Source organism: Streptoalloteichus hindustanus (assembly GCF_900129375.1).
Taxonomy (GTDB): Bacteria; Actinomycetota; Actinomycetes; order Mycobacteriales; family Pseudonocardiaceae; genus Streptoalloteichus; species Streptoalloteichus hindustanus.
Genome location: NZ_FQVN01000003.1, coordinates 230,687 through 346,029 on the forward strand (window position 1 = coordinate 230,687; position 115,343 = coordinate 346,029).

Annotated in this window: 106 protein-coding genes, 1 tRNA gene and 1 riboswitch (2 of these 108 running past the window's edge); of the genes, 27 read left to right on the forward strand and 80 right to left on the reverse strand. The window is 73.9% G+C overall.

The window, feature by feature from the left end:
* The 4 genes from hisF to BUE43_RS34140 all read right to left on the reverse strand — a co-directional run.
* Positions 1–338 carry the 5' portion of an imidazole glycerol phosphate synthase subunit HisF gene (gene hisF / locus BUE43_RS10260; protein ID WP_073481426.1) on the reverse strand. The gene continues 436 nt to the left of window position 1, outside the view, so only the first 338 of its 774 coding nucleotides appear in the window; it begins with the start codon at positions 336–338; its stop codon lies off the left edge, out of view.
* A 462-nt stretch (positions 339–800) separates the two neighbouring features.
* Positions 801–1,535: a bifunctional 1-(5-phosphoribosyl)-5-((5-phosphoribosylamino)methylideneamino)imidazole-4-carboxamide isomerase/phosphoribosylanthranilate isomerase PriA gene (priA, locus tag BUE43_RS10265; RefSeq protein ID WP_073481428.1), complete on the reverse strand. Its 735-nt coding sequence runs from the start codon at positions 1,533–1,535 to the stop codon at positions 801–803.
* Between the two features lie 95 nt (positions 1,536–1,630).
* Positions 1,631–2,263, reverse strand: coding sequence for an imidazole glycerol phosphate synthase subunit HisH (gene hisH, locus BUE43_RS10270; RefSeq protein WP_073481430.1), 633 nt, complete (start codon positions 2,261–2,263; stop codon positions 1,631–1,633).
* 241 nt (positions 2,264–2,504) lie between these two features.
* Positions 2,505–2,651: a hypothetical protein gene (locus BUE43_RS34140; protein WP_159447722.1), complete on the reverse strand. Its 147-nt coding sequence runs from the start codon at positions 2,649–2,651 to the stop codon at positions 2,505–2,507.
* Positions 2,652–2,705: 54 nt separating this feature from the next.
* Here BUE43_RS34140 and soxR point away from each other — a divergent pair, with 54 nt between their 5' ends.
* Positions 2,706–3,167 carry a redox-sensitive transcriptional activator SoxR gene (soxR, locus tag BUE43_RS10275; protein ID WP_073481433.1) on the forward strand — a complete coding sequence of 154 codons (462 nt, stop codon included), beginning with the start codon at positions 2,706–2,708 and terminating at the stop codon, positions 3,165–3,167.
* Between the two features lie 116 nt (positions 3,168–3,283).
* A complete protein-coding gene (locus BUE43_RS10280) occupies positions 3,284–3,844 on the forward strand; it encodes an RNA 2'-phosphotransferase (protein ID WP_073481436.1) in 561 nt (186 codons plus the stop codon).
* Positions 3,845–3,862: 18 nt separating this feature from the next.
* On the opposite strand, the gene BUE43_RS34655 is transcribed toward BUE43_RS10280, so the two are convergent.
* The 4 genes from BUE43_RS34655 to hisD form a co-directional block, all read right to left on the reverse strand.
* Positions 3,863–4,018: a hypothetical protein gene (locus BUE43_RS34655; protein ID WP_200797452.1), complete on the reverse strand. Its 156-nt coding sequence runs from the start codon at positions 4,016–4,018 to the stop codon at positions 3,863–3,865.
* Positions 4,019–4,079: 61 nt separating this feature from the next.
* Entirely contained in the window at positions 4,080–4,691 is a 612-nt protein-coding gene (hisB, locus tag BUE43_RS10285) for an imidazoleglycerol-phosphate dehydratase HisB (RefSeq protein WP_073481439.1), read from the reverse strand.
* Entirely contained in the window at positions 4,688–5,851 is a 1,164-nt protein-coding gene (locus BUE43_RS10290; protein ID WP_073481442.1) for a histidinol-phosphate transaminase, read from the reverse strand. Before BUE43_RS10290 ends, hisB begins: the two co-directional genes overlap by 4 nt.
* Positions 5,848–7,191, reverse strand: a complete 1,344-nt coding sequence (gene hisD / locus BUE43_RS10295; protein WP_073481444.1) for a histidinol dehydrogenase — start codon at positions 7,189–7,191, stop codon at positions 5,848–5,850. The genes BUE43_RS10290 and hisD overlap by 4 nt, the downstream gene beginning before the upstream one ends.
* Before the next feature lie 330 nt (positions 7,192–7,521).
* On the opposite strand from hisD, the gene BUE43_RS10300 reads away from it, so the two are divergent.
* Positions 7,522–8,829: a M14 family metallopeptidase gene (locus BUE43_RS10300; RefSeq protein ID WP_073482553.1), complete on the forward strand. Its 1,308-nt coding sequence runs from the start codon at positions 7,522–7,524 to the stop codon at positions 8,827–8,829.
* A gap of 139 nt (positions 8,830–8,968) precedes the next feature.
* Here the strand turns inward: BUE43_RS10300 and BUE43_RS10305 are convergent, their stop codons facing one another.
* From BUE43_RS10305 to BUE43_RS10335, 7 genes are all read right to left on the reverse strand, one after another.
* On the reverse strand, positions 8,969–10,141 hold the full coding sequence (locus BUE43_RS10305; protein ID WP_073481447.1) for an aminotransferase class V-fold PLP-dependent enzyme: 1,173 nt from the start codon (positions 10,139–10,141) through the stop codon (positions 8,969–8,971).
* A gap of 64 nt (positions 10,142–10,205) precedes the next feature.
* Positions 10,206–10,856: an ABC transporter ATP-binding protein gene (locus tag BUE43_RS10310; protein ID WP_073481449.1), complete on the reverse strand. Its 651-nt coding sequence runs from the start codon at positions 10,854–10,856 to the stop codon at positions 10,206–10,208.
* Positions 10,850–11,872: an ABC transporter ATP-binding protein gene (locus BUE43_RS10315; RefSeq protein WP_234995645.1), complete on the reverse strand. Its 1,023-nt coding sequence runs from the start codon at positions 11,870–11,872 to the stop codon at positions 10,850–10,852. The genes BUE43_RS10310 and BUE43_RS10315 overlap by 7 nt, the downstream gene beginning before the upstream one ends.
* On the reverse strand, positions 11,869–12,894 hold the full coding sequence (locus tag BUE43_RS10320) for an ABC transporter permease (protein ID WP_073481452.1): 1,026 nt from the start codon (positions 12,892–12,894) through the stop codon (positions 11,869–11,871). The genes BUE43_RS10315 and BUE43_RS10320 overlap by 4 nt, the downstream gene beginning before the upstream one ends.
* Positions 12,887–13,840 (reverse strand): ABC transporter permease, encoded by a 954-nt coding sequence (locus tag BUE43_RS10325; RefSeq protein ID WP_073482559.1) that lies wholly within the window; start codon positions 13,838–13,840, stop codon positions 12,887–12,889. Before BUE43_RS10325 ends, BUE43_RS10320 begins: the two co-directional genes overlap by 8 nt.
* Positions 13,841–13,977: 137 nt before the next feature.
* Positions 13,978–15,570 (reverse strand): ABC transporter substrate-binding protein, encoded by a 1,593-nt coding sequence (locus BUE43_RS10330; protein WP_073481455.1) that lies wholly within the window; start codon positions 15,568–15,570, stop codon positions 13,978–13,980.
* Between the two features lie 71 nt (positions 15,571–15,641).
* A complete protein-coding gene (locus tag BUE43_RS10335; protein ID WP_073481457.1) occupies positions 15,642–16,268 on the reverse strand; it encodes a GntR family transcriptional regulator in 627 nt (208 codons plus the stop codon).
* Positions 16,269–16,353: 85 nt separating this feature from the next.
* Here BUE43_RS10335 and BUE43_RS10340 point away from each other — a divergent pair, with 85 nt between their 5' ends.
* Positions 16,354–17,145, forward strand: coding sequence for a carbon-nitrogen hydrolase family protein (locus BUE43_RS10340; protein ID WP_073481460.1), 792 nt, complete (start codon positions 16,354–16,356; stop codon positions 17,143–17,145).
* 391 nt (positions 17,146–17,536) lie between these two features.
* On the opposite strand, the gene nadC is transcribed toward BUE43_RS10340, so the two are convergent.
* The 3 genes from nadC to nadA are packed head-to-tail and all read right to left on the reverse strand — an operon-like array spanning position 17,537 to position 21,119.
* Positions 17,537–18,424 (reverse strand): carboxylating nicotinate-nucleotide diphosphorylase, encoded by an 888-nt coding sequence (gene nadC / locus BUE43_RS10345; protein WP_073482561.1) that lies wholly within the window; start codon positions 18,422–18,424, stop codon positions 17,537–17,539.
* Between the two features lie 59 nt (positions 18,425–18,483).
* Positions 18,484–20,097 (reverse strand): L-aspartate oxidase, encoded by a 1,614-nt coding sequence (locus BUE43_RS10350; protein ID WP_073481463.1) that lies wholly within the window; start codon positions 20,095–20,097, stop codon positions 18,484–18,486.
* Positions 20,097–21,119, reverse strand: coding sequence for a quinolinate synthase NadA (gene nadA, locus BUE43_RS10355; protein ID WP_073481465.1), 1,023 nt, complete (start codon positions 21,117–21,119; stop codon positions 20,097–20,099). Before nadA ends, BUE43_RS10350 begins: the two co-directional genes overlap by 1 nt.
* Positions 21,120–21,249: 130 nt before the next feature.
* On the opposite strand from nadA, the gene BUE43_RS10360 reads away from it, so the two are divergent.
* Both BUE43_RS10360 and BUE43_RS10365 read left to right on the forward strand, forming a co-directional pair.
* Positions 21,250–21,951 carry an NUDIX hydrolase gene (locus tag BUE43_RS10360; protein ID WP_073481468.1) on the forward strand — a complete coding sequence of 234 codons (702 nt, stop codon included), beginning with the start codon at positions 21,250–21,252 and terminating at the stop codon, positions 21,949–21,951.
* 56 nt (positions 21,952–22,007) lie between these two features.
* Entirely contained in the window at positions 22,008–22,688 is a 681-nt protein-coding gene (locus tag BUE43_RS10365) for an LON peptidase substrate-binding domain-containing protein (RefSeq protein WP_073481470.1), read from the forward strand.
* A gap of 70 nt (positions 22,689–22,758) precedes the next feature.
* On the opposite strand, the gene BUE43_RS10370 is transcribed toward BUE43_RS10365, so the two are convergent.
* The 5 genes from BUE43_RS10370 to bioD form a co-directional block, all read right to left on the reverse strand.
* Entirely contained in the window at positions 22,759–23,268 is a 510-nt protein-coding gene (locus BUE43_RS10370; protein WP_073481472.1) for a DinB family protein, read from the reverse strand.
* A 370-nt stretch (positions 23,269–23,638) separates the two neighbouring features.
* Positions 23,639–24,259 (reverse strand): DUF2567 domain-containing protein, encoded by a 621-nt coding sequence (locus BUE43_RS10375; protein ID WP_073481475.1) that lies wholly within the window; start codon positions 24,257–24,259, stop codon positions 23,639–23,641.
* A 101-nt stretch (positions 24,260–24,360) separates the two neighbouring features.
* Positions 24,361–24,579, reverse strand: coding sequence for a biotin synthase auxiliary protein BsaP (bsaP, locus tag BUE43_RS10380; protein ID WP_073481478.1), 219 nt, complete (start codon positions 24,577–24,579; stop codon positions 24,361–24,363).
* Between the two features lie 28 nt (positions 24,580–24,607).
* Positions 24,608–25,645: a biotin synthase BioB gene (bioB, locus tag BUE43_RS10385; RefSeq protein ID WP_073481481.1), complete on the reverse strand. Its 1,038-nt coding sequence runs from the start codon at positions 25,643–25,645 to the stop codon at positions 24,608–24,610.
* 123 nt (positions 25,646–25,768) lie between these two features.
* Positions 25,769–26,485 (reverse strand): dethiobiotin synthase, encoded by a 717-nt coding sequence (gene bioD, locus BUE43_RS10390; RefSeq protein ID WP_073481485.1) that lies wholly within the window; start codon positions 26,483–26,485, stop codon positions 25,769–25,771.
* Positions 26,486–26,538: 53 nt separating this feature from the next.
* Between bioD and BUE43_RS10395 the strand changes: the two genes are divergently transcribed.
* Entirely contained in the window at positions 26,539–26,790 is a 252-nt protein-coding gene (locus BUE43_RS10395; RefSeq protein ID WP_073481487.1) for a glutaredoxin family protein, read from the forward strand.
* A 360-nt stretch (positions 26,791–27,150) separates the two neighbouring features.
* Here BUE43_RS10395 and BUE43_RS10400 read toward each other — a convergent pair whose 3' ends face one another.
* From BUE43_RS10400 to dnaE, 3 genes are all read right to left on the reverse strand, one after another.
* A complete protein-coding gene (locus BUE43_RS10400) occupies positions 27,151–28,440 on the reverse strand; it encodes an adenosylmethionine--8-amino-7-oxononanoate transaminase (RefSeq protein ID WP_073481490.1) in 1,290 nt (429 codons plus the stop codon).
* Positions 28,441–28,661: 221 nt separating this feature from the next.
* A complete protein-coding gene (locus BUE43_RS10405; RefSeq protein WP_073481493.1) occupies positions 28,662–29,864 on the reverse strand; it encodes a cytochrome P450 family protein in 1,203 nt (400 codons plus the stop codon).
* Positions 29,865–30,124: 260 nt separating this feature from the next.
* Complete coding sequence (gene dnaE / locus BUE43_RS10410; protein WP_200797453.1) at positions 30,125–33,655, reverse strand: DNA polymerase III subunit alpha; 3,531 nt, start codon at positions 33,653–33,655, stop codon at positions 30,125–30,127.
* 532 nt (positions 33,656–34,187) lie between these two features.
* Here dnaE and BUE43_RS10415 point away from each other — a divergent pair.
* Positions 34,188–35,216, forward strand: coding sequence for an AsnC family protein (locus BUE43_RS10415; RefSeq protein WP_073482565.1), 1,029 nt, complete (start codon positions 34,188–34,190; stop codon positions 35,214–35,216).
* Positions 35,217–35,369: 153 nt separating this feature from the next.
* Here the strand turns inward: BUE43_RS10415 and BUE43_RS10420 are convergent, their stop codons facing one another.
* From BUE43_RS10420 to BUE43_RS10480, 13 genes are all read right to left on the reverse strand, one after another.
* Complete coding sequence (locus tag BUE43_RS10420) at positions 35,370–36,299, reverse strand: RluA family pseudouridine synthase (protein ID WP_073481496.1); 930 nt, start codon at positions 36,297–36,299, stop codon at positions 35,370–35,372.
* Positions 36,296–36,916: a signal peptidase II gene (lspA, locus tag BUE43_RS10425; protein WP_073481499.1), complete on the reverse strand. Its 621-nt coding sequence runs from the start codon at positions 36,914–36,916 to the stop codon at positions 36,296–36,298. The genes BUE43_RS10420 and lspA overlap by 4 nt, the downstream gene beginning before the upstream one ends.
* The gene (locus BUE43_RS10430) at positions 36,913–38,328 is read right to left on the reverse strand and encodes an aminotransferase class V-fold PLP-dependent enzyme (RefSeq protein WP_073481502.1); all 1,416 of its coding nucleotides are present in this window, start codon (positions 38,326–38,328) and stop codon (positions 36,913–36,915) included. The genes lspA and BUE43_RS10430 overlap by 4 nt, the downstream gene beginning before the upstream one ends.
* 36 nt (positions 38,329–38,364) lie before the next feature.
* Positions 38,365–38,479, reverse strand: a riboswitch (SAM riboswitch).
* Positions 38,480–38,598: 119 nt separating this feature from the next.
* The gene (locus BUE43_RS10435) at positions 38,599–40,083 is read right to left on the reverse strand and encodes a potassium/proton antiporter (protein WP_073481505.1); all 1,485 of its coding nucleotides are present in this window, start codon (positions 40,081–40,083) and stop codon (positions 38,599–38,601) included.
* Positions 40,084–40,820: 737 nt separating this feature from the next.
* Complete coding sequence (gene ileS / locus BUE43_RS10440) at positions 40,821–43,976, reverse strand: isoleucine--tRNA ligase (RefSeq protein ID WP_073481508.1); 3,156 nt, start codon at positions 43,974–43,976, stop codon at positions 40,821–40,823.
* Positions 43,977–44,324: 348 nt separating this feature from the next.
* Positions 44,325–45,179 carry a hypothetical protein gene (locus BUE43_RS33385; RefSeq protein WP_073481511.1) on the reverse strand — a complete coding sequence of 285 codons (855 nt, stop codon included), beginning with the start codon at positions 45,177–45,179 and terminating at the stop codon, positions 44,325–44,327.
* A 49-nt stretch (positions 45,180–45,228) separates the two neighbouring features.
* Positions 45,229–46,056 carry a DivIVA-like cell division protein Wag31 gene (gene wag31, locus BUE43_RS10450; protein ID WP_073481513.1) on the reverse strand — a complete coding sequence of 276 codons (828 nt, stop codon included), beginning with the start codon at positions 46,054–46,056 and terminating at the stop codon, positions 45,229–45,231.
* A 49-nt stretch (positions 46,057–46,105) separates the two neighbouring features.
* Positions 46,106–46,390: a YggT family protein gene (locus BUE43_RS10455; RefSeq protein ID WP_073481516.1), complete on the reverse strand. Its 285-nt coding sequence runs from the start codon at positions 46,388–46,390 to the stop codon at positions 46,106–46,108.
* A gap of 19 nt (positions 46,391–46,409) precedes the next feature.
* Positions 46,410–47,048: a cell division protein SepF gene (locus BUE43_RS10460; protein WP_073481519.1), complete on the reverse strand. Its 639-nt coding sequence runs from the start codon at positions 47,046–47,048 to the stop codon at positions 46,410–46,412.
* An 84-nt stretch (positions 47,049–47,132) separates the two neighbouring features.
* Complete coding sequence (locus BUE43_RS10465; protein ID WP_073481521.1) at positions 47,133–47,885, reverse strand: YggS family pyridoxal phosphate-dependent enzyme; 753 nt, start codon at positions 47,883–47,885, stop codon at positions 47,133–47,135.
* Positions 47,882–48,643 carry a peptidoglycan editing factor PgeF gene (pgeF, locus tag BUE43_RS10470; RefSeq protein WP_083959555.1) on the reverse strand — a complete coding sequence of 254 codons (762 nt, stop codon included), beginning with the start codon at positions 48,641–48,643 and terminating at the stop codon, positions 47,882–47,884. The genes BUE43_RS10465 and pgeF overlap by 4 nt, the downstream gene beginning before the upstream one ends.
* 167 nt (positions 48,644–48,810) lie before the next feature.
* Entirely contained in the window at positions 48,811–50,136 is a 1,326-nt protein-coding gene (ftsZ, locus tag BUE43_RS10475; RefSeq protein ID WP_073481526.1) for a cell division protein FtsZ, read from the reverse strand.
* A 222-nt stretch (positions 50,137–50,358) separates the two neighbouring features.
* Complete coding sequence (locus tag BUE43_RS10480) at positions 50,359–50,859, reverse strand: DinB family protein (RefSeq protein ID WP_073481529.1); 501 nt, start codon at positions 50,857–50,859, stop codon at positions 50,359–50,361.
* A 127-nt stretch (positions 50,860–50,986) separates the two neighbouring features.
* Between BUE43_RS10480 and BUE43_RS34145 the strand changes: the two genes are divergently transcribed.
* A complete protein-coding gene (locus BUE43_RS34145; RefSeq protein WP_073481532.1) occupies positions 50,987–51,451 on the forward strand; it encodes a hypothetical protein in 465 nt (154 codons plus the stop codon).
* Positions 51,452–51,873: 422 nt separating this feature from the next.
* Positions 51,874–52,227 carry a transcriptional regulator gene (locus BUE43_RS10490; protein ID WP_073482567.1) on the forward strand — a complete coding sequence of 118 codons (354 nt, stop codon included), beginning with the start codon at positions 51,874–51,876 and terminating at the stop codon, positions 52,225–52,227.
* 28 nt (positions 52,228–52,255) lie between these two features.
* On the opposite strand, the gene BUE43_RS10495 is transcribed toward BUE43_RS10490, so the two are convergent.
* From BUE43_RS10495 to mraZ, 12 genes are all read right to left on the reverse strand, one after another.
* Entirely contained in the window at positions 52,256–53,059 is an 804-nt protein-coding gene (locus BUE43_RS10495) for a cell division protein FtsQ/DivIB (RefSeq protein WP_083959556.1), read from the reverse strand.
* The gene (murC, locus tag BUE43_RS10500; protein ID WP_073481535.1) at positions 53,056–54,591 is read right to left on the reverse strand and encodes a UDP-N-acetylmuramate--L-alanine ligase; all 1,536 of its coding nucleotides are present in this window, start codon (positions 54,589–54,591) and stop codon (positions 53,056–53,058) included. The genes BUE43_RS10495 and murC overlap by 4 nt, the downstream gene beginning before the upstream one ends.
* Positions 54,588–55,724, reverse strand: coding sequence for an undecaprenyldiphospho-muramoylpentapeptide beta-N-acetylglucosaminyltransferase (gene murG / locus BUE43_RS10505; protein ID WP_407697107.1), 1,137 nt, complete (start codon positions 55,722–55,724; stop codon positions 54,588–54,590). Before murG ends, murC begins: the two co-directional genes overlap by 4 nt.
* Positions 55,724–57,166: a putative lipid II flippase FtsW gene (gene ftsW / locus BUE43_RS34660; RefSeq protein ID WP_073481538.1), complete on the reverse strand. Its 1,443-nt coding sequence runs from the start codon at positions 57,164–57,166 to the stop codon at positions 55,724–55,726. Before ftsW ends, murG begins: the two co-directional genes overlap by 1 nt.
* Before the next feature lie 6 nt (positions 57,167–57,172).
* On the reverse strand, positions 57,173–58,621 hold the full coding sequence (gene murD / locus BUE43_RS34665) for a UDP-N-acetylmuramoyl-L-alanine--D-glutamate ligase (RefSeq protein WP_073481541.1): 1,449 nt from the start codon (positions 58,619–58,621) through the stop codon (positions 57,173–57,175).
* Complete coding sequence (mraY, locus tag BUE43_RS10520; RefSeq protein WP_073481544.1) at positions 58,611–59,699, reverse strand: phospho-N-acetylmuramoyl-pentapeptide-transferase; 1,089 nt, start codon at positions 59,697–59,699, stop codon at positions 58,611–58,613. The genes murD and mraY overlap by 11 nt, the downstream gene beginning before the upstream one ends.
* Positions 59,696–61,165: a UDP-N-acetylmuramoyl-tripeptide--D-alanyl-D-alanine ligase gene (locus tag BUE43_RS10525; RefSeq protein ID WP_073481546.1), complete on the reverse strand. Its 1,470-nt coding sequence runs from the start codon at positions 61,163–61,165 to the stop codon at positions 59,696–59,698. Before BUE43_RS10525 ends, mraY begins: the two co-directional genes overlap by 4 nt.
* Positions 61,162–62,790 carry a UDP-N-acetylmuramoyl-L-alanyl-D-glutamate--2,6-diaminopimelate ligase gene (locus tag BUE43_RS10530; RefSeq protein ID WP_234995646.1) on the reverse strand — a complete coding sequence of 543 codons (1,629 nt, stop codon included), beginning with the start codon at positions 62,788–62,790 and terminating at the stop codon, positions 61,162–61,164. The genes BUE43_RS10525 and BUE43_RS10530 overlap by 4 nt, the downstream gene beginning before the upstream one ends.
* 182 nt (positions 62,791–62,972) lie before the next feature.
* Positions 62,973–64,877, reverse strand: a complete 1,905-nt coding sequence (locus tag BUE43_RS10535; protein WP_073481549.1) for a peptidoglycan D,D-transpeptidase FtsI family protein — start codon at positions 64,875–64,877, stop codon at positions 62,973–62,975.
* Positions 64,877–65,527: a cell division protein FtsL gene (locus BUE43_RS10540; RefSeq protein ID WP_073481552.1), complete on the reverse strand. Its 651-nt coding sequence runs from the start codon at positions 65,525–65,527 to the stop codon at positions 64,877–64,879. The genes BUE43_RS10535 and BUE43_RS10540 overlap by 1 nt, the downstream gene beginning before the upstream one ends.
* A complete protein-coding gene (rsmH, locus tag BUE43_RS10545; RefSeq protein WP_083959557.1) occupies positions 65,524–66,531 on the reverse strand; it encodes a 16S rRNA (cytosine(1402)-N(4))-methyltransferase RsmH in 1,008 nt (335 codons plus the stop codon). Before rsmH ends, BUE43_RS10540 begins: the two co-directional genes overlap by 4 nt.
* A gap of 1,194 nt (positions 66,532–67,725) precedes the next feature.
* Positions 67,726–68,157, reverse strand: coding sequence for a division/cell wall cluster transcriptional repressor MraZ (gene mraZ / locus BUE43_RS10550; RefSeq protein WP_073481554.1), 432 nt, complete (start codon positions 68,155–68,157; stop codon positions 67,726–67,728).
* A 546-nt stretch (positions 68,158–68,703) separates the two neighbouring features.
* Here mraZ and BUE43_RS10555 point away from each other — a divergent pair.
* From BUE43_RS10555 to BUE43_RS10565, 3 genes are read left to right on the forward strand one after another with little or no spacing between them, the layout of a single operon-like run.
* A complete protein-coding gene (locus tag BUE43_RS10555; protein ID WP_407697116.1) occupies positions 68,704–69,789 on the forward strand; it encodes an AAA family ATPase in 1,086 nt (361 codons plus the stop codon).
* Positions 69,790–71,064 (forward strand): DUF58 domain-containing protein, encoded by a 1,275-nt coding sequence (locus tag BUE43_RS10560; protein ID WP_073481559.1) that lies wholly within the window; start codon positions 69,790–69,792, stop codon positions 71,062–71,064. It begins immediately after the preceding gene.
* A complete protein-coding gene (locus BUE43_RS10565) occupies positions 71,061–73,580 on the forward strand; it encodes a transglutaminase TgpA family protein (protein WP_073481562.1) in 2,520 nt (839 codons plus the stop codon). Before BUE43_RS10560 ends, BUE43_RS10565 begins: the two co-directional genes overlap by 4 nt.
* 412 nt (positions 73,581–73,992) lie before the next feature.
* On the opposite strand, the gene BUE43_RS10570 is transcribed toward BUE43_RS10565, so the two are convergent.
* Together BUE43_RS10570 and BUE43_RS10575 are read right to left on the reverse strand one after the other, a co-directional pair.
* Positions 73,993–74,391, reverse strand: a complete 399-nt coding sequence (locus BUE43_RS10570) for a DUF3040 domain-containing protein (RefSeq protein WP_073481565.1) — start codon at positions 74,389–74,391, stop codon at positions 73,993–73,995.
* 118 nt (positions 74,392–74,509) lie between these two features.
* On the reverse strand, positions 74,510–75,793 hold the full coding sequence (locus BUE43_RS10575; RefSeq protein WP_073482576.1) for a DNA polymerase IV: 1,284 nt from the start codon (positions 75,791–75,793) through the stop codon (positions 74,510–74,512).
* Between the two features lie 240 nt (positions 75,794–76,033).
* Here BUE43_RS10575 and BUE43_RS10580 point away from each other — a divergent pair, with 240 nt between their 5' ends.
* A complete protein-coding gene (locus BUE43_RS10580) occupies positions 76,034–77,350 on the forward strand; it encodes an MFS transporter (RefSeq protein ID WP_200797455.1) in 1,317 nt (438 codons plus the stop codon).
* Here BUE43_RS10580 and BUE43_RS10585 read toward each other — a convergent pair.
* Positions 77,342–78,070 (reverse strand): class I SAM-dependent methyltransferase, encoded by a 729-nt coding sequence (locus BUE43_RS10585; protein ID WP_073481567.1) that lies wholly within the window; start codon positions 78,068–78,070, stop codon positions 77,342–77,344. The genes BUE43_RS10580 and BUE43_RS10585 overlap by 9 nt on opposite strands.
* Before the next feature lie 122 nt (positions 78,071–78,192).
* Between BUE43_RS10585 and BUE43_RS10590 the strand changes: the two genes are divergently transcribed.
* From BUE43_RS10590 to BUE43_RS10600, 3 genes are read left to right on the forward strand one after another with little or no spacing between them, the layout of a single operon-like run.
* A complete protein-coding gene (locus BUE43_RS10590; RefSeq protein WP_073481570.1) occupies positions 78,193–79,062 on the forward strand; it encodes a ParA family protein in 870 nt (289 codons plus the stop codon).
* A complete protein-coding gene (locus BUE43_RS10595) occupies positions 79,059–79,715 on the forward strand; it encodes a LysE family translocator (protein WP_073481572.1) in 657 nt (218 codons plus the stop codon). Before BUE43_RS10590 ends, BUE43_RS10595 begins: the two co-directional genes overlap by 4 nt.
* Before the next feature lie 52 nt (positions 79,716–79,767).
* The gene (locus BUE43_RS10600; RefSeq protein WP_073481575.1) at positions 79,768–80,628 is read left to right on the forward strand and encodes a DNA-formamidopyrimidine glycosylase family protein; all 861 of its coding nucleotides are present in this window, start codon (positions 79,768–79,770) and stop codon (positions 80,626–80,628) included.
* Here BUE43_RS10600 and BUE43_RS10605 read toward each other — a convergent pair.
* From BUE43_RS10605 to rimO, 7 genes are all read right to left on the reverse strand, one after another.
* A complete protein-coding gene (locus tag BUE43_RS10605) occupies positions 80,586–81,848 on the reverse strand; it encodes a solute carrier family 23 protein (RefSeq protein WP_083959558.1) in 1,263 nt (420 codons plus the stop codon). The two genes, BUE43_RS10600 and BUE43_RS10605, sit on opposite strands and share 43 nt — an antisense overlap.
* Positions 81,849–82,462: 614 nt before the next feature.
* Positions 82,463–83,455, reverse strand: coding sequence for a phage shock envelope stress response protein PspM (pspM, locus tag BUE43_RS10610; RefSeq protein ID WP_083959559.1), 993 nt, complete (start codon positions 83,453–83,455; stop codon positions 82,463–82,465).
* Positions 83,456–83,469: 14 nt separating this feature from the next.
* Complete coding sequence (locus BUE43_RS10615) at positions 83,470–84,309, reverse strand: PspA/IM30 family protein (RefSeq protein ID WP_073481581.1); 840 nt, start codon at positions 84,307–84,309, stop codon at positions 83,470–83,472.
* Between the two features lie 441 nt (positions 84,310–84,750).
* On the reverse strand, positions 84,751–85,221 hold the full coding sequence (locus BUE43_RS10620; RefSeq protein ID WP_073481584.1) for a helix-turn-helix domain-containing protein: 471 nt from the start codon (positions 85,219–85,221) through the stop codon (positions 84,751–84,753).
* A 258-nt stretch (positions 85,222–85,479) separates the two neighbouring features.
* Positions 85,480–85,950 carry a CinA family protein gene (locus BUE43_RS10625; protein ID WP_143174122.1) on the reverse strand — a complete coding sequence of 157 codons (471 nt, stop codon included), beginning with the start codon at positions 85,948–85,950 and terminating at the stop codon, positions 85,480–85,482.
* A 53-nt stretch (positions 85,951–86,003) separates the two neighbouring features.
* The gene (pgsA, locus tag BUE43_RS10630; RefSeq protein WP_083959561.1) at positions 86,004–86,651 is read right to left on the reverse strand and encodes a CDP-diacylglycerol--glycerol-3-phosphate 3-phosphatidyltransferase; all 648 of its coding nucleotides are present in this window, start codon (positions 86,649–86,651) and stop codon (positions 86,004–86,006) included.
* Positions 86,648–88,042 (reverse strand): 30S ribosomal protein S12 methylthiotransferase RimO, encoded by a 1,395-nt coding sequence (gene rimO, locus BUE43_RS10635; protein WP_407697117.1) that lies wholly within the window; start codon positions 88,040–88,042, stop codon positions 86,648–86,650. The genes pgsA and rimO overlap by 4 nt, the downstream gene beginning before the upstream one ends.
* A gap of 670 nt (positions 88,043–88,712) precedes the next feature.
* Here rimO and BUE43_RS10640 point away from each other — a divergent pair.
* On the forward strand, positions 88,713–89,225 hold the full coding sequence (locus tag BUE43_RS10640) for an amino-acid N-acetyltransferase (RefSeq protein WP_073481588.1): 513 nt from the start codon (positions 88,713–88,715) through the stop codon (positions 89,223–89,225).
* A gap of 156 nt (positions 89,226–89,381) precedes the next feature.
* Positions 89,382–89,930: a phospholipase gene (locus BUE43_RS10645; protein WP_327083436.1), complete on the forward strand. Its 549-nt coding sequence runs from the start codon at positions 89,382–89,384 to the stop codon at positions 89,928–89,930.
* A 54-nt stretch (positions 89,931–89,984) separates the two neighbouring features.
* On the opposite strand, the gene BUE43_RS10650 is transcribed toward BUE43_RS10645, so the two are convergent.
* The 6 genes from BUE43_RS10650 to BUE43_RS10675 all read right to left on the reverse strand — a co-directional run bounded on the left by BUE43_RS10650 (position 89,985) and on the right by BUE43_RS10675 (position 96,424).
* A complete protein-coding gene (locus BUE43_RS10650; RefSeq protein ID WP_073481594.1) occupies positions 89,985–91,274 on the reverse strand; it encodes a glycosyltransferase 87 family protein in 1,290 nt (429 codons plus the stop codon).
* Between the two features lie 85 nt (positions 91,275–91,359).
* Positions 91,360–92,334 (reverse strand): hypothetical protein, encoded by a 975-nt coding sequence (locus BUE43_RS10655; RefSeq protein WP_073481597.1) that lies wholly within the window; start codon positions 92,332–92,334, stop codon positions 91,360–91,362.
* On the reverse strand, positions 92,331–93,143 hold the full coding sequence (locus BUE43_RS10660; protein WP_234995648.1) for an ATP-binding cassette domain-containing protein: 813 nt from the start codon (positions 93,141–93,143) through the stop codon (positions 92,331–92,333). The genes BUE43_RS10655 and BUE43_RS10660 overlap by 4 nt, the downstream gene beginning before the upstream one ends.
* A gap of 39 nt (positions 93,144–93,182) precedes the next feature.
* Positions 93,183–93,560 carry a GntR family transcriptional regulator gene (locus BUE43_RS10665; protein WP_073481602.1) on the reverse strand — a complete coding sequence of 126 codons (378 nt, stop codon included), beginning with the start codon at positions 93,558–93,560 and terminating at the stop codon, positions 93,183–93,185.
* A 330-nt stretch (positions 93,561–93,890) separates the two neighbouring features.
* Positions 93,891–93,974 (reverse strand) — tRNA-Leu (locus tag BUE43_RS10670).
* A 158-nt stretch (positions 93,975–94,132) separates the two neighbouring features.
* Positions 94,133–96,424 (reverse strand): FtsK/SpoIIIE family DNA translocase, encoded by a 2,292-nt coding sequence (locus BUE43_RS10675; RefSeq protein WP_407697108.1) that lies wholly within the window; start codon positions 96,422–96,424, stop codon positions 94,133–94,135.
* Between BUE43_RS10675 and BUE43_RS35955 the strand changes: the two genes are divergently transcribed.
* Complete coding sequence (locus tag BUE43_RS35955; protein WP_407697109.1) at positions 96,405–96,638, forward strand: hypothetical protein; 234 nt, start codon at positions 96,405–96,407, stop codon at positions 96,636–96,638. The two genes, BUE43_RS10675 and BUE43_RS35955, sit on opposite strands and share 20 nt — an antisense overlap.
* 239 nt (positions 96,639–96,877) lie before the next feature.
* Positions 96,878–97,702 carry a lysophospholipid acyltransferase family protein gene (locus BUE43_RS10680; RefSeq protein ID WP_073481605.1) on the forward strand — a complete coding sequence of 275 codons (825 nt, stop codon included), beginning with the start codon at positions 96,878–96,880 and terminating at the stop codon, positions 97,700–97,702.
* 260 nt (positions 97,703–97,962) lie between these two features.
* Here the strand turns inward: BUE43_RS10680 and BUE43_RS10685 are convergent, their stop codons facing one another.
* The 5 genes from BUE43_RS10685 to thyX form a co-directional block, all read right to left on the reverse strand.
* The gene (locus tag BUE43_RS10685) at positions 97,963–99,669 is read right to left on the reverse strand and encodes a ribonuclease J (RefSeq protein WP_073481607.1); all 1,707 of its coding nucleotides are present in this window, start codon (positions 99,667–99,669) and stop codon (positions 97,963–97,965) included.
* The gene (gene dapA / locus BUE43_RS10690; RefSeq protein WP_073481609.1) at positions 99,666–100,610 is read right to left on the reverse strand and encodes a 4-hydroxy-tetrahydrodipicolinate synthase; all 945 of its coding nucleotides are present in this window, start codon (positions 100,608–100,610) and stop codon (positions 99,666–99,668) included. Before dapA ends, BUE43_RS10685 begins: the two co-directional genes overlap by 4 nt.
* 113 nt (positions 100,611–100,723) lie before the next feature.
* Entirely contained in the window at positions 100,724–101,350 is a 627-nt protein-coding gene (locus BUE43_RS10695; RefSeq protein WP_073481612.1) for a TIGR03085 family metal-binding protein, read from the reverse strand.
* A gap of 77 nt (positions 101,351–101,427) precedes the next feature.
* Positions 101,428–101,850: an ACT domain-containing protein gene (locus BUE43_RS10700; protein ID WP_234995649.1), complete on the reverse strand. Its 423-nt coding sequence runs from the start codon at positions 101,848–101,850 to the stop codon at positions 101,428–101,430.
* Positions 101,851–101,860: 10 nt separating this feature from the next.
* A complete protein-coding gene (gene thyX / locus BUE43_RS10705) occupies positions 101,861–102,613 on the reverse strand; it encodes an FAD-dependent thymidylate synthase (protein ID WP_073481615.1) in 753 nt (250 codons plus the stop codon).
* Positions 102,614–102,814: 201 nt separating this feature from the next.
* Between thyX and BUE43_RS10710 the strand changes: the two genes are divergently transcribed.
* Both BUE43_RS10710 and BUE43_RS10715 read left to right on the forward strand, forming a co-directional pair.
* Positions 102,815–103,345, forward strand: a complete 531-nt coding sequence (locus BUE43_RS10710; RefSeq protein ID WP_073481617.1) for a toxin-antitoxin system HicB family antitoxin — start codon at positions 102,815–102,817, stop codon at positions 103,343–103,345.
* Positions 103,346–103,362: 17 nt separating this feature from the next.
* A complete protein-coding gene (locus BUE43_RS10715) occupies positions 103,363–104,274 on the forward strand; it encodes a DUF4097 family beta strand repeat-containing protein (RefSeq protein ID WP_073481620.1) in 912 nt (303 codons plus the stop codon).
* A gap of 159 nt (positions 104,275–104,433) precedes the next feature.
* Here BUE43_RS10715 and BUE43_RS10720 read toward each other — a convergent pair whose 3' ends face one another.
* Genes BUE43_RS10720 through BUE43_RS10730 form a run of 3 tightly spaced genes read right to left on the reverse strand, consistent with a single transcriptional unit; the run spans position 104,434 to position 107,632 of the window.
* Positions 104,434–105,645, reverse strand: a complete 1,212-nt coding sequence (locus BUE43_RS10720) for a winged helix-turn-helix domain-containing protein (protein WP_456114866.1) — start codon at positions 105,643–105,645, stop codon at positions 104,434–104,436.
* On the reverse strand, positions 105,642–106,643 hold the full coding sequence (locus BUE43_RS10725; RefSeq protein ID WP_073481625.1) for an EamA family transporter: 1,002 nt from the start codon (positions 106,641–106,643) through the stop codon (positions 105,642–105,644). The genes BUE43_RS10720 and BUE43_RS10725 overlap by 4 nt, the downstream gene beginning before the upstream one ends.
* Complete coding sequence (locus tag BUE43_RS10730) at positions 106,640–107,632, reverse strand: EamA family transporter (protein ID WP_234995650.1); 993 nt, start codon at positions 107,630–107,632, stop codon at positions 106,640–106,642. Before BUE43_RS10730 ends, BUE43_RS10725 begins: the two co-directional genes overlap by 4 nt.
* A gap of 357 nt (positions 107,633–107,989) precedes the next feature.
* Here BUE43_RS10730 and BUE43_RS10735 point away from each other — a divergent pair, with 357 nt between their 5' ends.
* From BUE43_RS10735 to BUE43_RS10745, 3 genes are all read left to right on the forward strand, one after another.
* Positions 107,990–108,814: a S1 family peptidase gene (locus tag BUE43_RS10735; RefSeq protein ID WP_073481630.1), complete on the forward strand. Its 825-nt coding sequence runs from the start codon at positions 107,990–107,992 to the stop codon at positions 108,812–108,814.
* Between the two features lie 364 nt (positions 108,815–109,178).
* Positions 109,179–109,739, forward strand: a complete 561-nt coding sequence (locus BUE43_RS10740) for a GNAT family N-acetyltransferase (RefSeq protein WP_073481633.1) — start codon at positions 109,179–109,181, stop codon at positions 109,737–109,739.
* Positions 109,740–109,789: 50 nt separating this feature from the next.
* Entirely contained in the window at positions 109,790–110,287 is a 498-nt protein-coding gene (locus BUE43_RS10745) for a VTT domain-containing protein (RefSeq protein WP_073481636.1), read from the forward strand.
* Positions 110,288–110,375: 88 nt separating this feature from the next.
* Here BUE43_RS10745 and BUE43_RS10750 read toward each other — a convergent pair whose 3' ends face one another.
* Positions 110,376–110,783: a BP74-related protein gene (locus BUE43_RS10750; RefSeq protein WP_083959562.1), complete on the reverse strand. Its 408-nt coding sequence runs from the start codon at positions 110,781–110,783 to the stop codon at positions 110,376–110,378.
* Positions 110,784–110,999: 216 nt separating this feature from the next.
* On the opposite strand from BUE43_RS10750, the gene BUE43_RS10755 reads away from it, so the two are divergent.
* On the forward strand, positions 111,000–111,302 hold the full coding sequence (locus BUE43_RS10755) for a helix-turn-helix domain-containing protein (protein WP_073481638.1): 303 nt from the start codon (positions 111,000–111,002) through the stop codon (positions 111,300–111,302).
* Positions 111,303–111,312: 10 nt separating this feature from the next.
* Here the strand turns inward: BUE43_RS10755 and BUE43_RS10760 are convergent, their stop codons facing one another.
* The 4 genes from BUE43_RS10760 to BUE43_RS10775 form a co-directional block, all read right to left on the reverse strand.
* Positions 111,313–111,750, reverse strand: a complete 438-nt coding sequence (locus BUE43_RS10760) for a hypothetical protein (protein ID WP_073482596.1) — start codon at positions 111,748–111,750, stop codon at positions 111,313–111,315.
* A 27-nt stretch (positions 111,751–111,777) separates the two neighbouring features.
* Positions 111,778–112,554, reverse strand: coding sequence for a 4-hydroxy-tetrahydrodipicolinate reductase (gene dapB / locus BUE43_RS10765; protein ID WP_073481641.1), 777 nt, complete (start codon positions 112,552–112,554; stop codon positions 111,778–111,780).
* On the reverse strand, positions 112,551–113,894 hold the full coding sequence (locus BUE43_RS10770; RefSeq protein ID WP_073482598.1) for a M16 family metallopeptidase: 1,344 nt from the start codon (positions 113,892–113,894) through the stop codon (positions 112,551–112,553). The genes dapB and BUE43_RS10770 overlap by 4 nt, the downstream gene beginning before the upstream one ends.
* Before the next feature lie 259 nt (positions 113,895–114,153).
* Positions 114,154–115,343, reverse strand: the 3' portion of a protein-coding gene (locus BUE43_RS10775) for a polyribonucleotide nucleotidyltransferase (RefSeq protein WP_073481644.1). The gene runs 1,033 nt beyond the window's last position; only the last 1,190 of its 2,223 coding nucleotides appear in the window; its start codon lies beyond the right edge, outside the window; the stop codon is at positions 114,154–114,156.

Genomic DNA, 115,343 nt, shown 5'->3' on the forward strand with positions numbered 1-115,343 from the left:
AGCTCCGGCCGGGCGATGGCGGCCGTGTTGAGGCTCACCTTGTCGGCGCCGGCGCGCAGCAGCCGGTCGACGTCGTCGGTGCTGCGCACGCCGCCGCCCACGGTCAGCGGGATGAACACCTGCTCGGCGGTGCGCCGCACCACGTCGAAGGTCGTCTCCCGGTCCGAGGAGGACGCGGTCACGTCGAGGAAGGTCAGCTCGTCGGCGCCCTCCGCGTCGTAGGCGCGCGCCAGCTCCACGGGATCTCCCGCGTCGACCAGGTTCGTGAAGTTGACGCCCTTGACCACCCGCCCCTGGTCGACGTCGAGGCAGGGGATGACACGTACGGCGACCGCCATACCCCCAGCCTACGGCCTGCGCTCCCGACCACTGCGCGCGTCACCGCCCCGCGGGTCCGCGTCACCGGGACGGCCGTCGGCGGGCCGAACCCCTGCCAAGATCCACAGTGGTCGGTGCGGGCCGTTGCGGGCGAAGATCACCCACCCGTGGGTTTTTCGTGCTGTCCACCCGGAAGGGCGACCCCGCGCCCCACCGAACTGTCAGACCTCCGTGAGACGTTCAGTAAGGGGGGTCCCCCTTACTCAGGGCTGGAGTCGCGCGCGAGGCGCGGTCTGCCATCGCCGCGCGATCTTCGTCCACTGGCATGGCGGAGGGTGCTGATAGCCGACCAGAATCTGCCGGCCCCGGCCGTCTCCTGATCTCCTGCCGGGACAGACACGACAAGCCCGCCGTGCGCGGAGGTCGCGCACGGCGGGCTGACGACTGTCGGGACCGGACGCCGGAGCGTCCACAGTGGAGGCTCAGGCGGAGCGGACCGCGGCCAACGCCTCGGGAAGCGTGAACGCGCCCGCGTACAGGGCCTTGCCCACGATCGCGCCCTCCACGCCCGGCGCCAGCTCGGCCAGCGCCCGCAGGTCGTCCACACTGGACACACCGCCGGAGGCGATCACCGGGGCGTCCGTGCGGGCGCACACCTCGCGCAGGAGCTCGACGTTCGGGCCGCGCAGCGTGCCGTCCTTACTCACGTCGGTGACGACATAGCGGGAGCACCCGTCGCGGTCCAGCCGCGCCAGCACCTCCCACAGGTCGCCGCCGTCGGAGGTCCAGCCCCGGCCGGCGAGCCGGTGCCCCTCGGCGGTGATCCGCACGTCCAGGCCGACCGCGACGCGCTCACCGTGCTCGGCGATCGCCCGCGCGCACCACGCGGGGTCCTCCAGCGCCGCGGTGCCCAGGTTGACCCGGGCGCAGCCGGTGGCCAGCGCGGCGGTCAGCGACTCGTCGTCCCGGATGCCCCCGGAGAGCTCGACCTTCACGTCCAGTCGACCCACCACGCCGGCCAGCAGCTCGCGGTTGGACCCGCGGCCGAACGCCGCGTCCAGGTCGACCAGATGGATCCACTCGGCGCCGCCCTCCTGCCAGGCGAGGGCGGCCGCCAGCGGGTCGCCGTAGGAGGTCTCGGTCCCGGCCTCGCCCTGCACCAGGCGAACGGCCTTGCCGTCGGCCACGTCGACCGCGGGGAGCAGCGTGAACGTCACGCCCCCACCCTAGGCCGTCCGGCGGAGCGGAAGCGCCCAGGGTCCCCGCGCGAGCCGGGCGCCGGGCGCCAACCCGACGCCCCCAGCCCGTGAACTCAGCCCAGGGACTTCAGCCAGTTGCCGAGGAGGTGCGCGCCGGCGTCGCCGGACTTCTCCGGGTGGAACTGGGTGGCCCACAGCGGGCCGTTCTCGACGGCGGCGACGAAGTCCTCGCCGTGGTGCGCCCAGGTCACCAGCGGCGCGGTGAACGGCGGGTTGGTCTCCAGCTCCCAGCTCCGTGCGGCGTAGGAGTGGACGAAGTAGAACCGGGTGTCCGCGTCCAGGCCGGCGAACAGCTCCGACTCGGCGGGGGCGCGGACGGTGTTCCACCCCATGTGCGGCAGCACGTCGGCGTGCAGGCGCTCCACCGCGCCGGGCCACTCGCCGCAGCCGTCGGCCTCGATGCCGTGCTCCACGCCCCGCTCGAACAGGATCTGCATCCCGACGCAGATGCCGAGCACCGGGCGACCGCCGGCCAGCCGCTCGCCGATGATCCGCTCGCCGCGCACCGCCCGCAGGCCGGACATGCAGGCGGCGAACGCGCCCACGCCGGGCACGACCAGGCCGTCGGCGGCGAGGGCCGCGCGATGGTCGGCGGTCACCTCGACGTCCGCGCCGACGCGGCGCAGCGCTCGCTCGGCGGAGCGGAGGTTGCCTGATCCATAGTCCAGTACGACGACGCGGGGCACCTGACCAGGCTAGCGCGCGTCCTCACGGACCGAGGACCACCTCGCCGGGCGACCGGGGAGCGGGGGTGGAGGCGGGGGCTGGTGTTCACTGGCGACAAGGGCACGCCGCCGGCAACCGGGGTCGGGGTGTGTCGGAGCGGGACTGGTTATTCCCCTTGGCGGTTGCCGACGGCGTGCGGTCTGTGGTGGTGGCGGGTTCGGGTCGGGAGGTCGGTCGGAACGGCTGCGGCGCCTCAGGCGCTCAGAGCCGTCGCGTGGTGGTCGGGGACGCCGTGGTTTCCTGGGCGTCCGGGCTCGCGGCGCTGCCGCCGGTCCTGCCGGTGATCCCGGTCGACGAGGTCGCGCGGTCGTGCTCCGCGGCCCCCGGGTCCCTCGTCCTCGCGATCACCAACACAGCTTGCAACCTCGACCTAGCTAGAGGTCAAGTCGTAGGCTGCTGACCATGGGGAAGCTGCCTGACCTGCTCACCATCGGCGACGTCGCGGCGCGCAGTGGCGTGCCGCACACCGCCCTGCGGTTCTACGAGGAGAAGGGGCTGATCCACTCCGAGCGGACGGGCGGCAACCAGCGGCGGTACCCGAGGGCGGTGTTGCGCAGGCTGGCGTTCATCCGGGCGGCGCAACGGGTCGGCCTGTCCCTGGAGGACATCCGCGCGGCGCTGGGCACGCTTCCCGACGGCCGCACGCCGACCAAGGCCGACTGGGCGCGGCTGTCCCGGCAGTGGCAGGACGAGCTGGACGCCCGGATCGACGCGCTGCAACGGCTGCGCGGCCGGCTGTCCTCCTGCATCGGGTGCGGCTGCCTGTCGTTGAAGTCCTGCCTGCTGCAGAACCCGGACGACGAACTGTCGACGCACGGCCCGGGCGCGCCGAAACTGCGGCCGGCCTCCGAAGGCGGGATCTGAGCCTTCGGATTTCCCTTGCCGGGCAACGACTTTCCGCCCCCCAGAGCGCGGAGCCGAGCTCCGGCTGCTGGCCAAATCCCTGGCGCGAACGGGAGGACCGTGCTGGGCTTCGCCCGATGAACGACAGGAACGACAGGAACGACCTGGTCCGCGTCTCCAAACGGCTGTCCCTGGTGCTGCGGCACCGGCCGGAGACGATCGGCCTGACCCTGGACCCGGCCGGCTGGGTCGCGGTCGACGACCTGCTGGCGGCGCTGGCCAGCCACGGCCGACCGCTCAGCCGGGAACGGCTCGACGAAGTGGTGGCCAACAACGACAAACGCCGGTTCGCCTACGACGGGACGGGCCGGCGCATCCGGGCCAACCAGGGCCACACCGTGCCGGTCGATCTCGGCCTCGCCGCCGTCACCCCACCGCCGACGCTGTTCCACGGCACCGTCGAACGGTTCCTGCCGGCGATCCTGCGCGAGGGCCTGCGCCCCATGCGGCGGCAGGAGGTGCACCTGTCGACCGACCGCGCCACGGCGGTCCAGGTGGGCCGGCGGCGCGGCGAGCCGGTGGTGCTGCGGGTCGACGCCGCCGCGATGGCGGCCGCCGGCCACGAGTTCCGGGTGAGCGCCAACGGCGTGTGGCTCACCCGGTCCGTGCCGGCGGCCTACCTGACCCGGACGCGCTGACGCGGACGCGCTGGGCCGTCACATCATCCACAGCACCGCGCCCGCCCCGGCGAGCACCGCGGCGACCGCCAGCAGGGCGGCGAAGAACTTCATCGACTTCCACGTCACGTACGCGCCGCCGATGAGGAAGCCGGCCAGCGCCAGCAGGCCGATCCAGATCCAGTCCTTGGTCACGGGGTCCCTTTCCGCGTCGTCGGTGCGCCGTCAGTGCGCCGTCGGTGCGCCGTGACCGGCGTCAGCTGCCGTCCAGCAGGCCCTTGGTGGACGGCACGACCCCGCCGAACCGCGGGTCCGGCTCGACGGCGGCGCGCAGCGCCCTGGCGATCGCCTTGAACTGGGCCTCGGTGATGTGGTGCGGGTCGCGGCCGTGCAGCACCCGCACGTGCAGGGCCAGCTTGGCGTGGAAGGCCAGCGACTCGAACACGTGCCGGTTGAGCACCGCCGGGTAGTTGTTGCCGATGACGAAACCGGCCACGGTGTCCGGCTCGCCCACGTGCACGCAGTAGGGCCGGCCGGACACGTCCACGGCCGCGTGCGCCAGCGTCTCGTCCATCGGGATCCAGGCGTCGCCGAACCGGCGGATGCCGGCCGCGTCGCCCAGCGCCTGCCGCAGCGCCTGCCCCAGCACGATCGCCACGTCCTCGACGGTGTGGTGGGCGTCCACCGGGATGTCGCCGGTGGCCCGGACGGTCAGGTCGAACGCCCCGTGCACGCCGAACGCCGTGAGCATGTGGTCGTAGAAGGGGACCCCGGTGCTGACGTCCACCTTGCCGACGCCGTCCAGGTCCAGCTCGACCAGGACCGCGGACTCCTTCGTGGACCGCTCCACCCGCCCCTTGCGGCTCACCGGCTGACCTCCGTACCCGTGCTGCTCTCCCGCGCGCGGAGCGGGTGCTCCGCCGCGATTTCCTTGCTGGCGGCCAGGAAGGCCTCGTTCTCCTCGGGCGTGCCGACGGTGACCCGCAGGTGCCCGGCGACGCCGACGTTCCTGATCAGCACACCCCGGTCCAGGTACGCCCGCCACACGGCGTCGGCGTCGGCGAACTGTCCGAAGAGGACGAAGTTCGCGTCGCTGGGCACGACGGAGAACCCCGTGGCGGACAACGTCTCCGCGACCCGGTCCCGCTCGTCGCTGAGCCGGTGCACCGAGGCCAGGGTCTGGTCGGCGTGCCGCAGCGCGGCCCGCGCCGCGGCCTGGGTCAGCACCGACAGGTGGTAGGGCAGGCGCACGAGCTGCAGCGCGTCGACCACCGCGGGCGCCGCCGCGAGGTAGCCCAGCCGGCCGCCGGCGAAGGCGAACGCCTTGCTCATGGTGCGGCTGACGACCAGCTTGTGCCCGAGCTCGTCGAGCAGCGTGACGGCGCTGGGCCGGCTGGAGAACTCGGCGTACGCCTCGTCCACGACCACCAGGCCGGGCGCGGCGTCGACCAGTCGCCGCACGTCCGCCACCGGCACCGACTGCCCGGTGGGGTTGTTGGGGCTGGTCACGAACACCACGTCCGGCCGGTGCTCGGCGATCACCGCGGCCGCGCGCTCGACGTCCAGCGAGAAGTCGGCCCTGCGCGGCGCCGGCACCCACTCGGTGCGCGTGCCGGCGGCGATGATCGAGTGCATCGAGTAGGACGGCTCGAAGCCCAGCGCCGTGCGACCGGGTCCGCCGAACGCCTGCAGGATCTGCTGCAGGACCTCGTTGGAGCCGTTGGCCGCCCACACGTTCGCCGCCGTCAGGGGCACGCCGGTGGCGCCGGACAGGTAGCGGGCCAGGTCCTCGCGCAGGGCCACCGCGTCCCGGTCCGGGTAGCGGTGCAGCTCCCGCGCCGCCTCCTCCACCGCGCGCGCGACGTCGGCGACCAGCTCGGGCGGCGGCGGGTAGGGGTTCTCGTTGGTGTTCAGCCGGACCGGCACGTCGAGCTGCGGCGCGCCGTAGGGGCTGCGGCCCCGCAGGTCGGCGTTCAGCGGCAGGTCGGCCAGCCGGACCCGGCCGGCGATCGGGTTGTCCGCGGTCACGCCCCGCCCTCCGTCCCCGCGCGCGAGGCGCCGAACCGGGCGGTCACGGCCTGGCCGTGCGCGGGCAGGTCCTCGGCCTCGGCCAGCGCGACGACCTTCGGCGCGACCTCGGCCAGCGCCTCGGCGGTGTACTCCACGACGTGGATGCCGCGCAGGAAGGTCTGCACCGACAGGCCGGAGGAGTGCCGCGCGCAGCCCCCCGTGGGCAGCACGTGGTTGGAGCCGGCGCAGTAGTCGCCGAGCGAGACCGGGGCGTACGGGCCGACGAAGATCGCGCCGGCGGCCCTGACCCGGCCGGCGACCGCGCGGGCGTCCCTGGTCTGGATCTCCAGGTGCTCGGCGGCGTAGGCGTCGACCACCCGCACACCGTCGTCCACAGTGGACACCAGGACGCAGCCGGACTGGCGGCCGGTCAGCGCCGTGCGCACCCGCTCCGCGTGCTTGGTGGCGGCCACCTGGCGCTCCAGCTCGGCGTCCACCGCGTCGGCCAGCGCCTCCGAGGTGGTGACCAGCACACTGGCCGCCAGGGGGTCGTGCTCGGCCTGGCTGACCAGGTCGGCGGCGACGTGCACCGGGTCGGCGGTCTCGTCGGCCAGCACGGCGATCTCGGTCGGCCCGGCCTCGGAGTCGATGCCGATCAGCCCGCGCAGCAGGCGCTTGGCGCCGGTGACGTAGATGTTGCCCGGGCCGGTGACCATGTCCACCGGGGCCAGCTCGGCGCCGTCGGTGTCGACGCCGCCGTGGGCGAGCAGCGCCACGGCCTGCGCGCCGCCGACGGCCCAGACCTCGGTCACGCCGAGCAACGCGCACGCGGCGAGGATGGTCGGGTGCGGGCGGCCGCCGTGCTCGGCCTGCGGCGGCGAGCACACCACGAGCGACTCGACGCCGGCCTCCTGGGCCGGGACGACGTTCATCACCACGCTGGACGGGTAGACGGCGAGGCCGCCGGGGGCGTAGAGGCCGACCCTGGCCACCGGCGTCCAGCGCTCGGTGACCGTGCCGCCGGGCACCACCTGGGTGGTGACGTCGACGCGCCGCTGGTCGGCGTGCACGCGGCGGGCGCGGGCGATGGTCTCCTCCAGCGCCTCGCGCACGGCGGGCGCGAGCTCGTCCAGCGCGCGGGCCAGCTCCTCGGCCGGCACCCGGACCGAGGCCGGTCGCACCCGGTCGAACCGCTCGGCGAACTCCAGCACCGCCTCGACACCGCGTTCCCGGACCGCGTCCACCACCGGCCGGACCTGATGCAGCACCGCGTCCACGTCCACCTCGGCGCGCGGCAGGGTCGCGCGCAGCTCGACGGGGGAGGGGACACGACCGCGCAGGTCGGTTCGGGTCAGCATGGGCGTCCTCAGGGGTCGGGGGCCGGCCACGGGCGGCGGCGCCGGACCCGGGCCACTGGACCGGACCGCTGGACGCTGCCCCTGGCGGCCCCTGGACGACGGGTGGCCGCGCGTCGGTCCGCGGGGATCGACGCTCCCACCAGGGTAAACGGTGCGTCCGTCCGGCCGACGCGGCCTGTCAGTAGCGGGCCGTCACCGTCGCCACCCACGTGGGGGAGCTTCATAACACCTGGTCATTGCACGTCCGACGGCCCTTGCCACGCATCGTGACCGGGCCGCATTCTCCGTGCACAACCCTGCCGTGACTCTCCGTCAACGATCGGAGGCATGATGTTACGCACGCGTCGCAGGCTCGTCGCCGCGGCGGTTGGCGCCTGTCTGTCCCTGCTCGTCCCGCTCTCGGTCGCCGGAGCGGACGCGCGGTGGGCGGGTGGCCAGCCGTCGGCCGGGGCCGACTCGACCCGGCCGGACGACCTGGCCGTGTACCAGGTGCATGGGGCCACCAGCCCGCAGCTGCGCACCACCATCGCCCGGACGGGTGTCGACATCCTGGGGGTGGACGGGGACCGCGTGTCGGTCACCGCCACGCGGGACCAGCTCGCGGCCGTCCAGGCGGCCGGCTTCCGGACCGAGCTGGTGGAGAAGGTGAACCGCGGGGACGGTCCGACCACGTTGGACTTCCCGCCGAGGGACTCGGCCTACCACAACTACTCGGAGCTGACCGCCGAGCTGCGGCAGACCGCGTCGAAGTACCCGTCGATCACGAAGCTGTCCAGCGTCGGCAAGTCGCACCAGGGCCGCGACCTGTGGCTGCTGAAGATCAGCGACAACGCGGCGACCGACGAGGACGAGCCCGAGGTCCTGTTCACCTGCAACCAGCACGCGCGGGAACACCTCACGGTGGAGATGTGCCTGCGGATCGTGGAGCGGTTCACCAAGGGGTACGACAGCGACCCCGAGATCAAGCAGTTCGTGGACACGCGGGAGATCTACGTGATCACCAGCGTGAACCCGGACGGCGCCGAGTACGACATCGCCACCGGCAGCTACCGGGGCTGGCGCAAGAACCGGCAGGGCTCCGGCACCGACCCGAACCGGAACTGGGGCTACAAGTGGGGGTGCTGCAACGGGTCCAGCGGCAGCCCGAGCAGCGAGACCTACCGCGGCCCGTCGGCCTTCTCGGCGCCGGAGACCGCACGGGTGCGCGACTTCGTCAACTCCCGGGTGGTGGGCGGCAAGCAGCAGATCACCGCGCACATCGACTTCCACACCTACTCGGAGCTGATCCTGTGGCCCTACGGCTACACCCACTCCGAGACCGCGCCCGGCCTGACGGCGGAGGACGCCAGGGTGTTCAGCACGCTGGGCAGGGAGATGGCCGAGACCAACGGCTACACCCCGCAGCAGTCCAGTGACCTCTACGTCACCGACGGCTCGGTGAACGACTGGATGTGGGCCCAGCACAAGATCTGGTCCTACACCTTCGAGATGTACCCGCGCACCGGAAGCGGCCTGTCCGGCTTCTACCCGCCGGCCAGCGTCATCCCGAGGGAGACGGCGCGCAACGACCAGGCGGTCGACCTGCTGCTGTCCTACGCCGACTGCGTCCCGCGCGTGATCGGCAAGTCCTGCGACTGACAGCCCGCGACTGACGGCCCTGACACCAGCGCCCGTGCGGCACGCGTTCCGACGCGTGCCGCACGGGCGGTCCCGGTGTCAGTCTCGGGTCTCGGGTCTTGGCTCTCCGGCCGGGTTCGGGTCCCCCGGGTCAGCGCGGTCAGCGCAGGTCGGCGACGGCCGCGACGAAGTCGTCCACCTGCTGGGGCGAGACGAAGTAGTGCGGCGAGGCCCGGACGACGGCGTCCAGCCCGCGGTGCGTCATGTCCAGCAGGGTGGAGGTGGTGCGGCTGACCGTGACGGTCACGCCCCGCTCCCGCAGGGTGTCCCGCACCTTCGCCGCCGGGACGCCGTCGACGGTGAAGCTCACGATCCCGCACCGCTGCCGGCCCAGGTCGCGGACGGTCACCCCGGGCAGCGCGGCGAGCCCGGCGCGGGCCCGCTCCGCCCGGTCCAGCACGGCCTCGGCGATCGCGTCGACGCCGAGGTCCAGCGCGTAGCGCAGCGCGGCGAGCAGGCCGAGCCGGTCGGCGACGCTGTACTCCCACAGCTCGAACACCCGGGCGTCGGTGCGCAGGCGCGCCCGCTGGGGCGCCACCCACTCCGCCCCGTGCAGGTCGACCAGGTGCGGGCGCAGCAGGCCGGACGCCGACTCGCGCACCGCGAGCAGGCCGGTGCCGCGCGGGCCGCGCAGCCACTTCCGGCCGGTCACCGACAGCACGTCCACGCCCAGCTCGTCCATCCGGACCCGGAGCTGGCCGACCGACTGGCAGGCGTCGAGCAGGACCAGCGCGCCGACCTCGTGCGCGGCGTCGGCGACCTCGCGCACCGGGTTGACCAGCCCGCCGTTGGTCGGCACGTGCACCAGCGAGACCAGTCGGACCCGCTCGTCGAGCAGGTCGCGCAGCGCCGCCACGGACACCGCGCCGTGCTCGTCGGACGGGATGGGCTCCACGGTCGCGCCGACGGCGGCCGCCCGGTGCAGCAGGCCCACCGCGTTGCCGGCGTACTCCACCTCGGTCACCAGCACCCGGTCGCCCTCGGCCAGCGGGACCGCGGCGAAGGCGAGGTCCCACGACCGGGTGGCGCTGTCGGTGAAGGCGATCTCCTCGGGCCGGCAGCCCAGCAGCTCGGCGGCCAGGCCGTAGCCCGCCTCGATCTCCTCCGCGTGCTCCGCGGCCGCCCGGTACCCGCCGACCTCGGCCTCCCGCCGCAGGTGCCCGACCACCTCGTCGAGCACCTGCCGCGGCGGCAGCGAGGAGCCCGCGCTGTCCAGGAAGACCTGGTCCCGGCACGCGGGCGTGTCCGCGCGCACGACGTCAAGATCGATCATCCGCCACCCTTCCTCTCGTCGCGCCGCCCGGCGCACCCGCCCTGCCCGTCCCGGGCGGCGGCCGTCAGGGCGCGAAGCGCATCACCCTGTCCGCCCACACGTCGAGCAGGGAGTCGTCGTGGCTGATCGCCAGCACCCCCGCGCCGGTGGCCGCGACGTGCGCCTCGACCACGCGCACGAGCGCGGCGGTGGTGGAGGCGTCGAGCATGGCGGTCATCTCGTCGCAGACCAGGTAGCGCGGGCGCAGCGACAGCGCCCTGGCCAGGCAGGCGCGTTGGAGCTGGCCGTCGCTCACCTCGTGCGGCCGGCGGCGCAGCAGCTCGTCGGTCAGCCCGACCTGGTCGGCCAGCTCGGCGACCCGGTCGGCCACGTCGTCGGCGGCGTGACCGGACGCCAGCATCGGCTCGGCCACCACCTCGCGGAGGGTGAACCGGGGGTCGACCGACAGCCGAGGCTGCTGGAAGACCACGCCGACCGCCGTGCGCTGCTCGCGCGGCGCGGCGTGCCGGAAGCGGCGGACTGGCACGTCGTCCAGCCGCACCTCGCCCGCCCACGGCTCCAGCAGCAGGGTGAGCACCCTGGCCAGCGTCGACTTGCCGCAGCCGCTGGGTCCGGCCAGGCCGAGCACCTCGCCGGGGCGGACCTCGACGTCCACCCCGGTGAGCACGGGCCGTCCCCTGACGTAGCCGGCGACCAGGCCGGCCCCGGTCAGCACGGGCGGCGGCAGGCGACCGCGCGGTCGCCGTGCCGGACCAGCTCGGGCGCGCCGGTGCAGCGGGCGTCCCGTTCGGGGCCGCCGCCGGCGAGCAGGGCGCACCGGGGCGCGAAGGCGCAGCCGTCGGGCAGGGCCGTCAGCTCCGGCGGGTGGCCCGGGATCGGCGTGAACCCGCCCTCGGGCAACGCGCCGAGCAGGCCGGCGGTGTAGGGGTGCCACGGATCGGCGAAGACCCGGTCGGCCGGCCCCAGCTCCACCAGACGGCTGGCGTACATCACGGCCACGTCGGTGGCGACCCGGCGGGCCGCCGCCAGGTCGTGGGTGATCATCAGCACCGCCCTGCCCTCCTCGGCGAGGCCGGCGAGCAGGTCGACGGTGCGGTCGACCAGCGGCCGGTCCAGGCCGGTCGTGGGTTCGTCGGCGAGCACCACCGGCGGGTCGCCGGCCAGCGCCAGCGCGACCGCCACCCGCTGGGCGGTCCCGCCGGAGAGCTCGTGCGGGTACCGGTCGAGCACCGCCGGCTCCAGCCCGACCCGCTCCGCGAGGTGCTCCACCAGGCCGGCCGGGTCGTCCACCCCGGGGCGCAACGCCCGCACGGTCTCCAGGAGCTGGGAGCGCGCGGTGCGCACCGGTGTGAGGTGGGTGGCGGAGGACTGCGGCACGAGGCCGACCAGCCGGCCGCGGACCCGGCCGGCCAGCACGCTCTCCGCCGCCGACACCAGCTCGACCGGGTCACTGTCCGAAGTGGACAACGTCGCGGCGCCGCGGAGCCGGGCGTTGCCCGGCAACAGCCCCAGCAACGCCGAGGCGAGCACGGACTTGCCGCAGCCGCTCTCCCCCACCAACGTCAACAACTGCCCGGGGCGCAGGTCGAAGGACACGTCGGTGACCGCGCGCACCTCGCCGCGCTTTCCCTTGCGTCCCAACAGGAAGCGCACCGACAGGCGGTCAACGCTCAACAGCGGCGCCGCCAGCTCGGCCGAGGCGGGCGCGGCGTCCCCCACCGCGGCGGTCACAGCGCCAACTCCGATCGACGTCGGGGCACCAGCCGGTCGCGCCAGGTCGCGGCGACGCCGGAGACCGCGAGGGTGGCCACGACCAGCAGGACCGAGGGCAGCGTGACGATCCACCACGCGCCCAGCAACACCGCGTCCCTGCCGTCGCCGAGGATGTTGCCGATGCTGGCCATGTGCGGCGGCAGGCCCAGGCCGAGGAAGCTCAGCGCGGTCTCGTGCCAGACCGCGTGCGGCAGCAGCAGGACCGCCGAGATCGCGGCCTGCGGCACCACCGCCGGCAGCAGGTGCCGGCGCACCACCCGCCACCGCGACGAGCCGCCCGAGATCGCCGCGTCGATGTACGGCCGCTGCCGCAGGGACAGCACCTCGGAGCGCACGATGCGGGCGACCGTGGTCCAGTGCGTCAACGCGATCGAGGCGACCACGGCGGTGAGGCTACCCCGGTACAGGGCGACGATCACGATGCCGAGCAGCAGGTGCGGCACCGCGTTGATGGTGTCCACCACGCGCATCAGCAGTCGGTCGGTCCAGCCGCCGACCGCGCCCGACACCGCGCCCACGACGGCGCCGAACACGGTGGAGATCACCGCGCACAACACCGCCACCAGCAACGACACCCGCAGCCCCGCGAAGGCGAGCAGCACCAGGTCCCGCCCCGTCTCGTCGGTGCCGAACAGGTGCTCGGCGCTCGGCGGGCGCCGCACCGCGCCGTAGTCGAGAACCCGCTCGTCCAGCCCGCCCAGCCACGGCAGCAGGACCGCGCCCGCGGCGAGCACGGCCAACGTCGCCCCGCCGACGATCCACCTCAGCCGGGCGCGGCCGGAACCGGCAGCGGCGTGCGGGGTTCCGGCGCGGCGGCGGGCGGCGGAGCGCCACTCCCCCGGCCTCGCGCCCGGGCCGCCACCGGCGTTCGCGGCCCCCTTGGCGCCCTCGATGCCCTCGATGTCCTTGATACCTTTGGTGTCCTTGGCTTTCGCCTTGCCTGTGGTGTCCACAGTGGACGCCGTCAGCGGATCAGCCATCGGTCGCCACCCTGGGGTCGAGCAGCGCGGAGGCCACGTCGGCCAGCAGCGATCCGAGCAGCACGGCCACCGTCGCCAACAGGGTCAGCGCCGCGAGCAACGGGAAGTCCACGGACAACGCGGCCTTGACCACCGCCGAGGCCACCCCCGGCCAGGAGAAGACCTCCTCGACCAGCACGGCGCCGGTGACCAGCTCCGGCACCCGCGCGCCGACCAGGGTCACGAACGGCAGCAACGCCGTGGGCAGGGCGTGGCGCAGCACCACGACCCGCTCGGCCAGGCCCCGCGCCCGCGCGCCGGTCACGTGGTCCTCGGCCAACGCCGACAACAGCGACTGCCGCACGTGCAGCACCAGCCACGGCGACTGCGAGACGCCCAGCACCAGCGCGGGCAGCACCAGGTGCCGGGCCACCTGGCCGGCGCTCGCCTCGGCCCCGGCGTCGGTGAGCCCGGCGACCGGCAGCCAGCCCAGGCCCAACGCGAAGACCGCGATCGCGCCCAGCGCCAGCACGAACGGCGGCACGCCCTCCAGCGCGTGCCCGACCGCGGTGACGACCCGGTCCAGCCAGCCGCCCTGCCGCCACGCCGCCGCCACCCCGAGCAGCAGGGCGACGAGCACCGCGACCGCCAGCGCCACCCCGACCAGCAGCAGCGTCCACGGCAGCCGCTCGCCGACGACGTCGGCCACCGGCTGGCGGAAGGACCGGCTGTGCCCGGGGTCGCCGGTCAGCAGTCCGCCGGCCCACCGTCCGAACTGGACGATCACCGGGTCGTCCACGCCGAGTTCGGCGCGCACCCGGTCGACGTCCTCCCGCGACGCGTTGAAGATCTGCACGCCGTAGTACTGCTTGACCGGGTCGAAGGGGGACAGCGCGCCGAGCGCGAAGACCGCGGCGCTGACCAGCGCCAGCACCGGCACCGCGAAGAGCAGCCGCCGACCGGCCATGGCCGCGACCGCCCTCGCCCGGGTGCGCCGGCCCGAACCGGGCCCGAGATCCCGCCGGCGGCCCGGCTTCTCCGAACGGCCCGGTTCTTCCGAACGTCGCTGGGCCGCCGCCGGGGCCGGTCCGGACGCGCCGTCGGTCATCGCCGGGGCGCCCAGTCCTGGAGGTTCCACCACGGACCCCAGGTGAAGCCGTGCGTGTGCGGCTCCACGACCTCCTGGTAGCCGGTCCAGCCCTCGCGCACGACGTAGGTGTGGTCCAGGAAGGTCAGGAACACCATGCCGGGGTCGGCCACGTAGGCCCGCTGGAACTGCTTGTAGGCGACGACCCGCTGGGCCGGGTCGGTGGTGCGCCGGCCGGCCTCCAGCGCGGCGTCCACCTCGGCGTTGCGGTAGGAGCCGGGGTTGTTGAAGCCGTTGGCCGCGTAGGAGGAGTGCAGCAGCGGGTAGGACTTCAGGTCCGGGTCGAGCGGGTTGCCACCGCCCAGCACCAGGGCGTCGTTGCCCATGCGCGGCTCGATGGCCTCCCAGCCCAGCCCCTCCAGCACGACCTCGACGCCGACCGCCTTCGCGTCCGAGGCGAACGCCTGCGCGAGGTCCTTGCGGACGTTGTCGCCCGCCGGGTACAGCAGGCTGAACTTCGCGCGCTGACCGTCACGGGCCCGCACGCCGTCGGCGCCCTTGACCCAGCCGGCCGCCTCCAGCGTCCGCTCCGCCTCGGCCCTGTCGTACCGGAACTGGGCGGAGGGCTCGACGAACTCCGGCAGCGCCTGCGGGATCAGGGTCGAGGCGGGCGCGCCCTTGCCGCCGAGCAGCGCGTCGATCATGCCCTGGCGGTTCATGGCCAGGTTCAACGCCAGCCGCATCGCCTTGTCCCCGGTCACCGGGTTGGCCGTCGGCATGACGACGGTGCGGTAGTCGGCGCTCTTGTGCGTCACGACGCGGTAGCCGTCCAGGCCCTCGAAGGTCTTGGCCAGGTTGGGCGGCAGCGGGCCGCCGTCGAACTCACCGCCGCGCATGCGCTGCGCGCGGGTGTTGTCGTCGACGGCGAAGACGACGTTCACCTTGCGGATCTTCGGCGTGCCGTGCCAGTAGGAGTCGTTGGCCTCCAGCACCATCCGCTCGCCCTTGCGCCACTCGGCGAGCCGGAACGGGCCGGTGCCCACGGGCTTCGTGCCCATCGGCGACCGGTCCTGCGGCTCCGGCTTCGCCAGCGCCTCGCTCGGCAGCACGCCGAGCACCAGCTTGTGCCCGAACGGCGCGTAGGGGTGGGCGAGGTCGAACCGCACGGTGAGCGGGTCGACCTGCTCCACCTTGCTGATCATCGACAGCCCGGAGCGGACGGTCGACGCGTAGGCCGGGTCGAGCGCCGCCCGGTAGGTGGCCACGACGTCCTCGGCGCCGAAGGTCGAGCCGTCGTGGAACCTGACGTCCTTGCGGAGCTTCACCGTCCAGGACCGGCCGTCGGCGGAGGGCTGCGGCGGCTCGGCGGCCAGCGCCGGCTCCAGCGTGCGGTCCGCCCGGTAGGTCAACAGCCCGTCGAAGATCTTCGACACGCCCTCCTCGCCGTAACCGAGCAGGGGGTTGAGGCTCTCCGGCTCGTAGGCGTCGGCGAGCGTGAGCTGGCTCTTGTCGCGGCCGGAGTCCGGCGTCGACGGCGTCGAGCAGCCGGCGACGGCCACGGCAGCCGCGAGCACGGCGGCGGTCGGCAGGAGTCCGCGGGGGAAAGGCACGCGCCGACCCTAGATTCCGCTGCGAACCACTTGCAACAACCGGGTTGTACCGGAAATCACGTCTTGCCGACTCAGCCCACGAGCAGCACCTTCAGCGCCGCGCGCAGGTGCGCGGTGATCGCCTCACCCGCCGAGGCGGCGTCGCCGGCGACCAACGCTGCCAGGATGGCCTCGTGCCCGGCCAGCACTTCCTCCCTGCGCTCCGTGGTGTCGTAGAGCGCCGCCATGGCGCACCGCACCTGCCGGGCGCGCAGGCCCTCGTAGATCTGGGTCAGCAGGCGGTTGCCGGTCGCCGCCACCAGGGCGGTGTGGAACCGCTGGTCCCACTCGGCGAACGCGCGCAGGTCGGCGGCCGCGCGCAGGGTGCGCTGCATCTCGACGGCGTGCCGCATCTCGGGGAGCGGGGGGTTGCCGGCGGCCAGCACCCGCTCCGCGGCGTACCGCTCGACCACGCCGCGCAGCTCCATCAGCTCGCTGACCTCGCGCCCGGTGACCGGCGCGACGTAGGCGCCCCGCTTCGGCACCAGGCGCACGAGGTCCTCGGCCGCGAGCAGCAGCAGGGCCTCCCGCACCGGCGTGCGGGAGACGCCGACCCGGTCGGCGATCTCCTGCTCGCTGACGAACTGGCCCTGCAGCTGGGGGTCGGTGAGCACCGTGTCCCTGAGGAACTCGTACGCCCGCTCCCGGCCGGATGTCACCTCACGCCCCCTACGTTTCCCGCCTACCCATGGGAGAGGCTAACAGCGGGTCATCGTATGACCACCGCGAGTGGAGGAGGAGCCAGTGCAGATCGGGCTGTGCCAGATCGTGTCGACGCCGGACCCCGAGGCGAACCTGTCGCTGGTGCGCGACGGTGTGGCCGAGGCGGCCGGGCGGGGCGCGGAGGTGGTGGTGTTCCCCGAGGCCACGATGGCCTGCTCCGGGGTGAACTGGGCGGAGGTGGCCGAGCCGCTGGACGGGCCGTGGGCCGGACGGGTGCGGCGGATCGCGGCCGAGGCCGGGGTGGTCGTGGTCGTCGGGATGTTCACCCCTGACCCCGACGGCCGGGTGCGCAACACGTTGCTGGTCACCGGGCCGGGTGTGGAGACGCACTACGACAAGATCCACCTGTTCGACGCGTTCGGCTACCAGGAGTCGAAGTACGTCGCCCCTGGCGACCAGCCGGTGACCTTCGCCGTGGGCGGGATCACGGTTGGCGTGGCGACCTGCTACGACGTCCGGTTCCCCGGGCTGTTCACGGCGTTGGCGGAGCGCGGCGCGTCGGTGGTGCTGCTGCCGGCGAGCTGGGGCGCGGGGCCGGGCAAGCGGGAGCAGTGGGAGCTGCTCGTGCGGGCCAGGGCGCTGGACAGCACGTCCTGGGTGGTGGCCTGCGACCAGGCCGACCCGGTGACGGTCGGGCGGGAGCCGATCGGCACGGCGCCCTGCGGCATCGGCGTGAGCACGGTGGTGGACCCGTGGGGCAGGGTGCACGCCCGGCTGGGCGCGGAGCCGGACTGCCTGGTGGTCGAGATCGACCCGGCGACCGCCGCGGAGGCCCGCCGCACCAACCCGGTGCTGGCCAACCGCCGCTTCTGACCGCCCAGGTCGGCGGCGCACCCCGTACGGCACGGCACAGCGGCGGCGTCCGTTCGTGCCGTGCGGGCTGTGCCGCCGCCCGTCCGGGATACGGCTCTCCGGGATACGGCTCTCCGGGACACCGGTCGGGGACGCCGGTCCGGGGCTCCCGGCCCCGCCGGCGCCCACCACCCCTGCCCGGTACAGCCCCCTCCCGCCCGGGGGGCGACCCCGCGTCCAGCCTATCGGCCGCCGACCGGGCGCCCCAACCCCACTTCGCTCCACTGTGGACAACTCGGGCCCCTGTGGACAACCACCCCGCCACCACACGGGAAGAGGGACTGACGCGGACCGTCCAACCGACCCGCGCCAACCCCTCACCAGGCAGAACCCCGCCCGCCTCCGACAGAAATCACATGTCAAGACCGAGATCGAGTGACGGGCTGGAATGCGTCAGCGCGCCGACCGAGAGGTAGTCCACCCCGGTCTCCGCGTACGCCCTGGCCACGTCGAGCGTCAGCCCGCCGGAGGCCTCCAGCCGCGTCCGCGCCCCCGCCGCGTCTCGGCGGCGCACCGCCTCGGCGCACTGCGGGACGGTGAAGTTGTCCAGCAGCACCTCCTCGGCGTCCACGGCCAGCACCGCGTCCAGCTCCGCCAGCGTCGTCACCTCGACCTCGCACGGCAGGCCGGGCGCGTGCCGGCGCGCGGCGGCCAGGGCGGCGGTCACCGAGCCGGCGGCGACGACGTGGTTGTCCTTGATCAGCACGGCGTCGCCGAGGCCCATCCGGTGGTTCACCCCGCCCCCGCACCGCACCGCGTACTTCTGCAGCGACCGCAGGCCGGGCAGCGTCTTGCGGCTGTCCCGGACGGCGCACCCGGTCCCGGCGACCGCGTCGACCCACGCGGCGGTCGCGGTCGCCACCCCGGAGAGGTGGCAGACCAGGTTGAGCGCGGTGCGCTCGGCGGTCAGCAGCGCCCGCACCGGCGCCCGCAGCCGCAGGGCCACGTCGCCCGGGGCCAGCCGCTGACCGTCCGCGCCCCGGTCCAGCACCTCGTAGTCGCCGACCACGACGTCCAGGACCGCCAACGCCACCGGCAACCCGGCCAGAACGCCCGGCCGGCGCGAGCTCATCACCGCCTCGGCCACGGCCTCGGCCGGCACGGTGGCCTCGGTGGTGACGTCGGGCCCGTACCGCAGGTCCTCGTCCAGCGCCTGGCCGACGACCCGCCGCACCTCGGCGACGTCCAGTCCCGCCCCGGCCAGCGCGGCGGCGACCTCGTCGGAGATCCCCGGGGACACCGACGACACCCGGGACACCGAAGACGCCGGAGGCTCCGGGTTCGCGGAAGACACGTGGTTCATGCGGCCCCTCCCAAAGCGACGGTCTCGAAGAACGCGAGCCTGCCGGCCGCGTCGAGCCGGAGCGGCAGGCTGCGCCGCCACGACTCCTCGGTGCGGGGGAAGTCGGTGCGCACGTGACAGCCCCGCGTTTCCTTCCGCTCGCCGGCGGCGAGCAGCACCGCCCTGGCCACCATGGCCAGCGCGGCGTCCTCCACCTCGCGGTGTGTCCGAAGTGGACGGTGGACGGAGTGCGCCTCCAGCACCGACTCCGCCTCCACCAGACCGGACGCGTCCCGCCCGATGGCGGCGTAGCGGCTCATCACCCGCTGGAGCGCGGCCCGCTCGACGACCGGCGCCGCCGGCAGCTCGGCCGGCTCGGCCGCCCTCGGGTCGGCGAGCCGGCCGGCGGCCAGGTCCGCCGCCGCGGCGCGGGCCGCGCGGGCCCCGACCACCAGACCCTCCAACAAGCTGTTGGACGCCAACCGGTTCGCGCCGTGCAGACCGGTCCGCGCGACCTCCCCGGCGGCGTAGAGGCCGGTGACGCTGGCCCGACCGTCCACAGTGGTCACGACTCCGCCGCAGGCGAAGTGCGCGGCCGGCGCGACCGGGATCGGCTCCGCCGCCGGGTCGATCCCGGCCGCCCGGCAGGCGGCGTGCACGGTCGGGAACCGCCGCCGGAACGCCTCGCCGCCCAGGTGCGTGGCGTCCAGCAGGACGTGGTCGGCGCCGGTGGCGACCATCCGACGGGTGATCGCGGCGGCCACGACGTCGCGCGGCGCGAGGTCGGCCAGCGGGTGCACCCCGGCCATCACCCGGGCGCCGGCGCGGTCGACGAGCACCGCGCCCTCGCCCCGCACCGCCTCGGTCACCAGCGGCCGGCGGCCGTGCTCCCCGGCGCCGGTGAACAACACGGTGGGGTGGAACTGCACGAACTCGACGTCGGCGAGCACGGCGCCGGCCCGCACCGCGAGCGCGAGGCCGTCGCCGGTGGCCACCTCCGGGTTGGAGGTCGCCTGGTAGAGCTGGCCGACGCCGCCGGTGGCCAGCAGGACGGCGGGCGCGCGCACCGCGCCCGGCACCCCGTTGCCGTCGAGCACCACCAGGCCGGCCACCTCGCCGGCCGGGGTGCGCAGCGCCTCCACCGCGATGTGCTGCTCCAGCACCGGGATGCGCCCGTCCCGCAACGTCGCCAGCAACGCGCGCTCCACCTCGGCGCCCGTGGCGTCCCCGCCGGCGTGCACCACGCGGAACGTGCTGTGGCCGCCCTCCCGGGCGCGGGCGAGCCGGCCGTCCTCGGTCGTGTCGAAGCGGGCGCCGCCGCGCAGCAGCCGCTCCACGGCCGGCGGACCGTCGGCGAGGATGGCGGCCACGGCGGCCTCCTCGCACAGCCCGGCGCCGGCGACGAGGGTGTCGGCGACGTGCCGCTGCACCGAGTCGCCCGGCTCGTGCTGGCCGGGCAGGACGACGGCCACGCCGCCCTGCGCCCACGGCGTGTTGCCCTCGGCCAGGCCGGCCTTGGTCACCACCAGCACCCGCAGCCCCAGCTCGCGCGCGGTGAGGGCGGCGGTCAACCCCGCCACGCCGGTGCCGACGACCACGAGGTCGGCACCGGCCTCCCAGAAGGGAGTCATCACTCCCCGCCCCCGGGCTGGCCGATGGCGATCATGCGCCGCACCGCGCCCCTGGCGCGCTCGGCGACGTCCGGGGCGACGTGGACCTCGTCGCGCCCCTCCCGCAGCGCGCGCAGCAGCGCGGCCGGCGTGATCATCTTCATGTAGCGACAGGCGGCGCGGTCGTTGACCGCCCGGAAGTCGATCTCCGGCGCGGCCCGGCGCAGCTGGTGCAGCATGCCCACCTCGGTGGCCACGAGCACGGTGCGCGCGTGCGTGTCGCGGGCGGCCTTCACCATGTCGCCGGTGGACAGGATCTTCACCTTGTCCTGCGGCACGGTGCCCTCCCCCGCCAGGTACAGCGCGGAGGTGGCGCAGCCGCACTCGGGGTGGATGAACAGGTCGGCGTCCGGGTTGGCCGCGGCCTTCTCGGCCAGCTCCGGGCCGTTGATGCCGGCGTGCACGTGGCACTCGCCGGCCCAGATGTGCAGGTTCTCCCGGCCCGTCTCGCGCTTCACGTGCGCGCCGAGGAACTGGTCGGGGCAGAACAGCACCTCGCGGTCGGCAGGGATCGACCGCACCACGTCGACGGCGTTGGACGAGGTGCAGCAGATGTCGGTCTCCGCCTTCACCTCGGCGGTGGTGTTGACGTAGGAGACGACCACCGCGCCCGGGTGCTCGGCCTTCCAGGCCCTGAGCTGCTCGGCGGTGATGGAGTCGGCGAGGGAGCAGCCGGCGCGCTCGTCCGGGATCAGCACCGTCCTGTCCGGGCTGAGGATCTTCGCGGTCTCGGCCATGAAGTGCACGCCGCAGAAGACGATCGTGTCGGCGTCGCTCTCCGCGGCGATCCGGCTCAGCGCGAGCGAGTCGCCGGTGTGGTGCGCGATGTCCTGGATCTCCGGCAACTGGTAGTTGTGCGCCAGGATGACCGCGTTGCGCCGCTCGGCCAGTCGCAGCACCTCCTCCCGCCACGCCGCGTCCGGCCGGACCCCGTCGTAGGGCTCCAGTGCCGATGCCCGCTCCACGGATGCAGTAGCGGCCATGTCGTCCTCCTCGTACTCCCGCGGGACACCCGCCCCGGGCTCGCCGCCACGCGGGGGCGACCCGGCTGGCCGAGCCCTGTCCCGACGGCCGGTTGGCCGTCGGCCCGGTTTTCGACTTAGGATCGAAAACATGGGTGATGGTATCAGCCATTCGGGTGGTGTGGCACATGAGGTGTTGGCCGCGGTGCTCCAGGTGAGAGACGGATCACTCCAGGTCATGCTGTGGCAACGGGCCCGGGAACCGCACGTGGGGCGGTGGGCGCTGCCCGGCGGCGGGCTCTGCCCGGACGAGGACGTGGAGGCGTCCATCCGGTGGCACCTCGCGGAGAAGGTCGACGTCCGCCGGCTCTCCCACGTCGAGCAGCTCGCCGTGTTCAGCGCGCCCGACCGGGTGCCGGGGCCGCGCGTGGTCGCCACCGCCTTCCTCGGCCTGGTCCCCTGCGACGTCGACCCGGAGACGCCCGAGGACACCGCGTGGCACCCGGTCGCCGCGCTGCCGGAGACCGCCTTCGACCACGGCGCGATCGTGCTGCGCGCCCGCGACCGCCTGCGCGCCAAGCTCTCCTACACGAACCTGGGCTTCGCCCTCACGCCCCCGGAGTTCACCGTCTCGGCCCTGCGGGAGCTGTACTCGGCCGCGCTGGGCTACCGGGTGTCCGCGACCAACCTGCAACGCGTGCTGTCGCGCCGGGGTCTGCTGGAGCCCACCGGGCGCACCGCGCCCCCCGGCCCCTCGGGCGGCCGACCCGCCGCCCTCTTCCGGTTCACCGGACGGGGACTGTCCGTGACCGACCCGTTCGCGGTGCTCAAACCGCCCCGGAGCACACGTTGAGCAGCGAAATGGTCATCCGACCGGCATTCGTCCGGGCGGCGTCGTAACGTGAACGGGTGGCCGAGACGCTACCGCTGTTCCCGTTGGGCACCGTGCTCTTGCCCGGAGCGTCCCTGCCGCTGCACGTCTTCGAGCCGCGCTACCGGCAGCTCACCGTCGACCTGATGACCGAGGTCGTGCCCGACCGCCGGTTCGGCGTCGTCGCGATCAGGCAGGGGTGGGAGGTCGGCGCCGACAACATCGAGTCGCTGCACGGGGTCGGCTGCTCGGCGACGCTGCGCGAGGCCCGCCGGCTGCCGGACGGCCGCTTCGACGTCGTCGCGCTCGGAGAACGCCGGTTCCGGCTGCTCGACGTGGACGCCGACGCCGCGCCGTACCTGGTGGGCACGGTGGAGTGGCTGCCGGACAGCACGCCGGAGCCGGAGATCGACAACGCGGCCCCCGCGCTCGCCGAGGCGGCCAGGGCCGCGCACCGCCGCTACTGCGCGATCGCGTGGTCGCGCGAGGACTGGCGGGAGCCGCCGCCGGAGACCGAACCCGGCGACCTGGCCCACCTCCTCGCCGCGGACTGCCTGCTCAGCACCGAGGACCGGCAGCGCCTCCTGGAGCAGACCTGCCCGGTGCTGCGCCTGCGCCTGATCCGCCGCGTGCTGGCCCGGGAGTCCGGCCTGCTCGGCATGCTGCGCGCCGTCCCGGCCCCGGTCTCCGACTTCGCCGAGCTCCCCTCCCGCAACTGAGCCCGCAACTGAGCACCGCCGCTGTCGTGGCGGCGCTGTCGTGGCGGCGCTGTCGCGGGGCGGCGGGGACTCAGGCGCCGACCGTGCCGTCGACGCCCTCGCGCAGGAAGTCGGCGTGCCCGTTGTGCCGGGCGTACTCGTGGATCAGGTGCAACATCACCAGGCGCAGCGACACCGGCTCCCCCGTCCGGTAGTGCCGGCCGGTGACGTCGAGCGACTCGGCGCTCCGCTCGATGCGGCGGGCGTGCTCGACCTCCGCCTGCCAGGCCGCGAACGCCTCCTCCCGGGTTGCGGTGCTGGCGTCGTAGGCCACCTGGAAGTCACCCTCGTCGGACCAGACGAGCGGGACGTCCTCCCCGTCGATCACGCGCCGGAACCAGGCCCGCTCGACCTCGGCCATGTGCCGCACCAGGCCCAGCAGGGACAACGTCGAGGGCGGCATGGACTGCCGGCGCAGGTCGTCGTCGGAGAGGCCGTCGCACTTCATGGCGAGCGTGGCGCGGTGGAAGTCGAGGTAGGCGCGGAGCATCTCGCGCTCACCGCCGACCAGCGGCGGACTGGGACGTTCGGTGGTGACCATGGGGCGGTCCCTTCGCAGGAGGAACGACAACCCGTGATCCTGGGCAGGAAGCCGGCGAAGCACCACCGGGTTTTCCTCCCGCCCACGTGGTCGCCCCGAACCACCAACGGTCCACAGTGGACAGAACAGTCGAGCCCGGAGAGCTGGCGTGTTGTCCACCGGGGAACAGCGGTCACCCATCCCGGGCCATTTCGCCATCGCCACACGGAAGAGCGACAGCACTGCCAGCCCGATTGTCAGACCCCCGTGAGACGTTGGAAATGGGGGGTCCCCCGAGTTACAGAGGTGTACGCGGCGACCGCCGGCCGCCGCTCGTCCCCGCAGCGCTGATCACGACGTTCCCCCGCCGCCACCCGCGCCGGAAACGCCGTCAGCCCAGGCGACGACCCAGGTCGTCGTGACCGTTCCACGCGGCGCACACCCCGTAGGCGAGCAGGGTGGCCAGCGGCTGGGCCAGCACCACCCACCCCGACTCCAGCCGCGGCGGGTCCCGCAGCAGGGCGCCGGGCCGCCCCAGGTCGCCCAGCTCGTAGAGCGCCTCGGCGAACGTCGGGCCCGTCCGCAGGGCGAGCCAGGCCGCCACCACCGACCCCAGCGCGGCGGCGAGCATGACGACCGGCCCCCGCCGTTGCCGCAGCAGCCACACCGCGACCCCGGTGAGCAGCCCCGCGGCCAGGGTGAGCAGCAGGAAGACCCCGAGGTCGTCGAAGCGGTGGTAGCTCTCCAACGGCAGCGGCGCCAGCCGGTTGCCCTGGAGGACCCGGACCTGCTGCGGCGGGGCGAGCCGCGACCACAGCCAGCCGACCGGCAGACCGACCAGCGCCACCGTGGACAGCACGCTCACCGCGGGCAGCAGGTCGCGTCGCACCACGACCCGCGGCCGCGCGTGGTGCCACTCGGCCGACGGCGGCACGTCCGCTCCCGGCCCGGCCGGCGGAACCCGCTGCGGCTCCACGCGGCTCTCCGGCGACTCCACCGGCTGCTCCGGCACCCGAGACCTCCCGTCGACCCACCGCCCGACCCCCGCCGGGCATCCCGGACCCTAGTGTCGCCCGTGCCCGCCGGTCGTGGCCGGGTGGCCGGGCGACACGTTCAGGCGGTCGGGGCCGACGCGGCGCGGTCGGAGTCGGAGGAGGACGCGCCGTGCGCGCTGCACCGGGCGGTCCACCCGGCCGGGGTCACCTGCACGACCATGCGCCGCGCGCAGTGCGGGCAGTACCGGGGCGGCTCCAGCACGCGCCGCCGCTGACAGGCCGCGTGGTCCCCCTCGGCGGCGGCGCCCCCGCACCAGGCGCAGAAACTGTCGCTCACCTCGTCCTCACAGCGTCTCGCCCAGTCCTCACAGCGTCTCGCTCAGCGCCTTGATCGGCATCCGCAGGTCGCGCAGCATGTCCAGGTCCTGCTGCGCCGGCCGGCCCAGGTTGGTCAGGTAGTTGCCGACGATGATCGCGTTGATCCCGCCGAGCATGCCCTTCTCCGCGCCCAGGTCGCCCAGGGTCAGCTCCCGGCCGCCGGCGAAGCGCAGCATGGTGCGCGGCATCGCCAGCCGGAAGGCGGCCACGGTGCGCAGCGCCTCGGCGCCCTCGACCACCTCGAAGTCCTCGTAGGGGGTGCCCGGCTGCGGGATGAGGAAGTTCATCGGCACCTCGTGCGGGTCCAGCTCGGCAAGCTGGACGGCGAACTCCGCGCGCTGCTCCACGGTCTCACCCATGCCGATGATGCCGCCGCAGCAGACCTCCATCCCGGCCTCGCGCACCATCCGCAGCGTCTCCCAGCGCTCCTCCCAGCTGTGCGTGGTGACCACGGCGGGGAAGTGGGAGCGGGCGGTCTCCAGGTTGTGGTTGTAGCGGTGCACGCCCATCGCGACCAGCTCGTCGACCTGCTCCTGGGTCAGCATGCCCAGCGAGCAGGCGATCTGGATGTCGATCCCGGCCGCGCGGATGGCCTCGATTCCCGCCTTGACCTGCGACAGCAGCCGGCGGTCCGGGCCGCGCACCGCCGCGACGATGCAGAACTCGGTGGCGCCGGTCGCCGCGGTCTGCCGCGCCGCCTCCACCAGTCCGGGGATGTCCAGCCACGCCGACCGCACCGGGCTGGGGAACCGGCCCGACTGCGAGCAGAAGTGGCAGTCCTCGGGGCAGCCGCCGGTCTTGACCGACACGATGCCCTCGACCTCGACCTCGGGACCGCACCAGCGCATCCGCACCTCGTGGGCGAGCTGCAGCAGCTCCTCCAGCCGGTCATCCGGCAGCCGCAGCACCTCCAGCACCTGCGGCTCGGTCAGCCCCTCCCCGCGCTCCAGGACCTGCTCGCGGGCCACGGTGAGGATGTCCGGGGCGCCCGGCTCGACTGCGGTTCGCTCGGCGGCTGCGGTCACGGTTCTCCCCTGTCGTCGTGCGGTCGGCGCCGTAGTCTGCCGCACTCCCCGCCTCCCGCGAAGCGGCGTGGATCACTCTCCCAGCAAACCCGTCCGATGTTGTGGGCGATCCACAACCGGGCCTCATGCCGAGAAGCGCGCGGCGAAGTCCGCGGCGTCGAACTCCCCGCCCAGTTCGGGGGCCAGCCAGCGCCGCGCGGCGGCGAGGAAGTCGGGCGGGGGCAGCTTCCCCATGCCGGCCGGCAGCACGCCGAGCAGCGGCACGCCGGCCGAGGCGGGCAGGTCGGCGAGGTTGCACCGGGAGGCGAGGTCCGGCTCCTCCGGCCAGCTTCCGATGACGACGCCGGCGCAGGCGATCTTGCGGCGGCGCAGCGCCTCCGCGGTGAGGGTGGTGGCGTTGAGCGTGCCCAGCCCCGCCGTGGCCACCATCAGCACCGGGGCGCCCAGCGCCCAGGCGACGTCGGCGAGGGTGCCGCCGCGCTCGTCGAACCGCACCAGCAGCCCGCCGGCGCCCTCCACCAGCACGAGGTCGTGCCGGTCGGCGAGCTCGGTGGCCGCGGCGGCGGCGACGGCGGGCCGCACCGGGGGCAGCCCCGCCCGGCGCGCGGCGGTCTCCGGGGCCAGCGGGTCGGGGTAGCGGGCCAGCTCGCGGCGGGTGACCGGGCCGGCCAGCGCCGCGACCTGGTCGACGTCACCGGGCTCGTCCGGACGCACGCCGGTCTGGGCGGGCTTGAGCACGGCGACGGCGCGGCCGGCGGCGACGGCCAGCGCCGCCACGGCGGCGGTGGTGACGGTCTTGCCGATCTCGGTCCCGGTGCCGGTGATCACAAGGAGATCCACGGCCAGCCAGGCTACGACGTCCGTCCGCGACCCCAACGGGTAGCGTCGGTGCTATGAGCAACAACCAGGTCGTGATGTACGGCGCGGAGTGGTGCGGTGACTGCCGGCGCGCGAAGGCGTGGCTGGTCCGCAACGCGGTGCCGTTCACGGAGATCGACGTCGAGCACGACGAGGCCGCCCAGCGCCGCGCGGTGGAGTTGTCCGGCCGGCAGAACATCCCGGTCGTGGTGCTCCCGGACGGCGGCATCCTGGTCGAGCCGACCGACGCCGAGCTGGCCGCGGCACTCCTGCCGACCAACGCCTGACCGCGCTCCCGCACCCGCACGGCCCCGGTTCTTCCGCGCCCCACAAGGAAAAACCACCCTGAGGACAGCCCCCACCCGCCCTGGGGGGCGAGCCCTGCTCCAGCCTATCCGGGAACCGCCGGGCGCCGCTCCGGTCACTCGCCGACCTGTGGACAACCCCGGTCGGCACATCACCCGCGAGGCGGTTCTCCCGGGTGATGTGGATAACTCCGGCCTTTTTCGGAAAAACCGTTTGACACAGAAGAGCCCAGCCTCAGCGGCCGCACGGCGCGCCGAAGTCGGGAAGATCCCGCGCTCCGGCGCGCCGTCGGACAGCGGCCCGCCCGCGAGGAGGCGCCACGCGCCCCGCCGCCGGTCGGCTCAGGCCACCTCGGCCGCCGCGACCACCGCCGCCGCGATCCGGGCGACGTCGTGGTCCTCGGTGACGTAGGGCGGCATCGTGTAGATCAGGTCGCGGAACGGGCGCAGCCACACCCCGTGCGCCACCGCCGCCTTGGTCGCGACCGCCATGTCTACCGGGTGGTCGAGCTGGACCACGCCGATCGCGCCCAGCACCCGCACGTCCGCCACCCCCGGCAGGTCCGCCGCCGGCGCGAGCCCGCTCCGCAGGCCCGCCTCGATCCGCCGCACCTCGCCGGCCCAGTCCTGCCCGAGCAGCAGGTCGAGGGAGGCGTTGGCGATGGCCGAGGCCAGCGGGTTGCCCATGAACGTCGGCCCGTGCGCGAGCACCGGCACGCTCCCCCTGGAGATCCCCTCGGCCACCCGGGTCGTGCACAGCGTCGCGGCCATGCTCAGGTAACCGCCGGTCAACGCCTTGCCCAGGCACATCACGTCCGGCACGACCCCCGCGCCCACGGCGGCGAACAGGTCGCCGGTGCGCCCGAAGCCGGTCGCGATCTCGTCGAAGACGAGCAGGACGTCGTGCGCGTCGGCGAGCTCCCGCAACGCCCGCAGGTAGCATCCGCAGTGGAACCGCATCCCGCCCGCGCCCTGCACCCTGGGCTCGACGATGATCGCGGCCAGCTCACCGGCGTGCCGCTCGACCGCCTCCGCCAGGTGCGCGAGGTACCCGGGGTCGGCGCCCTCGCCGGCGCAGCTCGCGCCCGGGGGCGGGTCGTTGACGAAGACCTGCTCGGGCAGCACCCCCCGCCACAGGCTGTGCATCCCCCCGTCGGGGTCGCACACGCTCATCGGGTGGAACGTGTCGCCGTGGTAGCCGCCGCGCCACGTCAACAGCCGGCGCTTGTCCGGTCGGCCCACCGAGCGCCAGTACTGCAGGCACATCTTGATGGCGACCTCGACCGACACCGAGCCGGAGTCGCTCAGGAACACGTGCTGGAGCGGCTCCGGGGTGATCTCGACCAGGCGCGCGGCCAGCCGGACCGCCGGCTCGTGGGTCAGCCCGCCGAGCATCACGTGACTCATCCGGTCGAGCTGCCGGCGGGCCGCCTCGTCGAGCACCGGGTGGCGGTAGCCGTGGATCGCCGACCACCACGAGGACATGCCGTCCACCAGCTCGACGCCGTCGGCCAGCCGGAGCCGCACCCCGGCGGCCGACTCCACGACGAGCGGCGCGTCCGTGCCCGGCATCGGCCCGTACGGGTGCCAGACGTGCGCGCGGTCCAGCGCGAGCAGTTCCTCGGGTCGCATGAGCCAGCAGACTACGGCCGCTCCGCCGCGTCGGGGTCGGCGCGGCGGCGGGGATCACGCCCCGGCCGCGGCCCGCTCACGCGGAACGGCTGGCAACGCGGCCCACCGGGAGGTGAGCCGCCCCGCAAGCCGTGAGGAACGACGGCCACGCGGTCGCCGCCAGCCCGACGACGGGTGCCCCGAGCGGCGTCCACCGCCAGGGCACACCGTCGTCCGGCTCGCTACGCCACGTCGACCACGGCGGGCGTCAGCCGGAGCGGGAGCTGGACGAGCCCCCGCATGAGCTGGCTGTTCCGCCACTCCAGCTCCTCGTCGACCAGCTCGATCCGGTCGAACCGGGTGAGCAGGTCCCGGAACGCGATCTCCGCCTCCAGCCGGGCCAACGGCGCGCCCAGGCAGTAGTGGATGCCGTGCCCGAACGCCAGGTGCCCGCCGAGCCCCCTGTCGATGTCGAGCTGGTCCGGGTCGGGGAACCGGTCGCCGTCGCGGTTGCCCGAGCCGAGCGAGACCATCACGATCTCACCCTCCGGGATCTCCACGTCGCCGATCCGCACCGGCTCGCTGGTGAACCGGAAGGTGGCGACGTTGACCGGCGACTCGAACCGCAGGAACTCCTCGACCGCGTTCGGCAGCAGGCCGAGGTCACCGCGCAGGCGGGCCATCTGGTCCGGGTGCCGCAGCAACGACCACACGCCGTTGGCGACGAGGTTGACCGTCGTCTCGTGCCCGGCGACCAGCAGCAGGAAGACCATCGCCAGCAGCTCTTCCTCCGAGAGCTGGTCGCCGTCGTCCCTGGCGGTGACCAGGGCGCTGAACATGTCGTCGCCCGGCTCCCGCCGCTTCCGCTCGATCTGCTCGGTCAGGTAGTTGACCAGACCGGCCGACGCGATCTGGAACTCCTCGGTCTCGCTGTTGGTCACGATGGTGTTCGACCAGCTCCGGAACGAGTCGTGGTCGGCGTCCGGGATGCCCAGGAGCGCGCAGATCACCGTGATGGGCAGCGGGAACGCGTAGGCGGAGATCAGGTCGACCTCCGAGGTCGGGTCGATCCGGTCCAGCAGCGACGCGCTGATCCGCTCGATGCTCGGGCGCAGCGCCTCCACCCGGCGGGCGGTGAACGCCTTGCCCACGAGGCGACGCAGGCGCGTGTGGTCCGGCGGGTCGCTGTTGAGCATGTGCGCCATCAACGACTCGTCGAGAGTGCGGGGGTTTCCCCTGGCCTCCAGCATCGCGCGCAGCCGGTGCGCGTCCTTGGCCAGCCGCGGGTCGGCCAGCGCGGTTCGGGCGTCCTCGTAGCGGGTGACCAGCCACACCGGCGTGCCGGTGGCGGTCGTGGCCTGGGTGACCGGCGCCTCCCGGCGCAGGCGGGCGTAGAGCGGGTACGGGTCCTGGGCGAAGACCCCGTCGAGCACGATGCCGTGCATGGCTCCTCCGGATCACTGTGAACACAGTTCACTCACAAAAACGTGGGAAGTGATCTCCTGGTGCCCGCGGCACGGCAGATGACGACGGGTGGCGGAGCAAGAACGGCCGTGTGGGTGAGCGGCGGTGAGCCACCCGCAGCAACACCGGAACACCCGCACGGCCAGTGCGGGGCGGACGGCCCACTCCCGCGTTCACCGGGGCGGGACAGCACGACGCCCCGGGAACCGAGGTCTCGGTTCCCGGGGCGCGACGACGACCGTCAGGCCAGGCAGCCCGGCCCGAGCAACGCCTTGAGATCACCCATGAGCGACGGCGACGGGTTGACCCGCAACGCCGAGTCCAACCGCAGCATGGTGGTCCGCTGCCCGTTGACCAGGTTCAGGTGCACCTCCGTCGTGCCGGGGTGCGTCCGCAGCACGTCCTTGAGCTTCACGATCAGCGGCTCGGTGCACTTCGCCGCGTACATCTTGATCCGCAGCGCCTGCGAGCCCGCGTTGCTCAGGTCGGGCACCACCAGGTCGTTGGCGATCAGCGAGACCCGGTCGTCCCGCTTGGTGACCCTGGCCTTGACCAGGACGATCGCGTCCTCCACCACGTTGATCGCGTGCACCGTGTAGCTCTTCGGGAAGAACAGCACCTCGATGCCACCGGCGAGGTCCTCCAGCTGGCAGGCCGCCCACGGCTCGCCGTTCTTGTTCACCCGCCGGGTCACGGTCGCGAGGATGCCGCCCACGGTCACCTGGGCGCCGTCCGGAACGCTGCCCTCCAGGATGTTCGCGATCGGCGTGTCGGACTGCGAGGTCAGGATGTGCTCGACGCCGTTGAGCGGGTGGCCCGACACGTACAGGCCCAGCATCTCCCGCTCCAGCGTGAGCTGGTGTTTGGCGTCCCAGTACTCGTCGGGCACCTTGACGTCGAACACGCCGCCCACGTCCGGGGCGTCGTCCCCGCCGAAGAGGTCGAACTGGCCGACCGCCTCCGCCCGCTTGGTGTCCATCACCACGTCGATCGCCTCGGCGTGTACCAGGTGCAGGCCCTTGCGGGGGTGCCCCAGCGAGTCGAAGGCGCCCGCCTTGATCAGCGACTCGACGACCTTCTTGTTGCAGACCTGGGCGTCGACCTTGCGCAGGAAGTCGGAGAAGTCGACGAACTTCCCCTTCTCCTTGCGCGCCTTGATGATCGCGTCCACCACGTTCGCGCCGACGTTGCGGATCGCGCCCAGGCCGAACCGGATGTCCTCGCCGACTGGCGCGAACTCGCGCTCGGACTCGTTCACGTCCGGCGGGAGCACCGTGATGCCCATCCGCCGGCACTCCGCGAGGTAGACCGCCGACTTGTCCTTGTTGTCGGAGTTGGTCGTCAGCAGCGCGGCCATGTACTCGGCCGGGTAGTTGGCCTTCAGGTACGCGGTCCAGTACGCGATCAGGCCGTACGCGGCGGAGTGCGCCTTGTTGAACGCGTAGTCCGCGAACGGGACGAGGATGTCCCACAGGGTCTTGATCGCCTCCGGCGAGTAGCCGCTGGCCAGCATCCCCGCCTCGAAGCCGGTGAACTCCTTGTCGAGGATCTCCTTCTTCTTCTTGCCCATCGCCCGGCGGAGCAGGTCCGCCTGGGCCAGCGTGTAGCCGGCCACCTTCCGGGCGATCGCCATGACCTGCTCCTGGTACACGATCAGGCCGTAGGTCGTGTCCAGGATCTCCGCCAGCGGCTCCGCCAGCTCGGGGTGGATCGGCGTGATCTCCTGCTGCCCGTTCTTGCGCAGCGCGTAGTTCGTGTGCGAGTTCGCGCCCATCGGACCCGGCCGGTAGAGCGCGATGACGGCCGACACGTCCTCGAAGTTGTCCGGCCGCATCAGCCGCAGCAGGTCGCGCAGCGCGCCACCGTCGAGCTGGAACACGCCCAGGGTGTCGCCCCGGCTGAGCAGCTCGTAGGTCTTCTTGTCGTCCAGCCCAACGCCGGCGATGTCGATCGTGCCCTTGCCGTTGAGCTCGATGTTGCGCAGCGCGTCGTCGATCGTGGTCAGGTTGCTCAGGCCGAGGAAGTCCATCTTCAGCAGGCCGAGCGTCTCGCAGGTCGGGTAGTCGAACTGCGTGATGATGGCGCCGTCCTGCGGCCGCATCCAGACCGGGATGTGGTCGGTCAGCGCCTCCGAGGACATGATCACCGCGCAGGCGTGCACGCCGGCGTTCCTGATCAGCCCCTCCAGGCCGCGGCCGGTGTCGATGATCTCCTTGACCTGCGGGTCCGACTCGTACAGCGCGCGGACCTCGGCGGCCTCGGCGTACCGCTTGTGCTGCGGGTCGAAGATCCCGGACAGCGGGATGTCCTTGCCCATCACCGCGGGCGGCATCGCCTTGGAGATCCGGTCGGCCACGGCGTAGCCGGGCTGGCCGTACAGCACGCGGGCCGAGTCCTTGATCGCCGCCTTCGCCTTGATGGTGCCGAAGGTGATGACCTGGGCGACCTTGTCCGAGCCCCACTTCTCCGTGACGTACCGGATCACGTCACCGCGCCGACGCTCGTCGAAGTCGATGTCGATGTCGGGCGGGCTGACCCGGTCGGGGTTGAGGAACCGCTCGAAGATCAGGCCGTGCGCCAGCGGGTCCAGGTCGGTGATGCCCATCGCGTACGCGATCAGCGCGCCCGCCGCCGAGCCGCGGCCGGGGCCCACCCGGATGCCGTTGGCCTTGGCCCAGTTGATGAAGTCCGCGACGACGAGGAAGTACGACGGGAACCCCATCTGCAGGATCACGCCGATCTCGAACTCGACCTGCTTGCGGTGCACCTCGTCGATGCCGCCGGGGAAGCGGCGCCGCATGCCCTCCCAGACCTGCTCCCGGAAGTAGTCCGCCTCGGTCATGCCGTCCGGGATCGGGTACCTCGGCATGAGGTTGCGGAACTCGAACATGCCGGTCGTGTCGACCTTCTCGGCGATGAGCAGGGTGTTGCGGCAGCCCTCCTGCCACGCGTCCGAGGAGTCGATGGCCCGCATCTCCTCCGGCGACTTGAGGTAGTAGCCCTCGCCGTCGAACTTGAACCGGTTCGGGTCCTGCAGGGTCTTGCCGGTCTGCACGCACAGCAACGCGTCGTGCGCGTCCCGGTCGTCGGCGTAGGTGTAGTGCGAGTCGTTGGTGACCACGAACCGCAGGTCCAGCTTGCGGGCCAGGTCCAGCAGCCCGTCCCGGACCCGGCGCTCGATCTCGATGCCGTGGTCCATCAGCTCGACGAAGAAGTTGTCCCTGCCGTAGACGTCCCGCCAGGCCGCCGCGGTCTCCAGCGCCTCCCGCTCCTGCCCCAGCCGCAGCCGGGTCTGCACGTCGCCGGACGGGCAGCCCGTGGTCGCCATCAGACCGGCCGAGTGCTCGGCGATCAGCTCCCGGTCCATCCGCGGCCACTTGCCCAGTTGCCCCTCGATGGAGGCCATGCTGGAGACCTTCATCAGGTTGTGCAGGCCCTCGTTGGTCCTGGCCCAGATGGTCTGGTGCGTGTACGCGCCGCTACCGGAGACGTCGTCGCTCCGCTGGCCGGGGTCGCCCCAGCGCACCCGCTCCTTGTTGAACCGGGACTCGGGGGCGATGTAGGCCTCGATGCCGATCACGGGCTTGATCCCGGCCGCGGTGGCCTGGCGGAAGAAGTCGTAGGCCCCGTACATGTTGCCGTGGTCGGTGATCGCGGCCGCTGGCATGCCGAGCCGCTCGCACTCGGCGAACATGTCCTTGAGCTTCGCGGCGCCGTCGAGCATCGAGTACTCGGTGTGGACGTGCAGATGGACGAACGAGTCGCCGGCCACGGGCAAGGGCCTCCTCACGAGTCGGGTGCGACGTCCGGTGCCGTCGTTGGCGGCGCGAAGGGCTCAACGGGGCGGGCGGCGCGTCACCGCGATCCCCGGCCGGCGCCGTCGGCTGGGCCCGGTCAGCCTAACGCCGGACCGGATCGGGCCAACGGCGGCCGGCCCGCGTTCCGCTCCCGGACGTCGTCCCTCCCATCTCGTGGCATGCGCCCTGCCTACTCCCGGCCCCTGTCAGAACCGCGGGTCGTGGTCCCGGTGGACCTCAACGCCACCCGGAAGTGGCGAACTCCACGCCCGCGGACCGCTTCCGATCCTGGTTGCCGGCCCGGAGCCGCCGAGCGGCCCGCCGTTGTTCTCGCTCGGCACTGAACGCACGGGGCGTTCGGATCCGGCTGCCTTCCCGATGACGGGAGTGGCGGCGAGCACCGACGAGCGGGCCGACGGGGTGAACCCGACACGCGGGTCATCACCATGGTCATGTCTTGGCCGGGCGTTGCCACGGCGGGCGGCGCAACCGGGTAGCGTGCGCTCCGTGGTCGCGCCGGATCCCGTGGACACCCGCCTGCTCGCCCTGGTCGCCGAGGCGGGCCGGATCGCCGTGCACGACATCGCCGCGCGGGCCGGGATGGACGTCCGGGAGGTGGCCGCGCGGCTGGCCGCCCTCGCCGCCACCGGCCTGCCGCTGGTCGTCGGCGTCGAGTGCGACCCCCACGGCATCCGCGCCGCGCTGGCCGCGGCCGGCGTCTGGGGCCACCCGCAGCAGAGCTACCCCACCGGGCAGTACGGCGTGCAGACCGGCGCGTACCCGGTCCACACCGGGCAGTACCCCGCGCCGCAGCAGAGCGGCCCCTATCCGGTCCCCCACCAGTACCCGCAGCCGATGGCGCACCCGCACGCGGCGACGCCCACCGGCCCGTACCCCGGTGTCCCCGGACCTCCGAGCCACCCGTTCCCCGCGGCGCACCAGCCGCCCGCCCCGCCGGTGGCGCACCCCCAGGCCATGCCGGCGACCGGCGCCCCCACACCCGACCCGATGAGCACCTGGGGCCCACCGCAGAGCGCCTCCTGGGCCCGCGGCGACCAGCCGCCCCAGCAGCCGGCGCCCGGCCGGCACGCGCACCCGGCGGGACCGCCCCCGCGCACCGGCCGGGTGGGTTCCACGCTGGAGACCGAGGGCCTGGAGGGCGAGCGGCTGTCAATCCAGCTCGTCGAGGTCGTCGACCCGGCGGACTTCCTGTTCACCGCGGCCGGCTACCGCCTCCAGGAGGGCGAGCGCGCGGTCGTCGTGCACACCGAGCTGACCAACCGGGGAACCACGGCGTTCTCCTCGCTGCCCGACCTCTACCTGGTGCTCGTCGCCGCCGACGGCGCCCCGGTCGCCAAGGCGCCGGTGTCGCTGTCGAGCCGCCCGCCGCACCGCATCGGCGTGCAGCCCGGGGAGACCGCCGGCGGGCACACGGTCTACGTCCTCCCGGAGGACACCGAGCTGGTCGCGGTGCGGTGGAGCCCCCGGCCGGACGACGAGCAGCGCACGCTCACCTGGTCGCTCGCGGAGTCCTGAGCCCCGCGTCCCGAGCCCCGCGTCGCCAGCCCGGCGTCCCGAACCCCCTCGCTGCCCTGCCCCGCCCCCGACGACCGCGCGGGACCCCCACGAACACGAACGTCCCCGGGGCCGGCAGTCGTCGACCCCGGGGACGTCAAGCCGCCCAGCCGGTCAGTACTCCTGGCGGAGCAGGTCGAGGGCGTGCTGGAGATCGTGCGGGTACTCGCTGGCGAACTCCACCCAGCGGCCGTCGGCGGGGTGGGCGAAGCCCAGCATCCTGGCGTGCAGCCACTGCCGGGAGACGCCGAGGCGACGGGCCAGCACCGGGTCCGCCCCGTAGGTGAGGTCGCCGACGCACGGGTGGCGCAGGGCCGCGAAGTGCACCCGGATCTGGTGGGTGCGGCCGGTCTCCAGCCGCACGTCCACCAGCGAGGCCGACCGGAACGCCTCGGTCACCTCGTAGTGGGTGACGCTCGGCTTGCCCCCGGCCACCACGGCGAACTTGTAGTCGTGCTTCGGGTGGCGGTCGATCGGCGCGTCGATCGTGCCGCGCGTCGGATCGGGGTGGCCCTGCACCAGCGCGTGGTAGCACTTGTTGACCGTGCGCTCCTTGAACGCCCGCTTCAGCACCGAGTAGGCGTGCTCGCTCTTGGCGACCACCATGACCCCGGTGGTCCCGGCGTCCAGCCGGTGCACCACGCCCTGCCGCTCGGCGGCCCCGGAGGTGGCGATGCGCACGCCGGCCGCGGCGAGGCCGCCGACGACGGTGGGCCCGGTCCACCCGGGGCTCGGGTGCACCGCGACGCCCACCGGCTTGTCCACGACGACGATGTCGTCGTCCTCGTGGAGCACCACCATGCCCTCGACCGGGACGGCCACGACCACCGCGGGCCGCTCCGGCGCCGGCAGCAGCACCTCCAGCCAGCTCCCGGCGACCAGCCGGTCGGACTTGCCGGCCGGGCGGCCGTCGACCAGCACGTCGCCGGCCTCGGTCAGGGTGGCCGCCGCCGTTCGGGACAGCCCGAGCAGCTTCGACAGCCCGGCGTCCACCCGCATGCCGTCCAGCCCGTCCGGGACGGGCAACGTCCGCGAGTCCCTCATCGCGTGACCTCCTGGTCCGTCCGCGCCTGGTCCCGGTCCCTGGTCCGGCTGCCGTCGTACTCACGCCCGAGCAGCGCCATGAGCACCAGGCAGGCCGCGCCCCCGACGACGGCCGAGTCGGCCAGGTTGAACACCGGCCACACGCTGCCGTCCGGCGCGAACAGCGACAGGAAGTCCACGACGTGGCCCCGCAGCGGGCCGGGCGCGCGGAAGAGCCGGTCGACCAGGTTCCCGAGCGCGCCGCCGGCCACCAGCCCCAGGCCCAGGGCCCAGCCGGCGGAGCGCAGCCGGGGCGCGATCCACACGATCCAGGCGACCACGCCGAGCTTGACCAGGGTGAGCGCCCACGTCATGCCGGTGGCCAGCGAGAACGCCGCGCCGGAGTTGCGCAGCACCACGAGGTAGAGCCCACCGCCGAACAGCTCGACCGGGGGCTCGCCCTCCAGCCGCGCGACCACCACGATCTTCGTGACGAGGTCGAACGCGAACGCCGTCAACGCCACGACGACGAGCAGCGCCACCCGTCGCGGGGGCAGCGGCCGCGCGGAGCCGTCGTCGCCGACGGCGGGAGGGCTGCCTTCCGGGGCAGCGTCCGGCCTGGTGTCCTCTGAGCTCACCCGGCCATTGTCCCTGAGCCGCAGCCGGGGCCGACGTCGCCCGCGTCACCGGTGAGCACGCCGGGCAGCGGGCGAGGGTCCGGGTCGGGCGCCCAGCGGCCCGCCACCAGCCGGTAGTCCCACCGGGGGCCGTGCCGGACGAGGTCGTCCAGAGCCGTCACGAACCGCTCGACGTGCTCCGCCGTGCTCGCGAGCCCGACACTGGCCCGCAGGGCGCGGTCCCCGTCCACCTGGCCGGCCGCACCGCTCCCGGCGAGCAACGAGCGGGTGGCCAGGTGGGCGCAGAACGCGCCGTCGCGGACCCCGATCCCGTGCTCGGCGGACAGCGCCGCCGCCAGCAGGCCCGGATCGCCGGGCGACCCGTCCGGGTTGGTGACGGTGAAGGACACGACGCCCACCCTGGGGTGGTCGGCGTCCCACAGGGCGAGCTGCCGCACGCCGGGGATCGTCGCCAACCCCTCGCGCAGGCGGCGGACCAGCGCCTCCTCGTGGGCCGCCACCGCGTCCCAGCCGTGCTGGCACAACGCCTGGCAGGCGGCGGCGAGCGCGTGCACGCCGACGACGTTCGGCGAGCCGGCCTCGTGCCGTTCGGGCACCGCCGTCCAGGACACGCCGAGCCGGTCGCCGAGGTCGACGACCTGGCGGGTGGCGCCCCCGCCGACCAGGTACGGCTCGGCCGCCTGCAACCAGTCCGCCCGGCCGACCAGCGCGCCCGCGCCGAACGGCGCGTACAGCTTGTGCCCGGACAGCGCCACCCAGTCCACGTCCCACTCGGCGGCCCGCACCGGGCGGTGCGGGGCGAGCTGCGCCGCGTCGAGCACCACCCGCGCGCCGTGCCGCCGGGCCACGGCCGCCAGCTCGGCGACCGGCCACAGCTCGCCGGTGACGTTCGACGCGGCGGTGAGGACCACCAGCCGGGGGCCGACCGGACACCGCGCCAGTTCCGCGTCCAGCGCCGCCACCGCCGCCCCTGGCGAGGCGGGCACGCCGAGCCGGCGCACCTGACGGCCGCGCCACGGCAGCAGCGCGGCGTGGTGGTCGGTGTCGAACCGCAGCACGGTGGTCTCGCGGGGCAGCGACCGGGCCAGCAGGTTCAGCGCGTCTGTGGTGTTGCGGGTGAACACGACCGCCGCGCCGGCCGGCGCACCGACGAACCCGCGCACGACCGCCCGCGCCTGCTCGTAGACCCGGGTGGAGACCTGGGAGGCGAAGCCGGCGCCCCGGTGCACGCTGGCGTACCAGGGCAACAGCTCGTCGACCGCGCGGCGCACCGGCTCCAGGCAGGGGGCGCTGGCGGCGTGGTCGAGGTTGGCGTAGGGCACCCGCTCACCGGTCACCAGCGGCACCTCGGGCTGACCGACCACCAGTGGGACGGGCGTCGGAACCGGGGACACGAGCGCGAGCGACGACACGAGACCTCCTCGGGGAGTCCGATCGGACCCACGAGGGGTCCGCGCTTGCCCGACGCACCCCGCGCCGGACCAGGTCCTCACCCGGGGCACCCCACCGCGGTTGGAGGGTTGCCGGCCAGCGAGCCGGGGCTTCGCGCTGGCGCTCATGACCTTGATCAGCAGATTAGCGCCAGTTCCCCGACCGCGCGCCGGACCTCTCGCATGACGGGACGGGGGACGTCACCGGCGGTGCCGGCCGCCGGCCCGGGGTCGGGGCCGTCGGGGACGCCGTCAGTCCCCCTCGCCGGACTCGCCGCGCCACCGGGCGTACCGGCCGGCGCGGTCGACGGCGCGGACGCGCTGCTCGGCCGCGTCCCGGACCGCCTCGGTCGCCACCACCAGGAGCTGGTCGCCCTCGGCCAACCGGGTCGCGGGCTCCGGGGTGAACGCGGCGTCGCCCCGCACCACCAGGCTGACCGTGGCGCCGACCGGCAGCCGCAGCTCGCTCAGGTACACGCCGTGCAGCCGGGAGCCCGGTGGGACGCGGACCTGGAGCAACACCGCGCCCAGCTCGTCCAACGGGGCCGCGTCCACCTCGATCTCCCTGGCCCCGCCCCGCCGCACCAGCCCCAGCGCCCTGGCCAGTACGGGCAGCGTCCCGCCCTGGAACAGGGTCAACAACACGACGATCACGAACACGACGTCCACGAGCCGCTGCGCGTCGGGCACGCCCTCGGTCAACGGCACCAGGGCCAGCACGATCGGCACCGCGCCCCGCAGCCCCGACCAGGACAGGAACACCTGCTCCCGCCACGGCACGCGGAACGGCAGGGCCGCCAACAGCACCGACAGCGGCCGCGCCACCAGCAGCAGCACCCCGCCGGCCACCAGGGCCGGCACCAGCACGCCGGGCAGGCGCTCCGGCGAGGCGTACAGCCCGAGCAGGACGAACAGGCCGATCTGGGCCAGCCAGCCCAGCCCCTCGGCGAAGGAGAGCGTGTCGCCGCGGTGCGGCAGCCGCGCGTTGCCCAGCACCAGCCCCGCGACGTAGGTGGCGAGCAGCCCCGAGGAGTGCAGGCCCTGCGCCGCGCCGTAGCTGAGCACGCAGACCGAGACCGTGGCCAGCGGGTACAGGCCGGTGGCCGGCAGGGCGGAGCGCCGGAGCGCCGACGCGCCCAGGCAGCCGAGCGCGAAGCCGACGACGGCGCCCACCGCCAGCTCGTAGAGCACCTGCAGCGGCGTCCACCACCGCAGCGGGTCGGCCGAGGCGAGCAGGATGACGGCGAGGAAGACCGGCGCGTCGTTCAGGCCGGACTCCAGTTCCAGCGCGCCGGCCAGCCGGCGGCCCACGCCGACGCCCCGCAGGACGCTGAACACGGCGGCGGCGTCGGTCGACGACAGCACCGCGCCCCAGAGCAGCGCGATCCGCCAGTCCAGGTCGAGCAGGAAACGCAGGGCCGCTCCGGTGACGCCGACGCTCACGACGACGGCCACGGTGGACAGCGCCAGGCCGATGCCGAGCGCGGGCCGGACGTTGCGCCACCGCGTGCTCAGCCCGCCCTCGGCCAGGATCAGCACCAGCGCGGCGATCCCGAGCGACTGGGTCAGCGGCGCGTCCTCGAACCGGATGCCCAGCCCCGCCTCGCCGAGCAGCAGGCCGATCCCCAGGTAGAGCAGCAGCGAGGGCAGCCCCAGCCGGACCGACACCCGGACCGCCAGCACTGCCAGCAGGACCACGGCGGCGCCGATCCCGAGCACGGCCGGCAGACCCGTCACCCCACCTCCCGGTCAGTCGAGGTTCCCCCATTGTGCGGGTTGCCCGACGGCCGGCGGGGTCCGATGTGGACACACGCTGGGCCTCTCGCGCCGGCGGCCAGGAAGCGGGGCGCACGCGGCCAGGAGAAGGAGGTTCGTCCCGACAGCTCTCGGAGGTGTTGGGCTTCCCCACCCTGGCCGTCCACCCGTGACGCTCACTCGCGCCGAGTGCCGACGCGCTCGGTCCCCGAAGCTCCGCGCGCCTCCTCACCGGGGTCGGGCTCGACACCCACCGCGCCGACGCCGGCCCTGCCCACCGGCCGAATCCGCCGCCCCAGACCGCCCCCGGCTCCGAACCGCCCCTCCCCGAGAACAGCCCCCACCCGTCCCGGGGGGCGAGCCCCGCTCCAGCCTATCCAGCGGATACCCGGCGCCGAAAGCACCACATCGTCCTCTGTGGACAACTCGCCGCCCTGTGGACAACCCACGTCACCCCAGAGTGAAAGAAACTCCGGAAAGGGTGAAACCACAAGGAAACCCTTGACGCAGCACCAACAACCGAGAGCGCCAGAGGCGCAGATCCACCGAGACAGAGCCGCAAGATCCCCAGCAGCTCTCCGGAAACCGGCACCCCACACGAGAGGGCCGCGCCCGGGAAACCCCGAGCGCGGCCCGTCGACTCACGAACACCCGCCGAAGCGGGAGAAACCTGGCCGGGTGAACCACGATCCGATCGGGTTCACCCAGCCAGGACCACCTCACACCTTGGCGACCGCCACCCGCACCGGGGCACCCTCGCCGACCGCGCCGTCGAAGGCGTCGTCCCCGGCCGGGCCGTACGCCACCGAGTCCGCCAGCGTCTCGGCGGCCAGGAACTCCTGGTGCGCCCGCACCGCGTCGACCACGTCCGCCGGCAGCTCCAGGGTCACCGCGATCCGGTCGGAGACGTGCAGGTCGGCGGCGCGCCGGGCCTGCTGCACCACCCGCACCACGTCCCGGACCAGGCCCTCGGCCGCCAGCTCCGGCGTCACCTCGGTGTCCAGCACGACCAGGCCACCGCCGCCCGGCAGCGCGGCGGCCGCGCCCGGGTCGGTGGAGACCAGCCGCTCCTCGTACTCGCCCGGCACCAGCTCGATCCCGGCGGCTACCACGGCGCCCGTCTCGGACCGGCTCCACTCACCCGACTTCACCGCGCGGATGACCTTCTGCGTGTCGGCGCCCAGCCGGGGGCCGCAGGCCCTGGCGTTCACCGTCAGCTCGAAGTGGCCGTGCGCGGCGACGTCGGGGGTCAGCAGGACCTCCTTGACGTTCACCTCGTCCCGCACCAGCTCCGCGAACGGCTCCAGCGCCGCCGCGTCCGGCGTGGCCACCACCAGCCGGGCCAGCGGCAGCCGCACCCGCAGCTTGTTCGCCTTGCGCAGCGACAACGCCGAGGAGCAGACCTGCCGCACCTCGTCCATCGCCCGCACCAGCGCCTCGTCGGCGGGCAGCTCGTCGGCCGCCGGCCAGTCGGCCAGGTGCACCGAGCGGCCCCCGGTCAGCCCCCGCCACACCGCCTCGGTGGTCAGCGGCAGCAACGGCGCCGCCACCCGGGAGACGACCTCCAGCACGGTGTGCAGGGTGTCGACGGCGTCCCGGTCCCCTGACCAGAAGCGGTCCCGGGAGCGCCGCACGTACCAGTTGGTGAGGACCTCCAGGAAGTCCCGCAGCGCGGCGCACGCCCCGGACAGGTCGTAGCCCTCCAGCGCGGCGGTGGCGTCCCGCACCAGGTCGTGCGTCTTCGCCAGGACGTAGCGGTCGAGGACGTGCTGGGAGTCCGTCCGCCACGTGCCCTCCACGCCCTCGGCGTTGGCGTACAGCGCCAGGAAGTACCAGGAGTTCCACAGCGGCAGCACCGCCTGCCGCACGGCGTCCCGGATGCCCCGCTCGGTCACCACCAGGTCGCCGCCCCGCAGGATGGGCGAGGACATCAGGAACCAGCGCATGGCGTCCGAGCCGTCCCTGGCGAACACCTCGTTGACGTCCGGGTAGTTGCGCCGGGACTTGGACATCTTCTGGCCGTCGTCGCCGAGCACGATGCCGTGCGCGACGCAGTTGCGGAACGCCGGCCGGTCGAACAGCGCGGTCGCCAGCACGTGCAGCGTGTAGAACCAGCCCCGCGTCTGGCCGTTGTACTCGACGATGAAGTCGCCGGGGAAGTGGTCCTCGAACCACTCGCGGTTCTCGAACGGGTAGTGCACCTGGGCGAACGGCATCGAGCCGGACTCGAACCAGCAGTCCAGCACCTCCGGCACCCGGCGCATCATCGACCTGCCGGTCGGGTCGTCCGGGTTGGGCCGCACCAGCTCGTCGACGTGCGGGCGGTGCAGGTCGGCCGGGCGCACGCCGAAGTCGCGCTCCAGCTCGTCCAGCGAGCCGTAGACGTCCGTCCTCGGGTAGTTGGGGTCGTCGGAGACCCACACCGGGATCGGCGAGCCCCAGTACCGGTTCCGCGAGATCGACCAGTCGCGGGCGTTCTCCAGCCACTTGCCGAACTGGCCGTCCCTGATGTGCTCCGGGACCCAGTTGATCTCCTGGTTCAGCTCGACCATGCGGTGCTTGAACTTGGTCACCGCGACGAACCAGGAGGAGACCGCCTTGTAGATCAGCGGGTTGTCGCAGCGCCAGCAGTGCGGGTAGCTGTGGTCGTAGGTCTCGTGCCGCAGCACGACACCCCGCCGCTTCAGCTCGGCGATGACCGGCTTGTTGGCCGCGAAGACGTGCACGCCCACGTGGTCGGGCACGAGCTGGTTGAACTCGCCCCGCGAGTCCACAGTCTCCACGACCGGGATTCCGTAGGCGGTGCACAGCAGGTTGTCGTCCTCGCCGAAGGCCGGTGCCATGTGGACGATGCCGGTGCCGTCCTCGGTGGACACGAAGTCGCCGGGCAGCACCTGGAACGCCTGCTCGGTGCCGAACGTCGCGGTGTCGGCGAGGTAGTCGAACAGCGGCGCGTAGCGCCGGCCCACCAACTCGGAGCCGCGGTGCCGGGCCACGACGGTCGGCTGCTCGCCCAGCTCCCTGGCGTAGGCCCCCAGGCGCGACTCGGCCAGCAGGTACCGCTCGCCGGGCGCCTTCTCGGTCTCCACGACGACGTAGTCGACGTCCGGGCCGACGGCCAGCGCCATGTTCGACGGCAGCGTCCACGGGGTCGTCGTCCACGCCAGCGCCAGCTCGCCGGACTCCAGCCGGAAGCCGACGGTCAGCGCCGGGTCCTGCCGGTCCCGGTAGACGTCGTCCATCCGGGTCTCGGTGTTGGACAGCGGCGTCTCGCACCGCCAGCAGTAGGCGAGCGTCCGGTGGCCCTGGTAGATCAGCCCCTTGTCCCACAGGGTCTTGAACGCCCACATGACGCTTTCCATGTAGTCCGTGTCGAGCGTCTTGTAGTCGTTGTCGAAGTCGACCCACCGGGCCTGGCGGGTGACGTAGTCCCGCCACTCGCGGGTGTAGCGCAGCACCGACTCGCGGCAGGCCTCGTTGAAGCGGGCCACGCCCATGTCCTCGATCTCGGACTTGTGCGAGATGCCGAGCTGCTTCTCCGCCTCGACCTCGGCGGGCAGGCCGTGGCAGTCCCAGCCGAACCGGCGCTCGACGTGGCGGCCCCGCATGGTGTGGAACCGGGGGACCACGTCCTTGACGTAGCCGGTCAGCAGGTGGCCGTAGTGGGGGAGGCCGTTGGCGAACGGCGGGCCGTCGTAGAAGACGAACTCGTTCGCGCCCCGCGCCCCGGTCTCCCTGGCCTCGACGCTGGCCTGGAACGTGCGGTCGGCGGCCCAGTAGCCGAGCACGTCCTCCTCGAGCTGGGGGAAGGAGGGCTGCGCCGGCACGCCGTGGGCTGAGCCGGAGCCGGGCAGCGAAACCTTCGGATAGGCCATCGGGCGGTGCTCCTCGCGGTCTCTCGCGTCACTCGCACGAGCACCGGATCACTGCCACCGGTGCCCACACGGGGACGACACGCCCTGGTCGGGCGTCCCGCGGTACCACCCCGCTTGCCGACGCGCGCCCGGTGCGGGCGAGCGACGACCTCTCGTTGCCGGCTGTGACGGGCCGGACCCGTCCGGTTCTACTGGGGCGGCCGCCACTCCTCGCGCGGACCGCCTGTTCTTCCGGAGGCTCCCCGGTGATGGCCGGATCGACGCCTTGTGCGTCCAGAGTAACCGGTGCGGGCAAGTCGCTTCGCGGCCCTCACCGGCGCGCTCCGCGCGACCGGGGAGGACGGCAGGTCAGGACGAGCCGCCCAGCGAGGCGGTGGCCGCCCGGCGCCGGCCGACCAGGACCGCGTCCGGGGCGCAGAGCGCGCAGGGGGTGAAGCCCAGCTCACGCGCCTCGCGCACGGGGAGCGGGATCGTGGGGCGGTCGGCCAACCACCCGCAGTCGGCGAGGTGGTACCTCGGGCGCTCGTCGACGACGAGCACCTGGTCGGCCAGCTCGGCCACCGCGAGCACGTCGGCGGCGTCGGTGTCCTCCTCGGCCGGCTCCGGGTCCGGCTGGGGGTCCCGGGTCTCCCGGATCACGGCCGACTCGCCGCCAGCTGGCGGGCCCGCGGCGATGCCATCGCCGGACGTGCCGGCCGCAGCCCGCTCGGCTGTGTCAAATCCCTTTGGGTCAAATCCCTTTGGGGCAAATCCCTTTGGGCCCGATTCGGCTGGGCCCGATTCGGCTGGGCCCAGCTTGGCCGCGCCCTGCTCTGCCCGGTTCCGCTCCAGTGGATTCCGCTCGATCGGGTTCTGCCCGGTCGGGCCCGCCGCGGCCGTGGAGAGCGCGTCGACCGAGGGATCGGCGAGTGGACCGGTCGGCCCCGAACCGGGCGCTCCGCCCGGTTCGGGGTCACCCGCTGCCACTTCCCCGTCGGCAGCGGGTCGCTCCGATCCACTCGCCGTGTTCCTGGGGGCCGCCGACCGGGCGGCCCGGCGGGCGGCGACCCGGCGCCGGCGCAACACCCACTCCACGAGGAGCAGTGCGCCGGCGACGGCGCTCGCCGCCACCGAACCCCACGCCCATGCGGACTGCCCGCTGGTCAGCGCCGCCACCAGCAGCCCGAAGGCCGCCAGCACGAGCACCAGGACGCCGAAGATCACGCCGTCGTGCTTTCCGTCGTCCGCCGCGGCTGCCGACGCCCCGAGGGCGTCAGCCGGCCTCGGCCGCGCGGGTGCCGAAGGTGTACCCGCCGGTCTGGCTGCCGCTGGACCGGTTGTCCGTCGGCGCGGCCGAACCGCGGTCCTGGAGCTCCTGCAGCGTGGACTCCAGGAAGGTCTTCAGCCGGGTGCGGTACTCCCGCTCCAGCGTGCGCAGCTCGTCGATCTTGCGCTCGAGGACGTTCTTCTCCTGGGTGATGGTGCCCATCACCTCGGCGTGCTTGCGCTGCGCGTCGCGCTCCAGCGCGGTCGCCTTCTCCCTGGCCTGCCGCTCCAGGGCGGTGGCCTTCTCCCTGGCGTCGTTGAGCATGATCTCGGCGCGGCTGCGCGCGTCGTTGACCATCGCGTCGGCCTTGGTGCGGGCCTCCGACAGCAGCTGCTCGGACTTGGCGCGGGCCTCGGAGACCATGCTGTCGGCCTCGGCCTTGGCCTCGCCGGTGAGCCGGTCGGCCATCTCCTGGGCCAGGCCCAGGACCTTGGCGGCCTGCACGTGGTGGTCGCCACCACCGGGAGAGGTCTGCTCGACCACCGAGGGCGGCGGGACCGGCGCCAGGCGCCGGGGCTCGTCGACCGCCCGGGCGCCGACCGGCGCCGCGGCGGCCTTGGCCCGCGCGTCGTCCAGTTCGGCCCGTGCGCCATCGAGCTGCGACTCCAGCTGCTCGATCTTCTGGCGCAGGTCGTTGTTCTCCTCGATCAGCGTGGCGAGCTCGCTCTCGACCAGGTCGAGGAAGGCGTCGACCTCGTCCTCGTTGTAGCCCCGCTTACCGATGGGAGGCTTGCTGAACGCGACGTTGTGAACGTCAGCGGGGGTCAACGGCATCGAAAGATCACCTCACGCACTCCTCGGCTGCGGGTACCCGGGTTCCCCGTCACCCAGGACTCACCAGTCGCATCAGTATGAACACGACCAGCAGCAGCACCATAATGGACAAGTCCAGACCGACGCCGCCGATCCGGACCGTCGGGATCACCCGACGTGCCAGCAGGACCGGCGGGTCGGTCACTGTGTAGATGGTCTCCAGCGTGACCGCAACCCCTCCGGACGGACGCCACTGGCGAGCGAACGCCCGGACGAGCTCGACGACGACGCGCGCCGTGAGCAGCAGCCAGAAGAAGAAGAGCAGGTAGTAAAGGACCAGCCGGACCGGTTCCACTCCTCAACTCTGCCATCCCTCAGCTCCGGTTGAGGAAGGCACCCTCGGCCAGTCGCCGCCTGTCCTCCGCGGTCACGTCCACGTTCGGGGGTGAGAGGAGGAACACCCGATTGGTGATCTTGTCCATCGACCCCCGCATGGCGAACACCAGACCGGCGGCGAAGTCCACCAGCCGCTTGGCGTCCGCGGCGTCCATGTCGGTCAGGTTCATGATCACCGGGATGCCCTCCCGGTAGTGCTCGCCGATCGTCCTGGCCTCGCTGTGGTCCCGCGGGTGCAGCGTGGTGATCCGGCTGAACGGGCCGGTCTGCTCCACCGGGCGGGCCGGCGGCACCGGCTCCCTTGCCGGGTCCATGGCGAGCGCCCCGCGCACCGGCGCGTCCGGCAGCGGGCCGGTCGCGCCCGCCCAGCCGCGCCGCCCCGCGCCGCGCTCGGCCTCGTAGTCGGCGGCGTCGACGGGCTCCGGCCGGTACCCCCCGCGCCCGAAGCCCCGGCGATGGCCCCCCACGCGGTCCGCGTAGGGGTCGTAGTCCTCCGGCTCGGCGACGTACTCCCCCCGGTAGTCGCCCCGGTACCGGTCACGTTCGTCGGCGTAGGCGTCGACCTCGTCCACGGGGACCATCCCGAAGTAGGCCTTCAGCCTCTGCAGCGCGCTCATGCCCTTCCTCCGCGACTCCCCTGCGCCGGTGTGTGACGGCCGCCACCCCGCTCCGCCGCCACGCCACCGACTTCCCTCGTACGCTCACGGCGAGGCTAGCCGCCGACCGCCCAGCAGCGCTGTTCCGACACGCACCCAGGTCGACCCGTGGGCTATCGCCTGTTCGAGATCACCGCTCATGCCGGCGGACAGCTCCACGGCCGACGGATGATCGTTTCTTAGCCGGTCAGCGGCGGTGGCGAGCGCGGAGAAGGCCGCGTCCGGGGTCATCTCGCGGGGCGCGACGGCCATTACGCCCCGCAACGTCAATTCACCCGATTGCGCGATCTTGTCGGCCAGCGCCGGCAGGTCCGGTAGCGGACAGCCACCACGCGCGGGGTCCCCGTCGATGCTCGCCTGCACCAGGACGTCGAGCGGCTCCGACCGCTCCCCCGCCTCCCGGGCGGCGGCCACCGCGCGGACCAGCGCGTCAGCCAACCGGGGGCTGTCGACGGACTGGACCACGCCGGCCCACCGCACGACCGCCCTGGCCTTGTTGCGCTGCAGGCGGCCCACCATGTGCCACCGGGCCGGGGCGCCCGGCCGCAGCCGGGCCAGCTCGGCGGCCTTCGGCCCGGCCTCCTGCTCCTTGTTCTCCCCGAACTCGGCCTGCCCCAGGTCCACCAGACGGGCCACGTCCTCGGCGGGGAAGGTCTTGGTCACCGGCAGCAGGCGCACCCCGTCCGGGTCCCGCCCCGCCGCGGCGCAGGCGGCCGCGATGCGCTCCCGCAACGCGGCAAGGGCCGCCGCGAGCTCGGCCGTCCTGACGTCGCCCGCGCCGTCCGACCGCGCGCTCACGCTCGCCCACTCCCCTCGTCGGCGCCCTTCCCGGCGCCTTCCGCAGGTCCCTCCCCCGGCTCGAACCAGGTGACCGCCGCCAGTCGCCCGGTCGTGCCCTCCCTGCGGTGGCTGAACAGGCTCCGGTCCTCGACGGTGCACCGCGGGTCCAGGCCGATCCGCGCGACGCCGGCGTCGGCCAGCTGCCGCCACAGCCCGGCCCGCAGGTCCAGCCCCGGCGAGCCGGAACGGGTGCGGCAGGCGCTGCCCGGCAGGTGCTTCTCCACGTCGTCCCGCATCGCGGCCGGCACCTCGTAGCAGTCGCCGCAGACGGCGGGGCCGAGCAGGACCTCGATCCGCTCGTTCCGGGCGCCCAGCTCCCGCATGGCCGCCAGCGCCGCGGGGACCACGCCCACCCTGGCGCCGACCCGTCCCGCGTGCACCGCGGCCACCACACCGGCCTCGGGGTCCCCGAGCAGCACCGGGACGCAGTCGGCGACCAACGCGACCAGTGCCAGCCCGGGCCGCGCCGTGACCAGCGCGTCGGTCGCCTCGGCCGGCCGGTCCAGCGGCCCGTCCACCACCGTCACGGTGCGGCCGTGGACCTGTTCCATCCAGACCAGCCGCTCGGGCGACAGGCCGACCCCCTCGGCGAGCCGCCGGCGGTTCGCCGCCACGGCCGCCGGGTCGTCCCCGACGTGGTCGCCCAGGTTGAACGTGTCGTACGGCGGCCGCGAGGCGCCGCCCTCCCGCGTGGTCACCACGCGACGAATCCGCACCGCAGGATCTCCCCGCCCCGGTCCCGTTGCTGTCGTCCGCGACCCTACCCAGCGGCCGCCCGCCACCCCACTTGTCACCGATCACACACGACGAGAAGCGGGCACGCGCCGGGTGGCGCGCTGCCCGCTGCTCGGGGGTGGGACGCGGTGCCGCTCTCGGCGGCGGACTAGCGCCGCATGAACGGCGGCACGTCCACGTCGTCGTCAGGGTCGTCCTCGACCGGCATCGGCCGCGGCGCCAGGCCGGAGCCGGGCGCGCCGGAGCGCGGGGTGGGCGACGGCCGCGGCGGCAGGCCGCCGACCGTGCCGCTCACACCGGTGGTGTGGTGGACGGGCGGGGTCGGGTTGGACGGCCCCACCGGGGGCGTTGGGTTCTGCCCCATCGGGGCGTGGCCCATGGGGTTCGGCGCGCCGACGGCCGGGGCCGGCTGGACGCCGAAACCGGACTGCTGGGCGGGGTCCGCCGGGCCCGGTGGCCCGCCCTGCGGCGGGTTGACCGGCGCCGGTCGGCCCACCGGGGCCGGGTCGAGCTTCTTGTGGGTCGGCGTGCCGCCGTCGAACCCGGCGGCGATCACGGTGACCCTGACCTCGTCGCCGAGCGAGTCGTCGATCACCGTGCCGAAGATGATGTTGGCCTCGGGGTGGGCGGCCTCCTGCACCAGCGACGCCGACTCGTTGATCTCGAACAGACCGAGGTCGGAGCCGCCGGCGATGGACAGCAGCACGCCGTGCGCGCCCTCCATCGAGGCCTCCAGCAGCGGCGAGTTGATCGCCTTCTGCGCCGCCTGCACAGCGCGGCCCTCGCCCCTGGCCGAGCCGATGCCCATCAGCGCGCTGCCCGCGCCGGACATGACGCTCTTGACGTCGGCGAAGTCCAGGTTGATCAGACCGGGGGTGGTGATCAGGTCGGTGATGCCCTGCACACCGGAGAGGAGCACCTCGTCGGCGGAGCGGAACGCGTCCATCAGGCTCACACCGATGTCGCCGAGCTGCAGCAGCCGGTCGTTCGGGATGACGATCAGGGTGTCGCACTCGTTGCGCAGCGCCTTGATGCCCTCCTCGGCCTGGTTGGCCCGCCGCCGCCCCTCGAAGGAGAACGGGCGGGTGACCACGCCGATGGTCAGCGCGCCGAGCTTGCGGGCGACCGCGGCGACGACCGGCGCGCCGCCGGTGCCCGTGCCGCCGCCCTCGCCGGCGGTCACGAAGACCATGTCGGCGCCCTTGAGGACCTCCTCGATCTCCTCCTTGTGGTCCTCGGCGGCCTTGCGCCCGACCTCGGGGTTGGCGCCGGCGCCGAGCCCCCTGGTCAGCTCGCGGCCGATGTCCAGCTTGACGTCCGCGTCGGACATCAGCAGCGCCTGGGCGTCGGTGTTCACCGCGATGAACTCGACGCCCTTGAGCCCGACCTCGATCATGCGGTTCACGGCGTTGACGCCGCCACCACCGATACCGACGACCTTTATCACCGCGAGGTAGTTGTGCGGGGGCGTCATCGGGTCCGCCTTCCTGATCGTGGCTCCTGCTCTGGTGCTGCGCTGGTCGGCCGGAGTCGGTCCGGCGCGCGTCCCACCCCGGACCGAACCCTCGACCTCGGCGAGAGGCTCAGAGTGATGTCGACTCCCTAGCTGTCGGTCCGGACCGTAAGCACCGCGCGGGGCGCGGTCCAGCAACCACGCCGCGTGTCGGCCCAGGTCTTCGACACTGTGCGCGATCGCTCACTCCCCGGTCACCCCGTCGAGCAACTCCCGCACCACGTCGAGGTGCCCCGCGTGTCGCGCGGTCTCCTCGACCATGTGCGCGAGCACCCAGCGCACGGACACGGTACCGCCGCGGAAGCCCACCTCATGATCGAGGTCCAGCCCCGCGGCGATCTCGCGACTGACCGCGCACTGCGCAGCGTAGTCGGTCAACAGGCGCTCCAAGGTCGTTTCCCCGCCCACCCGCCAGTCCGCGTCGAGGTCCGCCTCGGTCCACGGCACGCGGTTCGGCCGGCCGGCCAGCACGAACTCGAACCAGTAGTGCTCGACCCAGCGCAGGTGCAGGACGATCCCGGCCGCGGTGGTCAGCGGGGAGGGCAGCGGCGCGCGCCTGGCCAACTCGTCGGACAGGCCCTCGCACTTGGTGTGGACGGTCGCCCGCAGGTAGTCCACGAACCCCCCGAGCACCGCGCGCTCGTCCCCGGTCGTCGGCGGATCCGTCCGCGTGATCGTCGTCATGGCGGGCAACTCTGCCGGGCCCGACGCGCGGGGACGAGCGGATTGTCCAGGTTGTTTCGCTGTTGTGTTTCCATGGCGGAAACTCGTGACTTGACAGGACGGAAAGGCGCACGGTTGCCTTTCCGACATGGAAAGCCACCCGCCCGCGCTGACCGTCGAGCAGGCCAGGGCCGCCCTCGCCGGCATCGACGACGTGCGGGTCGCCACGGCCAGGGCCACCAGGACCCCCCGGTGGTTCTGGCTCGCGACGGCCCTCCTGGTGTCCTCGGCCGCCCTGATCCAGCTCCTCCCGCCCACACCGCGGATCGCGTTGGCCTTCGCGCCCGGGCTCTGCACTGTCCTGCTGGTCCGGGTCCACCAACGACGTGTCGGCGTGCGGCTGAACGCCTGGCGGCTGCGCCGCATGCGCCTGCCGATCGTCGTGCTCGTGGTGGGCACCGTCCTGCTCATGGGCGTGGGCGTCACCGGGGACCGCGGCTTCGACGCCCGGTGGACGTGGGCGTTGAGCGCGGCGCTCATGGCGGGCTGGACGCTCGCGTGCACCACGTGGATCGAGCGCCGCTGGGAGTCGGCTGTGCGGAGCGCGGCATGAGGCAGATCAGGTGACCAGGATCACGATCTCGTCACCGTCCCCGTTCCGGCCCGGCCCACGGGTGCACCCTGGGCGAAGCGGCCGGCCGCCAGCGGTGTTCGGCGCATGACCCGTGTTCCGCGCGACCGGACGCCGAGAGACCCCGGCGGGCAGCAGCGCGTCGCGAGCGGGCGGAGTCGAAACGTGGTCATTCCCGGCAGCCTCCGGAATCCTCCCGGCACGGAGCACCGCGCCAACGGCTGCGGGGCGGTCGGCGGCCGGACGAGAGCGGCGGTCCCGACCCGGACGGGACCGACCGGTGCGCGCCGACCACCCGTTCCCCCGACGCTCACCAGCACACCGGCCCGGACCACGAGCGGGCAGACCAGAAACCGGCGGACCAGGAGCCGGCGCCGGCGCGGCCCGACTCCGGGGAGCCAGTGGTGAGCCGGACCCCGAAAGGATTCGACCCGGTCGTGCACGCGCCCAACCGGCTGCAGATCTGCGCCCTGCTCGACGCGGTGGACGAGATGGAGTTCTCCGTCGTCCGCGACACCCTCGGGGTCAGCGACTCCGTGCTGAGCAAGCACGTCGCCGTCCTGAGCGAGGCGAGCTACGTCGAACAACGCCGCGCCGTGCGGAACACCCGGCAACGGGTGTGGCTCCGGCTGACCACCCAGGGCCGCAACGCCTACCACCACCACGTCACGGCGCTGCGCTCGATCATCGGGGGTTCGGTCACCGGGGGTTCGAACGTCGAGGGTTCGGTCACCGGAGGATCGGTCACCGGGGACTGACCGGCGTCGGCGTCGTGCCGGCGGGCCGTCAGGCGACGGTGGGCAACTCCGGCGCGGAGATGTCGTAGACGCTGCCCGGACGGGTGAGCAGCGCGGCGAGCACCGCGGCCTTGCGCTCGGAGTCCGCGCCGCCGCCCCACCGCACCTCCCGGCCCGCGGACAGGGTCAGCCGCACGTCCCCCGGCGTCCGCGCGGTCACCGTGAGGACCTCCTGGCGCACCCGCTCCGGGATGCTCACCAGGACCCGCACGCCCACCGCCGTGGCCGGGTCGTCCGGCCCGGCCCGCTCGACCACCAGCTCGGGCAGACCGGCCGCGCCCTCCGGCGCGGGCGCGTAGGCCGTGCCGGTGCCGTCCACCAGCTTCGACCCGTCGCCCTCCTTGACCACCGCCACCGGGGTCCGCTCCACGACCTGGAGCACCACGGTGTCCGGCCAGGAGCGACGCACCTCCACCGAGGCCACACGGGGCATCCCGCGCACCCGGGAGGAGACGCCCTCGGCGTCCAGCCGCGCCAACGGCGTGCCCTCCGCGATGGCGGCCTGCCGGCGCACGTCGTCCGCGCCGAGCACGCTCACCCCGGTGACCTGGACCTCCCGCACCCCGAGCAGCGGCGAGAAGTAGACCACCGCGAGCAGGCTCAGCACGGCCAGCACGCCGACGGCCGCCAGGAACCCCCGGGGCAGCCGGGGCCGGCGCGGACGTCGAGCCCGGCTCCCGGGGCGACGACGCGGGACGACGCGGTCGCCGGCGGCGGCCGAACGCCCCCCGCCGCGGGGCCGGCGGGCGCCCGGGCGCGCGCCCCGCCCCCGGCCCCGCGGCGCGGCGCTCACCGTCCGGCCCCCAGCGGGCCGCCGTCCGCCGGGCGGGCGTCGTCGGCCGCGCCCGCGCCCCGGTCGAGCTCGGCGAGCAGCTCGGGGCCGAGCATCGTCACGTCGCCGGCGCCCATCGTGATCACCAGGTCGCCCGGCCTGGCCAGCGCCGCCAACAGGGCGGGCACCCGCTGGAAGGACGGCTCGAACCGGACCCGGTCGGCCGGCGGCGGCACGGCGTCGGCCACGAGCTGCCCGGTCACCCCGGGCTCCGGCTCCTCCCTGGCGCCGTACACGTCGAGCACGACCACCTCGTCGGCCAGCCCCAGCGCCGCGCCGAACTCGCCGGCGAAGGTCCTGGTCCGCGAGTACAGGTGCGGCTGGAACGCCACCAGCACCCGCCCCGCGCCCGCCACCGGGCGGGCGGCCCGCAACTGCGCCTCGACCTCGGTCGGGTGGTGCGCGTAGTCGTCGTAGACCCGCACCCCGCCGGCCACGCCCTTGAACTCGAAGCGCCGCCGCACCCCGCCGAACGCGGCCAGCCCGGCCAGCAGGCAGTCCCGCTCCGCGCCCAGCTCCAGGCCGGCCAACAGCGCGGCGAGCGCGTTCATCGCCATGTGCTCGCCGGGCACCGCGACCCGGACCTCCACGCGCTCGCCGCCCAGCTCGACGACGACCACGCCGCCGGCGCCGTGCGGTCCGGCCGGCTCGCCCAGCTCGCTGGAGCCGTCCGCGTGGTACTCCAGCACCCGGGCCGCGCCCGGCCCCTCGGCGCGCCGGCCGTAGCGGCGCACCCGCAGGCCGACGGCCTCCGCCCGGTCGGCCAGCGCGGCCGCGCCCGGGTCGTCGGCGCACACGACCAGCACCCCGCCGGGCTCGATCCGCTCCAGGAACCGCTCGAACACCTCGGTGTACGCCTCGACGGTGCCGTGGTGGTCGAGGTGGTCGGCCTCGACGTTGGTCACCACCGCCACCGACGGCGAGAAGGCCAGGAACGAGCCGTCGCTCTCGTCGGCCTCGGCGACGAACACCCCGCCCTCGCCGTGGTGCGCGTTGGCCCCGGACTCGTTGAGGTCGCCGCCGATGGCGAACGACGGGTCCAGCCGGCAGCGCTGCAACGCCACGGTGAGCATCGACGTGGTCGACGTCTTGCCGTGGGTGCCGGCGACGCAGGCGACGCGGTGCCCGGCCATCAGCGCGGCCAGCGCCTCCGCCCGCCGCAGCACGGTCGCGCCCCGCTCCCGCGCGGCGACCAGCTCCGGGTTGTCCGGCCGGATCGCGGTGGAGACGACCACCGCGGTCGGCGGCTCGCCGAGCTGGTGCACGTTCGCGGCGTCGTGGCCGACGGCGACGGCGGCCCCCTGGGCGCGCAGGGCGAGCACCGTGCGCGACTCCTTGGCGTCCGAGCCGGACACCTGGGCGCCCCTGGCGAGCAGGATGCGCGCGATCCCGCTCATGCCGGCGCCACCGATGCCCACCAGGTGCACCCGGCGCAGCGCCTCGGGCACCTGGGCGGCGGCCCCGTCGGGCCGGGGGGTCGGGACGGCGGTCACCGGCTCATCACCTCGAGCACGATCGCGGCGAGCTGGTCGGCCGCGTTCCGGTGTCCGCTGTCGCGGGTGGCGGCGCTCATCGCGGCCAGCCGCTGGGGGTCCCGCAGCAGCGGGATCACCACGTCGGTGATCTTCTGCGTGCTCAGCTCGCCGTCCGGCACCAGCAGCCCGCCGCCGGCGTTGACCACCGGCTGGGCGTTGAGCGCCTGCTCGCCGTTGCCGTGCGGCAGCGGGACGAACACGGCCGGCAGCCCGACCGCCGACACCTCGGCGACGGTCATCGCGCCCGAGCGGCACAGCACCAGGTCGGCCGCGGCCAGCGCCAGGTCCATCCGCTCCAGGTAGGGCACGGGCACGTAGGCCGGCGCCCCCGGCTTGTGCTGCACGGCCACGCTGTTCTTCGGGCCGAACGCGTGCAGCACGCCGATCCCGGCCTCCGCGAGCGCGCCAGCCGCCCCGGACACCGCGGTGTTGAGGGTGCGCGCGCCCTGCGAGCCGCCGAACACCAGCAGCGTGGGCGCGTCCTCGTCGAGCATGAAGTGCCGGCGCGCCTCGGCGCGCAGCGCGGCCCGGTCCAGGCTGGTGATCGAGTGCCGCAGCGGGATGCCGATCACCTGCGCGCCGGGCAGCCCGCTGCCGGGCACCGCCGCCAGCACCCGCTCGGCGAACCGGGCGCCGACCTTGTTGGCCAGCCCGGCCCGCGCGTTGGCCTCGTGCACCACGATCGGCAGCCGGCCCCTGGCCGCCAGGTACGCGGGCAGCGCCACGTACCCGCCGAACCCCACCACCACGTCCGCGCCGACCCGCTCGAAGACGTTCCTGGTCTGCTTGACCGCCGACCGCACCCTCAGCGGCAGCCGCAACAGCTCCGGGCTCGGCTTGCGGGGCAGCGGAACCGGTGGGATCAGCTCCAGTGGGTAGCCGCGGGACGGCACCAGCTTGGTCTCCAAACCCCGCTCGGTGCCCAGCGCGACGACCCGCGCGTCCGGCCGCAGCCGACGCACCGCGTCGGCCAGGGCCATCGCCGGCTCGATGTGGCCCGCCGTGCCACCGCCGGCGACCACCACGCAGGGCCCACCCTGCACGGCACCGCCCGGCCGGTTCGCCGGCGCGGCCCCGTTCTGCCCAGTCACTACCGCTGTCCTCCTTGTGCTGCTCCGCGTCTGCGCTGCTCGGGCGGCGCGCCCCGCCGGCCGCGCCGCCGCTCGTCCAGTGGGTGCACGACCATCCGGCCCACGGCCCCGGTGGGCCGCCCGGCCCGCAGGGGCGGCCGTCCGGCCGGGGCGGCCGAGCGCGGCGCGCGCACCCTGCGGGCCGGCGGCCGGTACGGGTCCGGCATGGGCAGCCGCAGCCAGCGGCTGAAGCGGTCCTGGCCCTGCGCCCGCAGCGCCGAGACCGCCTCCGGCTCGTGCCTGGCGAAGTTCGCCAGCATGCCGAACACCAGCATGGTGGTGACCACCGAGGTCCCACCCGAGGAGATCAGCGGCAGCGTCAGCCCGGTGACCGGCAGCAGCCCGACCACGTACCCGATGTTGAACGCGGCCTGGCTGACCAGCCACACCGTCACGGTAGCCGCCACCAGCCTGATCCAGGGGTCGGTGTTGCGCGCCGCGATGCGCAGCCCCACGTAGGCCAGGGTGGCGAACAGGCCGAGCACCACCACGCAGCCGACGAACCCCAGCTCCTCGCCGATGATCGCGAAGATGAAGTCGTTGTGCACGTTCGGCAGGTAGTCCCACTTCGCGCTGGCCCGCCCGAGGCCCTTGCCGAAGAACCCGCCCTCGCCCAGCGCGTACAGCGCCTGCCGCGCCTGGAAGTTCGCGCCCTGCGGGTCGTCGTCCGGGTTGAGGAACCCGGTGATCCGGTCGAGGCGGTAGTTGGCGGTCGTGGCGAGGACCAGCGCGCCCGAGACCGCCGACAGGGTGATCCCGGCGAACAGCCGCAGGGGCGCGCCGGCGAACCACAGCAGGGCCAGCGGGATCACGCCGAGCGCGATCGTGCCGCCGAGGTCGGGCTGCATCATGACCAGCGTGAACATCAGCAGCGCCACCGGCATCAACGGCACCAGCAGGTGGCGGTACTGGTGCAGCATCGCCCGCTTGATCACCAGGATGTGCGCGCCCCACAGCACGAGGGCGACCTTGGCGAACTCGACCGGCTGGAACGACAGCACCCCGCCGATCCGGAACCAGCTCCGGGTGTCGGTGCCCATGTCGGTGCCCAGGGGGGTGAGCACGAGGATGAGCAGCACCACGCCGGCCAGCAGGGCCGGGGGCGACAGCCGGCGCAGCACCCTCGGGGGAACGCGCAACGCCACCCAGAAGAGCACCAGGCCCACGCCGCAGTAGATGACCTGCTTCTGGAACACGCGGTAGGTGGTGCCGCCGTTGGCCAGCGACTCGATGCTGGACGCCGAGTACACCATCACCAGGCCCAGCACGGTGAGCAGCCCGAACACCGCGAGGACCAGGTGGAAGGAGGTGAGGGGGCGGGCCAGCCAGGTGGTCAGGGCGACCCGCACCGAGGCGGGGCCGCCGACCCGGCCGGCCCTACCCGGCTCGGCGCGACGCGGCACCGGCGATCACCGACCCGGTCCCGAGGGGTCGGCGGTCTCGGCGATCACCGCCCGCACCGCCTCGGCGAAGGCACGCCCACGGTGGGCGTAGTCGGTGAACATGTCGAGTGACGCCGCCGCCGGCGCCAGAAGCACAACATCACCCGGACGGGCCAAGCTCCGGGCGGCTCGCACCGCTTCCCGCATGGCCCCATCGTCACCCGTGGTGACCTCGCGGACCGGGACCTCCGGGGCGTGTCGCGCCAACGCGGCCGCGATCCGGTCCCGGTCGACGCCCAGCAGCACCGCTCCGGCCAGCCGCGACGCGGCCCCGGCCACCAGCTCGTCCACCGACGCGCCCTTGAGCTGACCGCCCGCCACCCACACCACCCGGTCGTGGGCGTGCAGCGACGCGGCGGCCGCGTGCGGGTTGGTGGCCTTGGAGTCGTCGACGTAGCGGACGTTCCCGGCCTCGGCGACCAGCTCGGCCCGGTGGGCGGCCGGCCGGTAGGCGCGCAGCCCGGCGCGCACAGCCGAGGCCGGCACCCCGTGCGCACGGGCCAGCGCGGCCGCGACCAGCGCGTCGGTCAGCCCGGGCGGGCCGCCCGGGCGCACGTCGGCGATCTCGGCGAGCGGCTCCCCGTCGGCGAAGGCCCGGTCCACCAGCGCGTCGCCGACCAGCCCGAGCTGGCCGGCGGCCGGCTCGGCCAGCGTCACCCCGACCCGCCGGGACGCCGGCGCCGCAGCCAGCAGGGCGGCGGCGTTGGCGTCGTCCACCCCGGCCACGGCCACGTCGCCGACCAGCGCCCGCGCCTTGGCCCCGGCGTAGGCGGCCATCGACCCGTGCCAGTCCAGGTGGTCCTCGGCGACGTTGAGCACGGCGCCGGCGGCCGGCCGCAGCGACGGCGACCAGTGCAGCTGGAAGCTGGACAGCTCCACGGCGAGCACCCGGTGCCCGGCGCGGACCGCGTCCACCACGGGCAGGCCGACGTTGCCGCACGCCACCGCGTCCAGCCCGGCGGCACGCAGGATCGACTCCAGCATGCCGACGGTCGTGGTCTTGCCGTTGGTGCCGGTGACCGCGAGCCAGGTCGCCGGCCCCTCGCCGGCGTCGGCGGCCGCCGCCCTGGCCCGGTCCAGCCGCCAGGCCAGCTCGACCTCGCCGACCACCTCGACGCCGGCGGCCGCGGCGGCGGCCAGCAGCGGGGTGTCCGGCCGCCAGCCCGGGCTGGTCACGACCAGCCCGGTGCCGGCGGGCGGCTCGGTCAGGCCGACCACCAGCTCCGCGCCCTCGGCCTGCAACGAGGCCAGCGCGGCCAGGCGCTCCTCGGCGGCGTCGGTGACGGTCACGCGCGCGCCGGCGGCCAACAGCGCCTCGGCGGCGGAGCGGCCGGACACCCCGGCGCCGGCCACCAGCACCGGCGTGCCGGCCAGACCCGGCCAGCCCAGCGTCTCCGTTGCCGGCCTAGTTGCCATTGAGGATCCCCGCCGCGTCGGCCCACTCGCTGTAGAACAGGCCGAGGCCGAACAGCACGCAGATGCCGGCCATCAGCCAGAACCGGATGATGATCGTTGTCTCGGCCCAACCGGCGAGTTCGAAGTGGTGGTGGAACGGCGCCATCCGGAACAGCCGCCGCCGGGTGGTGCGGAAGACCGCGATCTGCAGCACGACCGACAGCGCCTCGACCACGAACAGGCCACCGAGGACGATCATCAGCATCTCGGTGCGGGTGGTCATGGACAGGCCGGCCACCAGGCCGCCCAGCGCCAGCGAGCCGGTGTCGCCCATGAAGATCTTGGCGGGGGCCGCGTTCCACCAGAGGAAGCCGATGCAGCCGGCCATCGCCGCGGCCGCGACCACCGCGAGGTCCAGCGGGTCGCGCACGTTGTAGCAGCCGGGGCCGAACTGGCCGGGCACGCCGCAGTCGTAGCGGTACTGCCAGAAGGCCACCAGCACGTAGCCGGCCAGCACCATCGCCGAGGAGCCGGCGGCCAGGCCGTCCATGCCGTCGGTGAAGTTCACCGCGTTGGACCACGCGCTGACGGCCAGGTAGCAGAAGACGATGAAGCCGACGGTGCCGAACGAGATGACCGCGATGTCCCTGACGAAGGACAGGTGCGTCGAGGCCGGGGTCAGGTCCCGCTCGTCCGGGAACCGGATGACCAGGATCGCGAAGATCACCGCGGCGGCGAACTGGCCGACCAGCTTCGCGGTCTTGTTCAGGCCCAGGTTGCGCTGCTTGCGGATCTTGATGAAGTCGTCGAGGAAGCCGACCAGGCCCAGCGCCGTGGTCAGCATCAGCACCAGCAGGCCGGACGCGGTCGGGCCCTGCTTGGAGACGGTGAGGTGGGTGGCGGCGTAGCCGGCCCACATGGCGAGCAGGATCGCGACACCGCCCATGGTGGGGGTGCCCCGCTTGCTCTTGTGGCCCTCCGGCGCCTCCTCCCTGATCTCCTGCCCGAAGCCCTGCCGGCTGAACACCTTGATCAGGTACGGGGTGAGCAGGATGGAGACGGCCAGCGCGATCGCGGCCGCGACCAGGATGTCCTTCACGCGGCCCCCTCCGTCCCGGCCAGCAGGGCCTGCGCGACCCGCTCCAGCCCGGCGGCGCGCGAGGCCTTCACCAGGACGACGTCACCCGGACGCAACTCGGCGCGCAGCAGCGCGACGGCCGCCTCGACGTCGGGCACCAGAACCGACTCCTCTCCCCAGGACCCTTCCAAGTGCGCGCCCTGGTGCATCGGACGCGCCTGCTCGCCGACCACGACCAGCCGGCTGACGTTGAACCGCACCGCGAGCCGACCGATCTCGTCGTGCTCGGCGGCGCTGCGCCCGCCCAGCTCGGCCATCGGCCCGAGCACCGCCCAGCTCCGGCGGCCCCTGGCCATGGCGACCAGGGTCTTCAGCGCGGCCCGCACCGACTCGGGGTTGGCGTTGTACGCGTCGTTGACCACGACGACGCCGTCGGGCCGCTCGGTGACCTCCATCCGCCACCGCGAGGCGGGGCGGGCGGCGGCCAGCTCCTCGGCCACCTGGTCCGGGCTCGCGCCCAGCTCCAGCGCCACCGCGACGGCGGCCAGGGCGTTGCCCACCTGGTGCTCGCCGTGCAGGCCGAGCAGCACCCGGGTCCGGCCAGCCGGGGTGACCAGCTCGAACCGGGGCCGGCCCAGCTCGTCGAGCTCGACGTCCTCGGCCCGCACGTCGGCGTCGGCGGACTGACCGAAGCGCACCACCCGCGCCGAGGTCCGCGCTGCCATCGCGGCGACCAGCGGGTCGTCCGCGTTGAGCACGGCGACGCCGCCGTCCTCGGCGGAGGGCAGCGCCTCGACCAGCTCGCCCTTGGCCCGCGCGATCGCCTCGCGCGAGCCGAACTCGCCCAGGTGCGCCGACCCGATGTTGAGGACGGCGCCGATCCGGGGCGGCGCGGTCCGGCACAGCGCGGCCACGTGGCCGACGCCGCGGGCGGACAGCTCCAGCACGAGGTGGCGCGTGCGCTCGTCGGCCCGCAACGCCGTCCACGGGTGCCCCAGCTCGTTGTTGAACGAGCCCGGCGGGGCCACGGTCGGCCCCAGCGGCGCCAGCAGCCGGGCGATCAGGTCCTTGGTGGAGGTCTTGCCGGACGAGCCGGTCACCCCGACCACGGCCAGGCCGTCGGCGCTGAGCCGGTCGACGACGTGGCGGGCCAGCGCGGCCAGCGCGGCCAGCACCGCGGCCCCGGAGCCGTCCCGGTCGCCGGCCAGCACGTAGGACCGCTCGCCCCCGGAGGGGACCGGCGGCACGATCACGGCCGGGGCGTCGACCTCCCTGGCCGCGAGCACGGCCACGGCGCCGGCGGCGACCGCCGTGCCGGCGAAGTCGTGCCCGTCCACCCGCTCGCCGGGCACCGCGACGAACAACCCGCCCGGCGTCACCTTCCTGGAGTCGAACTCGACGGAGCCGGTGACCCGCTCCGTCCCGTCCGCGCCGTGCAACCGGCCGCCGACCACCTCGGCGATCTCGGCGAGGCTGAGCTCGATCACGCGCCCTCCCCGCGGGACCGGGGTCCCCCGCCGGCCAGCCGGGCCCGCACGGCCTCGGCGAGCACGGCGCGATCGGAGAACGGATGCACCACTCCTGCGACCTCCTGACCGGTCTCGTGTCCCTTGCCCGCGACGACGACGACGTCGCCGGGGCGCGCGCGCCGCACCGCCTCCGCGATGGCCTCCCGGCGGTCGCCGATCTCGACCACCTCGCCCCGGTCGGCCTCGGGCAGCGCGAGCGCGCCGGCGAGCACGGCGGCCCTGATGGCCGCCGGGTCCTCGCCGCGCGGGTTGTCGTCGGTGACCACCAGCAGGTCCGCCCCGCCGGCCGCGACCCCGCCCATCACGGGGCGCTTGGCCGCGTCGCGGTCACCGCCGCAGCCGAGGACAATGATCACACGTCCCGTCCGGCCGGCCCGCTCCTGCTGGGCGCGCACCGCCTCGAGCACCGCCGACACCGCCGCCGGCTTGTGCGAGTAGTCCACGACGGCGGCGAAGTCCTGCCCGAGGTCCACCCGCTCCATCCGACCCGGAACGTCCACTTCGGACAGTCCACGGGCCGCGTCGGCCGGGTCGACGCCGACCGCGTGCGCGCAGGCCAGCGCGAGCAGGGCGTTGGCGACGTTGAAGGTTCCCGGCAGCCGCACCGAGACCGGCGTGCGCCGGCCGTCCGGACCGACCGCGGTGAACGACTGCGCGCCGGTCGGGTGGGAGACCACGTCCACGGCCCGCCAGCCCGCCTCGCCGCCACCACCGGCCACAGTGGACACCGTGACGGTGTCGGGCCGCACCAGGCGGCGGCCCCACTCGCCGTCCACGCACACCACCTCGTGCTCGGCCCTGCCGTCGAACAGCGCGGCCTTGGCGGCGAAGTAGTCCTCCATGTCGCGGTGGAAGTCCAGGTGGTCCTGGGAGAGGTTGGTGAACGCGCCGACCGCGAAGCGCGTGCCGGCCACCCGGCCCAGCGCCAGCGCGTGGCTGGACACCTCCATCGCCACGTGGCTCACGCCCCGCTCCAGCATGTGCGCGAACAGCGCCTGGAGGTCGGGGGCCTCGGGCGTGGTGAACGCGCTCTCCAGGCGCTCGCCGGCGATCCGGGTCTCCACTGTGCCGATCAGACCCGTGGTGTGGCCGGCGGCGCGCAGCGCGCCCTCCAGCAGACAGGTGGTGGTGGTCTTGCCGGACGTGCCGGTCACGCCGAGCACCGAGAGCCGGGTGGACGGGTTGCCGTAGACGTGGGCGGCGAGCCGGCCGACGACCGCCCGCGGGTCGGCGCACACCAGCACCGGAACCTCGCCGGAGCGGACCCGGGGCGCCTCGCGCACGGCGGGACGGGCGGCGCCGGCCTCGTCGGTGAGGACGACGGCGGCGCCGGCGGCCAGCGCCTGGTCGGCGAAGTCCGCGCCGTGCGCCCGGGCGCCGGCCAGGGCGGCGTAGAGGTCGCCGGGGCGCGCGTGCTGGGCACGCAGCGTCGCGCCGGTCACCGCCAGGGACCCGGCGACCTCCGGGTGCGGGCTCACCACCCGCGCGTCCGCCAGCCGGGCGATCTCGGCGACGGAGGTCGGTGTGACGTGCGACGGGCGGGGCGGGGCAGGCGCGACCTTGCCAGACAGGACGGGGGGCACGTCGCGGAAGGCTACCGGCGCACGGGGCGTGACCACCGCCACCGGTGCCGCTCACCTCCTCCCATCGACGCAGGTCGGCGCGACCGGCCCGGAGGCGGGTCCGCGCCACGCCACCGGCACGGTGGCGGTTGTTATCGATCCTTTATCTCACCCGGTCGCCGACGGGCGCCGCCGGCGACCGCTCAGCCCACCACGAGCTGCTGCACCGGGCCGGGTTCCGACGCCGGGATCTGGAAGCGCTGCGCCAGGTACGACGCGATGTCGTGGAACAGGGGCGCCGCCGTCTCGTTGTACGGCGCGACGGTGGGCGCGTCGAGCATCAGGCCCACGACGAACCGCGGGTCGTTGGCGGGCAGGATGCCGGCGAAGGTGATCCAGTGCTGCGAGCTGCTGTAGCAGCCGCAGGTCTTGTCCACCTGCTGCGCGGTCCCGGTCTTGCCGGAGATCTGGTAGCCCTCCAGGGCCGCCTCGGGCCCGGTGCCGCGCTGCGGCTGCGGCGCGGACTGCGTGACCGCCCGCATCATGTCGCGCACCGTGCGCGCGGTCTCCGGGCTGACCACCTTCACGCCCTCGGGCCGCTTCATGTCCTTGCGCTGGCCGTCCGGACCGATCTCGGCCCGGATGACCCGGGGCGGCACGCGCACGCCGTCGTTGGCGATCGCCTGGTACATCCCGGCCATCTGCAGGACGGTCACCGACAGGCCCTGCCCGATCGGCAGGTTGCCGAAGGTGCTGCCCGACCACTGCTGCCGGGCGGGCACCACGCCGGCGCTCTCCCCCTCCAGGCCCACGCCGGTGGCCTGGCCCAGCCCGAAGCGCCGCAGCATCTCGGCGAACCGCTCCTCCCCGACCTGCTGGGCCACCTTGATCGTGCCCACGTTCGAGGACTTGCCCAGCACGCCGGTGAAGGTCATCCGCTGCGTGCCGTGCGTCCAGGCGTCCTTGATCACCCGGTCGGCGACCTGGATGCTGCCGGGGACCTCCAGCACGGTGTCCGGCCGCACCAGGCCGTACTCCACGCCGGCGGCGGCCGTGACCACCTTGTTCACCGAGCCCGGCTCGAACGGGGTGGTCACGGCGGGGTTGCCCAGCCGGGGGTCGTCCTTGCTGAGCTTCTGGAGGACGTTGGGGTCGTTCGGGTCGAAGGTCCTGTCGTTGGCCAGCGCGTACACCTCGCCGGTGCGCGCGTCCAGCACCACCGCGCTGCCGTTCTTCGCCCCGGACTTGCGCACGTAGTCGGCCAGCATCCGCTGGACCTGGTACTGCACGTCCGAGTCGATGGTCAGCTCCAGGGTGGAGCCGGGCACCGCGGGTTCGAGCTGCCGCTCGGTGCCGGGCAGGACCATGTCGTCGTTGTTCTGCGCGGTCTCCACCACGCGGCGGCCGTCCCTGCCCGCGAGCAGCGAGTCCTGGAGGTTCTCCAGCCCGAGCAGGCCGCGGACCTTCTGGTCGTTGGGGTTGTCCATCCGCCAGTTGGCGAGGCCGATGATGTTGCTGGCCGGCTCGGCGCCCGGGTACTGCCGGACCTCCCGGTACTCCTCGCCGATCTCCGCGAACTTCTTCACCTCGCGGATCTGCCGCGCCTGCTCCGGGCGCACCGAGTCGGCGAGGTAGAGGAAGCTCCTGTCACTGCGCAGCTTGGCGAGCAGCTCCCGCTCGGGGAACTCGTCGCCCAGCACCTCGTGCATGCCCTTGGCGATCTGCTCCGTGCGCTGGTCGGCGTTCATCTTGTACTGCTCGACGGTCTTGGGGTTGTCCCACTCCTTGCGGAGCTGGCGCGGCAGCACGTAGAGCGCCCTGCGCTCCTCGCTGAGCGCGAGCTGCCGCCCCGCCCGGTCGGTGATCGCACCGCGGCGGGCCGGGATCTTCTTCGTGGTCAGCCGCTGCTGCTGGGACTTCTGGGACAGGGCGTCGGCCTCCAGTCCCTGCACCTGCACCAGCTTCACCCCGGCGATCAGCAGCGCCGCCACCAGCAACGTCCGGCCCACGACGAGCCGTCTGCGGTGGTGCGCCCCGCCGGCCGGCCGCGCGGTGCGCACGGCGCGTACGGGACGACGGCGTGGCGCCGGTCCGCTGGCCCGCTGCATCATCCACCTCCCGGGTGCTGGCCGGTCTGGCCCTGCTGTCCCCGCTGCCCGGACGGCGCCGGCGGGGTCGGCTGACCCTGCGGAGCGCCGGCCGACGGGGGCGCCGACGCCGACGGGGTGGGCGACGGCGGCGCGGACGAGGTGGCCGGCCGCGGCTCGCCCCGCAGCTCCACCGAGCCGTCCGGCCGGACGACGAGCCGGGCCGGGTCGGGCGCCGGGACCAGCCCGAGCTCCCTGGCCCGCCGGGCCACGTCCGGCGCGGACTCCCGCTGGGCGACGTCCCTGCGCAGCTGCTCGGCCTGCTCGGCCAGGTCGCGCGCCTCGCGCTGGGTGTTCTCCAGCCGGTACGAGTACGCGCCGGCGGCGGTGGACAGCCACAGGCTGGCCAGCAGGCCGGCGGCGAGCAGGCTCATCACCAACAACACGAACGGAGCTCTGGGCGCCACGCCCGCGCGTCCCTGGGGCACGACCCGCAGCCACCGCCGGGCGAGCGGCACCCGTCTGCCCTGCGCGCGCCGGGCCGTCCGGTCCGCGGCACGCTGCCCCGCCTGCTTGCCGCCCCGCCGGCCGGCGGTCCGGTCCGCGGCGCGGTCCCGGCCGCCCGCGCGACCGCGCGTGCCGGGATCGGGGACGCGTGCGGGCGCGCTCACGTGTCCTCCCCGAGCCGTTCCGCCGCGCGGAGCCGGACCGAGGAGGCGCGGGGGTTCGCCGCCACCTCCTCCTCGCTCGCCGGCTCCGAACCCCGCACCAGCAGCCGGAACTCCGGGCCGTGCCCGGGCAGCTCGACCGGGAGGCCGGGCGGGGTGCGGGAGGTGGAGCGCTCGGCCAGGGCCCGCTTGACCATGCGGTCCTCCAGCGAGTGGTAGGACAGCACCACGATCCTGCCGCCGACGGCGAGGGCGTCCAGCGCCGCCGGCAACGCGCGCCGCAGCACCTCCAGCTCGCCGTTGACCTCGATGCGCAGCGCCTGGAAGGTCCGCTTGGCCGGGTGGCCGCCCGTGCGCTGGCTCGCCGCGGGAACGACGTCGTACAGCAGCCGCACCAGCCGGCCGCTGTCCCGGAACGGCTCCTTCTCCCGCTCCCGGACGACCGCCGCCGCGATCCGGGAGGCGAACCGCTCCTCGCCGTAGTCCCGCAGGATCCGGGTCAGCTCGGCGGCGGAGTAGGTGTTGAGCACCTCGGCCGCGGTGATCCCGTGGCTCGGGTCCATCCGCATGTCCAACGGGGCGTCCTGCGCGTAGGCGAACCCGCGCTCGGCCTCGTCGAGCTGCATCGAGGAGACCCCGAGGTCGAACAGCACCCCGTGCACCTCCGGGATGCCCAGCTCGGCGAGCGCCCTCGGCAGCTCGTCGTACACCGCGTGGACCGGGCGGGCGCGCTCCCCGAACGGCGCCAGGCGTCGACCGGACAGCTCCAGCGCGTTCGGGTCGCGGTCCAGCCCGACGACGGTCAGCTCCGGGAACCGGGAGAGCAGGGCCTCGGTGTGGCCGCCGAGGCCGAGTGTGGCGTCCACGCAGACGGCCGGCCGGCCCGCCAGCGCCGGGGCGAGCAGCTCCAGCACCCGGTCCAACAGGACCGGGACGTGCCGCGGCCGGTCTTCCCCACCAGACGCCCGAGCGCCGTCGCGGGGCACCCGCGCCTGAGCCGCCGCCATCACGGTCTCCTCCCCGGGGAGCGCCCCCGGTCCTCGTCCTGTCCCCGGTGTCGGCTCGACGTCGGCACGCCGCCGACTCCCGGGATCTCACTGTGGTGTTCTCGTCGTCGGTCTCGAAGGAGCTGGTCTCGACGGAGTCGTTCTCGTTCGAGTCGGTCTCGTCGGAGCGGTGGTTCGAACCCGGTTGCTGGGACGCGCGAGGCCCGCCCGCCGTTCGGTCGGGGGCCGGGTCCGGGGTGTGATCTCCGCCGGGTGCTGGTGGGCGTCCGCTCCGACCACAAGGCCACGAGCGCGGCGCGACGCGCGGAACGCGCCCTGTCGGTCAGGAGCGACGCCACGCCGGGGTCAGCCCGCGCCACGAGCCCCACACACGCGACATCAAGCGGCAGCGCTGGCAGGGCTGGATCCGTCATTCCCGCCGGGCCCGTCGTTCTCGCGGGCACCCGGGACGCGACCGCTCCGGGCCGTCGGGCCCGGGTCGACCGCCGGGGGTGTCCTCGCTCCGGGCCGTGCCTCACCGCTCCACCCTGTTCGTCGCCCCTGCTGTCACCCTGTGCCAGCTGTCACCCTGTGTCACCGTGTCGTCGCCGCGCGACGTTCGCCCTGGGCGTCCTCCGGGTCTCCCCCGCCGTAGTCCGCGCCCCGCACGGGGACACGCACTCGACACGAGGCCCAGCACGGTGGCCCGTGGGGTCGGTGTGGGTGGGGGCGGTGCGACCGGATGTCGTCGGGTCCCCGCCCGCTCGTCGGACCTGGCGCCGGGGAAGGTGCGCCAGGGCCGGTGGACCGTTCCGCCCAGGATCACCCGGTGGCCGTCCCGCCGGCCGCCGCTGTTCGCGGGCCGCCAGCGTGCTCGTCGCGCTCGCCCCCCCGGCGCGTGACCGCGCCACGAAGGACCAGACACCGACGGACACCGCTGGGCTGCTCGCCGCAGGGCGGCACGACCGGGGTGGGAGCCGCCTGCGCGGCACCCGGGAATCCGAGGAGCACGGCCCGCCGAGCGGACCGAGGCCGAACGACACCCGAGCCGTCCGACCGGTGAGACCCTCCCCGCTGTCCAGGGGGTGGCGGAGGCCGCCGACGGCGACACACGCCCATCCCCGGGCACCTCGTCACGGCCACGACGTGACCGGAGGAGACGGAGAACGACCTCACCCGCCGCGCACGCGACGCCGTCGCCGCGCGCCGACCCGGTCAGAAGATCCCGGGCAGCACCTCCTCCCGTGCCTGCGCGTAGCTCTCCTCGTGCTCGGCGAGGTAGCGCTCCCACGCAGAGGCGTCCCAGATCTCCAGACGGGTGATCGCCCCGATGACCACGCACTCCTTGGTCAGCCCGGCGTAGCGCCGCAGCTCGGGAACGATCGTGATCCGGCCCTGCCCGTCCGGCCGCTGCTCGTCGGTGCCGGCGAACAGGTAGCGCTGGAAGGCGCGAACCGACTCGTTGGTGAGGGGGGCCTCGGCGACCTTGCGGGCCATCTGCTCGAACTCGGCGCGCGGGAAGACGTACAGGCAGTGGTCCTGGCCTTTGGTGACCATCAACCCCCCTGCGAGCGCGTCCCGGTACTTGGCCGGCAGGGTCAACCGACCCTTGTCGTCGAGCCTCGGGGTGTGGGTGCCGAGGAACACGGCTCCCACCTCCCCACCGATTCAGGCCCCCTCCCGAACCCGTCTCGGCCGGCGGGACCCCCGTCTGCCCCACCGCCCGCCACAGTACCCCACTTTTCACCACAGTCAACGGGAACGACGGCGACAACCGCCCGATCAGGTCGACGTTTCCGCAGCTCAGCGGGGTGGGGCCGGAGTGGGGGGCGGTGGGGAGGGCCCGAGGGGGCGCGCCGGCCGGACGCGCGGGGAGCAGTCCGCGCGACCCCGTCCGCCCCGCCCGGCTCCCCCCGAACGGCGGACGGCTGAGCGGCCGTCGGCCGGGGCGCCGACCTGCGTTGCTGGCACGCGGGGCCGACGGTGGGGGAAGGTGGGGACCGAGGCGACCCGGCGGACGGCTCCATGGCTCGGTCGGAACGTGGGACACCTCGCCGGGTTTTGACAGACTTCTCGGCACGCTGCCCGAGGTGACCGCACCACGCGCGCCCGCGCCCGGTGCGGGCGCGGAGCGAGGGCGTGCGCCGCAGCACAGGAGGACGTGTGACGTCAGGTTTCCAGGCCGCCGCACCCCTGGGGTCCAGTGGGAACGGCCGGCGGCCGGCCGAGGGCCATCCGGGCGAGGCCGAGCTCGCCGAGCTGCACTCCGCCGCGCAGCGGATCGCCGCCAACGTGGAGCGGGTCCTGGTGGGCAAACCCGAGGTGGTGCGGATCGCCCTGGTGACCCTCCTCGCCGAGGGGCACCTGCTGGTCGAGGACGTGCCGGGCGTCGGCAAGACGTCGCTGGCCAAGGCGCTGGCCCGGTCGATCGACTGCTCGGTCAGCCGGATCCAGTTCACCCCGGACCTGCTGCCCAGCGACATCACCGGCGTGTCGATCTTCAACCGGCAGGAGAACGAGTTCGAGTTCCGGCCGGGGCCGGTCTTCGCGAACATCGTGGTCGGCGACGAGATCAACCGGGCCTCGCCCAAGACCCAGTCGGCGCTGCTGGAGTGCATGGAGGAGCGGCAGGTCACGGTGGACGGGCGGACCCACCCGCTGCACGCGCCGTTCATGGTGATCGCCACCCAGAACCCGGTGGAGATGGAGGGCACCTACGCGTTGCCCGAGGCCCAGCGGGACCGGTTCACCGCCCGCGTCTCGATCGGGTACCCGGACCCGCAGGCCGAGCTGGCGATGGTGGACGGGCACGCCGGCCGGGACCCGCTCGCCGAACTGCGCCCGGTGTCCGACGCGGCGCAGGTGCGGACGCTGCTGTCCACCGTGCGCCGCGTGCTGATGTCCCCCGACGTCCGGCGCTACGCCGTCGAGCTGGTCTCGGCCACGCGGCGGCTGCCCGAGCTCCGGCTCGGCGCCTCGCCGAGGGCCACGCTGCAGCTCGTCCAGGCCGCCAGGGCGCACGCCGCGCTGGCCGGCCGCGACTTCGTGGTGCCCGACGACGTGCAGGCCGTGGCGATCCCCGTCCTGGCGCACCGGCTGGTCCTCACCCCGGAGGCGCAGGCCTCCCGGCGCTCCCCCGCCGACCTGGTCCGCGGCCTGCTGCACCAGGTCCCGGTCCCGCAGGGCGCCGGGGCGCAGCGCCCCACCGAGCCCGCCGAGTGGCTGCGGGACCTGCGCGGCGCCAACCCGGCCGGACCCCAGCAGCAGAGGACGACGTAGGTGCGGCGCGTGCTGGCGGGGCTGACGACCCGCGGCCGCTGCCTGCTCGCCGCCGGCATCGCCGCCGCGGTGTGCTCCCTGGTGCTCGACGAGCGCGACCTGCTCCGGGTCGCCGTGTTCCTGGTGACCCTGCCGATGCTGGCGACCGCGCTGGCCGCCGGCTCCCAGGTCCGGTTGGCGGCCGGCCGCGCGCTGCTGCCGGCCCGGGTCCCGGTGGGCACCGGCGCGGAGGTGCGGTTGGAGGTGCGCGGCGGCGGGCGCCTGCCCGCCGGCGGGCTGCTGCTAGAGGACGGGGTTCCGTACGCGTTGGGGGGTCGTCCGCGCTTCGTCGTCGAGCGGCTGCCCCGGAACGAGGCGGCCGTGCTCGTCTACCCCCTGCAACCCGTGCAGCGGGGTGTGCACCACGTCGGCCCGCTGCTGGCGCGGGTGACCGACCCCTTCGGCCTGGCCGAGTTCGAACGCGAGCTGGCGGGGCACAGCCGGCTCGTGGTGGTGCCCAGGGTGGTGCCGCTGTCCGGTGTGCCCACCGGCTCGGGCCTGGGCGCGGGTGAGGACGGCTCCCTGCGGATGCGCAGCGGGCAGGGCGAGGACGACGCCGTGGTCCGCCCGTGGCGGCAGGGCGACGACATGCGCAAGGTGCACTGGCGCTCCACCGCCCGCCGCGACGAGCTGATGGTGCGGGTCGAGGAACGGCCGTGGCGCGGCGGCACGACGGTCCTGCTGGACCACCGCAGCGCCGCCCACCGGGGCAGCGGGCCGACCTCCAGCCTGGAGTGGGCGGTGTCGTTCACCGCGAGCGTCTGCCTGCACCTGCAGCGGCACGGCCACGACGTGCGGCTGGTCACCGAGACCGGCTCCGTGCTGGCGGGCACCTCGGCCCACGGCGGGCACGTCGGGGACGTCGTGCTGGACGCGCTCGCCGGGCTGAACCCGTCGCACGGCAGGGACATGGCCTGCGGCAGCGACCCCGGCGGCGGGCACGAGCTGGTCGCCGTGCTGGGCGCGACCACGCCCGCCGCCGCGGCCGAGCTGATCCGCTGGCGCCCGCGCGGCGCCAGGAGCCTGGCCGTGCTGCTGGACGTCGCGGGCTGGGCCACCCACGGCGAGGAGAAGGCGCCGGCCCCGGACGAGGCCGCCCACCTGCTGCGGGGCGCCGGGTGGCGGGTGGCTCTCGTGCGGCCGGAGACGGGTATGGCGGCGGCGTGGCGGGAGCTGTGCCGCCCCGGCGCGGTGTCCCCGGAGATGGCCGCGAGCCAGGACGGGAGGGTCGGATGAGCCGCGCTGTCCCCCGGCTCTCCGTCGAGGTCTCCCTCGCGCCGGTGGCCGCCGCCGTGGCCGTCGTGGGCGCGTCGACGGCGTTGTCCGGGGTGCTGGCGGGCGGGCAGTGGCTGGCGTTCGTCGTCGTCTCGGCGGCGGTGGTGGCCGTCGCCGGCATCGGCCTGCGGGCGCTGCGGCTGCCCGCGCTCGTCGTAGCCCTCGGCCAGATGGTCGCGCTGTGCTGCCTGCTCACCGGGCTGTTCACGCGCGACGGCGTCCTCGGCGTGCTGCCCGGCCCGGCCGTGGTGGACGAACTCCAGGTCCTGCTGCGCCAGTCGGTGGAACAGGTGCGCGTCGGGGTGCCGCCGGTCGCGTCGACGGCGGCGATGATGTGCCTGGTCACGGTGGCCGTGGGCCTGGTCGCGATCGTGGTGGACACCCTGGCGGTGGGCGCCGAGGCCCCGGCCGCGTCCGGGTTGGTGCTGCTGTGCGTGTTCGCGGTGCCCGCCTCGCTGGCCGACGAACTGCTCCCGTGGTGGTCCTTCGTGCTCGGCGCGCTCAGCTTCGCCCTGCTGCTCGTCGCGGACGGCCGGCACCGGCACCGGGAGTGGCGTGGCCGGATCGGCGCCGCGGGTGGCGGGCGGGCCGGCGCGGTCCCCACCGCGGCGGTCGTCAGCGGGTTGACCGTGGTGGTGGCCCTGCTCGTCGGGGGCGGCATGACGTTCGTCGGCACCGCGGGCCGGCTGCCCGGCTCGGACGCCGACGGAGGCCCCGGGGACGGTTCGACCGGCATCGGGCTGCAGCCGTTCACGTCCCTGCGCGGCCAGCTCGACCGGGGCCGACGGGTCGAGCTGTTCCGGGTCCGGGGGCTCGACGAGAGCCGGTACCTGCGGGCGATGACGCTGCGCCGGTTCGAGGCGGGCCGGGGCTGGCTGCTGGACGGCATCGGGGAGGGCGTGCCGGTGCGCGGCCAGCTCCCCACCCGCGAGCCCCGCCCGACGGGCGGCCGGGTCGCCGCCATCGACATCGAGCCCCTCGGCTACCGCGACTTCTGGCTCCCCGTGTACGGCGCGCCGCTGGCGCTGCCGGAGCTGGACGGCTCGTGGCGGTACGACAGCACGGCGGGGGTCGTGTTCTCCCAGCAGAACAAGCGACCCGCGCGGTACGTCGAGCAGGCCGTGTTCGCCAACCCGAGCCCCGAACACCTGCGCGGGCTGCCCTCTGGCGCGGCCGCGGTGGACCCCGCCTACGTCGAGCGGCCGGACGTCGACCAGAAGGTCGTCGACCTCGCCCGGGGGATCACGCTCGACGCCCGCTCGGACTTCGAACGGGCGCTCGCGCTCCAGGAGTACTTCGTCACGCCGGCGAACGGATTCCGCTACAGCCTGCAGACCGGCGGCGTCGGCGGGGACGCGCTGACCGACTTCCTGTTCCACGGGCGGACGGGCTTCTGCGAGCAGTACGCGTCGGCGATGGCGGTCATGCTGCGGTCGCTCGGCGTGCCGAGCCGGGTCGCGATCGGCTTCACCGCCGGCACGAACACCGGCGAGTACCGCGTGATCACCACCGAGGACGCCCACGCCTGGGTGGAGGTCTACTTCCCCGGCCAGGGCTGGACCATGTTCGACCCGACCCCGATGGAGGCGAACCGGCGGGCGCGGCCGCCGCACCTGGACAACGGCACCCCGGCCAACTCGAGCGGGCCAACCGCGACCACCACCGGCGCGGCGCCGACCTCGGGCGTCACGCCGGGCACGTCGGGGAGCGCGCGGCCCAGCACGACTTCCGGCCCGACCGCGCACCAGGCACAGAGTGCCGCGCCGATCACCGCGCCGCCGGCTCCGCTCCGGTACTCCCTGACCGGCGTGCTGGCGGGCCTCGGCGTCCTGGCCCTGCTGCTGCCGGTCGGGCTGGCGCTCCTCGCGACCAGGAGAGCGCGGGGCGTCCGGCCCACTGGCGGGGAAAAGCTGGCCTCGGCGACGGTGGTCGGGATGCGGGCCGGTGGGCCCGCGAGCTGGGCGATCGGCGGCGCGTTGCTGGTGGGCGCGGTGCTCGCCGGGCTGGCACCGGCATCCTGGTGGCCGCCGGTGTTCGTCTGGGTGCTCCTCACGGCGCTGCTGCTCGCCCTCGCGCTGGGCGCCCTGCCGGCGCTGGTGCGCGACGCCCAGCGCCGGGCCCGGCTCCGCGCCGTCGCGGTGGGCGGCCCGGGCGCGACCGACGCGGCGTGGCAGGAGCTGCTCGCCGAGTCCCGCGACCGGGGCGGTGTGGTGGCCGAGAGCGACACGGTGCGCGGCGCGGCCAGGAAGCTCGCGCACGAGCACGGTCTGGACGAGGCGGGGCAGTCGGCGCTGCGCGTGGTGATCAGCACGGTCGAGCGGGACTGGTACGGGGGTGTGCCGCCCACCGGTCCCGAGCTGCCGGAGGCCGTCGGCGAGGTGCGGGAGAGCCTTCGCCGCAACGCGCCGCTCGCCCTGCGGGACCGGTTCCTCCCCCGCTCGGTCCTCCGCCGCCGGGGAAGCTCCCCACGGGACTGACCCGCGGGAGAGCACTGGGCCCGGGCGTTCGACCTCTGTCAGCGCCCGGGCTCGCCGTCGCCCAGGAGAAACCCGGGAGGCTCACGGCGCGAGACTCGCACCACATCCAGCCGCCTCGCCGAACCCCCGCCCCAGGTCAGCCCCCACCCGTCCCGGGGGGCGAGCCCCGCTCCAGCCTATCGGCCAAGACCCCTGCGCCGACACCGCACCACGAGCTCCTGTGGACAACCGACGAGCCTGTGGACAACTCCCACTCCAACGAGTGACACAGGGCGAGAAGTGTCAGCCCGCTCTGCTCCACTGGGAAGGTTGACCTGCTGCACGACAGACCCAGGCGACACCCAACGTGAAGTGATCTGGACACGCGAAAACGGGCGCGGCGGGAAGTCCGGCGCGCCCGTTGCGGGTCGGTCTACTGATCATCCTCGAAGCGACGGCGGAAGCGCTCCTCCATGCGCTGCGCGAAGGAACTCCCGCGCCGCGGCTTGGCCGCGCTGTCCGCGGGGGCGTCGTCCTCGGCCGCCGGCTCACCGCGACCCAACGCGGTCAGGGTGAACACGGCTCCGCCGAACATCACCAGGAAGCCCAGCACGCTGATCACCGGGATGTCGGCCAGCTGCACCGGCAGCGCCACCCCGAGCACCAGCAACACCAGGCCCAACACGAACAGCGCGACACCCTGGAGACGTCGACGGCGGGACGGCCGGTGGAGCTGGGCGCCGCGCACGGTCGATGCGAACTTCGGGTCCTCGGCGTAGAGCGCGCGCTCGATCTGCTCGAGCAGTCGCTGCTCGTGCTCGGAGAGTGGCATGGCTCCTCCTCCGGCACAGCGGTCGCGGGCGCCGGGTGATCACGGTTGCCGCCGGACCCGGCGGGCACCCCGCCTTGGGTGCGTCACCGTTGAGGATACGAGTCGCGCGACGCCGCGACTACCCGGTCCCACCCTCGCGTTTCGCGCTGTTGCCCACTCCACCCTCTCGGGGCAGCAGGGAGGCGGGCCGTACCGCCGAAGAGCCGAACCTCGTCCTGGCGACGTCGGCGGCGATCTCCGCGTCCCGCCAGCCCCGTTCCGGGCCGTCGAACGTGAGCTGCTCGACGGCGCGCGCGGCGTCGACGAGCTGCTCCATCCGCACGCCGACCAGCCGAATCGCGCCGTCCGGCACGTGATTGTCGAACAGGTCCCTCGCAACCGCGTAGACCTCGCGGGCCACGTCCGTGGCCACCGGGAGGGTCCGCGAACGGGTGATCGTGGTGAAGTCGGCGAACCGAACCTTGATCGAGACGGTGCGCCCGCGCAGTCCGCGGGCGCGGAGCGCGGCCGCCGCGCGCTCCGCCAGCCGGAGCAGCTCCCGACGCAACACCACCCGGTCGTACAGATCAGTGTCGAACGTCTCCTCCGCGCCGACCGACTTCTCCGCCGCGTCCGGCACCACCTGGCGGTCGTCCCTGCCGTTGGCCAACGCGTGCAGGTGCTCGGCGGCCGCGGCGCCGATGGTCCGCCGCAGCCGGGGCAGCGGAGAGTGGGCGATGTCGGCGACGGTCTCCAGACCCACGCGCCGCAGTTGTTCGGCGGTGCGCGCCCCCACCCCCCACAGGGCCGAGACCGGGAGGGGGTGCAGGACGTCGAGGACGCGGTCGGCCGGCACGACGAGCAGGCCGTCGGGTTTGGCCATGCCGGAGGCGAGCTTGGCGACGAACTTGGTGGGCGCCACCCCGACCGAGCAGGTGATGCCGTGCTCGGCCGCGACCCGGGCCCGGATCCCGGCGGCGATGCCGCCCGGCGTGCTGCCCGTGCGCCGCAGGGCCCCCGCGACGTCCAGGAACGCCTCGTCCAGGCTCAGCGGCTCGACCAGCGGGGTGACCTCCCCGAAGATCGCCATGACGCCGCGGGAGACCTCCTGGTAGCGCCGGAAGTCCGGCGGCAGGTAGACGGCGTGGGGGCACAGCCGGCGGGCCCGGGCGGTCGGCATCGCCGACCGGACGCCGAAGGCGCGCGCGGCGTAGTTGGCCGACGAGACGACGCCGCGGGGTCCCAGCCCGCCGACGACCACCGGTCGGCCCCGCAGCTCGGGGCGGCCCCGGGTCTCCACGGACGCGTAGAACGCGTCCATGTCCACGTGCAGGATCGTGCACCCCGTGTCGTCGGGCGGCGGCCCGTCCGGCCCGTTCGTGGAGGGCCGCAACGCCTTCGGCAGGTCGCCGCTGCGCCCCACACCGACCACTCCCCGACAGTCTCGAACGCCCGTTCGACGCGTCGTCGCAGTGTACGTCCGGCCGCCGACGCGCCTCCTCCCTCACGAGTCGGGCCACTCGCCCGACTGACCCGCGCGCCCGGAAACCGGAACGCGGCAGGGCTGGAACAGCCGGGGGCGACAGCATTTGGGACGACGGTGACAGGTAGCCGGCCTTCCCGTCGACGGCCGGCGCTTGCGACGATCGGGCGGGAGGGGATCATGACCGCAACCGGTGCGGGCCGGAACGGCCGCACGTGCCTGAGCGCCGTGGCCGTCTGCGGCCTGGCGATGGTGTTCGACGGATACGACCTGGTCGTCTACGGCGCCACCCTGCCGACGCTGACGAGGGAGTGGGGCCTGTCGCCGGAGCAGGCCGGCGCGATCGGCAGCTACGTCCTCGTGGGGATGCTGCTCGGCGCGGTCGTCGTCGGCACCGTGAGCGACGTCGTCGGCCGGCGCCGCACCGTCCTGCTGTCCGTCGCCTGGTTCTCCGTGGCGATGCTGCTCTGCGCCTTCGCGCCGGACCCGACGACCTTCGGCCTGCTGCGGTTCGTGGCCGGCCTCGGGCTGGGCGGGATGATGCCGACGGTCAGCGCGCTCGCGGTCGAGTACGCGCCGCCGCGGCACCGCAACCTCACCTTCGCCACGGTGTTCTCCGGCTACGCGGTCGGCGGCATGGCCTCGGCGGGGCTCGCCCTCCTGCTCCCCCGCGACGAGTGGCGGCTGATGTACGGCGTCGGCGCGCTCGCGCTCCTGCTCGTCCCCGTCGCCCTGCGCTGGCTGCCGGAGTCCCTCGACCACCTCGTCGCCAGGGGCCGGCTGGCCGAGGCCGCCGCGGTGGCCACGCGCTTCCGCCTGGAACCCCCCGTCGCGCGGGACGTGGCGCCGGAACCGCCCCGTGCGGCCGTCCGCGGGCTCTTCGTCGGCCCGGCCGCGCTGGCCACCGCCGCGTTCTGGGCGGCGTCGTTCTGCGGCCTGCTCCTGGTGTACGGGGTCAACACCTGGCTGCCGCAGATCATGCGGGCCGCCGGCTACCCGCTGGGCTCGTCGCTGACCTTCCTGGTGGTGTTCAACGTCGGATCGATCGTCGGCTCGGTGCTGGGCGGCTGGTGCGCCGACCGGTTCGGCTCGAAGCTCCTGATCGGCACCGCCTTCCTGGTGGCGTGCGGCTCGATCGGGCTGATGGCGGTCGGTCCCCCGACCGCCGTGCTCCACGTGCTGGTCGCGCTCGGCGGCTTCGGGACCATCGGCACCCAGAACCTGGTCAACGCCTACGTGGCCCGGTACCACCCGCCCCAGCGCCGCGCGACCGCGTTGGGCTGGTCCCTGGGGTTCGGCCGGCTGGGGGCGATTTGCGGGCCGCTGGTGGGCGGCCTGGTGCTCGGCTCCGGCCTCGCGGTCGCCTGGAACTTCGTCGTCTTCGCCGCGGTCGCGCTGGTCGGCGCGGTGGCCATCCTCCTGGTGCCCGCCAGGAGGTCCGAGGGGGCCGCGCCGATCCCGACGGCGAACGCCCCGGCCGGCGGGAGCTCAGGCTGAGGCGCGGCGGCCCAGCGCGTGCAGCCGGGTGGCGACGTCCCGCAGCGGCGAGCGGTGCGCGGCGGCCAGCTCCAGGTCGGCCAGCGCCTCGGCGGCGCCCTGGGCCTCCAGGACGGCGCCGGGCACCAGGTCGCTGACCACGCCGTGGCCCTGGAGCACCTCGACGGCCAGGCCGGCGCCGGCGACCAGCTCGCTCAGCCCGGCGCTGTCGAACCGCCGCAGCACCGGGTCGTGCGCGCCGACCCGGCCGTGCGGGTCGTCGAGCAGCCGGCGCGCGTCGCCGAGCCGTCCGGCCAGGGCGCGGCCGAGCACCGCCGCATACCGGTTGGCGACCAGCACCGAGACTGCGCCACCCGGTCGGGCGGCGGCGGCCAGCGCGGCGATCGCCGTCTCCGCGTCGTCGACCACCTCCAGCACGCCGTGCCCGAGCACGAGGTCGACCCCCGCGTCCGGCACCACGTCGGCCAGGGCGTCGGCGTCGCCCTGCACCGCGGTGACCCGCTCCGCCACACCGGCCTCCTGGGCCCGGCGCCGCAGCGTCGCCAGCGCGTTCGGGCTGGAGTCGATCACGGTGACCAGGCAGCCGGCGGCGGCCAGCGGCACCGCCCACACCCCGCTGCCCCCGCCCACGTCGAGCACCAGCGGGTCCGCGCCGTCCCGGCGCTCGCGCGCGGCGACGAGCTCGGCCTCCAGCACCCGCTGCACGGCGTCGGTTCGCATGCCGCGAAGCCTATTCGACCTGCGGTTCACCACGGGCCCAGACCCGGGTGGCGGGAACGACCGGCACCCCGACCGGCGAGGACTCGGACGGAAACCGGCGATCAGCCCTTAGGCTGCTCGCCGTGCATACGGTGGCCGTGCTGAGCCTGAAGGGTGGCGTGGGCAAGACGACCGTGGTGCTGGGGCTGGCCTCGGCAGCGCTACGGCGTGGCGTCCGCACCCTGGTCGTCGACCTCGACCCGCAGTGCAACGCCACTGCGACGTTGGAACCGGCCGAGACCGACGCGAGTCTGTCGGACGTCCTGGAGGACCCGAAGCGGTCGGTGCTGGAGGCCGCGGTGGCCCCCAGCGCCTGGGGCGAGGGTCTGGACGTGCTGGTCGGGTCCGAGGAGGTGGAGGGGCACAACGACCCGGACCCCGGCCTGCGTCGGCTGAGCCGGCTGGGCAAGGTGCTGACGAAGATCAACGAAGTGGCCGCCGACGGGGACCTGCCGTACCAGCTCGTGCTGCTGGACTGCCCGCCGTCGCTGGGCCAGCTCACGCGGTCGGCCCTGGTGGCCGCGGACCGCGCGCTGCTGGTCACCGAGCCGACGATGTTCGCCGTCTCCGGCGTCCAGCGGGCCTTCGAGGCCGTGCAGGCGGAGCGCGAGCGGCACAACCCCGACCTGCAGCCGCTGGGCGTGGTGGTGAACCGGGTGCGCCCGCGCTCCCACGAGCACCAATTCCGGATCAACGAGCTGCGGGAGATCTTCGGGCCGCTGGTCATGCCGGTCGCCCTGCCGGACCGGCTGGCGGTCCAGCAGGCGCAGGGCGCGTGCATGCCCATCCACCAGTGGGGTACGCCGGGCGCCCGCGAGGTCGCACTCGGGTTCAACCTGCTGCTGGCACGAGTGCTGCGGGCGGGGCGACGGCGGCGCGTGGACCCGATGGACGACTACGCCCACGACGAGATGTTCCACGACGACGACAGCCACGACGAGGAGACGGAATGACCAGCGCCTCCCTGCTGGCCTACACCGTCGCGGCGCTGCTGGTGGCGATGAGCCCCGGCCTGGACACGATGTTCACACTCCGTTCGACCGCGCTCGGCGGCCGACGCGCGGGGTTGGCGGCGGTGGCCGGGATCGGAGCAGGGTCGGTGGCCTGGGGCGTCGCCAGCGTGGCGGGCCTGACGGCGCTGCTGCGCGCCTCCCAGCTCGCCTACGACGTGATCCGCTACGCCGGCGCCGCCTACCTGCTCTGGCTCGGGGCGAGCGCGTTGTGGCGGTCGTGGCGGGACCGGGGCCGGGTCGGGGACGCCGGCGCGACGGCGCTCTCGGCGGAGGTCGTGGCGAGTGGCGCGCGGCCGCTGGTCGCGTTCCGCTCCGGTCTGGTGACCAACCTGCTCAACCCCAAGGTCGGCGTGTTCTACATGTCGTTGCTGCCGCAGTTCCTGCCCGCAGGGGGGAGCGGCGCGGCCGGCTGGGCGCTGCTGCTGATCGGCATCCACGTCAGCGCCGGCGCGGTGTGGCTGTCCGGTGTGGTCTGGCTGGCGGCCAGGGCGCGCCGCCTTCTGGCCAGGGAGCGGGTGAAGCGGTGGCTGGACCGGGCCATGGCCGCGGTGCTGGTCGGCTTCGGTGTCCGGGTGGCGTTGGACGGTCGGTGAACTCCACCTGATGGCTCCCGCGCATGTCGGTCCGACACGACACACTTGAGCCGTGCCGGAGGGCGACACCGTCTACCTCGCCGGCCGGCGACTGCACACGGCGCTGGCCAGGCAACGCCTGACCAGGGGCGAGCTCCGACACCCCCGGCTGTCCACCGTGGACCTCGCCGGCCGGGTGGTGCTCTGCGTCCGCTCGGTCGGCAAGCACCTGCTGTTCCGGTTCGACGACCAGACGACGCTGCACACCCACTTCCGGTTGGACGGCTCGTGGCACCTGTACCGGCCGGAGGAGCGGTGGCGCGGACCCGCGCACCAGGTGCGCGCCGTGCTCGCCAACGAGCACCGCGTCGCGGTGGGCTTCCGCCTGCACGACATGGCGTTGCTGCCCACCGCGGAGGAGTTCCGGCTCGTCGGCCACCTCGGCCCCGACCTGCTGGACCCGGTGTGGGGCCGCCAGCAGGAGGACGAGGCGGTCGAGCGGCTGCTGCGCGACCCGGACCGGGAGGTCGGTCTGGCCCTGTTGGACCAGACGGCCGTCGCCGGGCTGGGCAACCTCTACAAGACCGAGGTCTGCTTCCTGCTCGGCGTCTCGCCGTGGGCTCCGGTGTCCGATGTGGACGTCCGGGCGGCGGTGCGGTGGAGCCGCAAGCTGCTGCTGCGCAACGCGGCCCGGCCCGAGCAGTCGACCACCGGCGAACTGGGGCGCGACGCCCAGCACTGGGTGTTCGAGCGGACCGGGCGACCGTGCCGGCGGTGCGGCACCGCCGTGCGGACGGGCACGCAGGGCGAGGGCACGCGCGAGCGGGTGGCGTACTACTGCCCCCGCTGCCAGCACGGGCCCCGGCCCGCGCCGGCTGCCGGGGCCGCGGCTCAGGCGCCGGAGGCGGGGCGCAGCCGCCGCAGCAGCGGGTAGAGGGCGATGATCCCCAGCGAGCCCCAGGCGATGCCACCCAGCTCGAGACCGCCGACGCTGAGCGTCAGGTTGCCGATGCCGGCGATCAGCGCCGCCGCCACGACCATGAGGTTGACCGGCTCGGTGAGGTCGACCTTGTTGTCGATCCAGATCCGCACGCCGATCAGGCCGATCAGGCCGTAGAGCACGAGCGTCGCGCCGCCGATCACGCCACCGGGGACGGTGAACACCAGCGCGTTGAACTTCGGCGAGAAGGACAGGACGATCGCGGCCACCGCCGCGACGACGTAGGCCGCCGTCGAGTACACGCGGGTCGCGGCCATGACGCCGATGTTCTCCGCGTAGGTCGTGGTGCCCGAACCGCCGCCGAGGCCGGCGAGCGTCGTGGCGACGCCGTCCCCGATCAGCGCGTCGCCGGCGGCGGAGTCGAGGTTGCGGCCGGTCATCGCGGCCACCGCCTTGACATGGCCCACGTTCTCGGCGACCAGCACGACCACCACCGGCAGGACCAGCAGCACCACCGAGGGCCGCACCTGCGGGGTGGTCAGGTGCGGCAGGCCGAACCACGCGGCCTCCCGCAGGGCGTCCACCCGCTGCGGGTCCAGCCCGCCGGTCAGGGCGGCGAAGACCCAGCCCAGGACCACGCCGACCAGCACCGACACCCGGGACAGCAGGCCGCGGCCGAGCACGCCGACGCCGAGGATCGCGGCCAGGGTCACCAGGCCGACCAGCGGCTGGGTGGCGAAGGACTGGGTGGCCGCCGGGGCCAGGTTCAGGCCGATGAGCGCCACGACCGCGCCGGTGACCACCGGCGGCATCACCGCCTCCAGCAGCCGCACGCCCAGCGCCTTGACCGCGACGCCCACCACGACCAGCGCCAGGCCGGCGACGAGCACGCCGCCGAGCTGCTCCGCGGGGCCGGCCCCCGCCTTCTGCGCGGCCGCGAACGGCGCGAGGAAGGCGAAGGAGGAGCCCAGGTAGCTGGGGACCCGGTTCCGGGTGATGGCCAGGAAGAGCAGGGTGCCGACGCCGGAGAACAGCAGCGTCGTGGTCACCGGGAAGCCGGTGGTGACCGGCACCAGCAGGGTGGCCCCGAACATCGCGATGACGTGCTGGAGGCCGAGGCCCACGGTCAGCGGCCAGGTCAGCCGCTCGTCCGGGGCGACGACGGCGCCGTCGGCCACCCGACGTCCGTCGCCGTGCAGGGTCCACAGCGCCACAGGGCCCTCCCGTGCTCCGTTCGCTCCGCACCAGGTAGGAGCGATCCGGGGCAGGAAACTACCTGGTCATCACCCGAAATGACGAAAGATCGCAAACGGGGTGACACGCCCGGTGTGAGATCGCCACGGACAGTGCCGATTCCTGTGCGAGGCGCACCGGGGGCCACCAGTTCGGGAAACCCGAATTCGGACACGACGACAGCCCAATGGCGCCGTTCTCGACACCCAGCGCCGGAAATGTCGGCCCCTGCCCGCATCCTCCCCGACGAGGACTGGTGACGAGGGACCGCTCGGGCTGCCGAGACGGCGGATTCCTGGAGTGCGGCAGGGGATTCGCACGGCCGAGGTGGACGGGCGCGGGCGCGGCGGTGCGGGGCCGCGATCGCCATCCATCCGCCAGTCCGACAACCACGACGTTTTCCGGAAATCGCACACGGAGACCAGGATGACCAATCGGCCACCGAAACACGACCGCACCGCACCGCAGTGGGGCTCCGCCGGACCACATCGGTTGATGTGCGGCGCCGCTCGTTATGAGATCAAGCACAATCGACGGGAGAAGCCCCTGCTCCCGGTGGGGAATACTCCCCAGGAGACAGGGGCTTGTCACCCGTTCAGGTGGTGTGGCCGAGTTCCCGCAGCGCGGCCGCGAGACCGGCGAGCCGGTCGGTGGCGTCCTCAAGCGCCTGCCGGGGCCCACTGCCCGCGCTGGCGGCGACGGCCCGCCCCGCGGCGACCACCAACCGCCCGTAGTCGTCCACACCCTCGTCGAGCTGGGCCCGCAGCCGCACCACGTCCTCCTCGAGCGCGTGGCGCTCGCTGGCAGGGGCGGCGTCCCTGGCCAGTTCCACCGCGCGCAGCCGCGCGGCGAGGCGGCGCAGCCCGTCCGCCACCTCCTTCGCGGAATCCCGGGTGTCCGCGACGGACTCCGCCGGGACCGCGGTCACGCCGTGCGAGTCGGGCACGGTGAGCTGGCGCAACAGCTCGGCGAGGCTCTGCTCGGCGCCGGCCAGTCGCTCCATCGGCTCCCTGGCCAACGAACCGACGGGAGGCAGCTCGGGCGGGCGCGCCGGCGCCTCCGGCAACGGCTCGCGGTGCAACCGCCGCGACCGCAGGCCCGCGCTCACCGCGAGCGCGGCGAACAGGGCAGTGGCGGCGCCGCCACCGACGATGAACGACTCGGGAGTGGCGCCGGTGACCACGGCCGTGGCGGTGGCCCCGCCGCTGATGCCGGCCACCCAGCCGCGGAAGCGGAGGGCGCGGCTGGCCCTGCGGCGCTGCCGCAGGGCCTTGGCCCGGGGGTCCTGCCACGCCGCCACCTTGCCGCGCAGCCCGTCCATGAGACTGCGGCCGACCTCGCCGACCACCGGCGTGGCGGCCTGCGCCGCCTGCTTGACGACGTCTCTCGGGGCGGGCGCGGGAGGACTGACGTGCCGCCCGCGGAGCTGCTCCCGAACCTCACGGTGGTGCCTGCGGAGCTCCTCCCGCAGCGCGCCGTGCTGCGCGCGGAGATGCTCGCGCAGCTCGCCCTGGTGCCTGCGGACGTGCTCCCGCCACTCCTGCTTGGCCTGGCGGGCGATCTCCCGCCAGTCCTCCCCCGCCCCCATGACCGCGGTACCGCTCAGGCCTGGCCGGGCTGCGGGTGCTGCTGGATGTTGGGCTGCGGCTGCGCGGGCTGCGGCGTGACGGCCTGCCCACCGGTGACCTGGCCGGCGGCGCCGGTGCCCGAGGCCAGCGAACCGCCGTGCAGCGAGGCGCGGATCTGCTCCAGGCGGGAGGCGCCGGCCATGTCGACGGTCGACTGCTGCACCTCCAGCATCCGGCCCTGCACGGAGTTCTGCGCGAGCTCGGCCTGGCCGACCGCGGTCGCGTAGCGCCGCTCGATCTTCTCCCGGACCTCCTCCAGCGACGGCGTGTTGCTGGGGGCGGCCAGCTCGGTCATCTGCCGCAGCGAGGAGGACACCTGCTCCTGCATCTTGGCCTGCTCGAGCTGGCTGAGCAGCTTGGTGCGCTCGGCGAGCTTCTGCTGGAGCACCATGGCGTTGCGCTCGACGGCCTGCTTGGCCTGCTCGGCGGCGCCCAGCGCCTGGTCGTGCAGGACCTTCAGGTCCTCGACGCTCTGCTCGGCGGTGACGAGCTGGGTGGCGAACGCCTGGGCGCTCTGCTCGTACTGCTGCGCCTTGGCCAGGTCGCCCTGGGCACGGGCCTGGTCGGCCATCACCAGCGCCTGCCGGGCCGAGGCCTGCAGCTTCTCAATCTCCCCGAGCTGCCGGTTCAGCTTCATCTCGAGCTGACGCTGGTTCCCGATCACGGCGGCGGCCTGCTGGGAGAGCGCCTGGTGCTGCCGCTGCGCCTCCTCGATGGCCTGCTGGATCTGCACCTTCGGGTCGGCGTGCTCGTCGATCTTCGACGAGAACGACGCCATCAGGTACTTCCAGAACTTCACGAACGCGTTGGCCATACCTCCGCCTGCCTTCTCCCCTACTTGCCCGATCTCGCGAGGCGTGTCGACCGGACAACGAGCTGGTTCCGGTGCTGGTTCCATCGTGTCAGGTGCGCGTGACGGGTTCCACCGACCCCGGGACATCTCAGGGTTCCCCCTGATCTTCGAGGTCGACGCCGCGCTCGCGGCGGGCGCGGCTCCGCCCCCGGGTCCGCCGACCTGGCGAACTCCCCCTCGGTCGGACGGCCGGCGGGGAACGCCGCCGGGCGGGCGGGCCACAATCACCTGAACGGGGCCAGCACGTGGTGACGGCCTGTCACCACGTGGCAGCTTACTCACCCGGGCCGGCCCATGATCGAACGGTGACGGTTCGTGAGCCGACGGAGACCCGAAAGAAACACGTGGGCGAGCGGTCGGTCGACCGCTCGCCCACCTCACGACGTCACCGGGGGACGGCCGTCAGGCCGCCACGATCACCTGCTTGCAGGTCGCGTTGAGCTGCTTGCCGCCCATCTGCGCCGTGCCGATCGAGGCCGGCAGCCGGTGGCTGAGGACGGGTTGCAACCGCAGGTCGGCCAGGTCCGTGCCGACGACGGCCGGCACGAGCTTGCCGGCCTCGGTCTCGCCGTCGCGGCCGGCGGCCGCCTCGCGGCCCTCGCCGGAGGCCGGGGCCGGCAGCACGGGGACGGCGGGCTCGCCACGCCGGATGTCCAGGGCGACGTTGTTGAGCAGCTCCGACAGCGGCAGTTCCAGGGCGGTGCAGATCGCCGCCAGCAGCTCGCTGGACGGCTCCTTGCGACCCCGCTCCACCTCGGACAGGTACCCCAGGCTCACGCGGGCGGCGCGCGAGACCTCCCGCAGTGTGCGCCGTTGGGCGGTGCGGGTGCGGCGCAGCCGCTCGCCGATCGCCTCGCGCAGCAACAGGGCCATCGCGCGCCTCCTTTCGGCCGGGCGCCGTCCGAGCCGACGCCCGTGTCGACCACGTTACCGATCGGGCACGACGCGCACAGCGAGATCACCCAACCGTCCGCCCAGGGCGAACGGTCCGCACGGGGCGTGACCGATCACCGAAGACGGGGACACGCACTACCAACGCTCGTGGGAGCCCCGTCGTTCCCCACGTCACGATGATCACTCGATGGTCGGCTGGCCACCGAGCCCCCACTACCGTCCGTGACCGAACGAGTGTCACCCGAGCGCGGAAGCCAGGAGGCGGACGGCCGACCGCACCGCGCCGGCGCGCACCGACTGCCGATCACCGTCTACGGACACCGACCGCACGGTGACCCCCGGAGGGCCGGCCAGTCCGAGGTGCACGGTGCCGGGCGCGACGCCGTCCTGCGAGTCCGGCCCGGCCACCCCGGTCAGCCCCAGGCCCCAGGTCGCCGCGCACCGGCTCCGGGCGCCCGCCGCCAACCGCGCGGCGACCTCCGGGTGCACGGCGCCTTCCCGCGCCAGCAGCGCGGGGTCGACCCCGGCGAGGTCGGTCTTCAGGTCGGTGGCGTAGACGACCAGGCCGCCCCGGACGACCGCGCTCGCCCCGGGCACCGCGGTCAGCACCGCGCACACCAGACCGGCGGTCAACGACTCGGCCGTGGCGACGGTCTCGCCCCGGCGGCGCAGCCGCTCGACGACACCGACCAGCTCACCGGCCGGCAGCCCGACGATCCCCGGCAGCGGCCCGAGGTCCGGCTCGGCGGGACGGGAACCGGTCACGACGCGCCGGTCGTGGCCCGGGCGCCGGCCCGCAGCCGAACCGCCCGCACGAGGTAGTCCACCCCGGTGACCACCGTGAGCAGCACGGCGACCCCCATGGCGGCGACCAGCAGCGGGCCGAGCGCGGCCGGCAACGGCAGCAGGTACAGCCCGAGCGCGACCACCTGGGCCAGGGTCTTGGCCTTGCCGCCCCGGCTGGCCGCGATGACCCCGTGCCGGATCACCCAGAACCGGAGCAGGGTCACCCCGACCTCCCTGACCGCGATCACGATCGTCACCCACCAGGGCAGATCGCCGAGCATGCTCAGCCCGACCAGGGCCGAGCCGATGAGCGCCTTGTCGGCGATCGGGTCGGCGATCTTGCCGAAGTCGGTGATGAGGCCGTGCCGCCGGGCCAGGTCGCCGTCGATCCGGTCGGTGATCGAGGCCACGGCGAACACGCCGCTGGCCACCAGCCGCCACAGCTGGTCGTGGCCACCCGCGGTGAACAACGTCAGCAGGAAGACCGGGACCAGCAGCAGCCGCGTCATGGTGAGCACGTTGGCCACGTTGAGCAGCGGCACCTGCCGCTGCGGCGCCGGCTGCCCGGAGCCCGGGGTGAGCTCCGCCGGGTGGTCTCCCGCACCGGCGCCGCCACCGGTCACGTGCGGTCCCTCGGCAGCACCTCGAGCGGCTTGACGACCAGGTCGACCCCGGCGGTCTCCACGACCCGCGCCCGCACCAGGTCGCCGATGACCAGGCCGGAGCCGCCCACGACCACGCACTCGCCGTCGACCTCGGGCGCCTGGTGCGCCGCCCAGCCGAGGCAGTCCTCCTCGTCGCTCTCGGCCTGGCCGACGAGGACCTCGACCTCCTCGCCGACGCGTTCCTCGGCCCGCTGCGAGGTCACCTCGTCGACCAGCGCGGAGATCCGGGACACGCGCTCGGCGACGACGTCGGCGTCCAGCTTGCCGTCGAAGCCGGCGGCCTCGGTGCCGTCCTCGTCCGAGTAGCCGAACACGCCGACCGCGTCCAGCCGGGCCTCGGTCAGGAAGCGCTCCAGCTCGGCCAGGTCCTCCTCGGTCTCGCCGGGGAAGCCGACGATCACGTTGCTGCGGATGCCAGCCTTCGGGGCCAGCCCGCGGATCTGCTCGACCAGCGCGAGGAACGACTCGGTGGAGCCGAACCGCCGCATGCGGCGCAGCACCGCCTCGCTGGAGTGCTGGAACGACAGGTCGAAGTAGGGCACGACCCCGGGCGTGGTGGCGATGGCGCGCACCAGCCCCGGCCGGGTCTCGGCCGGCTGGAGGTAGGACACGCGGACCCGGTCGATCCCCGGCACCGCCGCCAGGCGCGGCAGCAGGCGCTCCAGCGCGCGCACGTCGCCGAGGTCCTTGCCGTAGGAAGTGGAGTTCTCGCTGACCAGGAACAGCTCGCGCACGCCCTGCTCGGCCAGCCAAGCGGCCTCGCCGAGCAGCTCGTCGGCCGGGCGGGAGACGAACGCGCCGCGGAAGGACGGGATCGCGCAGAACGAGCAGCGCCGGTCGCAGCCGGAGGCGAGCTTGAGCGGGGCCAGCGGTGAGTCGTCGAGCCGGCGGCGGACCGGGCGGGCGCCGCCCACCCAGCCGTGGCCGGGCAGCGAGACCTGCTCGGCGGCCCTGGGCCGCTGCACGGGCGTGATGGGCAGCAGGGTGCGCCGGTCGACGGGCTGGTGCGACTCGACCGCCCGCCCGGCCACGACGTCGTCCAGTCGCGCGCCCAGCGTCGGGTAGTGGTCGAAGCCGAGGACCGCGTTGGCCTCCGGCAGGTGCTCGGCGAGCTCGGCGCCGTAGCGCTCGGCCATGCAGCCGACGGCGACGACCTTCGCGCCGGTGTCGGCCGCGCTGAGCACCGTGTCGACCGAGTCCTGCTTGGCGGACTCGACGAAGCCGCAGGTGTTGACCACGACGACGTCGGCGTCCTGGTCGGCGTCCACCAGCTGCCAGCCGTCGGCGCTGAGCCGTCCGGCGAGCTCCTCGGAGTCCACCTCGTTGCGGGCGCAGCCGAGGGTCACCATGGCGACACGACGGGAGTTGACAGGGGTAGACACGCCGTCAGGGTAGCCGGCGCACCCGGCCCCCCTGGAAATCGCGGTCTCGGTCCACCACCACCGTCCGCCGCGCTCCACTGCCTGCTGCCCGGTTTTCCCGATTTTCCCGCCCAGGTTCGCACGGGCTGCTCGTCAGTTCGCCGCCACCGCCGTCCGAGCCCGATGGGACCCCTTCCATCCGCGCGGGGACCACGCAGTGCCGCCTCAATCCGAATACGTGTTCCCTCCGCTTTGCCAAAGGTGGAATAGCGGGGGCGATCCAGCCGCGGGCGGAACCTCTGGGCACTCTCGCTGAGGTTCAGGACAGCGCTGGTCCTCACCTGCCCGACAGGCGATCCCAGCCGGGGGCGCCCCGTCCCTTCCGTCCGCCTCCCAGCCAGGACGCCTCGCCCTGGTGGCCTCGTCCCGTTCTCGGGAAACGACCGTTCAGGGTCCGGACGCCCGTCACGGGGCCCAATCGGCGTCCGGATCGGGTTTTGGACGTCGTTCCCGCGTCAGCCGTTGTGGAAACGGCTGTCATTTCACCCGGAAGCGCCTCGTCCGCCGGTGGTGGCGGAAACCGGAATCCGGAATCGACGGTTCTCCGCGCGTTCCACACCCGACGACGTCCGGGGTGACGAGGACTAGTCTCTCCGTCGTGCCAGATCAACCCGGGTTCGTGGTGCGCAGGGCCCGTACGAGTGATGTCCGTGCGATCAAGGCCCTCGTGGACCAGTACGCCGGCAAGGTCCTGCTCAGCAAGCAGCTCGTCACCCTCTACGAGGACGTCCAGGAGTTCTGGGTCGCCGACGAGGGCGGGCGGATCATCGGTTGCGGCGCGCTGCACGTGCTGTGGGAGGACCTGGCGGAGATCCGCACGGTGGCGGTCGACCCCGGCGCCAGGGGCCGGGGCGTGGGGCACGCGCTGGTGCGCCGGCTCGTCGACGTCGCGGTGGACCTCAACCTGAGCCGCATCTTCGTGCTCACCTTCGAGACCGCGTTCTTCGCGGCGCACGGGTTCGTGGAGATCTCCGGCACTCCGGTGGCCCCCGAGGTCTACGAGGAGATGCGGCGCTCCGCGGACGAGGGCGTGGCGGAGTTCCTGGACCTGCCCTACGTCAAGCCGAACACCCTGGGCAACAGCAGGATGCTCCTCGAACTGCCCCGGTGAGGCGAGCGGGTGACCGCGACCGCGCTCCCCGCACGCCGCGTCGCCGACTGATCACCTGACATTCACCCCGAAGGCTCCTTCGGAGGGTGGTGCGGCACACAGCGCTCCCACTACGAAAGCGGATGACTTGATCATCCCATGAAGGGAGCACGTGTCGTGGCCACCACCCCTGCCCCCGCGGCCCCGCGCCGGACCGCCCGGGGCGCCCTCACCGCCGCCGTCCTGGCCGCCTGCGCGTCGCTGTTCGTCGGGGTCGGCACCGCCGAGGCCGCCCTGACCCCGGCCAAGCTCAGAAGCGTCACCGACGAGTACCTGTTCTCGAAGTCGCTGTCGCAGTTCCACTCGCTCCGCGCCAAGCGCCCGCACTCCAAGCAGCTCGACTGGTCCTCCGACGGCTGTTCCAAGTCCCCGGACGCGCCGCTGGGCTACGACTTCCTCCCCGCGTGCCAGCGCCACGACTTCGGCTACCGCAACTACAAGAAGCAGAGCCGGTTCACCAAGGACAACCGCAAGCGCATCGACGACAACTTCCGCGCCGACATGTACTCGATCTGCGACGACAGCTGGACCTGCAAGCGCACCGCGGACATCTACTACCACGCGGTGCGGAAGTTCGGCGGCAGCGGCGCCACCACCGCCGAGGTGCTGACCATCGACTCGGTCCGCCACGAGGCCCAGGCCGTCGCCGCAGCCGACGCCAAGTGACACCGGCGGGGCGCGCGACCCCTCGCGCGCCCCGTGCCCGTCATCTCGCGCTCCTCAGGTTGAGCCGCGCCGCTGCCCTGGCGAGACCAAACGCCGGGCGCGGTCCTCTCCGTCCGACTCATCCAGGATCGTGCCGACGGCAGCCCCGACATCGGGCACGAGCCGACCATCGGGCGCCTTCCCCGCCCTTGTGGCCCGGACAACCACACCCAGCACGATGAGCCCGAGCACGACGTAGAGCTCGGAGAGCGGGAATCCCGCGCCCAACAACCCCTCGGGCAACGGGAACGCCTTGCCCGGCTTGGGCCAGGTGGCGAGCAGGACCACCAGTCCCACGGTGAGGCGCCGCCGTCCCGCCAGCCACAGGTGAACCACCAGCGGGACGCACCAGACCCAGTGGTGGTGCCAGGAAACCGGCGAGATGAGCAGGGCGGTCAGCGCACAGGTCAGTATCCCGCCCAGTTCGGAACCCCGGCGGTGCAGCCGCAAGGCGGCGCGCAGGCCCAGGAAGGCGACCAGCGCGACGATCACGAACCAGGACAGCGCCAGCAGCGGACTGTCCATTGTGGAGCTCGTCAGTCGACCGAGAAGCGCCCGCAGGGACTGGTTGCCGAAGTAGTAGACGTCGCCGCCGATTCGGGACGCCTTCATGAACTCGCCGGACCAGTACTGGCCGGACTCCTGCGGTGCCACCAGGAAACCGAGTGCGACGGTGCCGATCACCGTCGCGGACGCCACCCCGACGGCACGGAACCTCCGGGTCAGCAGGAGATAGACGACGAACAGGCCGGGCGTCAGCTTGACCGCCGTGGCCAGTCCGATCCCGATCCCCATGACACGGCGGGGAAGGACGAAGTCCAGCAACACCAACGCCATCAGGACGACGTTGACCTGGCCGTAGGTCAGGCTGCCCTGGACCGGTTCCAGCCAGAGCCCCACCGCGGAGGCGGTCGCCACGACGGCGAAGCGCTGTCGCACGGGCATCCCGACAAGCTTTGTCACGCACCACACGGCCAGGACCAGCGCACCGATCGTCAGTCCCGCCATGACGAGCCGGGCCGCGGCCATGGGCATCACCGCCAGGCCGGCGAACAACAAAGCGCTGAACGGGGTGTTGGTGAACGGCAGGCCGTTGAAGTGAGCGGTGTACAGCCCGGTTCCCTCCAGGAGCGCCCGGCCACCCTGGCGGTAGATGTCCAGGTCGAACATGAACCAGCGCTCCAGCGGCCAGACGTACGCCTGCACCGCGTAGAGGGCGACTGCCAGGACCGCGACGCCCGCGGCCAGCGCGTTCCGGGGCCTGGGCGTGAGGAGTGCGGTCGGGACAGGACGTCGGCGCAGCACGAGAGCGCTCCTTACCTATTTCACTAGTTCCTTAGTGGAATGGGGACCCGCGAAAACGCCACCCGACCCCGGGCTGCGCGGTCGATCAGCTCATGCGCCTGCGCAGCAACCAGACGGCGACCGCGACGAGAACACCCGCCAGGAGCGCGAACAGGCCGAACTCGATGCCCTGGAACAACCAGAACCGGTGACCGGGGTGCACGAAGCTGGCCAACCTCAGTCCGTGGTCCACCAGACACCCCTCGAACGCCCTGCTGCCCCACGGCCCGTCACAGGCGCGCAGCACGGCGTCACGCCTGGCTCCGTCGACGTCGCCGCCGGCGAGGTCGACGATGACGTCCTGGCGCAGACTCCAGCGAGCTCGGTCCGTCTGGAATTCCGCCCGATCGAACTGCCCGACGACGGGCGGTCGATAGTGAGGACGAAGAAACCGCCCCACGACGTACATCACGCCCACCGCGCCCACCAACGTCAGCGCCATCGCGGGCACCACCCGCCGGACCAACAGTCCACACGCGACACCCAGGGCGAGGGCGAACACCGTGTAGCCGACCATGGTGAGCGGCTGCACCTCGAACTGGCCGGGCTGGAACCGCTCCCGCGCCCCCATCAGGTCGCCGAGCGAGGAAACCCACCACGCGCGGACCAGACCGAGCACCACCGCGCCCAGCAGGGCCGGAACGGCGACCATTCCCAGCTTCACGAAGAACCACCGACGGGGGCGCACGGACTGGCTCAGCGCGAGCAGGTGGGTGCCCTGCTCCAACTCGCGACCGAACGCTGGAGCACCGGCGAAGACACCCGCGAGCACCATGTACCCCGCGAGTGCCCAGAACACGTTCCGCGCAGCAGGCACGCTGATTGCCCAGAGTTGCCAGTACGACCTGTTCCTGAGGCATGCCTGCGTTCGCTCGTCAGGCAGGCAGTTCCACACATGTCGCGCGTCGACCTCCGCGAGCATGGTGGAGCGGTAGTAGACCATCAGCGCGACCACGGCCAGCACGTAGACACCGAGGGCGCACAGCGCGGCGCGGTGCTGCCGCCAAGCCAGCCAGATCATGCCGCCACTCCCCGGTTCGCGCGCAGGTAGGCGATAACCAGTTCTTCCAGTCCGGGTGCGCTGACCAGTTCCTCGGGCACGTCGAGCTCGCCGGTCACCCGCACCAGGGTGGTTCCCCGGTGTTCGCCGCCACGGCCCAGGATCACCTGGTGGTCGCCGAGGTCGCCCCGCCCGGCGAGCACCACGCGGTGGTTGTCGAGCAACTCCTCGACCTCGCCCGCCAACTGGACGACGCCCCGGTCGAGCAGCAGCAGGTGATCGCACACCCCGTCGAGGTCGGAGACCACATGCGTCGAGAGCACGACGGTCACACCGGTCTCGGCGACCGCGACCATGAGCGTGCGGAGGACATCCTCACGGGCCACCGGGTCCATTTCGGACAGTGGCTCGTCCAGCAGCAGGACGTCGGGGCGACGAGCCAGGGCGAGCACGAGCGCGAGCCGGGCACGTTCCCCACCCGACAGCCTGTTCACCTTGGCGGACAGCGGCAACGCCGCCTCGCCGACGAGCTGGCGCGCGTAGGTGTCGTCCCAGTCCTCCGCGTTCGTCACGCGACCGAACCGGAGCATCTCGGCCACGGTGAAGCCGCGGTAGAGCGGCTTGTCCTGGGCCACGAAGCCGACGCTCCCGCGCGTGGCGACCGCGCCCTCGCTCGGCCGGAGCAGCCCCGCCGCGATCTTGAGCAGGGTGCTCTTGCCGGCCCCGTTCGCCCCGACCAACGCCGTCACCGAGCCGGCCGGCAGCTCGAAGGAACAGTCGCGCAGCGCCCATCCACGCCGGCGGCGCAGGCCGAGGCCCTCGGCGCGCACGGCAACACCCGGATCGGACAACGCTCCCCCTGTCGCAGCTCAGAACCGCTGGTCCAGCACGGCCCGGAACAACGCCTCCACGTCCTCCCGGCCCATGCCGAGCTGGCGCGCCCGGTCCATCCACTCCAGCAGGTCCCCGCGGAGCGGCGAGTCCTCGGCCACGCCCGGCGTCGCCAGCGACCGGCGCACGAAGGTGCCCAACCCCGGGCGGGGTTCGACCAGCCCCTCGCGTTCCAGTTCGCGGTACGCCTTCAGCACGGTGTTGGGGTTGATCCCGGTCCGCGCCACCACGTCCTTCGCGGTCGGCAACCGGTCGCCCGGGCCGACCAGCCCGAGCCGCAGCGCCTGCTTCACCTGGTTCACCAGCTGCAGGTAGGTGGCCACCCCGGAACGTCGGTCGATCCGGAAGTCGATCAACCTCAACCCTTCCACTAATCACATAGTGAAACCACAGGTACCGAACTCGCGGCCGGCTTGTCAAGATCGACCGGCCGCGCCATGGGCCCGGGGGCGGACCGACCTGGGCGACAACGCGGCACCGGCGAGGGGCGCCGCTCGCGCACCCTCCGGTACCACAGTGACATTCACGACACCAACAACAGGAAACAGGACCGCGAAAGCGGCTGCCACACCAACCCGGACGTCCACGCGAGCCGCTCCGGTCCCCAAAAGTGGAAAAGCGACAGGCACCCCGCTGAGCGGGGTGCCTGTCGAAGAGAAAGCTGTGGCGGGAAAGCCACGGGATTGTGTCCGAGGGGGGACTTGAACCCCCACCCCCTATACGGGGACTAGCACCTCAAGCTAGCGCGTCTGCCATTCCGCCACCCGGACCGGTGGTCGCGGCTGTTCGCCGCGTTCCTGGCAAGAATATACGGAACAGCCGCGAGAACCAAAATCGGGATCGACGGGCCAGGGGCGGTGCACGACCGGCCCGCCTGAGCTGGGACGACGGCGGAGCGCGTCGCGGGCGGCCGCGGCGCGCTCCGCTCCTACGGCTGGGCTTCCTCGGCCGGGCCGCCGCCGCGGAGGGACCACAGCACGCCGTCCAGCTCGTCCGGCTTGACGAGCACCTCGCGCGCCTTGGAGCCCTCCGAGGGGCCGACCACGCCCCGGGTCTCCAGCAGGTCCATGAGCCGGCCGGCCTTCGCGAAGCCCACCCGCAGCTTGCGCTGCAGCATCGAGGTCGAGCCGAACTGGCTGGTGACGACCAGCTCGGTGGCCTGCACCAGCAGCTCCAGGTCGTCGCCGATGTCCGGGTCGACGTCCTTCTTCTCGCCGGGCTTGGCGGCGGTGACGCCGTCGGTGTAGTCGGGCTGCGCCTGTTGCTTGGTGAACGAGACGACCTCGGCGATCTCCTCGTCCGAGACGTAGGCGCCCTGCACGCGCACCGGCCGGCTCGCGCCCATGGGCAGGTACAGGCCGTCGCCCATGCCGATCAGCTTCTCCGCGCCCGGCTGGTCGAGGATGACCCGCGAGTCGGTGAGCGAGGAGGTGGCGAAGGCCAGCCGGGACGGCACGTTCGTCTTGATCAGGCCGGTGACCACGTCCACCGACGGCCGCTGGGTGGCCAGCACCAGGTGGATGCCGGCGGCCCGCGCCTTCTGCGTGATCCGCACAATCGCGTCCTCGACGTCGCGGGGCGCGGTCATCATCAGGTCGGCCAGCTCGTCGACGATGGCCAGGATGTACGGGTAGGGCCGGTAGTCCCGCTCGCTGCCCGGCGGCGCGGTGATCTCCCCCGTCCGCACCTTCCGGTTGAAGTCGTCGATGTGCCGCACCCGGTTGACCTGCATGTCCTGGTACCGCTGCTCCATCTCCTCGACCAGCCAGGCCAGCGCGGCCGCGGCCTTCTTCGGCTGGGTGATGATGGGCGTGACCAGGTGCGGGATGCCCTCGTAGGGCGTCAGCTCGACCATCTTGGGGTCGATCAGGATCATCCGGACCTCGTCCGGCGTGGCCCTGGCCAGCAGCGAGACCAGCATCGAGTTGACGAAGCTGGACTTGCCGGAGCCGGTGGAGCCGGCCACCAGCAGGTGCGGCATCTTCGCCAGGTTCGCGGTGACGAAGTGGCCCTCGATGTCCTTGCCGAGCCCGATCACCAGCGGGTGGGCGTCCGACACGGCCTCGTCGGCGCGGAGCACGTCGCCGAGCCGGACCATCTCCCGGTCGCTGTTGGGCACCTCGATGCCGACCGCGGACTTGCCGGGGATCGGGGCGAGCAGCCGCACGTTGTCGGTGGCCGCGGCGTAGGCGATGTTCTTGGTCAGCGCGGTGATCTTCTCGACCTTCACGCCCGGCCCGAGTTCGACCTCGTACCTGGTGACCGTCGGCCCCCTGGTGAAGCCGGTGACCTGGGCGTCGATCGAGAACTGGTCCAGCACGCCGGTGATCGCCTCGATCATGGCGTCGTTGGCGCGGCTGCGGGCCCTCGGCGCGTCGCCGGCCGTGAGCAGGGTGGTGGGCGGGAGCTGGTAGTCGCCCTCCACGACCCGACCCAGGGCCGGCCGGTCCGCGGGCTTGGCCGCCGCCGGCGGCGTCGCGGCCCGCACCTGGCTGGCCCGGGTCCTGGCCGGTCGGGCCGGCTCCGGCGCGGGCTCCGGCTCGACGTCGTCCAGGCTGAGCTGGTCGGCCTCCGGCTCCTCGGACATGGCGGCCTGTCGCCGCCGCGACGGGCGCCGGAGCCGGACCGCGCCCTCACCGGCCGGGCCGGCGTCCCGCGTCCCGTCGTCCTCGTCACCGTGCTCGTCGTGCTCGTCCTCCGCCTCATGGCCGGCCCGGGTGAGCTGCCGCAGCCGGTCCGGGATCTCGCGCACCGGGGTGCCGGTGAGCACGAGCACGCCGTAGACGGCCAGCAGGATCAACAGCGGTCCGGCGACCCACAGCGACAGGTACCGCGCCAGGGGGTCACCCGCCAGCGCGCCCAGCACCCCGCCGGCGAACATGCGGTGGTCGTTGTCGGCCGGCATGCCGGAGAACTGGTGGAACAGGCCGAGAACCGACAGCACGAGCAGCAGTGAGCCGACCACGCGGCGCGGGCGGACCTCCGGTCGCGCCGCGCTGCGCATCAGCACGATGCCGAAGGCGAACAACGCGATCGGCACGGCCACGGCGAGGGCGCCGACCGCGCTGCGGACCGCGCGCTCGATCCAGAGGCCCACCGGGCCACCGGCCCGCCACCACACGCCCGCCGCGGTGACCATCGCCAGCGCGACCAGTCCCAGCGCGAGGCCGTCCCTGCGGTGGGCGGGGTCGATCTCCCTGGTGCGCCCGACCGCGCGCACCGCGCCGCCGACCCCCTTGGCGAGCAGGTTCCACGCCCGCCGGACCGCGGGGCCGAACCCGGAACCGCCGCGCTTCCGCGCCGGGGCCTTCTTCCGCGAGGAGCCCGACCGCGAGGACCCAGCCCCGCGCCGCGGCGTCCTCGCCGTCGACCCGGTGGACGTCCGTCCGGCCGCCCCGCCCGTGGTCCGCTTCCCGGTGGACTTCGCGGACTGACCCGACTTGGCCCCGCCTGACCTGGGAGAACTCGACCGCCCCCCGGTTCCGCCGCGACCTCGCGGCGTGCTTCCGCCCTTCGTCGTCGCGCGGCTCCCCATGTCCCACACGGTAGTCGCGTCCGCCCCTCGCGTCCCAACCGTCACGACCCGTCACGGCAGCCCCGCCCGAACGACGGGGCGGGAAAATCGGCGGCCGGGGCCCACAGCGGCGAACCGACGTGCCATGCTGCACGCGCCATGGTTGCCCTGCCTTCGCTCCCGAACGAGCCGACACGCCGGCCGGCTCCGCGTCGCACCCGAACGCCGCGCCTGTGGCGCGTCCTCACCCGCGTCGACCAGGCCCTGGTCGCCCTGACCGGCCGCGTCGAGGTCACCGGCGACGTGCCGGCCGACCTGCGGGGACGACCGCTGCTGCTGGCCGCCAACCACATCGGCGTGTTCGACGTGTTCGTCCTGATCGCCGCCTGCCGCCGGATCGGCGTGTTCCCGAGATTCATGGCCACCGCCGGCCTGTTCGACACCCCGGTCCTGGGCTGGGCGCTGCGCCGGTCCGGACACGTCCGGGTGGACCGGGGCAAGGGCAACGTCACCGAGGCGTTCGACCACGCGGTCGCGACGCTGCGCGGGGGCGACCCGGTGCTGCTCTACCCGGAGGGCCGGATCAGCCGCGACCCCGGGCTGTGGCCGGAACGCGGCAAGAGCGGCGTCGCCCGCATGGCGTTGGCCGCCGGCGCGCCGGTCGTGCCGGTGAGCCAGTGGGGCGCGCACGAGGCGGTGTACTGGGGCACGCTCACGGTCGAGGGCTGGTCCGACGTCAAGCCGCTGCTCACCTCGTGGTTGCGGGCGTTGCGCGCGCGGCCGACGTTCCGGGTGCACTTCGGGGCCCCGGTCGACCTGACCGGCCTGGACGCCGGCCGCCCCGGCGACGCCGTGCGGGCCAGGGACCGGATCATGCGGGCGATCACCGCCGGGCTGGCCCCGCTGCGCGCCGACGAGCCGCACCAGCCGCGCTTCCACGACCCGACGCGGCCCACCGACGGCCGCAGTCCCTGGAAGCCGTGAGCGGCGCGCCCTGACCGTCGAGGAACGCCGTCAGGGTCGCGACGCCCGGCTCCGGGAACCGAAAGCCACCCCAACGGTGGTTCGCCCACCCACTCGACGAGGCGACCGCCCGGAGCGGTCCGGCGGCGACGAGGCGCGCGTCAGCTGACTCGCAGCGGGCGTGGGCGAAGGAAAGTGCTGGTCACGGGGCCACGGGGTGATCAGCGCCCAGGGAGGGCGCGCACCCCGTGACCCCGATTCCGCTGCGGGAGCCCCGCTGGTCAGGGAGCGCCGACGGGCAGCACGGTCGGCACGATCATCGGCCGACGGCGGTAGGTCTCGGCGACCCACCGGCCCACCACCCGGCGCACCGCCTGGGCGATGCGGTGGGTGTCGGTGATGCCCTCCGCCTCGGTGCGCGACAGCTCCATCTCCACCAGCGGCACCACGTCGTCCAACGCCTTCGGGTCGTCGGAGAAGCCCCGGCCGGAGATCGTCGGCGGGGCGACCGCGCGCCCGCTGTGCGACTCCACCACGACGGTGATCGCGATGAACCCGCCCTCGCCGAGGATGAGCCGGTCCGACAGGGTCGACTCGCCGACGTCGCCCACGGACAGCCCGTCGACGTAGACGTGGCCGACCTCGACCCGGCCGGTGATCCGCGCGATGCCGTCGACCAGGTCGACGACCACGCCGTCCTCGGCCAGCACCACGCGGTTGGCCGGCACGCCGGTGAACCGGGCCAGCTCGGCGTTCGCCCGCAGGTGCCGCCACTCGCCGTGCACGGGCATCACGTTGCTCGGCCGCACGGCGTTGTAGAGGAACAGCAGCTCCCCCGCGGAGGCGTGACCCGAGACGTGCACCTTGGCGTTGCCCTGGTGCACCACCCGCGCCCCGAGCCGGGCCAGGCCGTTGACCACGCCGAACACCGCGGTCTCGTTGCCGGGGATGAGCGAGCTGGCCAGCACCACCAGGTCGTCCGGGCGGATGCGGATCTGCCGGTGCTCGCCCCGCGCCATCCGGGACAGGGCCGACAGCGGCTCGCCCTGCGACCCGGTCGAGACGAACACGACGCCGTGGTCGGGCAGGGTCATCGCCTCGTCGATGTCGACCAGCAGGCCGTCCGGCACGGACAGCAGGCCGAGCTCGGTCGCGATGCCCATGTTGCGCACCATCGAGCGGCCGACGAAGGACACCTTGCGGCCGTGCGCCGCGGCCACGTCGAGGATCTGCTGCACGCGGTGCACGTGGCTGGCGAAGCAGGCCACGATCACCCGCTGCCTGGCCTTGCCGATCACCCCGTCGAGCACCGGGCCGATCTCCCGCTCCGGCGTGACGAAACCGGGCACCTCGGCGTTGGTCGAGTCGACCAGGAACAGGTCGACGCCCTCGTCGCCGAGCTTGGAGAAGCCGGCCAGGTCGGTGAGGCGGCCGTCCAGCGGGAGCTGGTCGAGCTTGATGTCGCCGGTGTGCAGCACGACGCCGGCCGAGGTGCGGATGGCCACCGCCAGCGCGTCCGGGATCGAGTGGTTGACCGCGAAGAACTCGCACTCGAACGGGCCGTGCTGGCTGCGCTGGCCCTCGACGACCTCCACGAGCACCGGGCTCTGCCGGTGCTCCCGGCACTTGGCGGCGACCAGCGCGAGGGTGAACCGCGAGCCCACGACCGGCAGGTCGGGCCGCAGCTTGAGCAGGAACGGCACCGCGCCGATGTGGTCCTCGTGCCCGTGCGTGAGCACCAGGGCCTCGATGTCGTCCAGCCGGCTCTCGATCGCCCGGAAGTCGGGCAGGATCAGGTCGACGCCGGGCGCGTCGTCCTCGGGGAACAGCACGCCGCAGTCGACGACCAGCAGCCGGCCGTCGTGCTCGAACACGGTCATGTTCCGACCGACCTCGCCGACGCCGCCCAGGGCGACCACCCGGAGCCCGCCCTCCGGCAGCGGGGGCGGCGGGGCCAGGGGGACGATGCCGTCGGGCGCCGGCCTCATCGACCGGCCATCCCTGTCCATGCGGCGCCCGGTTCCGCCACCGCGACGCCCACCCCCCGCAGCACCTCGGTCAGGTCGGCGACCTGCCTCGGCGTCGCCGCGAGCAGCGGCAGCCGGGGGTTGCCCACGTCGAGGCCGCGCGCCCGGAGCGCGGCCTTGGCGAAGACCACCCCACCCATGGCGCCGAAGATCCGGTACACCGGCATCAGGTCGCGGTGGAGCTTGCGGGCGACCCGGATCTCCCCGGCCTCGAACGCCGCCAGCATGCGGCCCAGCCGGTCGGCGAAGACGTGGCCGACCACGCTGACGAAGCCGACCGCGCCCACCGACAGCCACGGCAGGTTCAGCGCGTCGTCGCCGCAGTAGTACGCCAGGTCGGTGTCGCGGAGGGCCTCGGAGCCGGCGACCAGGTCGCCCTTGGCGTCCTTGACCGCGACGATCCGGGGGTGCTCGGCCAGACGGCGCAGCGTGTCGACCTCGATCGGGACCACGGAGCGCGGCGGGATGTCGTAGAGCATGACCGGCAGCTCGACGGCGTCGGCCACCGTCCGGAAGTGCGCGAGCAGGCCGGCCTGCGTCGGCTTGGAGTAGTAGGGCGTCACCAGGAGAAGGCCGTGGGCGCCCGCGCGCTCGGCGGCCCGCGCCAGGTGGACGCTGTGCGCGGTGTCGTAGGTGCCGGCGCCGGCGACCACGGTCGCCCGGTCCCCCACCGCCTGGACGACGGCGCGGACCAGCTCGGCCTTCTCCGTGTCGCTGGTGGTCGGCGACTCGCCGGTGGTCCCGTTGACGACGAGACCGTCGTTGCCCAGCTCCACCAAGTGCGCTGCCAGTTCCTGGGCCTTGTCCAGGTCCAGTCCGCCGGCGGCGGTGAACGGGGTGACCATGGCGGTGAGGACCCGGCCGAAGGGTCGTCCCGCGGAAGCTGTCGGACGTACGGTCATGACAATGACGCTACCGCGAATTGGGTGAACCTAATCCACCGCACCGGGGGGAGTCGCCCGGCTGCGGGCGCCATGCCGCCCAGGTGGCGCCGCCGTCAGCACCTCATAGTGGCTCAGAGACCCCGACGCAGTCCCCGCACCACCTCGACATCCGCCTGATCGCCGACGAACTCCACCTGAACGGCCGCACGGCCGAAGGCGTAGAGCAACAGTTCGGCGGGCGCGCCGACGACGGCGACGGCGCGCGGGCCACGCCGGACGACGGCCTCGGTCCCGTCCGGCCGCCGCAGCGCGACGCCGACGGGGCTGCGCCGGAAGGCGAGCCGGCCGATCCGCTCGACCGCCCGCCACGCCGCCGCGTCCCGCGCGGGCTCCTCGGGGCGGGGCCGCCACCCCTCCCGCGCCCGCCGCACGTCCTCGTGGTGCACGAGGAACTCCGCGCTGTTGGCCGCCTCGTCGACGCGCGGCAGGGAGAACGGGGACCAGCGGGGCGGCCCGGCCCGCAGCGTCCGCACGAGGTGCCCCCACGGTTGCTCGGCGATCCGGCGTTGCACCCGTTCGGTGTAACCGGCCAGCGGTCGGAGCAGGATGCCCGGGGCGGCGTCCGGCCGCCGCTCGCGCAGCACGAGGTGCGCGGCGAGGTCCCTGGTGCGCCATCCCGCGCACAGGGTCGGCTCGTCCGGCCCGAGGCGGTCGAGCAGATCGCAGAGCTGACGCCGTTCGTCCCTGGCCACACCCATGTGATCACCGTACGCCGGGCTGACCGCGGGACGCGGGCGGCCGCGTCCGGCGTCAGTGTCGGGATGCCGCCGCCGGGTCAGGCCTGCTCGTGCACGGTGTGCCCGGCGGAGCGCAACGCGGCGACCGCGGTCGCCAGGTCCTTCTCCCGCACGAGCACGTGGTCGGTGTCGAAGGTGGACACCGCGAACAGCGCGACGCCGGCGTCGGCCAGCGCCCCGGACAGGTTCGCCAGGATGCCGGTGAGGGCGAAGTCCAGCGGACCGCGCACGGTGAGGACCCGCCAGTCCCCCTCCACGCGGGCGCCGGCGGGCGCGTGCCCCTCCGGGCACACGACCGACAGCTCGTCCGGGCTCCTGGTCACCGACACCAGACCGACCGCGCCCCAGACCCCGGCCGGCACCGGGTGGTCCGGCGCGAGCCGGGCCACCACGTGCCGACCGGGCAGCACGTCGAGGGTCAGGCCGGCCTCGCCGACCGGCCCGGCCCCCTCCTCGGACACCGGCAAGTGCTCAGCCCTCGGTCACCAGCGGGCTGGAGGCGACCTCGGTGCCGTCGGCCAGCGCGGTGATCTCGAAGTCGCTGAACACGTTCGGCGCGGCCTTCTGGAGCTGCCGCAGGCACTCGATGGCGAGCGCGCGGATCTCGACGTCGGCCGCCTCGGTGGCGCGCATCGCGACGAAGTGCCGCCACGCGCGGTAGTTGCCGGTGACGACGATGCGGGTCTCGGTCGCGTTCGGCAGCACCGCGCGCGCCGCCTGCCTGGCCTGCTTGCGCCGGAGGGTGCCGTTGGGCACGTCGGCGAACTTCTTCTCCAGGTCGACCAGCAACTCGTTGTAGGCGTCCTGCGCGGCCTGGGTGGCGGCCAGGAACTTCGCGTGCAGCTCGGGGTCGGAGGCGATCACGTCCGGCTCGACCATGGCCGCGTCCTTCTCCGGGACGTAGCGCTGGGACAGCTGCGAGTACGAGAAGTGGCGGTGCCGGATCAGCTCGTGGGTCAGCGAGCGGGAGATGCCGCTGATGTAGAAGCTCACCGAGCCGTGCTCCAGCACGGACAGGTGCCCCACCTCGATGATGTGACGGATGTAGCCGGCGTTGGTGGCCGTCGCCGGGTTGGGCTTGCGCCAGGACTGGTAGCAGGCGCGGCCGGCGAACTCGGCCAGCGCCTGACCGCCGTCGGCGTCGGTGGACCACGGCACGTCCGCCGGCGGGAAGAACTCCGTCCTGGCGACCAACTGCACCTTCGGCGACACCGTCTCGACCACGGCGACCGTCCCCTTTCTCCCCCGGCGGCCCACGCCCACCGACCTCGCGTCTTCCGAACAAGGCAGGTTACGGCGTGCCCGGGACCCCGTCGAAATCGCCTGCGGACGCCGCGACGGACAGTCACGATCAAGCCGCGTGACATCAGATGTGATGTCACACGATCGGTTGACTGACATCAGTGATGACGTCATAGTGACGTCATGGAACTGGAGCCGTACGTCGCACAGATCCGGGACGGCCTGGGGTCCGCCGTCTCGACGGCGGACCCCGAGGTCCAGCGCACGGCCGCGCTGCTGGCCGGGGCGCTGGAGCCGGCCGCGCGGCTGGCCCTCATGAACGCGTTGTCCGACCTGGCGGCCGAGGTCACCGCGGCCTGGGACGACGGCGTGGTGGAGGTGCGGCTGGCCGGCAGGGACGTGCGGGTGGTGGTCACCCGCACCGACCAGCCCGCCGGGGACCGACCCGAACCGGGGCAGGCGCCGCCGCCCCCGCCTCCGCCGCCGGCCGACGGCGGCGACATCAGCCGGATCACCCTCCGGCTGCTCGACGAGATCAAGGCCAGGGCCGAGCGGGCCGCGTCGGCGCAGGGCGTGTCCCTGAACACCTGGGTGTCCCAGGCGGTGCAGGGGGCGCTGGGGACCCAGGGCCGACGGGACCGGGCCGAGCGACCCGAGGAGCCGAACCGGGACGGCCGCCCCGGCGGTCGGGTCCGCGGCTGGGTCCAGGGCTGAGCGTGAGGGGAGCGAGCATGACCGACGGGGGAACGACGCCGGACGCGCACGAGGTCGTGCGGCGGGACAGCTTCACGGTGACCGGTCCGGTCGAGGTCGACGTGGCGGTCGCGGCCGGCCGGGTCGAGGTGCGGCTGGGCGACGACCCGGAACTGCGGGTCGAGGTGCGGCACGCGCCCGAGGCGACCGGGGCGTTCACCACCGGCCTCACCGGCCTGGTCAGCTGGGTGACCAGCCAGTTCGGCGGACGCGACGACGCGCCGGCCGAGCCGGGCGGGGAGGCGGTCCGGCAGACGCGGGTCGAGCTGACCGGGCAGCGGCTCGTGGTGCGCACGCCCAAGGCGCTGCCGCTGAAGCTGGTGCCCGTCGCGGTCACCGTGCACGCCCCGAACGGGGCACAGGTCTTCGTGCACAGCGGCACCGCGGACGTGACCGTCACCGGCGCGGCGCAGCGGGTGGACGTCACGACCGGCACCGGCGACGTGACGGTGGACCGGGTCGAGGGCAAGGCGTCGGTGCACACCGGGGCCGGCGCCGTGCGACTCGGCCCGATGCTCGGCGGCCTGCGCGCCCGCACCGGCACCGGGGACCTGGAGGTGTCCTCGGTCGACGGTCCGGCGACCCTGCTCAGCGGCAGCGGCGACGTGTGGCTGGGCGCGGTCCGGGCCGACGTCACCGCGCGCACCGGCACCGGGGACCTCACGGTCGCCGACGCGGCCGGCGGCCGGATCGAGCTGCAGAGCGGCTCCGGCGAGGTCCGGGTGGGCGTGCGCTCCGGCGTGGTCGCCGAGGTCGACCTCAGCTCGGGGTCCGGCACGGCGCGCAGCGAGCTGTCCGTGCTGGACCGGGCGCCGGAGGAGCCGACCACCGTCTGGCTGCGTGGGCGGACCGGCTCCGGCGACGCGGTGGTCACGACCGCGGTCGGCTGAGCGCGGCGGCGGCACGAGGTGACCACCAGGGGGTGTCACCTCGTGCCGCTCGCGCCGCGTTGCGTGACCAGACAGGGCTGATCGGGGCGGGGCTGATCGGGGCGGGGCCGGTCGGAACGGTGTCTCCGGTCAGGTCCCGGTCAGGGTGGGGCGCCGCGGTCAGGACAGGGCCGCGCGCAGCGGCGCGGCGAGGTCGCCCCGCTCCCCCACCGCCACGTCCGGCAGCCCGAGCCACTCGGCCATCAGGCGCAGCTCCCCGGCCAACTCGTCGGCCACCCGGCCGACGTCCGCGCCGGGCTCGGCGAACGCGCCCGGCACCCGGAGCACGCCCGCCGCCCGGTCCGCCTTCAGGTCGACCCGGGCGACGAGCCGCTCGTCGAGCAGGAACGGGAAGACGTAGTAGCCGTGCACGCGCTTGGCGGCCGGCACGTAGATCTCGATCCGGTAGAAGAAGTCGAACAGCCGCTCGGTCCGCGACCGCTCCCAGACCAACGGGTCGAACGGGCAGAGCAGCGCCCGGCCGGTCACCCGTCTCGGCGCCCGCGCCGCGACGTGCCGGTAGGCGGTGTGCCGCCAGCCGAGCACCTCGACCGGCTCCAGCACCCCCTCCTCGACCAGCTCGGCCACCGCGCGCCGGCACTGCGCGACGCCCAGCCGGTAGTAGTCCCGCAGGTCGGTCTCGGTGGCGATGCCCAGCGCCTCGGCGGAGCGCGCCACGAGCTCGCGCGCGGCCTCGGCGGCGTCGAGCTCCCGCTGGCCGAGGACGTCGGGGGGAAGCACCCGCTCCGGCAGGTCGTAGAGCCGCTCGAAGCCCTTGCGGCTGCCGGTGGTGAGCTCGCCGACGGCGAAGAGGTACTCGCACACCACCTTGGTGTCCGAGCGGTTCCACCAGGTCCCCTTGCCGCGCCGGCCGGCGTCGCCGAGGGCGCGTTCCAGCCCGCCCGCGCCGATCGGGCCGAGGTCCTTGACCGCCGTGAGCACCTCGTCGACCAGCTGCGGGGAGCGTTCCACCGCCGCGCGGACGTGCGGCCAGTCGCGCGCCGCGTACTCCCGCATCCGCCACCGCAGCAGCGGCCAGTCCTCGACCGGCACCAGGCTCGCCTCGTGCGCCCAGTACTCCACCAACAGCCGGGGCCGGCTCGCCCGGTGCGTCCACGCGGCCTCGTCCAGCAGCCCCGGGTCGTACGCGCCCAGCCGGCTGAACAGCGGCGCGTAGTGCGCCCGCACCGCGACGTTCACCGAGTCGAGCTGGAGCAGCTTGGTGCGCCGCAGCGCCCGCTGGAGGTGGCGCCGCGTCGGCGGGCCGGACGGACGGGGCTCGGCGAACCCCTGCGCGGCCAGCGCGATGCGGCGGGCCGTGTCGACGTTCATCGTCTGCACGACTGCTGGATCTTGCCATCGTCCCCCGACAATTCCGGGGCCGTTTCCGCGCCCGACGGCCGCCGGGCGCCCCTGCGCTCCGCGCTGACCACCAGGACGACGGCCGCGAGCACGAGCAGACCGCCGACGAGCTGCGCCACGTCGACCCGCTCGTTGGCCAGCACCACACCGAGGAACACCGCGATCACCGGGTTCACGTAGGCGTAGGTGGACACCGTGGACACCGGGAGCTTGCCGAGGGCGTAGACGTAGGAGCTGAACGCGAACACCGAGCCCACCAGCGCCAGGTACCCGAGAGCCAGCCACGAGGACGTGGTGACCGCGCCGACGTCCAGCCTCTCCCCGCGCGCCCAACCGGCGACCAGGAGCGCCAGGCCGCCGACGAGCATCTGCACCGCGGACGACGCGAACGGGTTGGGCGGCACCGGCAGCCGGGTGGTGGCCACCGAGCCGACCGACCAGCCGAGGGCGGCCAGCAGCACCAGCCACGGCGCCCACCACGCCGTTCCGTGCGTGCCGCTCGCGCTGCCGCCGCCGAGCAGCACCAGCACCGCCAGGCCGCCCAGGCCCACGACGATCCCGACCACGGTGGCGCCCGAGGGCCGCTCCCCGAGCAGGCGGCGCAACACCACGACGTAGAGCGGGACGCAGGCGATCAGCAGCGCCGTCATCCCGGACGACACGTACTGCTCCGCGACAGTGACCAGCCCGTTGCCGATGGCGGGGAGCAGCAAGCCGGCCAGCGCCGAGGTCCCGAACTGCGCCCTGGTCATCCGCAGGGCGCGCGGCCCGGCGAACAGCAGGACGAGGAGGGCCAGCACCCCGCCGCCCACCAGGAACCGCATACCGGCGGAGAGCATGGGCGGCGCGGACTCCACCACGAACCGGATGGCCAGGTACGTCGATCCCCAGACGACGTAGACGACGCCGAGCGCCGCCCACGCCCACCATGTCGGCCCTGTCCGCTCCGCGGTCCCGTTCGCGCTCATGCCGCCACACTCGCACGCCGGAACGCCGAACCACCCCCGCTTTCCCGCCGCCTGTGTCCGGTGCCACGACCCGCGGGGCCTCCGCGCTCGGCGAGTGTGACGAGAACAACAGCGAGCAGGACCAAACCCCCGCCCACCAGCTGCGACGGCGTGACCGGCTCTCCCACCACGGTCGCGCCGAGGACCACCGCGACCACCGGGTTCACGTAGGCGTAGGTGGACACCGTGGACACGGGCAGCGCCCGGAGCGCGAACGCGTAGGCGGCGAACGCGAGGACCGCGCCGAAGGTCACGAGGTAGAGCCAGGCCCACCACGAGTCCCCGCTGACCGCGTCCACCGCCACCCGCTCCCCCGCCACCAGCCCGGCGGCCGTCAGCGCCCCGCCGCCGAAGGCCATCTCCGCGGCGCACTGCGCGAAGGGGTACGGCGAGACCGGCAGGCGGACCGCCACGACCGAACCGACGGACGACCCCAGGGCGGCGACCAGCACCAGCGGCGGTCCCCACCACGCCGCGTCGTGGGTGCCGCCGAACCCGTCGCGGACGGCGAGGAGCACCACGAGCCCGGCGAGGCCGACGACCACCCCGACCACCGTGCCCGTGGGCGGGCGATCGCCCAGCGCCCACCGCGCGAGCGCCACGAACAGCGGCACGCCCGCGACGAGCAACGCCGCCAGCCCCGACGCGACGTGCCGCTCGGCGACGGTGACCAGACCGCTTCCCATGGCGGGCAACAACAGTCCGGTCAGCGCCGCACTGCCCAGCCAGCTCGGACGCAACCGCAGCGCGCCCGGACCCGAGACCACCGCGACGATGCCGGCCAGCAGCACCCCGGCCGTGAGGAACCGCGTGCCGGCGCCCAGCAGCGGGGGAGCCGACGACACCAGGAAACGCATGGCGAGATAGGACGAGCCCCACACGACGTAGACAACGCCGAGCGCGAGCATTCCCCTGGCGCGCAAGGAAACCGCGTCAGGCCGATCGTCCACCGCCCAACGGGGGCTCGAACCGACCACGTGCTAACGTTGACAGGAACGGCAATGCCGTCGCTGGGGCCGTTCGTGCGGCACGCGATGACGAGTCCGTCTCCGCGCGGTCACGAATCGTGATCTCGATACTCCTGATGCCACAACGGTTCCGCCGGCTGGTTCACGTCGATCGGCTCTGCCGCGCCCAGCCGCCGTCGCTGCACTCTGCTGTTGTCATCTGTTGGGCTGATGTCATCTGTGGGGCCGTTGCCACCTGTTGGCCTGACGCCCTTCCGGGCTGACGTCATCTTTCGGCGGAGCGCGGCGCGGCCATTCCCCTGTGACCAGTGCGCCGGCTCCCGATGCGGGAGTCAATTCATGAATGAGAAGAAGAGACAGGCGTTTCGCCTGACAGCCGTGCTGGCCGGTCTGGTTCTCGGGTTCAGCGGCCTGCTGGCGACCTCGGCGGCGGCGGAGCCCACCACACCGGCCGAGCCCACGACCGCGACCGAGCCGTCGACGGCGACCGAGCCCACCACCGAGGACAACACGCCGTACATCGTGGGCGGAGGCGTTGTCAGCCAGAAGAAGCCGTGGATCGCGGCGCTGCACCGCGACGGCGGCTTCACCTGCACCTCCACCATCATCGCCAAGCGCTGGGTGCTGACCGCCGCGCACTGCGTCGCGGCCGCCGGCAAGTACACCGTGCGCGTCGGCTCACTGGACCGCACCACCGGCGGCACCACCGCCAAGGTGTCCAAAGTGGTGAAGCACCCCAAGTACAACTGGCCCACCGCCGACATCGCGCTGCTCCAGCTCGACCACGACGTCAACACCACCTTCGCCAAGCTGGCCGGCAAGTCCGACCTGAGCGACGGCAAGGCGGTCACCGTCTACGGCTGGGGTTCGGAGAAGGCCGACTGGAGCGGCCCGCTCCCGAAGAAGCTCAAGTACGCCAACGGCACCATCACGAAGGTGTCGTGCACTGACTCGAACGCCAACCCCCGCGTGATCTGCACCAAGACCAACGGCAGCATCGCCGGCGGCGACTCCGGCGGCCCCGCCGTGGTGCGCAACAGCAGCGGCCAGGAGCTCCAGGCCGGCGTCTGCGCGATCGGCCACCGCCCCGCCGGCAGCGGGTGGGCCGGTTACACCAGCGTGGTCGCGTTCCGCGACTGGATCCGCAGCACCGCCGGTGTCTGACACCGGGCGGCCCGGTTCCTGAGCGCCTGACCGGGTTCGTTCGTCATCCCGCGCCGGTCCGCCGCGGCGCGTTCTCTCCCCGCGGTGGACCGGCGTGCCCGGAACCTTCTGATGGGGCGGCACCACTGAGCGACCTGCCGGGCGCCGCCACCAACCACGTCCGGCACCCGTCGACAGATCCGCCGTGCGCGTGTTTTCGCTGTGGCGCAACAACGTTCGACGGTTCCGCACCGTGCTGCGCGAGCCACTCCACACACCCGCGCCCGAAGGAGAACCGGACGGCTCGGAGTCGAGGCGCGCCACTCGCCGCGACGGAACCGGGGTTGCCGCTCCGACGACCGCGCCGCGCACTACGTTGGCGGGCATGGCCATCGCCGCGGTGCGACCCGCCGAGCTGGCGGACGTCCCCGAGATCACCCGCATCCAGCTCGACACCTGGCGTGCCGCCTACGCCGGGCTCCTGCCAGCGTCCGTCCTCAGTGGACTGGACGCCGCGGAGGCCGAACAGGCCTGGCGGCACACCGTCCGGCACGGCCCGGCCCTGGTCCTCGTCGCCACCGAAGGCGACTGGACGGTGGGGTTCTGCGCCGCCGGGCCGGCGCCCGAAGACGAGGTCGCCGACGCCCGCGGCGCGCTGCCCGCCGACGCCGCGACCACCGTCCTGGTCAGCGCGCTGGTGGTGGAGCCGCGATGGGGCCGCCGGGGGCACGGGGGCCGACTGCTCGCCACGACGGCGCGGTCCTTGCGGGACCGGGGTTTCACCCGGGGAGTCGCCTGGGTCCCGGAGGCCGACCAGGCCTCGCTCGCCTTCTACGCGGCGGCGGGCTGGGAGTCCGACGGCACTGTCCGCACCCTGGACACCGGGGCCGGACGGTTGCGTGAGCTGCGGCTGACCGGGAGTCTGGATCTGTCGCTGCGACCGTAGCGCCGCTCCGCGCCGGCCCACGAGCCGCCGGGCGGCCGACCCGACCAACGATGAGGACGCCGGTGCTGGTGTGGGTGTGGTTACCCCTGAGCACGTTCGGGGTCGCGGTGCTCTCGGCCCTGATCCCCGTGATCAGCATGGAGGTCTACCTCGTCGGGGTGGTGCTGCACGCGCCGGAGTTACCCTGGTGGCTGCTCGGCCTGGTGGTCGCGGTGGGCCAGATCGCCGGCAAGCTCCTCTACTTCTACGCGGGCCGGGGCTCGCTCCCGCTGCCCCGCCTGCTGCGCCGCAAGGCCGCCGTCCGGGGCCGGTGGGCGGAACACCTCGACCGCTTCCGCGAGCAGTGCCAGCGCCGTCCCGCGTGGAGCGTCGTCCTGCTGCTGGTCAGCGCCACGGCCAGCCTGCCGCCGTTCGCGGCCACCTCGGTGGTGGCGGGGGTGGCGAACATCGCCCCGACGACCTTCGTCGTCACCGGCCTGGTCGGCCGCTTCGCCCGCTTCGGCGCCCTGGCCGCCGCCCCGGCCCTCTACCTGGACTGGATGACCTGAGCTGGCCGACCCGGGACGGTGGGGCGGCCACCGGACCGCCGGCGGCCGCCCCACCCCAGCCCGGCCTCGGTCCGGCCTCGGTCCGAGCTCAGCCGATCTTCCGCACGGACAGGACCTTCGCGTTCCACGGGCAGAACCGGTCGCCGGTCAGGATGCCCTTCTCCACGTCGGACGGCCGGCCGTCGCAGACCTCGGTGGTGACGTCGGCCCACGCGAAGTCGTTCGGGTCGATGTGCCAGGAGTAACCGACGTTCACGTCGGCGCTGCCCCGCACGATCCGGCCGTTCGGGATCTTCGGCGCGTTCGGGTCGCCCTTCACCAGCCGCAGCGCGTTGTCGATGTCGGCCTGCTCGACGAGCCGCACCCGGTAGACCTCGTCGCCGCCGGTGCGGATGGTGGCCACGTACTGCGGGCCCGCCGCGGCCGCCGCGGCCCCGGGGACCACCGCGCCGAGCACGGTCGCGGCCACCAGAGCGAACTTCGCCGTCTTCTGCACTGGTCCTTCTCCTCACGTCGGGGCCCGCCGGATCGCGACAGGCCGTGAGAACGACACGAGCCACCCTGCCGAGGCCCCGTCAACCACCCTCCGAATCCAGTCACTTACTGTCAGTGAGTAAGGTCATGTAACGCTTCCGACATCCCGCCACGAATCACCCGAACTGACCATGGACGGCGGGGTGCGCGGGGCGGAGCGACACAGCGTGGAGGAGCGATGAGCGAGCGCACTTCCGAACGGGCGGAGCCGCGTCGTCGACGCATGACGGACCCGGCTGCCGAGGCCGCCTACGAGGCCACGCGTCTCGCGTTCGAACTGGGCGCGGCCGTCCGCACCCGCCGGGAGGAACTCGGCATGACCCAGTCCGCGCTCGCCGAGCGAGCGGACATGACCCGGTCGGCGGTCGCCCGGTTCGAGGCGGGTGGCATTGTGCCCACCCTCGCCGTCCTGGAACGCCTCGCCGCCGCCCTGGACAGCGCGCTCACCGTCCGGTTCGAACCGCGTTCCCCTGCCGGGTGAGGGATCCGGCTCAGCCCGCCAGGTCGATGGCGCGCCGCATGGTCTCGCGGGCCCGACGGCGGTCCCCCGCCAGGTCGTAGGCCTCGGCCAGCCGGAACCAGCCCCGCCAGTCCTCCGGGGCCCCCTCGACCTCGGCCCTGCGCTCGGCGAACCAGGCGTCGGCCGCGGCCCGCTCGACCCGGCCGGACGGCAACCGCGGCAGGTGGGAGGTGTCGGGCAGCTCGCCCTCCTCGGCCAGCCGGCGCGCCAGCCGTTCCGTCCGCATCCCGAACCGGAGGTTGGCCACCACGATCCACACGCCGATCAGCGGCAGCGCGAGCACGGCCGCGCCGAGCCCGATCCCGACCGGGTCACCGGTGCGGAACAGGGCGACGGCGCGGCCGGCCAGCAACCCGAAGTAGACCACCAGCACCACGGTGACCAGCACCGAGACGGAGCGGGCCGACATCATCCTGCGGGTGGTGGTCACGAACGCTCAGAGCTCCAGGAACGATTCCAGGCCGACGGTCAGCCCCGGTCGGTTCGGCACGCTTCGCACCGCGAGCAGCACACCCGGCATGAAGGACTTGCGGTCCAACGAGTCGTGCCGGATGGTCAGCGTCTCGCCCTCGGTGCCGAACAGCACCTCCTGGTGCGCGATCAGCCCGGACAGCCGCACCGAGTGCACCCGGACCCCGTCCAGGTCGGCGCCCCGGGCACCGTCAGTCTCGTGGGTGGTGGCGTCCGGCACCGGCCCCAGCTTGGCCGCCGCCCGCGCCTCGGCCACCAGCTCCGCGGTGCGCGCCGCCGTGCCCGAGGGCGCGTCGGCCTTGCGCGGGTGGTGCAACTCGATGATCTCGACCGACTCGTAGTACCGGGCGGCGAGCTCGGCGAACCGCATCGACAGCACCGCGCCGATGGCGAAGTTGGGCGCGACGAGCACCCCCAGCTCCGGCCTGGGCTCCAGCCAGGACCGCACGGTCGCCAGCCGCTCGGCGGTGAAGCCGGACGTGCCGACGACGCAGTGGATGCCCTGGTCGACGCAGAAGCGGATGTTGTCCATCACCGAGTCCGGGTGGGTGAAGTCCACGACCACCTCGACCCCGGCGTCGGAGAGGGTGGACAGCGGGTCGTTCTCGGAGACCGCGGCCACCAGGGCCGTGTCCTCGGCGGCGTCCACGGCGCGGCAGACCTCGGAGCCCATCCGGCCCTCGGCGCCGAGAACACCCACTCGGATCGGTTTGTCGGCGGAACGGGCGGCAGCAGCGGTCATCGAATCACCTCGTGCACCTCGGCCGGCAGGTCGTCGGCATGAGCGTACGGGCCGACGACCGCCGCGCTGAGGGGGCGTCGGAGCAGTTCCCGCGCCAGCGCCGCGACCTGCTCCGACGTCACGGCGTCGATGCGCTCCAGGGTCTGCTCGACCGTCAGGTGGTCGGCGTAGTTCAGCTCGCCCTTGCCGATCCGGGTCATCCGGGACCCAGTGTCCTCCAGCCCGAGCACCAGCCCGCCGCGCAGCTGCCCCCTGCCCCTGGCCACCTCCGCGTCGGACAGACCCTGCGCGGCCACCTCCGCCAGCACCGAGCGGACCACGCCCGCGACGTCGCCCAGCCGCTCCGGCTGACACCCCGCGTAGACGCCGAGGCTGCCGGTGTCGGCGTAGGAGGCCACCGACGAGTACACGGAGTAGGCGAGGCCGCGCCGCTCGCGGACCTCCTGGAACAGCCGGGAGCTCATGCCGCCGCCGAGCGCGGCGTTCAGCACGCCCAGCACGAACCGCCGGTCGTCGTGCCGGTCCAGCGCCCGCACGCCGAGCATCATGTGCGCCTGCTCGGTGTCGTCGCTGTGCAGGGTGAGGCGACGCGCCCCGGTGATCCGCGCGCGGCCCCGGCGCGGCGCGACGGGCGCGCGGTCGCCGTCCAACCGGCCAGCCAGCGCGCCGCGCACCAGCCGCAACACCCGGGTGTGCTCGACGTTGCCGGCGACGGAGATCACCATGCTGGGCAACGCGTAGCGACGGCGGTAGAAGCGGTAGAGCGCGTCCCGGCTCATCGCCGAGATCGACTCCTCGCTGCCCAGCACCGACCGGCCGAGCGGGTGGTCGCCGAGCAGGGCGGTGCAGAACGCGTCGTGCAGCAGGTCCTCGGGGTCGTCGTCGCGCATGGCGATCTCCTCCAGCACCACGCCGCGTTCGGTCTCCATGTCGTGCGGCGCGCAGACCGCCTCGAAGACCACGTCGGTGAGCAGGTCGACGGCCAGCGGCAGGTCGCTGTCGAGCACGTGCGCGTAGTAGCAGGTGTGCTCCTTGGCGGTGAACGCGTTCAGCTCACCGCCGACCGCGTCCATCTCCTCGGCGATCTGGACGGCGCTGCGCCGCGACGTGCCCTTGAACAGCAGGTGCTCCAGGTAGTGCGCGGCACCCGCGACACCGGGGGTCTCGTCGCGCGAACCGACCCCGACCCACACGCCCACGGAGGCCGACCGCACGCCGGGAATCCGCTCCGTGATCACCCGCAGGCCGCCGGGCAGCACGCTGCGCCGCACCTCGCCGCCCTCGCCCCGCTCCAGCACCCGGGTGCTCCCTGGCCGCTGCTGGTGGCCGTTCACCGCCATCACCGCACCGCATCCATTCCCGGCCGCACGCCGGAGGAACGGCCACGACCAGTGGTTCGTGGGCCACCTCGGGCGCGCGGCGCCGACGCCGTTCGCCACGCCGACACCCGCGCGGGCCGGCGCCCGCGGGCAAGCCAAGCACAGGCGTCCACCGCCTCCGCCGTCCGGCCCGTCGTCGGCGCCCACCGCGCGACGTCGTGTCCCGGTCCCAGCGCACGGCCGCGGACGCCATGGGGCGTCCGCGGCCGTGGCGCGGGGGTCACTCGGCCTGGGCCTCCGGGGTCTCCTCCGGAACCAGCACCAGGCTGATCTTGCCGCGGTTGTCGATGTCGGCGATCTCCACGCGGAGCTTGTCGCCGACCTTCACCACGTCCTCGACCTTGGCGATCCGCTTGCCGTTGCCCAGCTTGGAGATGTGCACCAGGCCGTCCTTGCCCGGCAGCAGCGAGACGAACGCGCCGAAGGCCGCGGTCTTGACCACGGTGCCCAGGAAGCGCTCGCCCACCTTGGGCAGCTGCGGGTTGGCGATCGCGGTGATCTTGTCCACCGCGGCCTGCGCGGACGGGCCGTCGGCCGCGCCCACGTAGACGGTGCCGTCGTCCTCGATGGTGATCTCGGCGCCGGTCTCCTCGGTGATCGAGTTGATCATCTTGCCCTTCGGGCCGATGACCTCGCCGATCTTGTCGACCGGGATGTTGATCGTGGTGACCCGCGGCGCGTACGGGCTCATCTCGTCCGGCTGGTCGATGGCCTCGGCCATGACCTCCAGGATGGTCAGCCGGGCGTCCCTGGCCTGCGACAGCGCCTGGGCCAGCACCTCGGACGGGATGCCGTCCAGCTTCGTGTCGAGCTGGAGCGCGGTCACGAACTCCTTCGTGCCGGCGACCTTGAAGTCCATGTCGCCGAAGGCGTCCTCGGCGCCGAGGATGTCGGTCAGCGCGACGTACCGGGTCTCGCCGTCGACCTCGTCCGACACCAGGCCCATCGCGATGCCCGCGACCGGCGCCTTCAGCGGCACACCGGCGTTGAGCAGCGACATGGTGGAGGCGCACACGGAGCCCATCGAGGTGGACCCGTTGGAGCCCAGCGCCTCGGAGACCTGGCGGATGGCGTAGGGGAACTCCTCGCGCTTGGGCAGCACCGGAGCCAGGGCCCGCTCGGCGAGCGCGCCGTGGCCGATCTCCCGCCGCTTCGGCGAGCCGACGCGGCCGGTCTCGCCGGTGGAGAACGGCGGGAAGTTGTAGTGGTGCAGGTAGCGCTTGGTGGTCTCCGGCGCCAGGGTGTCCAGCGTCTGCTCCATGCGCAGCATGTTCAGCGTGGTCACGCCCAGGATCTGGGTCTCACCGCGCTCGAACAGCGCCGAGCCGTGCGCCCGCGGGATCACCGAGACCTCGGCGGCGAGGCTGCGGATGTCGGTGACGCCGCGGCCGTCGATGCGGACCCGGTCGC

Bases quoted from the DNA above. Each gene is read 5' to 3' on its own strand.
- soxR (WP_073481433.1), top strand. From the start codon at position 2,706: ATGGGGAAGCTGCCTGACCTGCTCACCATCGGCGACGTCGCGGCGCGC.
- BUE43_RS10280 (WP_073481436.1), top strand. From the start codon at position 3,284: ATGAACGACAGGAACGACAGGAACGACCTGGTCCGCGTCTCCAAACGG.
- hisD (WP_073481444.1), bottom strand. From the start codon at position 7,191: ATGCTGACCCGAACCGACCTGCGCGGTCGTGTCCCCTCCCCCGTCGAG.
- BUE43_RS10300 (WP_073482553.1), top strand. From the start codon at position 7,522: ATGTTACGCACGCGTCGCAGGCTCGTCGCCGCGGCGGTTGGCGCCTGT.
- BUE43_RS10305 (WP_073481447.1), bottom strand. From the start codon at position 10,141: ATGATCGATCTTGACGTCGTGCGCGCGGACACGCCCGCGTGCCGGGAC.
- BUE43_RS10320 (WP_073481452.1), bottom strand. From the start codon at position 12,894: ATGGCTGATCCGCTGACGGCGTCCACTGTGGACACCACAGGCAAGGCG.
- BUE43_RS10325 (WP_073482559.1), bottom strand. From the start codon at position 13,840: ATGGCCGGTCGGCGGCTGCTCTTCGCGGTGCCGGTGCTGGCGCTGGTC.
- BUE43_RS10350 (WP_073481463.1), bottom strand. From the start codon at position 20,097: ATGACTCCCTTCTGGGAGGCCGGTGCCGACCTCGTGGTCGTCGGCACC.
- nadA (WP_073481465.1), bottom strand. From the start codon at position 21,119: ATGGCCGCTACTGCATCCGTGGAGCGGGCATCGGCACTGGAGCCCTAC.
- BUE43_RS10360 (WP_073481468.1), top strand. From the start codon at position 21,250: ATGGGTGATGGTATCAGCCATTCGGGTGGTGTGGCACATGAGGTGTTG.
- BUE43_RS10370 (WP_073481472.1), bottom strand. From the start codon at position 23,268: ATGGTCACCACCGAACGTCCCAGTCCGCCGCTGGTCGGCGGTGAGCGC.
- BUE43_RS10395 (WP_073481487.1), top strand. From the start codon at position 26,539: ATGAGCAACAACCAGGTCGTGATGTACGGCGCGGAGTGGTGCGGTGAC.
- BUE43_RS10400 (WP_073481490.1), bottom strand. From the start codon at position 28,440: ATGCGACCCGAGGAACTGCTCGCGCTGGACCGCGCGCACGTCTGGCAC.
- BUE43_RS10405 (WP_073481493.1), bottom strand. From the start codon at position 29,864: ATGCACGGCATCGTGCTCGACGGGGTCTTCGCCCAGGACCCGTACCCG.
- BUE43_RS10420 (WP_073481496.1), bottom strand. From the start codon at position 36,299: ATGAGGGACTCGCGGACGTTGCCCGTCCCGGACGGGCTGGACGGCATG.
- ileS (WP_073481508.1), bottom strand. From the start codon at position 43,976: ATGGCCTATCCGAAGGTTTCGCTGCCCGGCTCCGGCTCAGCCCACGGC.
- wag31 (WP_073481513.1), bottom strand. From the start codon at position 46,056: ATGCCGTTGACCCCCGCTGACGTTCACAACGTCGCGTTCAGCAAGCCT.
- BUE43_RS10460 (WP_073481519.1), bottom strand. From the start codon at position 47,048: ATGAGCGCGCTGCAGAGGCTGAAGGCCTACTTCGGGATGGTCCCCGTG.
- ftsZ (WP_073481526.1), bottom strand. From the start codon at position 50,136: ATGACGCCCCCGCACAACTACCTCGCGGTGATAAAGGTCGTCGGTATC.
- BUE43_RS10480 (WP_073481529.1), bottom strand. From the start codon at position 50,859: ATGACGACGATCACGCGGACGGATCCGCCGACGACCGGGGACGAGCGC.
- BUE43_RS34145 (WP_073481532.1), top strand. From the start codon at position 50,987: ATGGAAAGCCACCCGCCCGCGCTGACCGTCGAGCAGGCCAGGGCCGCC.
- murD (WP_073481541.1), bottom strand. From the start codon at position 58,621: ATGGCAACTAGGCCGGCAACGGAGACGCTGGGCTGGCCGGGTCTGGCC.
- BUE43_RS10535 (WP_073481549.1), bottom strand. From the start codon at position 64,877: ATGCAGCGGGCCAGCGGACCGGCGCCACGCCGTCGTCCCGTACGCGCC.
- rsmH (WP_083959557.1), bottom strand. From the start codon at position 66,531: ATGGCGGCGGCTCAGGCGCGGGTGCCCCGCGACGGCGCTCGGGCGTCT.
- BUE43_RS10565 (WP_073481562.1), top strand. From the start codon at position 71,061: ATGAGCCGCGCTGTCCCCCGGCTCTCCGTCGAGGTCTCCCTCGCGCCG.
- BUE43_RS10570 (WP_073481565.1), bottom strand. From the start codon at position 74,391: ATGCCACTCTCCGAGCACGAGCAGCGACTGCTCGAGCAGATCGAGCGC.
- BUE43_RS10580 (WP_200797455.1), top strand. From the start codon at position 76,034: ATGACCGCAACCGGTGCGGGCCGGAACGGCCGCACGTGCCTGAGCGCC.
- BUE43_RS10585 (WP_073481567.1), bottom strand. From the start codon at position 78,070: ATGCGAACCGACGCCGTGCAGCGGGTGCTGGAGGCCGAGCTCGTCGCC.
- BUE43_RS10595 (WP_073481572.1), top strand. From the start codon at position 79,059: ATGACCAGCGCCTCCCTGCTGGCCTACACCGTCGCGGCGCTGCTGGTG.
- pspM (WP_083959559.1), bottom strand. From the start codon at position 83,455: ATGGGGGCGGGGGAGGACTGGCGGGAGATCGCCCGCCAGGCCAAGCAG.
- BUE43_RS10615 (WP_073481581.1), bottom strand. From the start codon at position 84,309: ATGGCCAACGCGTTCGTGAAGTTCTGGAAGTACCTGATGGCGTCGTTC.
- BUE43_RS10620 (WP_073481584.1), bottom strand. From the start codon at position 85,221: ATGGCCCTGTTGCTGCGCGAGGCGATCGGCGAGCGGCTGCGCCGCACC.
- rimO (WP_407697117.1), bottom strand. From the start codon at position 88,042: ATGGTGACCCTCGGCTGCGCCCGCAACGAGGTGGACTCCGAGGAGCTC.
- BUE43_RS10655 (WP_073481597.1), bottom strand. From the start codon at position 92,334: ATGATCTGGCTGGCTTGGCGGCAGCACCGCGCCGCGCTGTGCGCCCTC.
- BUE43_RS10680 (WP_073481605.1), top strand. From the start codon at position 96,878: ATGGTTGCCCTGCCTTCGCTCCCGAACGAGCCGACACGCCGGCCGGCT.
- BUE43_RS10685 (WP_073481607.1), bottom strand. From the start codon at position 99,669: ATGAGGCCGGCGCCCGACGGCATCGTCCCCCTGGCCCCGCCGCCCCCG.
- dapA (WP_073481609.1), bottom strand. From the start codon at position 100,610: ATGACCGTACGTCCGACAGCTTCCGCGGGACGACCCTTCGGCCGGGTC.
- BUE43_RS10695 (WP_073481612.1), bottom strand. From the start codon at position 101,350: ATGGGTGTGGCCAGGGACGAACGGCGTCAGCTCTGCGATCTGCTCGAC.
- BUE43_RS10710 (WP_073481617.1), top strand. From the start codon at position 102,815: ATGGAACTGGAGCCGTACGTCGCACAGATCCGGGACGGCCTGGGGTCC.
- BUE43_RS10715 (WP_073481620.1), top strand. From the start codon at position 103,363: ATGACCGACGGGGGAACGACGCCGGACGCGCACGAGGTCGTGCGGCGG.
- BUE43_RS10720 (WP_456114866.1), bottom strand. From the start codon at position 105,645: ATGAACGTCGACACGGCCCGCCGCATCGCGCTGGCCGCGCAGGGGTTC.
- BUE43_RS10725 (WP_073481625.1), bottom strand. From the start codon at position 106,643: ATGAGCGCGAACGGGACCGCGGAGCGGACAGGGCCGACATGGTGGGCG.
- BUE43_RS10735 (WP_073481630.1), top strand. From the start codon at position 107,990: ATGAATGAGAAGAAGAGACAGGCGTTTCGCCTGACAGCCGTGCTGGCC.
- BUE43_RS10740 (WP_073481633.1), top strand. From the start codon at position 109,179: ATGGCCATCGCCGCGGTGCGACCCGCCGAGCTGGCGGACGTCCCCGAG.
- BUE43_RS10745 (WP_073481636.1), top strand. From the start codon at position 109,790: ATGAGGACGCCGGTGCTGGTGTGGGTGTGGTTACCCCTGAGCACGTTC.
- BUE43_RS10755 (WP_073481638.1), top strand. From the start codon at position 111,000: ATGAGCGAGCGCACTTCCGAACGGGCGGAGCCGCGTCGTCGACGCATG.
- BUE43_RS10760 (WP_073482596.1), bottom strand. From the start codon at position 111,750: ATGTCGGCCCGCTCCGTCTCGGTGCTGGTCACCGTGGTGCTGGTGGTC.
- dapB (WP_073481641.1), bottom strand. From the start codon at position 112,554: ATGACCGCTGCTGCCGCCCGTTCCGCCGACAAACCGATCCGAGTGGGT.
- BUE43_RS10770 (WP_073482598.1), bottom strand. From the start codon at position 113,894: ATGGCGGTGAACGGCCACCAGCAGCGGCCAGGGAGCACCCGGGTGCTG.